Consider the following 113,419-nt stretch of genomic DNA (forward strand, 5'->3'; position numbering starts at 1 on the left):
CGTCGGGCTGGACGAAACCGCCGGGCAGCGCCCAGTGCCCCTCGAAGGGTGGCTGGCCCCGCCGGATCAGCAGCAGGTGCAGTGCGTCGTCGCGGATGGTCAGTGCCACCACGTCGACGGTCACGGCGACCGACGGGTAGGCCCCGGGGTCGTATGCGGCCAGGAAGTCCTGCTCGTCAACCATGTCTCTCTCAATCTGAGAACATCTCGTTCTGAGAAGAACTTAGCGCATGAGAACGCCCCTGCCAAGCCCGATGTCCGGTTCGGCAGGGGCGTGTCAGCGCACGAGACCGGCCAGGTGCGGTCGGCCGCGCGAGTCGTGCAGGGCGAACCCGCCGTCCGGCAGGAGGGCGAAGCTCACCGTGCTCGGCAGCGGTACAGGCAGCTTGAAGGCGACCTCGACGGTGTAGGCGTCCGGCAGCCGGTTCTCCAACGCCGCGAGGCAGCGCGCCTTGCTCCACATGCCGTGCGCGATCGGCCGGCGGAAGCCGAACAGCCGCGCCCCGAGCAGGGACGTGTGGATCGGATTGTGGTCCCCGGAAACCCGCGCGTACGCCGTACCGACGCGGGGTTCCACCCGCCAACGGGCCGTACCAGCCGGCGCCTCGGGGCGCTCGCCCCGGTCGCGCCGCTCGCCCCCGCCGGGCGTGCTCTCCCGAGCCAGGTACGTCGACACGCCGCGCCAGACCTCCTCCCCGGCCACCGAGCCGACCAGCACCACGTCCACCTGCCGCCCCCGGTCGTGCGGGCGCAGGTCCTGGGCGTACGTCGTGAAGTCGAGGGTTTCGTCGGCGGTGATCGGGCGGTGCACGGTGATTCGGTTGCCGACGTGCACCAGGCCGGTCAGCGGCAGCGGAAAGTCCGGCGCGGTCATCAGCCTCAGGCTCAGCGGGAAGCCCATGACGTGCGGAAACGTCGCGGGTAGCCGATCGGTGAGCCGGAACCCGCAGACCCGGTCGTAGTCGGCCAGATGCGCCCGGTCGACGGTCACCCCGCCCACGGTCAGCTCGACCGCCGGCAGGCCGGGCCCGCGCCGCCCGCCGCCGATGCCCGGCAGCGCACCGAGCAACGCACGTCGGTACAGGGCACCGGCCGCCGGCATCCGGGGCAGCTCGACGCGCTCCCGGCCGCGGGTGGCCGGACCGGTGTTGGAGAGGTCGCGGGTCGCCTCGGCCGCTGCGGCGGTCAGGTCGTGTGTCTGCTCGGCGCTCAGGTCGTGACCGGAGGGCGCTGGCCGGCGGATCGCGTCCAGGGTCTCCCGTGTCAGGATCTCGGTGGGGCCGTCGATCAGATCGTGGACCGACAGGTCGTCCGGGTCCTCGGTGGGCTGTCCTCTCCTCGCCATCACGCCCCCAGCAGGCTCTGGCCGCAGACGCGTACGACGTTTCCGCTGACCGCACCGGAGGCTGGCCAGGCCAGCCAGCCGATCGTCTCGGCCACGTCCACCGGCAGCCCGCCCTGCGCCAGGCTGTTCATCCGTCGACCCGCCTCGCGGACCACCAGCGGGATACGCGCCGTCAGGCGGGTCTCGATGAAGCCGGGGGCCACCGCGTTGACGCTGATCTCCCGTTCACGCAGGGCCGGGGCGAGGGAGTCGACAAGCCCGATCACGCCGGCCTTGCTGGTGGCGTAGTTGGTCTGCCCCCGGTTGCCGGCGATCCCGGCGATCGAGGAGACCGCCACGATCCGCCCACCTGCCGGGATCAACCCCCGCTCCAGCAGGACATCGTTGATCCTCTCCTGGCTGGAGAGGTTGACGTCGATCACCTGGTCCCACCGGTCGGCGTCCATCCGGCCGAGCGTCTTGTCCCGGGTGATGCCGGCGTTGTGCACCACCACGTCCACGCGGCCCTGCCGACCGGCCAGGTGGTCGGCGAGCCGGGTCGGCGCGTCCGGCGCGGTCAGGTCGAGCTGCACGGCCGTACCGCCGATGTCGTTCGCCACCGCGGCGAGGGCGTCCCCGGCGGCCGGGATGTCCAGCGCCACCACCTGTGCGCCGTCGCGGGCCAGGACCCGGGCCAGCGCCGCGCCGATGCCCCGGGCGGCCCCGGTGACCAGCACGACCTGCCCGTCCAGCGGGCGGTCCCAGTCGGCCGGGGCGCTCGCCGCGCCGGCACCGACCCGGATGGCCTGCCCCGACACGTACGCGGAGCGGCCGGACAGGAGGAATCGGAGGGTCGATTCGAGGCTCGTGAGGGTGCCGGTGTCGGCGCGGGTCACGTAGACGAGTTGCGCGGTGGTGCCCCGGCCGAACTCCTTGCCGATGCTGCGAACGAGCCCTTCGAGAGCGCGCTGGGCGGTCGCCTCGCGCGGGGTCGGGCACTCCGACGGTGGGGTGCCGAGCACGATCACCCGGCCGCTGGGCAGCACCGACCGGGCCTGCGGGTGGAAGAAGTCGTAGAGCTGGCGCAGGTCGGTCGAGTCGGTGATGCCGGTGGCGTCGAAGAGCAACGCCCCGTACCGCTGGGGGGTGGTCGCGGCCTGGTCGGCCAGCTCGACCCCGGCGGCGGTCAGGATCTTGGCGACCGGCTCGGCGAGTCGGCCGCCGGTGGCCGCGCCGAGCAGCGCCGGCCCGGGCAGCAGCGGGTCGCCGGGCTGGTGTCGGCGCAGTCGCGGCGGGTCGGGCAGCCCGAGGCGCTTGACCAGCGCGCGGCCGGCGGCCGATTGGACGAAGCTCGCGTACCTGTCGGTCATGGGCGTAGCCTACTGGCGAGTAGGGTTGGTGCAACACATCTCAAGGAGGCGGATCGTGCAAAGCATCCGACGGGTCGCGGTCATCGGCGGCAACCGCATCCCCTTTGCCCGTTCCAACTCCCGCTATGCGGACGCGTCCAACGCGGACATGCTCGGCGCGGCGCTGGACGGCCTGATCGCCCGTTACGGGCTGGCCGGGCAGCGGGTCGGCGAGGTGGTCGCCGGTGCGGTGCTGAAGCACTCCCGCGACTTCAACCTCACCCGTGAGGTGGTGCTCGGCTCGCGGCTCGACCCGCACACCCCGGCGTACGACATCCAGCAGGCGTGCGGCACCGGCCTGGAGGCCGCGATCCTGGTCGCCAACAAGATCGCCCTCGGTCAGCTCGACGTGGGCATCGCCGGCGGTGTCGACACCACCTCGGACGCGCCCCTCGCCGTCAACGAGGACATGCGGCGTACGCTGCTCAAACTCAACTCCGCCCGGACGCTCGGCGAGCGGATGAAGATCGCCGCGAAGTTGCGCCCGCTCCAGCCGTTCAAGCCGGACATCCCGCGCAACGCCGAACCACGTACCGGCCTGTCCATGGGGGACCACGCCGCCCAGACGGCCCTGCGGTGGCAGATCGACCGGCGGTCCCAGGACGAGTTGGCGCTGCGCTCGCACCAGCGCCTGGCCGCCGCGTACGACCGGGGCTTCTTCGACGACCTGATGACGCCGTACCTGGGGCTCACCCGCGACCAGAACCTCCGCCCGGACACGACCGTGGAGAAGCTCGGCTCGCTCAAGCCGGTCTTCGGCACCCGGGGCACGGACGCCGAGCAGGCCACCATGACCGCCGGCAACTCGTCGCCGCTCACCGACGGCGCGTCCACCGTGCTGCTGGCCAGCGAGGAGTGGGCCGCCGCGCACAACCTGCCCGTGCTGGCCTGGTTCAGCTGGTCCGAGACGGCGGCGGTGGACTTCGTGCACGGCGACGAAGGGCTGCTGATGGCCCCCGCGTACGCGGTGCCCCGGATGCTGGCCCGTGCCGGGCTGACGTTGCAGGACTTCGACTACTACGAGATCCACGAGGCGTTCGCCTCGCAGGTGCTGGCCACCCTCGCCGCCTGGGAGTCGCCGGAGTTCTGCAAGGACCGGCTCGGCCTGGACGCGCCGCTGGGCGCGATCGACCGGGACCGGATCAACGTCAACGGCTCGTCGCTGGCCGCCGGGCACCCGTTCGCCGCGACCGGCGGGCGGATCGTGGCGACCCTGGCCAAGATGCTGGCCGAGAAGGGGAGCGGTCGCGGGCTGATCTCCATCTGCGCCGCCGGTGGTCAGGGCGTGACGGCGATCCTGGAGCGCTGAGCGCGGTCGCGGCGATCGTCCCTGACCTGCCCGCACAGGACGTCACATCCGCCCGGCCCGGTCCCGGTCGGTCCGGGCGGGTGACGGACAATGAGGTACGTGACGACGATCCCCAACGTGCTCGCCAACCGGTACGCCTCGCCCGAGTTGGTCGCCCTCTGGTCGCCGGAGGAGAAGGTCCGGATGGAGCGGCGGCTCTGGCTCGCCGTGCTCCGCGCTCAGCGCGACCTCGGCGTGCCGGTGCCGGACGGCGTGGTCGAGGCGTACGAGCGGGTGCTCGACCAGGTCGACCTCGCCTCGATCGCCGAACGCGAGCGGGTCACCCGACACGACGTGAAGGCCCGGATCGAGGAGTTCAGCGCGCTCGCCGGGTTCGAGCACGTGCACAAGGGGATGACCTCCCGGGATCTCACCGAGAACGTCGAGCAGTTGCAGGTGCGCGCCTCGCTGGAGCTGATCCGGGATCGGGTGGTCGCCACCCTGGCCCGGCTGGCCCGGCTGGCCCACGAGCACTCCGAGCTGGTCATGACCGGCCGTTCGCACAACGTCGCGGCGCAGGCCACCACGCTGGGCAAGCGGTTCGCGTCGGCGGCGGAGGAACTGCTGATCGCGTACGAGCGGCTGGAGGAGCTGATCGCCCGCTACCCGCTGCGCGGGATCAAGGGGCCGGTCGGCACGGCCGCCGACCAGCTCGACCTCTTCGACGGCGACGCCGACAAGGTGGCCGAGTTGGAGCGCCGGGTCGCCGAGCACCTGGGCTTCTCCCGCGTGCTGGACAGCGTCGGGCAGGTCTACCCGCGTTCGTTGGACTTCGACGTGCTGGCCGCGCTGGCGCAGACCGCCGCCGCGCCGTCGTCGCTGGCGACCACGATCCGGCTGATGGTCGGCCAGGAGCTGGTCACCGAGGGCTTCAAGCCGGGCCAGGTCGGGTCCAGCGCGATGCCGCACAAGATGAACACGCGCTCGTCGGAGCGGGTGAACGGCTTCGCGGTGATCATCCGGGGTTACCTGTCGATGGTCGGTGAGCTGGCCGGTGACCAGTGGAACGAGGGGGACGTGTCCTGCTCGGTGGTCCGCCGGGTGGCCCTGCCGGACGCGTTCTTCGCCGCCGACGGGCTGTTCCAGACCTTCCTCACCGTGCTCGACGAGTTCGGCGCGTACCCGGCGGTGATCAACCGGGAGTTGGAGCGGTTCCTGCCGTTCCTGGCCACCACCAAGATCCTGGTGGCGGCGGTCCGGCGTGGCGTCGGCCGGGAGGTCGCGCACGAGGTGATCAAGGAGCACGCGGTCGCGGTGGCGCTGGCCATGCGCGAGAAGGGCGCCCCGGAGAACGACCTGTTCGACAGGCTGGCCGCCGACGGCCGACTCGGCCTGTCCCGCGCCGACATCGACACCCTGGTCGCCGACCGCACCGCCTTCGTCGGCGCCGCCCCCGCCCAGGTGCAAGCGCTGACCCGCCGCATCACCAAGGTGGTGGAAACCCACCCAAAGGCAGCGACCTACTCCCCACCCCCCATCCTGTAACCCCCCTCCCCTCCCGCCCGCACCCCTCGGGTGATCATGAAGTTATTGCCCCGACACGCCGAGGCGGAGGGCAATAACTTCATGATCACTGGGGTCGGGCGGGCCGGGCCGGGGCCGGGCCGGGGTGGGTGGGTTAGTCGCCGGTGGGGGTTTCGGCGGCTGTGCGGAGGTTGGGGGCGCTTGCTGGTTCGGCGATGCCGCCGGGCGACCCCGTGAAGCCCGCGTCGTGTGCCGTGTCCGCGGCGACCGCCGGCTGGTCGGCCGGCATGACCTCGGGCGTCTTGGGTACGGCGACGACAGCCGTGCCGTACGCGCAGATCTCCATCCACATCTCACCGCAGTCCCGGCTGTCGAACCGCATGCCGATCACCGCGTTCGCGCCGAGCCGCAGGGCCTCCTCGCCGAGGCGGGCCACCGAGTCGGTGCGCCACCGGGTGAGGTTGTCGGGCGCCATCGGGTCGTACGCGCCACCGCGCAGGTTCTTGACCCCCTCGCGGTACGGGTTGCGCGTCCTGGCCATCGATGACACCACCTCACCGAGAATCTGGCGGATCTCGTAGCCGGGCAGTTGCTCCGTCGTCACGACCAGCACGTTTCCGATGCTGTCAGGAGTGGCGCGACCCGATCGTGTGCATTGTTCACCTGATCGGATGCTGCAAAACGACGCGGCGCGGACGGCCGGCACGAGCCCGACCATCCGCGCCGCGCGGGGCGCTAACCGTCAGACACCGGCCGTCGAGGTGATCCAGGCCCGGTTGTACGCGACACTGCCGTAGTTCTGGATGCTGGAGCCGTCGGCCGTGGAGGCCACCCCGACCTGCTGGTTGTTGTAGAACTGCGGGCCGCCCGAGTCGCCCCGCCAGGCGTTGCCGTTGATCCGGGTGCTGCGGATGGCCTGCCCGCCGTACGCGTCGGTGACGCTGTTGCTGGTCACCCGGACGGTGGCGGTCTTCAGCTGCGTGGACGCGGAGCAGCCGCTGTAGCAGGTCATGCCCCAGCCGTAGATCGAGTTGGTGGAGCCGATCGGCGGGTTGCTGCTGGCCAGGCTCACCGTCGAGGTGCTGACGGTGCTGGAGAGCCGCATCAGGGCCAGGTCGTAACGGGTGTAGGTGGCGCTTACCGTACGGGTGACGCCGCCGGAGGTGCGGTTGACGCTGCCGACGCGTACCGACATGGTGCCGCTGATGCAGTGCCGGGCGGTGAGCACCCACTGCGGTGCGATCACGCTGCCGGAGCAGGTGAACGAGCCGTTGCTGAGCACCGCGGCGGCCCAGGGCGCGGACGAGACGGTGCCGCCGCCGATGATGGGTTGCGGGCCGGCCGGGGCGGCGACCGCGCCGGAGGCGCTTCCGAGGGCGCCGGCGAGCGCGACGCCGAGCATGGCGAGCAGGGGACGGATGCGCATCGAGGACTCCTTGGACGGGGGCGGACCCGGGGTCGCCGGGTGCGGGAGGACGCCAACGGAGGTCCCCGCCAGCGCTAGAATCGAGCTACGTCGATGTACGGTAGGCCCATCGGCGGTCGTTTTCAAGAATTTGATCGAGGCGGCTCAATGTAACGATTTGGCCACCCGCAGCGCCGAATATGCCCTGGTGGGAGTGTGTGTCCCGCATCGTCGCCCGGTTCGGCCGCCAGTAATGTTGATCACTGTCTGAACTGCGCCCGGCCGGTGCGTCCGCGGCGATATCTGCCAGGTAGGCTGGCTGCGCTCGCCCGTTGTGGGTCGGCACCCAACTGCGTACACAGTCAGGAGTGCCCAGTGCCTCGCGTCGTCGTCGACGTCATGCTCAAGCCCGAGATCCTCGATCCGCAGGGCCAGGCCGTCGCAAACGCGCTGCCCCGGCTCGGCGTCAGCGACGTCGCCTCAGTTCGGATCGGCAGGCGGATCGAGATCGACTTCACCGGTGAACCGGACCTGGACCGGGCCCGGGAGATCGCCGACAAGTTGCTCGCCAACCCGGTCATCGAGGACTTCACCGTCCGCCTGGTCGAGGCTGACGAGCCCGCGGACGCCCGCTCGTGACCGCCCGGGTCGGTGTGGTCACCTTCCCCGGCTCACTCGACGACGGGGACGCGGCCCGTGCCGTCCGGATCGCCGGCGCCGAGCCGGTCCGGCTCTGGCACGGTGACCCGGGTCTGCACGGGGTCGACGCGGTCGTGCTCCCCGGCGGCTTCTCCTACGGCGACTATCTGCGCTGCGGCGCCATCGCCCGGTTCGCGCCGGTGATGGAGACGATCGTGGACGCCGCCCAGGGGGGCCTGCCGGTGCTCGGCATCTGCAACGGCTTCCAGATCCTCTGCGAGGCGCACCTGCTGCCGGGCGCGCTCACCCGCAACCAGCACCTGCACTTCCGCAACCGGGACCAGATCCTGCGGATCGAGTCGGCCGGCACCGCCTGGACCAACGCGTTCCAGCCCGGCCAGGAGGTGCTCATCCCGGTGAAGAACGGCGAGGGCTGCTACGTCGCCGACACCGAGACGCTGGACCAGCTCGAAGCCGAGGGCCGGGTGGTCGCCCGCTACGTCGGCGGCAACCCCAACGGGTCGCTGCGCGACATCGCCGCGATCACCAACTCCGCCGGCAACGTGGTCGGCATCATGCCGCACCCCGAGCACGCGGTGGAGGCGCTCACCGGCCCTTCGTTGGACGGCCTCGGCTTCTTCACGTCGGTCCTCAAGCACTTGGTCGGGGCGCCGGCATGAGTGCGAGGAGCGGCTCCGGCGGGCACCAGCGCAGCGAGGAGAGGTCATGACCACCCATCCGGACCCGGTACGGGACACACCGGAGGCGTACTCCGCTCCCGCCCAGCCGGCCACGGCCGACTGGACCGACAGCGTGGACACCGTCCCGCGCGCCGACGGCACCCCGGGCGAGCTCCAGCCGTACACCGAGCTGGGCCTCCGCGACGACGAGTACGACCGGATCCGGCAGATCCTCGGCCGCCGGCCCACCCAGTCCGAGCTCGCGATGTACTCGATCATGTGGAGCGAGCACTGCTCCTACAAGTCGAGCAAGGTGCACCTGCGCCAGTTCGGTGAGAAGGCCCCGCACAGCGACCGTCTGCTCGCGGGCATCGGCGAGAACGCCGGTGTCGTGCAGATCTCCGCTGAGCTGGCGGTGACTTTCAAGGTCGAGTCGCACAACCACCCGAGCTTCGTCGAGCCGTACCAGGGTGCGGCGACCGGTGTCGGCGGCATCGTCCGCGACATCCTCGCCATGGGTGCCCGCCCGGTCGCGGTGATGGACCCGCTGCGCTTCGGTGCGGCTGACCACCCGGACACCGCCCGGGTGCTGACCGGCGTGGTCGCAGGCGTCGGCGGCTATGGCAACTGCCTCGGCCTGCCCAACATCGGTGGCGAGCTGGTCTTCGACCCGTCCTACCAGGGCAACCCGCTGCTCAACGCGCTCTGCCTGGGCGTGCTGCCGGTCGACCGGTTGCAGAACAAGGCCGCCGCAGGGCCCGGCAACGTGGTCGTGCTGATGGGCGCCAAGACCGGCCGGGACGGCATCGGTGGAGTGTCCGTGCTGGCCAGCGCCACCTTCGACGAGGGCAGCGAGGCGCGCCGCCCCGCCGTGCAGGTCGGCGACCCGTTCACCGAGAAGCTGCTGATCGAGGCGTGCCTGGAGCTGTACGACGGCCAGTTGGTCGTCGGCATCCAGGACCTCGGCGGCGCCGGTCTGACCTGCGCGCTCACCGAGACCGCCGCCGCGGCCGGCACCGGCATGCGGGTCTGGCTGGAGCGGGTGCCGCTGCGGGAGCCCTCGATGGACCCGCACGAGATCCTCGCCAGCGAGTCCCAGGAGCGGATGCTGCTGGTCGTCGAGCCGGACAAGCTCGAGGCGGTGCTCAAGACCGCCGACAAGTGGGGCGTGCTCGCCACCGCGATCGGCGAGGTCACCGCGCCCGAGCCGGACGGCAGCCCGGGCCGACTGCTGATCACCTGGCAGGACCACCTGGTCGTCGACGTGCCGCCGGGCTCGCTGGTCGACGACGGCCCGGTGTACGCCCGTCCGATGCGGGAGCCGGCCGACCTGATCCTGCTCCAGGCCGACCGGGCCGAGACGCTGCCCCGACCGGCCGAGCCGGAGGCGCTGCGGGAGACCGTGCTGCGCATGATCGCGTCGCCCAACCTGGCCGACAAGACCTGGGTCACCGAGCAGTACGACCGTTACGTGCTGGGCAACACCGTGCTCGCCCAGCCGGAGGACGGCGGCGTGATCCGGATCGACGAGCGGACCGGGCTCGGCGTGGCGCTGTCGGTGGACGGCAACGGCCGGTATGCCCGGCTCGACCCGTACAACGGCACCAAGCTGGCCCTGGCCGAGGCGTACCGGAACGTGGCGGTGACCGGCGCGACGCCGATCGCCGTGACCAACTGCCTCAACTTCGGCTCGCCGGAGGACCCGGGCGTGATGTGGCAGTTCGCCGAGGCCGTGCGCGGCCTGGCGGACGGCTGCCTGGAGCTGGGCATCCCGGTCACCGGCGGCAACGTCAGCTTCTACAACCAGACCGGCGCGGCGGCCATCCACCCGACCCCGGTGGTCGGCGTGCTGGGTGTCCTGGACAACGTCGCCGACCGGGTGCCGATGGGCTTCGTTCCGCGCCCCGGCGGCGACCACGACCAGCTCTACCTGCTGGGCGAGACGAACGTCGAGCTGTCCGGTTCGGAGTGGGCCTGGGTGACGCACGAGCACCTCGGCGGCATCCCGCCGCAGGTCGACCTCCTGCGGGAGAAGGCGCTCGCCGAGCTGCTGGCCGAGGCGGCCCGGGTGGGTCACCTCAGCTCGGCGCACGACCTGTCCGACGGAGGCCTCGCCCAGAGCCTGGTCGAGTCCTGCCTGCGGCGCGGCGTCGGCGCCCGGATCGCGGTGCCGGAGCAGTTCGCCGACGGCTCGATGCCGTTCGTCTACCTGTTCAGCGAGTCCGCCACGCGGGCGCTGGTGTCGGTGCCGCGCGGCCACGACAAGGCGTTCGCGGCGCTCTGCGCCGAGCGGGGGGTGCCGTTCGAGCTGATCGGCGTCACCGACCCGTCCGGCGGTGCGCTGGAGGTGCACGGCCAGTTCCGGATCGGCCTGGACGAGCTGCGCGCCGCGCACACCGAGACGCTGCCGCGCCTCTTCGGCGGTGCCACCGCCGTCGAGGTGTCCGCGCCGGCCGCTGGCGTGGCGGGCGCGGTCGAGGCCGTACCGCTGCCTGTCGCATCGGACGCGGAGGTCGCACCGGTGGACGCCGCCGAGGTGGTCTCTGAGCCCATCGCCTCGTCGGGCCCCTCCCCGGAGACCGGCGTTGTCGAGCCGATCGGGTCGGAGTCGTCCGATGGGTCGTCCGAGTCGGACACCGGTGCCACCGACCCGTCGCCTGACGAGCGCTGAGGCATTGGCGGCGGCCGTCTACGGTCAGCCCGGATCGGGTGCCCGATTCGACTGGGGGTTGACGGGCGCCGCCGAACTCGGCCGGGTCTGCGCGGCCCTGGTGGTGGTGGACGTGCTCTCGTTCACCACCGCCGTCGAGGTGGCCGTCGCCCGTGGCATGCGGGTACACCCGTTCCCGTGGGGTGAGCAGGCCGCCGAGTACGCGGTGCGGGTCGGCGCGATCGCCGCGGTCGGCCGCCGGCAGGTGACGACCGACCATCCGTGGTCGCTCTCGCCGGCCGCGCTGACCACCGCCCCGGTGGTACCGGACCTGGTGCTGCCGTCGCCGAACGGCTCCGCGATCAGCGCGGCCGCCAGCGCCACCGGGCTGCCGGTGGTCGCGGCGTGCCTACGTAACGCACCCGCCGTCGGGCGATGGCTGCGCCGCCAGGGGTACGGCACGACGGACGCCCCGATCGGCGTGATCGCCTCGGGGGAGCGCTGGCCGGACGGTTCCCTGCGGCCTTCGGTCGAGGACCAGTTGGGCGCGGCAAGCGTGCTCGACGCCCTCTCCGGTGTCCCGGGCGGGCTCTCCGTGGAGGCGGCCATGACGCTCGCCGCGCTGGCCAGCACCCCCGACGTGCCCGCTGCGGTGCGCGGAAGCGTGTCCGGCCGGGAACTGACCGAGAGTGGCTTCGCGGAGGACGTGGCGGTCGCCGTCCAGGTCGGCGCGTCGACAGTCGTCCCGGTCCTCCGCCAGGGCGTCTTCTCCGCCGCCTGACGGGCGGCCCGCTGCCGCTTGTCTGACCCGCTGCCTGATCGGCGGCCCGCTTGCCGGCGGCGGTGATGATCAACACGACATCGGCGATGTTGGTGTGTCCGGGCACCTGGGACACCCCGACTTCACGGACACCGAGTGGATCTCGCGCCGTTGGCGTGCTCGTCACCCGGCGCGGCCTGCTTGTCGGCAACGAGAACGGCCGCCCGGAACTCCGGGCGGCCGTTCTCGCTGTGCGGTGGGGCGGTGCGTGTCGGGTCAGTCGTCCAGCCAGTCGAGGCGTCGGCCGCCCCGCTCGGTCGGCGGTGGGCCGTCCGGCCGGGCCCGGCCACCCTGCTGGTCGTAACCGCCCCGGTCGTCGTAGCCGCCGCGCTGCTGCGGCGGGGCTTCCTGGCCGTAGCCGCCGGCCGGCTGACCGTAGCCACCCTGGTCGTACCCGCCGCCCTGCTGGCCGTAGCCACCCTGGTCGTAGCCCCGGTCGTCGTAGCCGCCGCGCTGCTGCGGGGTCTCCTGGCCGTAGCCGCCCTGGTCGTACCCGCCGGCCGGCTGGCCGTAGCCACCCTGGTCGTACGCGCTGGTCTGCTGGCCGTAGCCACCGGTCGGCTCGGCCGTCCGCCCACCGTACGGGGCAGCGTCCGGCTGGCCGTAGCCCTGGCCCTGCTCCGGCTGGTAGACGCCGGTGGCGTACGGGTCGGCCGGGGCCGGGTACTGGGTGCTGTCCCCGGTGTACCGGCCGGTCGGCTCGTCGAAGCGCTCGCCACCGGCGGGAGCCGGTGGGTAACCGGCCGCCCCGGCCGGGGCGGTGTAGTCGCGGCTGCCGTAGCCGCCACCCGAGGCCGGTGCGTTGCCGTAGCCGCCACCGGAGGCCGGTGCGCCGCCGTAGCCCGCACCGGAACCGGGCGCGGCGCCGTAGCCCGCACCGGAACCGGGCGCGGCACCGTAACCCGCACCGGAACCGGGCGCGGCGCCATAGCTGTCACCGGCCGCGCCGTAGCCGCCGTCGGGGGTCGCCGCCGTGCCGTAGCCGCCGCCCGAGGCCGGTGCGTTGCCGTAGCCACCGGCACCGTAGCCACCGGGCGCGGGCTCGTCGCCGTAGCCGGCGCCGCCCCAACCCTGCTGGCCCGCCGCGCCGTACGGCTGCGCGGGCGCGCCGTACGGGTCCGGTGGCACGTCGTCGACGACCGGGCGGTGCATCATGGTCGGTGCCTCGCTCAGGGCAGCGCCGCCGACCATCGTCGGATCGGGGCCGCCGCCGGGCCGGTTGACCACCCGGGTCTGGTCTTCCGCCCCGCGGAAGCCGCCCCGCGCCGCCGGCACCGCGCCGGCCGCACCGGCAGCCGCCGGCTCGTCATCGTCGTCGCCGTTCTCCTTGCGCCTCATCCAGAGCAGCACGATCGTGCCGACACCGGCCGCGACGAGCAGACCACCGAGCAGGATGATCAGGTACGAGCCGAAGCCGCCACCGTCGTCCTCGTTCGCGGCGTTCGCCGGGGCACCCGGGGTGGCTTCGCCGGTCGGCTGCTCCTCGGCGCCCTCCTCGGTCGCCTCGTCCTCGGGCGTGGGCTCGACGGTGGGAGACGGGGTGGCGCTCGGCGTCACCTCGACTTTGATCTCCAAGCTGATGCGCTGCCCGGTGACGGACTGTCCCGCGTTCGCGTTGAAGCTCTTTACCGCGTTGATGTTGTTGGACGACGCGCCCACGTCGATCCGACCAGGGGTGATCGGGTTCTGCGTGTTACCGGTGAACCGGAAGTTGCCGCTGTCATCGCTGATCGTGTCGTAGCGGTGGCCGGCGCTGTCCTGGAGGATCACGATCGCGTTCGGCACCGCGTCGCCGTTCGCCTTCACGACGACCTTGCCCGCGACCGATTTCACAGTCTGGTTCTGCGGCGGCGTCGGCGGCGCGGCCTTGCCAATCAACGTGACCGTGGTAGATGCGTCCTGGCTCCTATTGGGCAGGCCTGAGTCAGTGGCGGTGACAGTCACACGGGCAGTCCCGTTGGTGGCATCGTCCGCGAGCCTGAACGTGGCCTCAAAGGTGCCGCTTGACGTCACCCGACCACGGGAGCATCCGTCAACGCAGGTCAGCTTGGGGTTGCTTGAGCTGAAGCTGATGTCAGCAGGCTGCGAGCCATCCGCAAAGGCGAGCCTATAGCTGATCTTTGTGGTCTTGCCGGCCTCGACGCTGCTCGGCGAGGCCGACACATCCGTAACGTCGGGCGCGGCCATGGCTGGTGTGGCGGGGACGGCGAGCAGAGCGCCGGCAACCAGCGCTACGACCACACCGGCCCGCTGCTTCCAGGCACGTCGGTGTGTTGACACGTCCACCGCCTTCCGGGCTGACTTCCCTTGGCCGGCGGGGCGCCGGGCCGGGGATCATCACGGTACGAATACGCCGTCGGCCACTATGCCTTGTCTGAGTGGATCGGCGCGACCCAGGGCCAGCGTCGGGTGCTCCGGCTAAGGGTCGTATCGTCCCGTCGTGTCCTCTCCGCACAGTAAATCCACCGCCGTAGCAGCGGCTCTGTCGGCGCTTGACGAGGGGCGTACGGCCGAACGGCCGGTACTCCGAGAAGCGGTCCGGTCGTTGTTGGCCGTCCTCGCGGAGCGCGCCCCCGGCCGTTCGGTGGAGGTGCGCGTTCCACCATACGGTGCGATCCAGTGCGTTCCCGGTCCCCGACACACCAGGGGAAACCCGCCGAACGTGGTCGAGATGTCCCCGGTGACCTGGTTGGAGTTGGCCAGCGGTCGGATCGGGTGGGGCGAGGCGGTCACCGACGGTCGCGTCCAGGTGAGCGGCATCCGGGCGGACCTCTCGGCGTATCTGCCCCTCTAGCTGCCCGAATGCCCGGGTGAGCATGACGCTGCGCAGGGAAACCGTGACTATCTGTATTGACACTGATTCGCGTACACTGTCAGGCGACGACAGTGGTCCCGGCCGAGGAGTGTGGATCCGCCCCGTGATCCCCGCTAGGCCGGTCCAGACCAGCATGAGGGAGCGGTAGTGCCCCGAGGCGACGGCCGGCTGAGCCACGACCTTGATCCCCAACGACCTGGCCCCCAGGACGCCTGTGGCGTCTTCGGTGTCTGGGCCCCCGGCGAAGAGGTCGCCAATCTGACCTACTTCGGCCTCTATGCCCTGCAACACCGTGGCCAGGAGGCTGCGGGCATCGCGGTGAGCGATGGGTCCGGCGTGGTGGTCTACAAGGATCTCGGCCTGGTGGCCCAGGTCTTCGACGAGCCCACCCTCGCGAGCCTGCGCGGTCACCTGGCGATCGGGCATGCCCGATACTCCACGACCGGCGCCTCCAACTGGGAAAACGCCCAGCCGACCATCCGGTCGACCAGCTCCGGCACGACCATCGCGTTGGCCCACAACGGCAACCTGGTCAACACCGCCGAGCTGGAGAAGGAGGTCGCCGAGCGCGGCCTGGTGGCGGACGGCTCGACCAACGACACCTCGCTGGTGACCATGCTGCTGGCCAGCCGTCCTGACCTGTCGGTCGAGGCGGCCGCACTGGAGGTGCTGCCGCAGCTGCGCGGGGCGTTCAGCTTCGTCTTCATGGACGAGTCGACGCTCTACGCGGCCCGTGACGCGCACGGCGTACGCCCGCTGGTGCTTGGCCGGCTGGAGCGTGGCTGGGTGGTGGCCAGCGAGACCGCCGCGCTGGACATCGTCGGTGCCAGCGTGGTGCGCGAGGTCGAGCCCGGCGAGTTGATCGCGATCGACGAGGAGGGGCTGCGCTCCACCCGGTTCGCGGCGCCGGAGCCGAAGGGTTGCCTCTTCGAGTACGTCTACATCGCCCGCCCGGACGCCACGATCGCCGGGCGCAACATCCACGCGGCACGTGTGCAGATCGGTCGGCAGTTGGCCAAGGAGCACCCGGTCGACGCCGACCTGGTGATTCCGGTGCCCGAGTCGGGCACGCCGGCCGCGATCGGCTACGCCGAAGCGTCCGGCATCACCTACGGCGCGGGCCTGATGAAGAACCCGTACGTGGGGCGCACCTTCATCCAGCCGTCGCAGACCCTGCGTCAGCTCGGCATCCGGCTCAAGCTCAACCCGCTGCGGGAGAACGTCCGTGGCAAGCGGCTGGTGGTGGTGGACGACTCGATCGTTCGCGGCAACACGCAGCGGGCCATCGTGCGGATGCTGCGCGAGGCGGGTGCGCTGGAGGTGCACGTCCGGATCTCGTCTCCGCCGGTCAGTTGGCCGTGCTTCTACGGCATCGACTTCGCCACCCGGGCGGAGCTGCTGGCCAACGGGCTGGACAACGATGGCATTCGGCGTTCCATCGGCGCCGACACGCTGGGTTACGTATCACTTCCCGGCCTGATCGCCGCGACCGAGCAGCCGAAGACTCGACTGTGTCGGGCATGTTTCGATGGGGAGTACCCGATCGAGCTGCCGCCCGGCAACCTGATCGGCAAGCACGTGCTCGAAGGGGTGGGCCGGCGGGTCGCCAACGAGGCGCCGGAAACCCCGCACAGCAATGGCTCGCTCGTCGCCACTCCGGCTGGCGTGACCGCCAACCGCCCGTAGTACCAACCGGCGCGGCCCGGCCACCGCCGGCGCGGCACCGAGAACCACAAAGGGGAGAACCGTGACGCACGTGTCCGAGCGCAGCGGCGCAGGAAGCAGCCCGACCGGCGCCGGTGGCGACCGTCAGCCCTGGACGGCTGGCGCTGGCCGTCAGACGCGCAAACGCTCGGTCTCGTACGCCGACGCCGGCGTCTCGATCGACGCGGGTGACCGGGCGGTCGAGCTGCTCAAGTCGAAGGTGCGGCAGACCCGCCGCCCCGAGGTGCTGGGTGACCTGGGCGGCTTCGCCGGCCTGTTCCGGCTGGACACGACGAAGTACAAGAACCCGATCCTGGCGTCCTCCACCGACGGTGTGGGCACCAAGCTGGTGATCGCCCAGCAGATGGACATCCACGACACGGTCGGCATCGACCTGGTGGCGATGGTCGTCGACGACCTGGTGGCCTGTGGTGCCGAGCCGCTGTTCCTGCTCGACTACATCGCCACCGGCGAGGTCGTGCCGGACAAGGTGGCCGAGATCGGCGCCGGCATCGCCGACGGCTGCCGGTACGCGGGCTGCGCGCTGCTGGGCGGGGAGACCGCCGAGCACCCGGGTGTGCTGCGTCCGGACGAGTACGACATCTCCGCGACCGGCGTGGGCGTTGTCGAGGAAGCCGACATCCTCAGCCCCGAGCGGGTCCAGGTGGGTGACGCGGTCATCGCCATGCGCTCCTCCGGTCTGCACTCCAACGGTTACTCCCTGGTCCGGCACGTGCTGCTCGGCGCGGCCCGGATGCGGCTGGACATCGTGATCGACGACTTCGGCCGGCAGCGGACCCTCGGTGAGGAGTTGCTCACCCCGACCAAGATCTACGCGAAGGACTGCCTGAAGCTGATCGCCGAGGCGGACGTGCGGGCCCTGTCCCACATCACCGGCGGTGGCATCCCCGGCAACCTGGTCCGGGTGCTGCCGGAGCACGTTGACGCGGTGGTCAACCGGTCCACCTGGAAGCCGCAGCCGGTCTTCGACCTGATCCAGTCGAAGGGCCGGATCGACGACCAGGACATGGAGTCGACCTTCAACATGGGCGTCGGCATGTTCGCCATCGTGTCGGCGGAGGACGCCGACCGGGCGCTGGCCACGCTGACCGGCCGGGGTGTCGAGGCGTGGCAGGCCGGCGAGATCATCGAGGGCACCGGCAACGTGCAGATGGTTGGTCAGCACACCCGCGGATGATCACGCTCTGGTGATCGTACGGGCACCTGATGGGGGGTTCACCCGAGCGGCCAATGCCGCCTAGCCTGAAGGGCTCAGGCTCGGCGGAGGAGGGCGATGGCTGCTCGGGAACACTCGTTCAGCGGTATGCGCGGCTTGGCCGCGGTCCCGTCGTACGTCGTGATGCAGCCCACCACCCTCTGCAACCTGGACTGCGCGTACTGCTATCTGCCGTTCCGGGCCACCGACCAGCGGATGTCGGTGCCGGTGGCCGAGGCGGTGGCGGCGGCGGTCAACCCGTGGGCGGCGTCCGGGCGGTTCTCGGTGGTGTGGCACGGCGGTGAGCCGCTGGCGGCCGGCCGCGAGCACCTGGCCGACCTGATGGCGCCGTTCGGGCCCGAGGTCGAGCACCACGTGCAGACGAACGCCACGCTGATCGACGACGAGTGGTGCGCCTTCTTCGCCCGGCACGAGATGCGGGTCAGCGTGAGCGTGGACGGGCCCCGGGAGCGCAACGGCGACCGGGTCAACCGGGGTGGCCAGCCGGCGTACGACCGGATCCTGCGGGGTGTGGCCGCGTTGCGCCGGCATGGCCTGCCGTTCTCGGCGCTGGCCGTGGTGTCCCGGCCGGCGCCCGGGCTCGCAGCCGAGCTGTACGACTACTTCCTCGGGTTGGGCTGTGACGTGCTCGGCATCAACATCGAGGAGACCGAGGGGGTCAACACCCGCGACAACCGCCACGACCCGGCGGCGGTGACCGCGTTCTGGGCCGAGCTGGTGTCGGCCTGGCGTCGGGAGCCTCGGATCCACCTGCGCGAGGTCGAGTGGTCGCTGCGGTACACGGCGGCGGTGCTCGACGACGCGGCCGACGGTGTCCTGCCCCGCCGACTGGATCCGATCCCGACCATCGGGCACGACGGCACGGTGACGGTGCTCTCCCCGGAGCTGGCCGGCTTCACCGACCCGCGGTACGGCGATTTCAGCAGCGGAAACGTCCTGACCACCCCGCTGGCGCAGATCCTCACCGGTGCGGCGTCGACGCCGTGGGTGGGCGAGTTCCTGGCGGGGGTGGAGGCGTGTCGGGCGACCTGCCCGTACTTCGGCTTCTGTGGCGGCGGTCACGCGGCGAACCGTTACTTCGAGCTGGGGCGTTTTGACGGTACGGAGACCGAGCACTGCCGCAACAGCAAGATCCGCTTATTGGAGGGAGTGTTGGAGCATGCCCGAGACCACCAGTCACCGGCGGCCTGAGCACGAGGCGAGTGACACCCCGACCGGAGTCACCGAACGGGTGCGGGAGGCCGCGCCGGGGCTCGTCGCACTGCTCCAGGAGGCCGCTGACGCGCGGCGGCTGCGGGCGGAGGTGTCGGGCGGGGACGGCGCCAGCGCGGTCTGCGCCTGGAACCACTTCGAGAACATCCCGACCTTCTACAACTGGAACAACCGCCCGCGCTGATGTCAGCCGCGATCAGGGGCCTGTCGGCCGGTCGGAGTGGTCTCCGGCCAGGGCAGGCCCCTGATCATCGGCACCGGTGCCGCTCCCGACGGGCACATGCGTGAGCACGCGGGGCTTACCGCGTGCTCAGTTGCGTCGAGAGGTCAGCGGGTCGGACGAACCCAGGGATCCGGGTCGTCGTCAGCGTGATTCTCATCATCGTCGTCGACGAACTCTTTAGAGTCGTCGTCGAAGTGGTGCTCAGACTTACCAGCACCCGCCAGTTCGCGCTGCAAGGCGGTGAGGTCGGTGTTCGGGGAGTGGTACTTCAACTCCCGGGCCACCTTTGTCTGCTTGGCCTTAGCACGGCCGCGCCCCATGGCTCGACCCCCTCGCACAGAATGCGGGGCAGCCCGAAGGCGGGCCCCGATGACGTCAGGCATCTCTCGTAGCTCTTACGGTACATGGGGATGCCATCGTTCGGCACCTCGGGTTACCGCCAGCCGGCTCTGCGCGTCGCGTTGATCCGACCGTCACCCAGTGTACCCGGTAAGGAGTGAAACAGAGAGCGCCCGTGACACCGGACAAACGCGACAAACTTGACTCGGCATCAGCCTACCGAGCGGGGCCGGCATGCGAGGCCCGGAGGCGGATCCCAGTCGACCCGCCTCCGGGGACGCTCAGCGCAGGTGGATCGTGCGCAGCCGGCCGACCTCGGCCATCCGCCGCTCGGCCAGCCGGTCGGCGGCAACGGCCGGCGGCACACCGTCGGCGTCCGCCAGGTGCAGGATCTGCCGGGTGGTGTCGTAGATCCGGGTCGCCCGCAGCTTCGCCCGATCGAAGTTGAAGCCGTCGATCTCGTCGGCCACCTGGATCACGCCGCCGGCGTTCACCACGTAGTCGGGGGTGTACAGGATGCCCCGGTCGGCCAGCAGCTTCTCGATGCCCGGGTGGGCGAGCTGGTTGTTCGCCGCCCCGGTCACCACCTTGGCGCGCAGTGCCGGCACGGTGTCGTCGTTCAGCGCGCCGCCCAGCGCGCACGGTGCGTACACGTCGATGTCCGCGGCGACCAGTGCGCTGGCGTCGTCGACCAGGGTGATCTGCGGGTGGTTGGTGCGGGCCCACGCCAGGGCCTTGGAGCTGACGTCGGCGGCGACCACCTCGGCGCCGTCCTCCAGGAGGTGCCCGATCAGGTGCTTGCCGACCTTGCCCAGGCCCGCCACGCCGACCCGCCGGCCGCGCAGGCTGGGGGTGCCCCAGACGTGCTCGACGGCGGCCCGCATGCCCTGGAAGACGCCCCAGGCGGTGAGGATCGAGGAGTCGCCGGCGCCGCCGTGCTCGACGCTGCGACCGGTCACGAACCGGGTCTCCCGGGCGACGATGTCCATGTCGGCGACGTAGGTGCCGACATCGCACGCCGTGTAGTAGCGGCCGGCGAGCGACTCCACGAAGCGGCCGTACGCGCGCAGCAGCGCCTCGCTCTTGACCTGCTCCGGGTCGCCCCAGATGACAGCCTTGCCGCCGCCCAGATCCAGCCCGGCGAGCGCGTTCTTGTACGCCATGCCGCGGGACAGGTCGAGCACGTCGGCGAGCGCGTCGTCCTCGCTCGCGTACGGATAGAAGCGGGTGCCGCCCAGCGCGGGCCCCAGCGCGGTGGAGTAGATCCCGATGATCGCCTTCAGGCCGCTCTGCTTGTCCTGGCAGAACACGACCTGTTCGTGGCCGGTCGATCCCGGATCGTCGGTGCTCGCGAATACGCCCATGACTGGCTCCTGGAGTGGTGTGCGTCCTTGTGGGGCGCGGACCTGGTGGACCCCGGCGGGGATGCTGCCGGTGTGGGTCGAGCCTAGTATCGGCCGCCGCACGGCTGCCCGACGCGCCGCCGTCGTCTCACGTTGCGGCGCGCGTGGGTCCGGCCTCTGACCGCGCACGGGTGCGGTTCGTGGGAGGATCGCGCGGTGCCGTCGCTCTTCGCTTCTTACCTGCGCGTGTACGAGCCGCTGACCGCCTTCGACCGGGACCGGCAGAGCTACTGGCGCCGTTACGTCTCGGAAGGGCGCGCCGTCGCCCCCATGGAGGGGCCGGGCCGGCAGCGGACGGCGGTGATCGAGGCGCTGGGTGCGGGCTGGACCCGGCTACCGGACCTGCCCGAGGAGGCGTACGTCCTGGAGACGGACGACAGCCTGCTGATCTGCCCCTGGAACCTGCGGATCCGGGTCGCCGAGGCGGCGCTCAGCGCCCGGGACGGGGTGCCCGCGGTGCTCGCCGACGCCTTCGTGCCGCCGGTGCTCGCCGGGCAGGCCAGGGCTGCGGTGGACGACTGGCGCAGCGGTGCCCGGGTGCTGGAGCACGGGGTGCCGCGGGTGCACGAACAGATCGCCACCTGGGGCGTACCGCTGCGGTGGTTCGTGCTCTTCGACCCGGCGGAGCGGGACCTGGTCACCGAGTCGGGTCGGCGTGCGCTGCGCTACCGCACCGAGATCTCCAAGGCCCGCCGCCGCTCGTCGCGGGCACTGTCGGTGCTGCGCAAGTCGGTGGGCGAGGCGCCGATCACCGAGGCGGTGGAGGAGGCGGCCCGCTGGTTGGAGGAGTTCCACCCGCGCTCGGTGGTGGAACTGGACTACGGCGGCCTGGTCGACCTGCTCTCCGACGAGACGCTCGCCGCGGACGACTCGCCCGAGTTGGTCGCCAGCGGCCTCGCCGGGCTGTCGCGGGGCGAGGCGGACGAGGCGTCCGCCGCGTACGACAAGCTGGTGGCCCGGTGGCGTGCGGTGCAGCTTTTGGAGCGGTGCAACTAAGGGCAAATCGCCCAATGAGTGCCCCTAAGCTGAGTAGCGCTCGTAGTTGACGCATCACGAACCGTGATCATGAGTCCGAATAAGGTACTTTCTGAGGTGTAAAAGTCGTAAAAATCGGGCATGGTTCATCCGTCCGTCTAGGGACCTTCATCCGTTCGGCCCATGTCGGACATCGGGGACTAGCCGGACCATGGGAGACGCGTCGGCCGGCGGGACCCCGGCCGATGTCTATACATGTGGAGGAGTGACCGATGGCATCGCGAACGCACGAACCAGAGCCGCTACTCACACCGGCCGAGGTGGCGTCGATGTTCCGTGTCGACCCGAAGACGGTGACCCGGTGGGCCAAGGCGGGCAAGCTCAGCGCCATCCGCACTTTGGGTGGCCACCGTCGATACCGCGAGTCGGAGGTCAGGGCGCTGCTGCAGGGTCAAATCCCGCAGCAGCGGCAGGGCGACTGAGCAACATCAGCTTTTCCGGAAAGGGGCGGCGGATCTCGATCCGCCGCCCCTTTCCATGCCCACGGCCGGTCGCCGTCGAACCGGCGCTCACCGTCGGCTCAGCCTCAGCGCCGCACCTCGGCCAGCGTGACGCGGATGCCGACCGTGCCGCCCTCGCCCCGACGCAGCCGACTGCCGAGCAGGCTCAGCCGGCCGAGCAGCCGGTACTTGTGCTTGAGCAGGTCACGGATCCGGCCGATATCGCCGCCACCATAGATCGTCGCGTGAGCGGGCACCTCCGCGCCGTGCGGGCGGCCCCGCACGTCGCACGGTGCCACAGTCACCTCGCCGTTGCGGCGAATGCGCTTCACCTTGCCGGAGTCGGCCCGAGTCCAGACCGCCAACGCCTCGCCGTCGCGGACCGCCCAGACCGGGGTCGGCACCGCCCGACCGTCCTTGCGGAAGGTCGTGAGCAGGATGTATTTCTCGGCCGACAGCCTGTCCAACGTGGTCACGCCGCAAGGATACGGCCGACACGGCCACTGAGTGGCCGGATAGCGTGAACGTCGTGACGGGCGAGCCTCTCATCGGAGACGTGGTCGGCGAACTGCTGCGGGACACGCTCGCCGTGGCCACCGGGGTAGGACCCCGGCCGATGGTCGGCGGGCGACTGCCCCGCCCGGTCATCGAGATCATCGAGCGGGACGACGGGCTGATCAACGGCGCGCCCGCCGCGCACTACCTGGACGGGCCAGCCGACTGGCAGCCGTACGACCACCGGGCCGTGGACCGGGCGCGAGGCGAGACACTGGACGTCGGCACCGGCGCCGGCCGGATCGCGCTGCTGCTCCAGGAGCGCGGCGTACCGGTCACCGGGTTGGACACTTCGGCGGGCGCGCTGGCGGTGAGTCGGCGTCGGGGCGTACGGCGGCTGGTGCACGGCACCGTGGACACCCACGTGGCCGACGGCCAGCGGTACGACACATTCCTGCTGCTCGGCAACAATCTCGGGCTGTTCGAGGGGCGGGAGCGGGCACCCGGGTTCCTGGCCGCGCTCGCCGCGCTGGCCCGACCGGGGGCGCAGATCATCGCGCACGGCACCAACCCGTACGGCACCCGCGACCCGCTGCACACCGGCTACCACGAGCGCAACCGACGTCGGGGCCGGCTCGGGGGGCAGCTCCGGCTTCGGCTGCGCTATCGGGAGCTGGGCACGGAGTGGTTCGACTACCTGGTCTGCTCGCCGGACGAGTTCGCCGAACTCGTGCACGACAGCGCCTGGCAGCTGACCGATGTGGACGACCGAGACGCGCCCTACTACCTGGCCACCCTGCGCCTCGCCGGATGACGGCGAAGGGCCCCTCGTCGACGAGGGGCCCTTCGCCGCACGGCTCAGACCTGGACGGTCGGGGGAAGCTGCTCGGGCGGCAGACCGCCGTCGCCGTCGACCACCTCGTCGGGGGTGCCGTCCTCGTCGATGTCGACCATGGTGATGTCCACCTTGCCGTCACCGTCGGTGTCGAACTGGAAGAGATCGGCCTTGCCGTCGCCGTCGGTGTCCACCACCCACACGTCGGTCCGGCCGTCGTTGTTGGTGTCAGCGCGCAGCAGGTCGACTCGTTCGTCGCCCCGGGTCTCCACGACCTCGGAGTCGGTGCTGCCCGGGTCGGTGACGCTCTCCGGTGCCTGGCTCATGTCGACTGGTCCTTCCCTTGAGTTGACGGGCCGTACGTACCCGATCCCGCGCTCCCCCACGCATGGCCGGGTCGTCGTGCTGAATAGGGTCGCACCATGAGCGAGCGGAGCGGACGGAGCACCCGGACCGGCGTGGCGGGGACCCCGCGTGCCACCGGGCCGGACAGGGAGGCGTGATGAACGATCGTTTCGTGGTCGTCGGTGCGGGCACGATGGGGCTCGGCATCGCGTACGTGGCGGCCGGGTCCAGGCACGCCGTGGAGTTGGTCGAGGTGGACGCGGACCGGGGAGCGACCGCGCTTAACCGGCTCGCGGATCTGTGGGAGCGAGCGGTGCAGCGTGGAAAGCTGACCGCCGACGAGGCCGCCGCGAACCGGCAGCGGGTGACGCTGCGCCCGACCCTCGCTGAGGTCGCGCCCGCCCCGGCGGTGATCGTGGAGGCGGTGCCGGAGCGGCTCGACCTGAAGCGGGCCGTGCTGCGGGACGCCGCCGCGCTGACCCCGGCGCTGCTGGGCAGCAACACCTCCAGCATCGCCATCGGGGAGCTGGCCGCTGGGCTGGACGCGCCCGAGCGCTTCCTCGGCCTGCACTTCTTCAACCCGGTCTGGGCGATGGCGCTGCTGGAGATCGTGGTCGGCCCGGCCACCGCCGAGGAGACCACCACCGCGGCCGTCGCGCTCGCCGGCCGGCTGGGCAAGGACCCCGTCGTCGTACGCGACATGCCCGGCTTCGCCACCTCGCGGCTTGGGGTCACCCTGGGGCTGGAGGCGATCCGGATGGTCGCCGACGGCGTGGCCAGCCCGGCCGACATCGACAAGGCGATGGTGCTGGGTTACCGGCACCCGATCGGGCCGCTGGAGCTCACCGACCTCGTCGGCCTGGACGTGCGGCTGGACATCGCCCGCACCCTCCAGGCCGCGTACGGGGACCGCTTCGCGCCTCCGCCGCTGCTGGAGGAGATGGTGGCCGCCGGACGGCTGGGTAAGAAGTCGGGGCACGGCTTCTACGACTGGACCGGCGGAGTCAAGCAGTGAACGTCGTCGCGAGCGGAAGGCGCACACGGTGAGCGGGTTGCGGATCGAGGAGCAGGCGGACCGGCTCGTGGTCACGCTGGACCGGCCGGAGAAGCGCAACGCCATCGACGCCGACCTGATCGCCGAGCTGCACCAGGTCTGCGCCGAGTTGGAGGCACGACCCCGGCTGCTGTTGTTGACCGGTGGCACGGCGGGCATCTTCGCCGGTGGCGCCGACATCGGTCAGCTCCGCGAACGGGGGCGTACGGACGCCCTGGCCGCGATCAACTCGGCCGCCTTCGCCCGGATCAGGGCGCTGCCGATGCCGAGTGTGGCCGCCGTCGACGGCCCGGCGCTGGGCGGTGGCGCGGAGTTGGCGTACGCCTGCGATCTGCGGGTCTGCACGGCGCGGGCGGTCTTCGGCCAGCCGGAGGTGCGGTTGGGCATCCTGGCCGGCGCTGGGGCGACCCACCGGCTGCCCGCCCTGATCGGCGAGGCCCGCGCCAAGGAGTTGCTGTTCACGGGCCGGCGGGTGGATGCCGCGGAGGCGCTGCGGATCGGCCTGGTGAACCGGGTGGTGGACGAGCCCGGTGAGCTGCTGACGGTGGCGCACGGGCTGCTGGACGAGATGGCCCAGGGCTCACCGCTGGCGTTGCGGCTGACCAAGCTGGCGGTGGACGCGCCGGCTGCCGCGCACCCGCAGCTCGACCTGGTCAGCCAGGCGGTGCTGTTCGAGGACGAGGAGAAGCACCGCCGGATGACCGAGTTCCTGGAGCGCCGTCGGGCCCGCTGACGCCGCAAACGGAGACGGCCGCACCGGCGGGATGCCGGTGCGGCCGTCGCGGTCCGCGGTCGGTGCTCAGTGTCGGATCTGCACCCCGGAATCGGCGAGCGCCCGGATCACCTGGGCGGACTCACCGAACCCGATGATCAGCACGGCGTCCGCACCGAATTCCTTGATCTCTTTCGCGCCGCCGGTGAAGTCCACCGGTGCCGCCTTCGCGTCGGCCGGCGGGTCGTACGTGAGCAGCTTGAGCCGGTCGCCCGCGATGCCGGCCTTCTCCAGCTCGTCACGGACGGTGGCCTGGAGGCCCTCACCGTAGGAGTCCTTGCGGGCGACGATGACGATCTTCTGCGACCCGTCGCGGAGGATCACGTCGGCCAGCGCCCGGCCCTGGAGGCTGTCCGGCGGGGCGGTGCGGAAGTAGAGGCCGTTGTCCTCGACGTCGGTCAGGCTCGCGTCGGTGTTGGACGGCGAAAAGAGGATCTTGCCGGCCTTCACCACGTCCGGCAACACCTCGCGGGAGATACCCGAGGCGCCGGCGCCGATGATGACGCTGACCCCGTCCGCCGCGTGCTTGGCCACGGTCGCCTTGGCCACCGCCGGGTTGGTGCCGTCGTCGCCGTCCACCCACGTCACCGGCTTGCCCAGCGCGCCACCAGCGGCGTTGATCTCCTTGATCGCCAGGGCGGCGCCGGCGGCCATCGGTGGGTACGCGATCGCCAGGTCGCCGGTCTTCGGCAGCAGGCCGCCGATGATCAAAGGCTCCTTGGCGTCGTCAGCGCCACCCGGGCGCGGCTTGCGCGCCTTCGGCGGAGTCTTGGTGCTCGCTGCCGACTCGGCACCCGCACCGACGAACTCGGTCTTGCCGTCGTTGATCTGCTGGCCGTCGAAGGTCAGCGTGGCGTAGCTCGCGGTGGCCGGCTCGCCCTTGTCGGTGAAGCCCGCACGGGTCAGCGACACACTGCGGTACTCGATGTCCTGCCCGGCGCGGGCCAGCGTGAGGCAACTCGCCGGGTCCTCGCAGCGCTGACCGTTGTTGGTCACGCCGACTATCTGCTTCGCGATGGCCGCCGGGTCGGTGCTCCCGGCGAGCTGGGCGGCGAGCACAGCGATCACCACGGCGTCGTACGTCTCGGCGGCGTAGAGGTAGTCCGTCAGCGCCGGATTGACGGACCGTAGCCGGCTCTTGAAGTCATCGGGCAGCGGGGTGAGCGGCGTGGTCCCCTTCATCCCGTCGACGAGATCCGCGCGTTCCTTCAACTCCGCTGGGTAGGAGTTGAGCATGTTGCCATCCGTGCCGTAGAGGCGCACCTGTTGGGCGCTGCCCTCTTCGGCCTTGTCATCCCCGCAAGCGCTTGTGGCGAGCAGGATCGTCGCGCAGGCGGCCAATGTGGCCACCCGCGAACGGCGTGATACGAGCATGGTCGTCCTTCCTCCGGCGAAGGTCCGCTGCGCACATTAGCGTGCCGGGCCCGGCAGCGGGACCGTGGAGGTGGCTCAATGCGCAGGTCGCCCGCGTTGAACACGGAGAGTGAGGAATATGCGGGGCCTTGACCTCCCGTCCTACTGTGCGCTGCGTGACGGACCTACCACAGCAGACGTTCGACGACGCGGCCGCAGTTCTCCACTCGGCGCTCTCCGGCGACGGCGAGGCGGTGGCGGGGGCCTTCGACGCGGTTGTCGACCGCGCCGGCCTGCCCGGTGCGTACGGGGTGGCCTGGTGTCTCGCCGCGACGATGGTTGGTGACGCGCCGTCGACCAGCGGATGCGCGCTGGACTTCCCCGGCATCGACCAGGCGGATTACGACACCCGCTGGGTGGCCCGCTTCGTGAGCGCGTACGCCAACCGGGACGTGCCGACCGGGGAGGCGCTGTTCGGTGCGGCTGCGGCCGACGGACAGCTCTCCGACTGCCTGCTCACACTCGCCGGCTCGACGATCGCCACCCTGCGCAGCCGCGCCGGCTGACGCCTCCCCCCGGGCGGCGGCGCGCCCGCTCGGGCCGCTCAGAACGCGTGGTACGCGACCAGGGGCTCGTACTCGTAGCGGAGGTTCTCGAAGCGGACCCGGAAGTTGACCCCGTCGCGCACGTTGGTCGCCACCGTGATCCAGCCGGAGTTGGCCGGCAGGTAGGTCCAGTAGTTGCAGTTGCCCGTCTTGTCGACGAAGATCACGCAGGCATCCGTGCCGTACGCGCTGGCGTTGCGCACGTTGATGTCGCGGCACCGGCTCGTGGTGCGGTAGGTGCCAGCCTGGCCGCCGTAGCCACCGGTCTGGAAGAACGACCGGACCGCTCCGCCGTAGCAGGTGGCGAGCGGGGCGAAGAGGTTCGGCCCCGAGACCTCCGGGCCGGCCTGACCGGACGGTGTTTTCTGCGCGGCCTGGGCCGCTTGGGCGGGTGCGCCGATTGCGAGCAGTGCGGTGGCCGTGGCGACGGCGAGCAGGCGGGCGGTCGGGGATGACATGCGTGCCTCCGGAAACGGTTGACCGTCCGTGCGGACGGGTGATCCGAACGTGACGATGATACTGATCAATGGATTTGGGCGTTGTCCCGCGACGGCCGCTGGATGTGATAGCTCTGAGGCATGTCCGAGGCCATGCTGAGCAAGGTGCGCAAACTGCTGGCCCAGGCCGAGGACCCGGCCTGCACGCCCGCCGAGTCAGCCGCGTTCACCGCCAAGGCGACCGAGTTGATCGCCCGCTACGGCGTGGACCGGGCACTGCTCGCCGCCCGCGACCCCACCACCGACCCGGTCGGCGACCGGGTGCTGGACATCGTCGCCCCGTACGCCCGCGACAAGGTCGGCCTGCTCGCCGCCGTCGCCGAGCCACTGCGCTGCCGCTGCGTCCGCCGTCGGCAGGGCAACGGGTTCACGCTGCACCTGTTCGGCTTCGCCAGCGACCTGGAACGGGTCGACCTGCTCTTCACCTCGCTGCTCGTCCAGGCGGCGCATGGGCTGGCGGGCACGGAGGTGCCGGAGGGCGAGCATCCGGCCGCCTTCCGCCGGTCCTGGCTCGCCGGCTTCGCGCAGGTGATCGGGGGCCGGCTCTGGGCGGCCGAGACGGCGGCGGCCAGTGAACCGGGCACACCGTCCGTGGCACTGGTGCTGGCCGACCGCTCCGACCGGGTGCAGCGGCGGCTCGCCGAGCAGTACCCGCGACTCCGTACCGCGCCACCACGCCGGCTGGCCGGCACCGGCTTCGGCTCCGGGGCGGAGGCCGGGCACCGCGCGAACCTGGGCGGCCGGGACCTGAGCACCGGCCCGTCCGCCGACCGACAAGTCGGCGGTCGCTGACGTACCGTCGCTGGCCCGTTGGGCTGTGGGGCGGCCTTGGGCCGCGGGGCGTCAGGCGGGGCTGGTGGGGTGGCGGCGGGACGCCGTGGCGAGGTAGCGGGTGAGCAACTCGTGCCAACCCGCCGTGAGTGCCTTGCGGTACCCCTCGGCGGCCTCGCCGTGCCGGTCGAAGTGCCGGTGCTCCAACTCGACCCGGGTGCGCTCAGGCCCATCGGGCAGGAACAGCACCTCGACCTCGCTCGCCCTCGCCGGATCCGGCACCGGCACCCGATCCGGACCGATCTGCCAGGCGAACACCAGCCGGCGCGGCGGGTCCCAGGTGAGCACCCGTCCCCAGTCGGCGCGAAAGCCGTACGGGCCGACCTCGTAGAGCATGCCGCCGGCCCGCGGCTCCATGCTCAGCTCGGCGAGGGCCTCCGGGCCGGACCAGGTGTACTCGGTGACCCACCAATCACTCAGCTCGTCGGTGAAGACCGCGAACGCGTGCTCCGCCGGCCCCGGGACGAGGAGGCTGCACCGCAAGGAGAAACGCTCCAGGTCCTGACGGATGCCTGCCGGACCAGTCATCTCCTGTCCCATAGGCCCGGACCATACCGGCTGATGCCCGGGTGTGCAGCTTCGCGTGGTGCCCGGTTCCAGACAGTGAGTCGCCGAACAGTCACGGATGGGATGCGCCGCCAGAAAGCGGGTAACCGCGCCGGACGGCCCGGACGACCGGGCGGTGTACGGGCGGAGCGGGAGCATGAGCGAGAGCGTTGAGCAGCGGAAGCCGGACCAGAACGTCGACGACCCCGACGTGCTGCTCGACATTCCGAAGGTCTCGGTCGACTCGCTGCGGCTGGCGGTCGACGGGCTGGACGCCGACCTGTCGCTGCGGGCCCGGCTTGCCAACCTGCTTCAAATCGACGCTGGCGTACGGGTGCACCTGCACGGCGTCGAGCTGGACGTCGACGGCGTCCAGGCCGAGGCGCAGCTGCGCGTGCGGCTGGAGCAACTGGTGACGCTGCTGGGCCGGGCGCTGGACACGATCGACAACAACCCGCAGATCATCGAATCTCTCTCCCGGCCGACCGGCGCCGTGATCGACGACGTCAACCGCGGCGCCGAGCAGGTGAGCGCCGAGGCCGCCGAGATCACCGCCTCGGCACAGCACTCCGACGTACGCGACGAACTGCGCCGGCAATCAGGAGCGCCGGGCGAGTTCACACGCCCGGCCCGCCCGAAACCACCAGCCCCGTCGACCGGGGCCGGGGCCCCGGGGGGAGGCGCAAAGGCCGGTAGGGATCAGGGCGGCGGTGGTCAGGGCGGCAGTGGTCAGGGCGATAGCGACACCCGGGACGGCGGCGCTTCGGGCGGGGCTCAAGCTGCGGCCCAGAATGCGGCGCAGTTCGCCGAGCAGGCGGGGGAGACCCTGCGACAGGCCGGGCGCAGCGTGTGGGAGGCGATCCAGGGCGGCCTGGCGCAGCACCGGCCGCAGGATGGTCGGGATTAGCGAACGCGTCGCCGGCACGCCCATCTGAAGCTCGCCACACGACTGTGACCTTGACGCCCCATCGATGATGGACGCATGAACATGGCTGACGAACCCGTCATGGCCGCCTTGCGTCTGGTGGCAGTGGGTGTCGGCGTCGCCGCGGTCGCACTGGGCCTCAAGGTGGCCGTGTCGCGGCAGTTTCCCGCAGCCTGGATTCGGCTCGCACGCCTGAAGCCGAGACACCGCGCTCAGCCCGTCCGGCTGGGCAGCTTCCAGGCCATGATCGGTGCCGGCCTGGTGATCCAACAAGTGCCCTTCCTCATCGACACGTCACTTCCGGTTGGACGCGCCCTGTTCGCGGTGTCACTGCTGCTACTGGTGACGGCGGCGGGAACGTATGCGGTGCTCCGTCGCTAGGCTCGGCCAGGACACAAAGCAAGACCCCCACCTACGTTTCCGCTGGTGAGGGCGCGAAGTTCTGGCTCAGGGTGCTCACCGAGTTGAAGGTCCGGGGTGTCGCGGACGCGTGCATGGTGGTCTGCGACGGGCTCAAGGGTCTGCCCGACGCGATCGGGCAGAGCTGGCCGTCCGGTGCGAGTTGGCACGGCCTGGGCCAGCTGACCACTGAGTTCGAGGTCATCGGCTGGTGTGAAGGATTCGTACACTGCTGTCATGGTGACATCACCCGCTGTTGTTGAAGAACTCGGCAACGAGCTGATGGCGTTGGGGTGGGTCACCGACCTGATGGTCGCAGGGTCACTGGCCACCGGCGACTACATCCCTTGCGTCAGCGACCTCGACCTGGTGGCACTTGTCGACGGGCCCGTCGATATCGGTCGGCAAACCACGCTCGCCGCCGCCCATCATCGCCTTGACAGTGGGACCGGCACGGGATTCGACCTGGGTTGCGTCTACGTCGACGTCGAGGCCGTCTCCGACATTGACGTGCAGCACCCGACCTGGACCCACGGTCAGCTCGTTCACCGGATTCTCTCCAGAATCACCAGAGCAGAGCTGGTACGACATGGATACGAGATCTTCGGACGCTCACCACGCGACGTTTTCCCCCAGATGTCGGACGACGACATTCGCGCGGCGGCCCACGCTGAACTCACCGGCTACTGGGCCTGGGCCGCTCGACGTCCATGGCTATGGCTAAACCCCACCATCGCCGACCTCGGACTCACCTCCATGGCTCGCGGCCGCCACTCGCTCAGCAACGGCGAATTGCTTACGAAGACCCAAGCCATCGAGCAGGCCGACGCCCCAGCCTGGTTGATCAACCAGCTACTCGCCAGACGCCAGGGGAAGGCCGCCTCCTCGCCCCGCATACCCACGGCCATGATCGCCTGGCGTGACGCCCGTCGAACGGTCGCCCGCGCACAACAACTCAATCGCTGAGGCGCCCGGTCTCGGCTGAAGCTGAACATGGCGCAAACAGCAAGATCCCCACCTGCGTTTCCGCTGGTGGGGACCTCTGTAGCCCGGCGAAAGGCTATGTGGCCAGGGGCGGGGTCGAACCGCCGACCTTCCGATTTTCAGTCGGACGCTCGTACCAACTGAGCTACCTGGCCGTGTCGCTCGGCTCATGCTACCCGCCAACCTGACGAATCAGCGGCAGGGTCACACGCTCCGATACGCAGAACGCCGCGCGAGGCGCGGCGTCAGCGCTGCGGTCCTGACGGGACTTGAACCCGCGACCTCCGCCTTGACAGGGCGGCGAGCACTCCAACTGCTCCACAGGACCTAGCTTGTGTTGCTCCGGCTTGCGCCGGTCGTGCCCCCAACGGGATTCGAACCCGTGCTACCGCCTTGAAAGGGCGGCGTCCTGGGCCGCTAGACGATGAGGGCGGCCCCGCCATCATTGCATACTCGCAACTTCAAGCGGACTTGCTCCCATCCGGCCCCGCCGGAGGCTTGGAAAGCATACGTGATGCCTGGTCGGTCGACAAAACCGGTATCGCGGGAGCCGTGACAGGCCGTATAACCGCAGGTCAGGGCCGATCTAGCGGAGTCGGGTGATGCCGAAGCGGCGCTTCAGGTCGGCGATCAGGTGCGGGCAGGCGCCGAGCGTCGCAGCCCGGTCGCCGCCGCCGTCGTGCAGCAGCACGATGGCCCCGGGGCGGGCGGCGGAGTGGACGCGCTTGGTGATCGTCGCGGCCGTCGGCTTGTTCCAGTCCTGCGGGTCGACGGTCCAGTGCAGGGGGCGCATGCCGAGTTCCTTCGCCACCGCCAGCACCTCCGCCGTCCACCGGCCGCCCGGCTGGCGGTAGAAGGCCACCGGGGTGCCCGGGGCCGCCGCCTGGATGGCCTTGTTGGTCCGGGTCAGGTCGGCCCGGATCTCGGCGGCCGGCCGGCGGGCCAGATCGAGGTCGTGCCGCCAGCTGTGGTTGCAGAGCTGATGCCCTTCCCGGACGATCCGCCGGATCAGCTCGGGGTGGCGCTGGGCCTCGTGGCCGACGACACAGAAGGTGGCGGTCACCTTGGCTGCCCGCAGTTGGTCGAGCACCTTGGGGGTCCAGGCCGGGCTGGGCCCGTCGTCGAAGGTCAACGCCACCGGCCGTACGCCGGTGCTGCGCCGCAGGCCGGCCGGGAGTGTGGTCGGTAGTGGTCGCAGCGGCGGCTTCGGCGGCTTGGTGCGGGTGGGGCGCGGGGACGGGGTGGGTGTCGGGGTGGTCGACTCGGTCGGCTGCGACCCGTCGGTGGCGTGGATGGTGCGGTTTGGCTCAGCGCAACCGGACAGGGCCAGCACCACGGCGAGGACGGCCGCCAGGGCGGCGCGGGCTTGCATCGTTCGCTCCCGGGGGGTCGGGGCAGGCGGACCACCGACGGTAGTGGAAGCCGCGCAAAGCCGACAGAGCCGGTCAGGCCCCCGTCGCCTGGTCCAGCGAGTCGCGTACGGCGACGGCGAGCGAGAGCGCCTCGGCCAGGTCGAACGGCCGCACCACCCCGGCGGGCAGTGTGTCGGCCTGCCAGCCGGGGCCGGCGGCGAGGATCAGCAGCGGGCGGCGAGGCGCGGTGAGCAGCGCACCGAGCTGGGCCGGGTCGGCGGTTGCCCGGGTGTGCGACCAGAGCACCACGGCGGCCGGCCCGGTGCGGGTGACCGCCTCGACGAGGGCGGCCAACGGCACCCGGGCACCCAGCATCCGGTAGCCGACCCCGACCTCGGCGAGCGCGGCGGCCAACGCCTCCAGGGGCAGGCTGTGCTGCTCCTCGTTGGCGCACGAGAGCAGGATCCGGGCGGGGCCGGTGGGGGCGTGGGCCCGGCTGGCTGCCGCGAACGCCTCCGAGACGCAGCGGGAAATCAGGTGTTCCACCTCGATCAGCGCGCCGGTGGCGGCGTGCCGTTCGCCGACGCCGGCGAGCACGGGGCGCAGCAGGGTCTCCCAGGTGGCGACGACACCGGTGGCGGCCAGGGTGTGCGCGACCGTCTCGCTGATCGCGGCGGCGTCGAGTCGCATGGCGGCGCGGGCCAGCCCTCGGGCGGCCGGGCCGGCACGACCCACCGGGATGGATCCGCCGCCGTCGCGGGTGAGGGGGCGGATCCGGCCCCCGTTGCGGACGGCGTCGGAGGCCACCTGGCTCGGTGCCTGGCGGGCCCAGCGGGCCGCCTCAGCGGGGCTCACGCCCTCGGCGGTGAGCCGTCGCATGATTTCGAGGCGGGCCAGGTCGGCGGGCGTGTACCGGCGGTGGTGGCCCGGGACATGCTCGCTGGGGCCGAGCCCGTAGCGCTGGTGCCAGGTCCGCAGCGTGGTGACCGCCACCCCCAGCCGCCGCGCGACGGCGCCAGCGCTCAGCGCCTCATCGGCCACCCGACCGCTCCGCCGCGTCATCCGCCGACGATCCGGGCGGGGTCACGGCCGGGCCGGGGGCGCCCGACGTCGAGCCAGAGGGGCGCAGCAGCCGGTTCACCACCCCGCCCAGCCACGGTGCGTACGACCGGGGGTCGCGGTCCAACTCGGCCTCTAGGGCGGAGGGGTCCGCCCAGCGCAGCTCGGCCACCTCGTCCGGGTCCGGTTGCAGCGGGGCGGCGGGCAGGAACTCGCCCCGCAGCACGTGGTCGTACTCGAACTCGACCCGACCGGTGGTCGGGTCCTCGGCGTAGTAGACGTAGACGCCGACCTCGGTCAGCTCGACCGGGCCGGTGCCCAACTCTTCGCGCAGCCGCCGGTTGGCGGCCTCCGCGAGCGACTCGCCCGGTAGGGGGTGGCCGCAGCACGAGTTGGCCCAGCGCAGCGGGAACCGGGTCTTGATCGCGGCCCGCCGCTGGAGCAGCACCTGACCGTCCGGGTCGACCAGCAGCACCGAGAAGGCCCGGTGCAGTTGCCCGGGCGGTTGGTGGGCGGCCGCGACGGTGGTTTCACCGTGGGCCTGCCCGGCGTCGTCGACCAGTTCGACGAGGTGGTCCTCGCGGCTACTCATCGGCCCTCCCCGGTGATCCGACCGGCCGCCAGCTTGCCGGAGATCAGCACCATCGGCACGCCCACCCCCGGCTGGGTGCCGGAGCCGACGAAGACGACGTTCGACAGGTCGCGGTGCAGGTTCGACGGGCGGAACGGGCCGGTCTGGAAGAGCGTGTGCGCGGCGGCGAACGGGGTGCCGGCGGCCATCCCCTGCTCTTCCCACTCAGCCGGGGTGATCGCCCGGAGCACCTCGACGCCGTCGCCGAAGCCGACGTAGCCGCGCTCCTCCAGGGTGCCGATCAGTTGGTCGCCGTAGCGTCGGGTCAGGTCACCCCGCCACTCGAACGGCGCCCGGTCGAGGTTGGGCACCGGGGCGAGCACGTAGTAGGTGTGCCGGTCCGGCGGGGCCACCGACGGGTCGGTCCGACTGGGGTTGGTCACCAGCAGCGATGGGTCGGTCATCAACTCGCCCCTGCGGATGACCTCATCAAAGGTGCCCTTCCATGCCCGGCCGAAGTGGATGTTGTGGTGGGCGATCTTCGCATATCCCTGCCGTGAGCCGACGTGCAGGACGACGCACGACGGCGAGTAGGTGAGACGGCGGTTGGGGGCGGTGGGCAGCAGGTCCCGGTAGGCGACCGGCAGGTCCGGGTTGAGCACCACCACGTCCGCCGGCACCAGTTCGCCGTTGGCGGTGAGCACTCCGGTTGCCCGGCCGTTCGCGGTCTCCACCCGGGTCACCGTGGTGTCGTACCGGATCTGCACGCCGTGCTTCTCGGCGGCGCCGGCCATCGCGCGGGAGACCGCGTGGACGCCGCCGCGCGGGAAGTAGACCCCGGCGACCGAGTCGAGGTACGCGATGACCGCGTAGATGGCGAGCGCGTCGTGCGGGGCGAGCCCGGCGTACATCGCCTGGAAGGAGAAGATCCGCTGGGTACGCGGGTCCCGGAAGAATTGGTTGATCTTCGTCTGGAGGCGGCGGAAGGCCCCGCCGGTGAGCAGCTTGAGCAGGTTGCCGGTGATCAGGTCGGTTGGCGCGTCCAGGTTGCGCTCGATGAAGTCGGCCCGCTCCAGCCGCCACAGCTCCCGCGCGTAGTCGACGAAACGCAGGTAGCCGTCGGCCTCCCGTGGCCCGCAGACCCGGGAGATCTCGGCCGCCATCCGCGTGGTGTCGGTGAGCACGTCGAGGGTCGAGCCGTCCGGGTAGTACGCCCGGTAGGCCGGGTCGAGCGGCGTCAGGTCGAGCCAGTCGCGCAGCTCCTCGCCGACGGCACCGAGCGCCTCGGCGATCAGGTCGGGCATGGTGAGCACCGTCGGGCCGGTGTCGAAGTCGTAGCCGTCCACCGAGAGCCGGCCGGCCCGCCCGCCGGGCACCGGCTCCCGCTCCAGCACGGTCACCTGCCGGCCGCTGCCGGCCAGGTGCAGCGCGCAGGCCAGCCCGCCCAGGCCGGCACCGACGACCACCACCCGATCCGTTCGTCCCGTCACCGTGCGCACGTGACCTCCTTGAGAGAGTCGCTCATCAGGCCCGCCGGTTCGTGGCGGCGGTGGCCAGCCCGGTCAGCGCCGTACGCGCCGTCCGGTCCACGGGTGTGGCGTCGAGCGCGGCCAGCGCGTCGCCGACCCGCTCGGCGATCATCCGTTCCACCCGCGCGACCGCGCCGGTGTCGGCGATCAGTTCGGCGAACCGGTCGACCGGCCCCCCGCCAGCGCGATCCAACGCCCTGAGCTGGGCTGGCGTGGCCAGTTTCCGGGCCAGCATGAGCAGCGTGGTCGGCTTGCCGGTGCGCAGGTCGTCGCCGGCCGGCTTGCCGGTGGCGGCCGGGTCGCCGTAGACACCGAGCAGGTCGTCGCGGAGTTGGAACGCCTCGCCGACGGCCAGGCCGTAGCGGGTGTACGCGCTGACGAGCGGGGCATCGGCGCTCACCCCGGCCAGGGCCGCGCCGAAGAGCAGCGGTCGTTGCACGGTGTAGCTGGCGGTCTTGTAGCGGGCCACCCGCAGCGCCCGGTCGACCGACCAGTTGGCCGCGTCGTTCTCGCCGAGCACGTCGAGGTACTGCCCGGCGATCGTCTCCACCCGCATCTGGTCGTAGCAGCGGCGGACCTCCAGCAGCCGGGCCGGCGGCACCGCGGCGTGTGCCAGCAGCCGGTCGGCCCAGACCATGCAGAGGTCCCCGATGAGCACCGCGGCCGCCTCGCCGTAGCGGCCGGGATCGCCGCGATGACCGGCGGCGACGTGCTGGGCGGCGAGCGCGACGTGCGCGGTGGGCCGGCCGCGACGGGTGGAGGAGGCGTCCATCACGTCGTCGTGCACCAGAGCGAAGGTGTGCAGCAGTTCGAGGGCGGCCAGCGCGGGCAGCACCGGTCCGAGTGATTCGGTGCCGCCTGTCGCGCCACGCCAGCCCCAATACGCGAAGGTGGATCGGAGACGTTTGCCGCCGGCCAGGACGGCGTCCCGCGCAGCGGACGCGAATGCGCCCATCGCTGCGTCGATGTCGGCGAGTGATTCGACCTCGGCGCTGAGGAAAGTGGTGAGGGTGCCATCCACCGCGGTGCTCAGGTCATGGGTGTACGCAGCCAGGACGGCGCGGACCGGATCGTCCCTGTCGGCCGGCCCGGTTGGCGCCAGCCGGATCGTGTTGCCCGCCGCTGCGTCGTTGGCCATGAGGGCGAGCGTACCCTAGGCTACGAGTTGCGTCGATTGGTGCGTCGATAATTGAGGAGGGTCCGGTGGACACGGATCTCACCGCTGCCTATGACCGATGCCGTGAGCTGCACAAACGTCACGGCCGCACCTACTATCTCGCCACCAGACTGTTGCCCGCCTGGAAACGGCGACACGTGCACGCGCTCTACGGCTTCACCCGGTACGCCGACGAGATCGTCGACCGCACCGAGGACCTTCCACCGGCGGAGCGGGCCGCCCTGCTCGACGACTGGGCCAGGCAGTTCGTCGCCGGCCTGCACGGCGCGCCGGTCGACGACCCGTTGCTGCCGGCCGTGCTGCACACGATCGCCATCTTCGACCTCGACCGGGACGACTTTGCGTCGTTTCTCAAGAGCATGGCGATGGACCTGACCGTCACCGCGTACCCGACGTACGACCACCTGCTCGACTACATGGAGGGCTCGGCGGCCGTCATCGGCACCATGATGCTGCCGATCCTGGGCAGTTCCGACCCGGCAGCCGCCCGTGAGCCCGCCCGGCAGCTCGGCTTCGCCTTCCAGCTCACCAACTTCATCCGGGACGTCGCCGAGGACCTCGACCGGGGCCGCACGTACCTGCCGGACGAGGACCTGGCGAAGTTCGGCGTCACCCGCGACGACCTGCTCGAGGCCCGCGCCCGGGGGCGCGGCACGTCCCGGACCAGAGAGCTGATCGAGTACGAGGTGACCCGCGCCCAGGCGCACTACGCGGCCGCCGCTCCGGGCATCACCATGCTCGCGCCGGCCTCACAGGCCTGCATGCGCACCGCGTACGCGCTCTACGGCGGCATCCTCGACGAGGTGGCCGCGCAGGGCTACGACGTCTTCGCCCGACGGGCCCTGGTGCCGCAGCGGCGACGGATGGCGGTGGCTGCCCGCGCCCTGCTCACCTCGACCGGTACCCCCGTCACGGTTCCCGGGCCGACGGTCCAGCCGGCCGACCGGTGACCGCTGGCGCCGCGATCGTGCTCCTCACCCGCGACCTGCGGGTGCACGACAACCCGGCGCTGGCGACCACCTGCGCGGCGTTCGACCGGGTAGTGCCGCTGTACGTGCTCGACCCGGCGTTGGCCGGGCTGTCGGCCAACCGCACCCGGTTCCTGCACCAGGCTCTCGCCGACCTGCGCGACGCGCTGCGCGAGCGCGGCGGTGACCTGGTGGTGCGGCGCGGCGACCCGGTGGCCGAGACGATCCGGCTGGCTGACGAGGTCGGTGCCACAGCCGTCGCGCTCTCCGCCGACGTGAGCCGTCACGCGCGTCACCGGGAGCGGCGGCTGCGCGCCGAGTGTGAACGGCACCGGCTGCACCTGCGCCTCTTTCCAGGGCTGACCGTGGTCGAGCCGGGGGCCCTGCGCCCCGGTGGCGGTGGCGACCACTACCGGGTGTTCAGCCCGTACCACCGGGTCTGGGCGGCCACCCGGTGGCGCGAGGATCTGGCCGCGCCGCTCCGGATCGCCCTGCCCGACGGGGTGCGCGTGGGCCAACTGCCGACACCGCCGGCCGGGGACTCACCGGACCCGGTGGTCGGCGGCGAGCGGGCCGCCCGACAACGGCTCACCGACTGGCTGCCCGACCTGGGCCGGTACGGCGACCAGCACGACGACATGGCCGGCGACGACACCTCCCGACTCAGCCCGTACCTGCGCTTTGGCTGCGTGTCTCCGCTGGCGGTCGCCAACCGCGCTGGCGACCGGTCCGCGCCGTTCGTCCGGCAGCTCTGCTGGCGGGACTTCTACTACCAGGTCACCGCCGCCTTTCCGGAGATCTCGACGGCCGCGTACCGACGCGGAGCCGCCGAGCGGTGGCGCTCCGACGGCGACGCGCTGACGGCCTGGGCCGAGGGTCGGACCGGAATGCCGATCGTGGACGCCGGGATGCGGCAGATGCGGGCGCAGGGCTGGATGCACAATCGGGCGCGACTGATCACCGCCGGCTACCTGACCAAGCACCTCGGGCAGGACTGGCGGGCCGGGGTCGCGGTGTTCTTCCGCTGGCTGCTGGACGGGGACGTGGCGAACAACTCGGGCAACTGGCAGTGGGTCGCCGGCACCGGCAACGACACCAAGCCGTACCGGGGGTTCAACCCCGTCCGGCAGGCCGAGCGGTACGACCCGAGCGGTGACTACGTACGCCGCTGGGTGCCGGAGTTGGCGGCGGTGCGGGGTAAGGCGGTGCACCAACCGTGGCGACTGCCCGGGGCGCTCCGCCAGACGCTCGACTATCCACCGCCGCTCGCCGTGCCCGGCACCGATCCGGTCTGGCTGCGCTGAGAGCCCTCCGGTCAGAGGCAGGAGTGCAGGGCTTCGGCCAACTCGTCGACCCGATCGTGCTCGGCCAGCCGGGCGGTGGCGTACGCGAAGGTGTAACCCCGGCCCGGGTCGGCCCACGCGCTGCTGCCGCCGATGCCGCCCATGCCCCAGCTGCCGTCCGGCTCCCACTGCATGCCGAGCGTCCACCGGGCGACCCGGTCGAGCACCAGGTCCGGCCCGTCGTACTGGACCCGGGTCGCCTCCGCCACCAGTTCGGGGCTGACCAGGCGGACGTCGTCCAGGACACCGCCGGCCAGCAGACCGGCGTAGAGCCGGGCCAGGCCCGCGGCGGTGGCGTGCAGGTTGACCGCCGGCATCTCGGCGCCCCGCCAGAGCGGGCTGTTCAGCACGGCGAGGTCGAGCCCGCCGGCCGGGTTGCCCATCGCCCGCGCCCGCAACGAGCCCGGTTCGCCGAGCGCCCGGGTCGGCCACTGGGGGTCGCCGTAGCGCAGGTCCGCGCAGCGCCGCTGATCGGCCGCGGCCAGCCCGAAGGCGAGGTCGAGCCGCCACGGGCCGGCGATCTCCTCGGCCAGGAACCGGCCCACCGACCGGCCGTCCACCCGGCGGACCAGCTCGCCGACCAGGTGCCCGTACGTCCAGGCGTGTTCACCGGCCATCGAGCCCGGCGGCCACTCGGGGTCGCCGGCGGCCAGGTCGCCGGCGAGCAGCGCCCAGTCGGTGATCGCTGCGGCCGGCCGGGGCACCGGGAAGGCCGGCAGCCCGGCGGTGTGCGACAACACCTGGCGCACGGTCGCCGGGGCACGGAACTCCGGCCAGTGCCGCGCCACCGGCGCGTCGAGATCGACCCGCCCCTGGTCGACAAGCATCAACAGGCAGAGTGCCGCGACGGGCTTGCCCACCGAGTAGACGTTCACCAGCGTGTCCGGCCGCCACGGCTCACCGCCGGGCACGTCGGTGGTCCGCGACCCGCCGACCAGGTCGACCACCGGCTGACCGTCGTACCAGATGGCCAGACTGGCGCCGGTTTCCCGACCGCTGGTGAACAGGTCGTGGAAGCAGTCCCGGACCGGAGCGAAGCGTGCGTGCATCAGGCCACCGTAGGCGGCGCGGCCCGACGAGCACGCCGACTTTTTCGCACCCCGGTGGTCGGGGTGGGGCCGCTGGGGGATGCTGTCGGAGTGGCAGAGCCGGAGCTGGTGGATGTGGTCGTGGTCGGGCTCGGGGTCGGCGGCGAGGAGGTGGCCGGGCGGCTCGCTGAGGCCGGGCTCAGCGTCGTCGGGATCGAACGGGATCTGGTCGGTGGCGAGTGCCCGTACTGGGGCTGCATCCCGAGCAAGATGATGATCAGGGCGGCCAACGCGCTGGCCGAGGCGCGCCGGGTCGACGGGCTGGCCGGGACGGCGCAGGTCCAGCCGGACTGGGCGCCGGTGGCGAAGCGGATCCGCGAGGAGGCCACCGACAGCTGGGACGACCGGGTCGCGGTCGAGCGGTTCACCGGCAAGGGCGGCCGGTTCGTCCGGGGCAGTGGCCGCCTCGACGGGCCGGGCCGCGTCCGGGTCGGTGACCAGGTGTTCCAGGCTCGGTACGGCGTCGTGCTGGGCACCGGCACCCGACCCTCGGTGCCGCCGATCGACGGGCTGGCCGACACCCCGTACTGGACGAACCACCAGGCGATCGAGGTCGAGCAGCTACCCGAGTCGATGCTGGTGCTCGGCGGCGGCGCGATCGGCTTGGAGTTGGCCCAGGTCTTCGCCCGCTTCGGCGTCCGGGTCACGGTGGTGGAGGCGTTGGACCGGGTGCTGGCCGTCGAGGAGCCGGAGGCGTCCGAGGTGGCCGCCGCGGCGCTGCGCGCCGATGGCGTCGACATCCACACCGGGGTACGCGCCGAGCGGGTCGAGCACGACGGCAGCCGGTTCACGCTGCACGGGGTCGGCGCGGCGGAGTTCACCGCCGATCGACTGCTGGTGGTGACCGGCCGCCGGGCATACCTGGACGAGCTGGGGTTGGACACGGTCGGTGTGAACTCCACGAAGCGCTACCTGCCGGTGGACGACCGGCTGCACGTGACCGACGGCATCTGGGCGGTCGGTGACCTGACCGGCGAGGGCGCGTTCACGCACATCGCCATGTACCAGGCGGGGATCGTGGTGGCCGACGTGCTGGCCCATGCTCGGCAGGCGAATGCCGGGCCGGACGCCAGCGGGACCGCCAGCGTGGTCGGCGGCGCGATGGGCGCCTCCAATTCGCTGGCCGCCAGCGGGTCGAGCGGGTCGGCCGGCAGTGTGCCGCGCGCCGACTACCGTGCGCTGCCCCGGGTGACCTTCACCGACCCCGAGGTCGGCGCGGTCGGCCTGACCGAGCGGCAGGCCCGCGAGCGTGGCATCAACGTGCAGGTCGGCTTCACCAAGCTGGGCAGCTCCACCCGGGGCTGGATCCACCAGGTCGGCGACGAGGGCTTCATCAAGCTCATCGCGGACGCCGACGAGGGTGTGCTGGTCGGCGCGACCTCGGTCGGCCCGGCCGGCGGCGAGGTGCTCTCCGCGCTGGTCGTGGCAGTGCACGCGGCGGTGCCGCTGAGTCAGCTCCGGCACATGATCTACGCGTACCCGACCTTCCACCGCGCCATCGAGGACGCCCTCCGCAACCTGTCCTGACCCGGCCGGCAGTCGTGACAGTCGCCCCCAGGGGACGCTGCCTGCCCGCCCGAAAGAGCCTGATGTCTCAGCGACATATTGATGTCGCTGAGACATCAGGCCCACTTGCAGGCCCGGCCTCCCGAGGAAGCGCCAATCGGCGCCGACGGCACGCGGACGATCGTGCTCAGGGCGGCAAGATGCCGCAGCGAGCCAGCAAATTTTGGCGATTCTGCTGTTCATTTCTTTCATTCTGGTGACGTACGATTGCGGCCGTGACCAAGCGGTTGACTGAAGTTGCCAAGAAGGCGGGCGTCAGCGAGGCCACCGTCAGCCGGGTGCTCAACGGCCGGGACGGGGTGTCCGAGGCGACCCGGACGGCGGTGCTGACCGCACTGGACGTGCTGGGCTACGAGCGACCGACCAAGCTGCGCGGCGAGCGTGCCCGGCTGGTCGGGCTTGTACTGCCCGAGTTGCAGAACCCGATTTTCCCGGCGCTCGCCGAGGTGGTCACCGGATCCCTCGCCCAGCGCGGTTACACGCCGGCCCTCTGCGCCCGCACCATCGGCGGTGTGTCCGAGATGGACTACGTGGAGATGCTTCTCGACCACCAGGTCTCCGGGGTGATCTTCGCCGGTGGCTCGTACGCGCTTGCCGACGCCCGGCACGACCACTACCGCCGACTGACCGATCGGGGCCTTCCGGTGGTGCTGGTCAACGCCGGTGTGGACGAGTTGGGTTTCCCCCGGGTCTCCACCGACGACGCGGTGGCGGTCGAGCAGGCGTACGGGCATCTGCGGTCGCTCGGTCACGAGCGGATCGGGATGGTGCTCGGCCCGGAGGGGCACGTGCCGTCGCGCCGCAAGCTGGACGCGATGGTCCAGGCCGCCAGCTGGGGTGACGTCGAGCGGGAGTGCGTCGAGCGTTCCAGCTTCTCGATGGAGGGTGCGCGGGTCGCCGCGACCAAACTGGTCGAGCGGGGCGTGACAGGCATCATCTGCGCCAGCGACGTGCTGGCCCTGGGCACCATCCGTGCCGCCCGGCGGCTGGGTCGTTCGGTGCCGACGGACATCTCCGTGGTGGGCTTCGACGACTCGGCGTTCATGACCTGCACCGACCCGCCGTTGACCACGGTGCGGCAGCCCATCGAGACGATGGGGCAGGCCGCGGTGGACCTACTGGTCACCCAGATCGAGGGTGTCGGCGTCCTGCAGGACGAGCTGTTGTTCGAGCCGGAGCTGGTCGTTCGGGGCTCCACCGCACCCGCCCCTCGCCGCTGAGCCCTCGCACCCACGCCGCGCCGGGCCGCGCCGTCGATCATTAGCCCGACCTCCGGTTATGCCGGTCTGGTCCCCATTGGACGACGCTCGGCCGTCGACCGCTTCCGACGGTCGGCGGCCATTTTCGTTGACGCTGCAACCCCGGCGGCGCCTGCCCGAACACCGATGGTCCAAACGCTTCCAAAAGCTCCCAGAACCGGCGTGCCGCGCGCTGCTGTCTGTATCTGTCGTTGAGAAGTCGTGTCCTTTCAGAAGCAAGTCGACGTCTTGCCGAGATGAGTCGACGTCGCTACAGTGACCTCACTCACACCTGGCTCGGACGCCGTTACTGGGCGTCAGGTCGCATCACCGCAGATCAGCGAAGTTCACGGAGACACCCGTTCCCGAAGGGATGGACAGATGTCCGTACCGCAATACCGAAAGGCTGCCGCGTTAGCGCTCGTGGCCGGCCTGGGGCTCAGCCTCACGGCGTGCTCCACGAAGAGCGACGACAAGGACACGACCGCCGGCGGAAAGGTCACCATCACGGTCGACTGCCAGCCGGTCGGTGCCCAGAAAGAGCTGTTGAAGAACTGGAACGACGATGTCGCCGAGTTCCAGCGGCAGAACCCGGACATCGTCATCAAGAGCGTGAGCGTCGGCGAGCAGTGCAACAACCCGCCGGACTTCACCGCCCGCCTCGCCGGCGGCACCGTGACGGACGTGTTCTACGGGTACATGACCGATCTCCAGCAGGTGCTCGACTCCGGCCAGGCGATGGACATCTCCGCGTACGCCAACAAGGACACCATCCCCACTTGGGACAGCGTCGACCCGGCGCTCAAGGGCGTCTTCACCGACGGCGGCAAGCTCTACGCCGTACCGGTGAAGAACTACTCGATGGGCCTGGTCTACAACAAGGTCCTGTTCCAGCAGGCCGGGCTCGACGTGAACAACCCGCCGAAGACGTGGGCCGACGTCCGGGCCGCCGCCAAGAAGATCTCCGCGCTGGGCAACGGCATCGCCGGCTACTCGGAGTACAGCGCCGGCAACACCGGCGGCTGGCACTTCACCTCGCTGCTCTACTCCCAGGGTGGCCAGGTGCTCACCGAGGACGGCAAGAAGGCCGACTTCAACAACGCCATGGGCAAGCAGGTCCTGCAGAACCTCAAGGACATGCGGTACGGCGACAACAGCATGGGCGCCCGCCAGCTCCTGCAGTGGGGTGACCTGCTGACCAACGCCGGCGCGGGCAAGGTCGGCATGTTCATCGGCGCGCCGGACGCGACCCAGGCGATCGTCAGCCAGTTCCAGGGCAAGTTCCAGGACTGGGCGATGAGCCCGCTGCCCGGCCAGGACGGCGCCGCGAAGGGGACGCTCGGTGGTGGCGAGGGCTACTTCTTCAAGAAGGACCTCACCCCCGAGCAGGTCAAGGCCGGTCTGAAGTGGATCGCGTACCAGAAGCTGACCCCGGGCAAGGGCCAGTTCGACTACGTCCGGGCCAAGCCGCAGAACTACCCGGTGGGTCTGCCGCAGCCGCTGCTCTTCGCCAACGGCAGTGAGACGCAGAAGCAGGAACTCGAACTGCGTAAGGCCAACGCGAACGTCGACACGGCGAACTTCGTGCTCTTCGAGGCGACCCCGGTCCCGATCAAGGGTGAGCCGCGCAACGCACAGGCGATCTACGCGGTGCTCGACGCCGCGATGTCCGGGGTGCTGACGAACCCGAACTCGAACATCGACGCACTGCTCAAGACGGCCGAGGACAAGGTCAACCAGCTCCTGGCCGCCGAGAGCTGATCGGCAGGTGTGGGGGCCGTGGCACCGGCCCCCACACCCCGCGCCGCACCGTCCGCGTCACTGACTTGGAGTTGCCTTGGCGATCACCACCGTCCCGGAGACCCCCAGGAAACCGGGCCGCCCGACGTCGCCGTACTCGGCGGGGCCGCAGCGCACGAGCCTCGGCCGCAAGGTACGGGACAACCTCACCGGTCACGCGTTCCTGATCGGTGCCGTGCTCTGCTTCGTCGTCTTCTCCTGGTACCCGATGATCCGCGGCATCGTCATGAGCTTCCAGCGGACCCGGCGCGGTGAGACGACCTGGGTCGGCTGGGACAACTACTTCCGCATCATCGACGACCCGAGTTTCTGGACCGCCTGGAAGAACACGCTCTACTTCACGGTCCTCGCGCTCGTCCTCGGGTACGTGGTGCCGTTCTTCGTGGCGGTCCTGCTCAACGAGTTCCGCCACGCCAAGGGGTACCTGCGCATCCTGGTCTACCTGCCGGTGATGCTGCCGCCGGCCTCGGCGCTGTTCCTCTTCAAGTTCTACGCGTACGACCCCAGCGAGGCGGGGCTGTTCAACGCGATCCTGAAGGCGCTGCACCTGCCCACGTCGCAGTGGATGCAGTCGCCCGGGATGACGATGCCGGCGATGGTGCTCGCCTCGACCTGGATGAACATGGGTGGCGCGGTGCTGATCTACCTGGCGTCGTTGCAGAACATTCCCGGTGAGCTGTACGAGGCTGCCGAGCTGGACGGCGCCGGGATCTGGAAGCGGATCCGCCACGTGACGATCCCGCAGACCAGGCTGATCCTCGCGCTCCTGGCGATGCTCCAGATCGTCGCCACGATGCAGGTCTTCATCGAGCCACTGATCCTCGCCAACGGCGCGGGCGCGGAGGATTCCGCGACGTCGGTGGCGTACCTCATCTATCAGCACGGTTTCTTCCAGAACGACCTCAACGGCGCTGCGGCGCTCGGCGTGATCATGCTCGTGGTGCTGGCCGGCTTCTCCGCCGTGTACCTGCGGCTGAGCGCGAAACAGGACTAGGACGGGGCGAGGACATGGCACAGGACTCCGGCACCCGGACCCTCATCTCACACGCCCAGCTCACCCGGGGGCGCGGCAGGATCATCTACTGGGCGCTGCTCACGGTCGTCGTCGCGGGTTTCACGCTCGTCTTCCTCGGGCCGCTCTACTGGATGGTCACCGGCGCGCTCAAATCCGGCCAGGAGATCGCGCAGACCCCGCCATCGCTGTTCCCGAAGGACCCGCAGCCGCAGAACTACGTCGACGCGTGGAACAACCTGGCCCTGGCCAAGCTGCTGTTCAACACCTTCTACTACGCGGCCGGCGCGGTGCTGTTCCAACTGGTCTTCGACACCGCCGCCGCGTACTCGCTGTCGAAGCTTCGACCGATGTTCGGCAACGTCATTCTCGCCCTGATGCTGGGGACGCTGATGATTCCGGCGATGGTGCTCATCGTCCCGCAGTACGTGACCGTGATCGACCTGCCGATCGTCCACATCAACCTGCTCGACTCACCGTTCGCCATCTGGCTGCCCCTCGTCGCGAACGCATTCAACATCTTCCTGTTGAAACGGTTCTTCGACTCGATTCCCGAGGAGTTGATGGCGGCCGCGCTGATGGACGGGGCGACGTCGCTGCGCACGCTCTGGTCGATCATCCTGCCGCTGTCGCGTCCCATTCTCGGCGTGGTCTCGATCTTCGCGGTGACGGCGGTGTGGAAGGACTTCCTCTGGCCCAAGCTGGTCATGCCGTCGCCGGAGACCCGGACGGTCAGCGTGGGCATCTACGCCTTCTCCGGCGGTACGCCCATGAACGTGGTGATCGCCGCGTCGGTCATCGCCGCCATCCCGACCGTTATCGTCTTCCTGATCTTCCAGCGGAACATCATGTCCGGCCTGACCACGGGCAGCATCAAGGGGTAGCCAATCACCGCTACGTCCCGCGGCGAACAACGGTGGTTCGCCCGACACATATTCAGGTCGGCGACCCGTCGACGTACTGACGCAGAAAGCAGGTGCTCGTGTCCACAGCAGACAGCAGTCCGTGGTGGCGTGGAGCGGTTATCTACCAGGTGTATCCACGTAGCTTCGCCGACGGCAACGGCGACGGCATCGGCGACATCGCCGGCATCCGGTCCCGGCTGAACCACCTGTCCGCACTTGGCATCGACGCGATCTGGTTCAGTCCCTGGTATCCGTCGCCGATGGCTGATGCCGGCTACGACGTGTCCGACTACCGCGACATCGACCCGGTCTTCGGCTCCCTCGCCGAGGTGGAGGCGCTCATCACGGAGGCGCACGAGCTCGGCATCCGGACGATCGTCGACGTGGTGCCCAACCACTGCTCCGACGCGCACCCGTGGTTCCAGGCCGCGCTGGCCGGCGGCCCGGGAGCGCCCGAGCGGGACCTGTTCTGGTTCCGCCCCGGCCGGGGCCCGAACGGCGACGAGCGGCCCACCGACTGGGTCGGCGAGTTCGGCGGCCCGACCTGGACCCGCACCACCAACCCGGACGGGACCCCCGGCGACTGGTACCTGCACCTGTTCGCTCCGCAGCAGCCGGACTTCAACTGGGACCACCCCCGGGTGCGGGCCGAGTTCGAGGACATCCTGCGGTTCTGGTTCGACCGGGGCGTGGACGGCATCCGGATCGACTCGGCCGGGCTGCTGGTCAAGGACGGGACGCTGCCCGAGGTCCGGCCCGACCAGCCGCACCCGTTCCACGACCTCGACGGCGTGCACGACGTCTACCGGGGCTGGCGGCGGGTCGCCGACTCCTACCCCGGCGAGCGGGCGCTGATCGGTGAGGTGTGGCTGCCGGACCGGCAGCGGTTCGCCAACTACCTGCGCCCCGACGAGTTGCACGCGGCGTTCAACTTCGACTTCCTCGGCTGCGCCTGGGACGCCTCCGCCCTGCGCGAGAGCATCGACGGGACGTTGAGCGCGCACGCCCCGGTCGGCGCGCCGGCCACCTGGGTGCTCTCCAACCACGACGTCACCCGGCACGTCACCCGCTACGGCCGGGCGGACACCACGTTCAGCTTCGCCGCCAAGCGCGAGGGGATCCCCACCGACCTGGAGTTGGGCACCCGCCGGGCCCGGGCCGCCGCGCTGCTGTCGCTGTCACTGCCCGGCGCGGCCTACGTCTACCAGGGCGAGGAGCTGGGTCTCTGGGAGGTCGAGGACATCCCGTACGCGCTGCGCCAGGACCCGATGTGGGAACGCTCCGGCCGGGTCGACCCCGGTCGGGACGGCTGCCGGGTGCCGCTGCCCTGGGCCGGTGACGAGCCGCCGTTCGAGTTCAGCCCGGAGGGCGCGGCCGCTCCCTGGCTGCCGCAGCCGGCCGACTGGAAGGACCGGACGGCCCGTGCGCAGACCGGCGACGCGACCTCGATGCTGGAGCTGTACCGGACGGCGATCCGCGTCCGACGGGCCGATCCGGCGCTCGGCGACGGCGGGTTGAGCTGGTTGCCCGCCCCGGACGGTGTGCTCGCCTTCAGCCGCGGCGGTGGCTTCCGCTGCCTGGTCAACCTCTCCGACACGGCGGTGCCGCTGCCCGCCGACGGGGAGTTGCTGCTGGCCAGCGGCCCACTCGACGACGGTCTGCTGCCGTCGGACACCGCCGTCTGGCTGCGTACCCCCCAACTGGCGGACGGGCCGCACGCGGCGGACGGCGCCGCCTTGGGCTGACCTGGCCGGCTGAGGTGGCGTCGGCGGTCCCGTCCAGTCCGCCGGCACCACCCAACCGGCCCTCGCGCACCGAGAGAGGAAGGAGGAACGGGCGTACCCAGCATCCGTCATCGGGCAACGCACTTCACCCCACCCCCGAAAGAGGTGTAGCGACCCCATGTCCAGAAACGGCACCAGACGAGGTACCCCACCGACCGGCGCGGCCGGTCCCCGCTCGGCCCGGCGGCCCGTCCACCGGCGGCTGCTCGCCGGTGCGCTCGCCGGAATTCTCCTCGCCACCGCGCCGGCCCTCACCCCCGTGGCCAGCGCCGCACCGGCCGTCGACGCGTCCGCGTCCGCCGCCCGCGCGGCCCTGCTCGCCGGGCTCTCCGCCACCATGACCGCCAGCAGCTACAACCAGAACTACGTGGCGGGCAACGCCAACGACGGCAACGCGGACACCTACTGGGAGAGCGCCAACAACGCGTTCCCGCAGTGGATCCAGGCCGACCTCGGCGCCACCGTCAGCGTCGACCGGGTGGTGCTCAAACTGCCCCCGTCGTCGGCCTGGCAGACCCGTACCCAGACGTTGTCGGTGCTCGGCTCCACCAACGGCTCGTCGTTCACCACCCTGAACGCGTCCGCCGGCTACACGTTCAACCCGGCCACCGGCAACACCGCGACCGTCAGCTTCACCGCCGCGAGCACCCGCTACGTGCGGGTGCAGGTCACCGCCAACACCGGTTGGCCGGCCGCGCAGTTCTCTGAGGTCGAGGTGTACGGCGCCGCCGGCAGCCCCGACACCCAGGCGCCCAGCGTCCCCGGCAACCTGGCGTACACCCAGCCGGCCAGCGGTCAGATCCGGCTCACCTGGTCCGGGTCCACCGACAACGTCGGAGTGACCGGGTACGACATCTACGCAGGCGGCGCGCTGCGCGGCAGCGTCAACGGTTCGACGCTGACGTACACCGACAGCCAGCCGGACAGCGCCACCGTCTCGTACTACGTGCGGGCCAGGGACGCGGCCGGCAACCAATCGGCGAACAGCAACACCGTGACCCGGACCGGCACCGGCAACCCGCCGGTCGGCACCAACCTGGCGGTCGGCAAACCGATCACCGCCTCCGGGTACGTGCACACGTACGTGGCCACCAACGCCAACGACAACAACGTGGCGACCTACTGGGAGGGCAACGGCAACCCGAGCACGCTGACCGTGCAACTCGGCGCGAACGCCAGCCTCAGCCAGGTCGTGCTGAAGCTCAACCCGGATTCGGCCTGGGGTACGCGTACCCAGAACGTCACAGTGCTCGGCCGGGACCAGGGCTCGTCGACGTTCACCACGCTGGTCGGCGCGGCGAACTACACGTTCAACCCGGGCACCGGCAACACGGTGACCATCCCGGTGTCGGGCGCGGCGGCGGACGTACGGCTCTCGATCGCCTCGAACACCGGCGCCCCGGCCGGGCAGGTGGCCGAAATCCAGGTCATCGGCACCCCGGCACCGAACCCGGACCTGACCGTCACCGGCATGTCGTTCAGCCCGTCCGCGCCGGTCGAGACGAGTGCGGTCACCCTGTCGGCCACCGTGCGCAACGCCGGCTCGGCGGCCTCCGGCGCCACAAACGTTAACTTCTACCTGGGTGCGACCCGGGTCGGCACCGCGTCCGTCGGCGGTCTCGCGGCCGGCGCGTCGACGACGGTCAGCGCGAACATCGGCACCCGTGACGCGGGCAGCTATCCGCTCAGCGCGAAGGTCGACGAGAGCAACACCGTCGTCGAGCAGGACGACACCAACAACAGCTACACCAACCCCAGCCCACTGGTGGTCAGCCCGGTCGCCAGCTCCGACCTGGTCGCCTCGGCGGTCGCCTGGTCACCGGGCAACCCGGCGGCCGGCAACACGGTCACCTTCTCGGTGTCGGTGCGCAACGCCGGCAGCGTGGCATCCGCGTCCGGGGCGCACGGCATCACCCTCACCGTGCTCAACGAGTCCGGCACCGCCGTCCGCACCCTGACCGGCTCGTACTCCGGAGTGATCAACGCCGGGGCCACCGTCGGCCCGGTCAACCTGGGCACCTGGACCGCCGCGAACGGCAAGTACACCGTCCGGGTGGTGCTCGCCGCCGACGGCAACGAACTGCCGGTCAAGCAGGCCAACAACACCAGTGACCGCCCGCTGTTCGTCGGTCGCGGCGCCAACATGCCGTACGACATGTACGAGGCCGAGGACGGCGTGGTCGGCGGCGGCGCTGCTGTCGTCGGCCCGAACCGGACCGTCGGCGACGTGGCCGGCGAGGCGTCCGGCCGGCGTGCGGTGACCCTCAACTCGACCGGCAGCTACGTCGAGTGGACCACCCGGGCCAGCACCAACACGCTTGTCACCCGCTTCTCCATCCCGGACGCGCCGGGCGGCGGCGGGATCAACTCCACGCTGAACGTCTACGTCGACGGCACGTTCCACAAGGCTATCGACCTGACGTCCCGCTACGCCTGGCTGTACGGCAACGAGGCCAGCCCCGGTAACTCGCCGAGCGCGGGCGGCCCACGGCACATCTACGACGAAGCCAACATCATGCTCAACTCGACCGTCCCGGCGGGCAGCAGGATCCGCCTCCAGAAGGACCCGGCCAACACCACCACGTACGCCATCGACTTCATCAACACCGAGCAGGTGGCACCGATCGCGAACCCGGACCCGGCGCGCTACGCCACGCCGATCGGCTTCACCCACCAGGACGTGCAGAACGCCCTGGACCGGGTGCGGATGGACACCACCGGCAACCTGCTCGGGGTGTACCTGCCGGCCGGCAACTACTCCACCTCGTCGAAGTTCCAGGTGTACGGCAAGGCCGTCCAGGTGACCGGCGCCGGCCCCTGGTACACGCGGTTCAACGCCCCGTCCGGCCAGGACAACACCGACATCGGCTTCCGGGCCGAGAACTCGGCGGCCGGATCGTCGTTCAAGAACTTCGCGTACTTCGGCAACTACACCTCGCGGATCGACGGCCCGGGCAAGGTGTTCGACTTCGCCAACGTGTCGAACATCGTGATCGACAACATCTGGAACGAGCACATGGTCTGCCTCTACTGGGGCGCCAACACCGACTACATGACAATCAAGAACTCCCGGATCCGGAACATGTTCGCCGACGGCATCAACATGACCAACGGGAGCACCAACAACCTGGTCAGCAACAACGACGCACGGGCCACCGGCGACGACAGCTTCGCGCTGTTCTCGGCCATCGACGCGGGTGGCGCGGACATGCGGGACAACGTCTACGAGAACCTGACGTCGACGCTGACCTGGCGGGCCGCCGGTGTCGCCGTCTACGGCGGCTACGGCAACACGTTCCGCAACATCTACATCGCGGACACGCTTGTCTACTCCGGCATCACCATCAGCTCGCTCGACTTCGGCTACCCGATGAACGGCTTCGGCGCCAGCCCGCCGACCTGGTTCGAGAACATCTCGATCGTCCGGGCCGGTGGGCACTTCTGGGGCGGGCAGACCTTCCCGGCGATCTGGGTCTTCTCCGCCTCGAAGGTGTTCCAGGGCATCCGGGTCAGCGACGTGGACATCGTCGACCCGACCTACAGCGGCATCATGTTCCAGACCAACTACGTCGGCGGGCAGCCGCAGTTCCCGATCACCGACACGATCTTCACCAACGTCTCGATCAGTGGAGCCCGCAAGAGCGGTGACGCCTACGACGCGAAGTCCGGCTTCGCGATCTGGGCCAACCCGATGCCGGAGGCCGGGCAGGGTCCGGCCGTCGGGTCGGTCACCTTCAACAACCTGCGGCTGAGCAACAACGCGGTGGACATCCAGAACCCCACCTCGACGTTCACCATCAACCGCAACTGACCCACCCCGGTCGCCCTCAGCGGCGGCCGGTTCTCCGGGCGGTGTGGCCACTCGACAAGCGGTGGCCGCACCGCCCGGTCCGTCGTCAGTCCGGAGCGGCGCCGTGCCGGCCGGCACCGGCGGCGAACCGGGCCACGCCCGCCGCCGCGTCGGTGGCCAGCGACTCCATCCCGTACGCCAACTCCGTCGCCAGAGCCTCCGCCTCAGGCCGACCCGCGCCGGCCAGCACCGCCGCACGGTCGTTGCGCAGGCAGGTCTGCGGGTGCCGGGCGATCTCGGCCGCCAACTCCTCGGCCGCCGCCCGTGCCTGGCCCGGCGGCACCAACCGGTTGACCAACCCCATCGTGTACGCCTCGTCCGCCGGCACCGCCCGGCCGGTGAGGATCAGGTCCAGGGCACGACTCTCACCGATCAGCCGGGGCAGCCGGACCGTGCCACCGTCGATCAGCGGCACTCCCCAGCGGCGGCAGAACACCCCGAGCGTGGCGTCGGACTCGGCGACCCGCAGGTCACACCAGAGCGCCAGCTCCAGCCCGCCGGCCACCGCGTACCCGGAGATCGCCGCGATCACCGGCTTGCCCAGCACCATCCGGGTCGGACCCATCGGACCGTCACCCTCGGGCTCGACCCGGTTGCCGCTCGGCGTGCCGATCGCCTTGAGGTCGGCACCGGCGCAGAACGTGCCGCCCGATCCCCAGAGCACGGCCACCGCCGCGTCCGGGTCGGCGTCGAAGGCCCGAAAGGCGTCCGCGAGGGCCCGCGCGGTCGGCCCGTCCACCGCGTTGCGGGCCTCCGGCCGGTCCAGCACCACGGTCGTCACCGGCCCCGAACGCTCCACCCGCACACCCATCAACCCAGCATCCCCGCCCCGCCCCGCGCGGCCCCACCCCCAACCCTCGCCGATCTTGCAGTTCTGGTCGTCGTTCTGTCCGGGGTGCCCGGATTGCCGGGGCAGCAACTGCAAGATCGGCGAGGGCCTGGGTGGGGGATTGTCACTGTCGACCGGTTTGCGACCGCCATCGCCGGGAAGTCGGTACGGGTGCGAGCACTTCTGACGAGAGTTGAGCAGGCAGCCGGGCTGGACCGGACGGGCGACCGGTTGCAACGGGTGGTCCTCAGCACGCTGCGTCCGCGGCGTCTGCGGGACCTGCTGCACGGTGTGCCGCTGGGGCATCCGCTGCACCCGGCGATGGTGCAGGTGCCGGTGGGCGCGTGGATCAGCGCCGCCGTGCTGGACCTGATGCCGGGGCAACGCCGTCCGGCCACCGTGCTGGTCGGTCTGGGCACTGTCAGCGCGCTGCCCGCGGCGATCGCCGGGCTGAACGACTGGGCGGCGCTCTCCCGGGACCAGCGTCGCGTCGGCCTGGTGCACGCCGCCGCGAACACCGTCGGCGTCGGCCTCTACGCCGGCTCGTTGGCGGCGCGGCTCTCCGGGCGGAACGGCGTGGGCAAGGCCCTCGGCTTCCTCGGGCTCTCCGCCGTGAGCCTCGGGGCTTACATCGGCGGCCACCTGGCGTACAAGCAGGGCGCCCAGGTCAACCAGAGCGTGTCCGAGCTGCACCGGATGACCGACGGCTGGCACTCGCTGGTCGACATGGCGACTCTGCCGCAGCGCACGCTGATCACCCGCGAGGTGGACGACGACATCTCGGTGATCCTCTACCGCCACGGTGATGAGGTCACCGTGATGCTGGAGCGTTGCCCGCACCAGAGCGGGCCGCTCGGTGAGGGCGAGGTGCAGGAGATCGACGGCCACGCGTGCGTGGTATGCCCGTGGCACGGCAGCGCGTTCCGGCTCAACGGCGGCGAGGTCGTGCAGGGACCGTCCGGTAGCGACCAGCAGATCCTTCCCACGCGGATCCAGAACGGCGTACTCCAGACCCGCCTGCCCTGACCGGATATCGGACCGCCCGCAAGGCGGGGTGCCCGGCGTTGGGTGCCGCTGGCCGTGCCGGGGTGGGTATCCCTATTGAGCGTGATGTCGCTGAGACATATTGATGTCCCAGTGACATCACGCTCTCCGGACCGCCTGCCCCCAGCTGTCGAGTCGGTGGTCAGTCGCCGCATGTCCTACCGCGCCCACGGCGCGAGGGCAGCGCCGTTTCAGCCGCGTCGGTGTCGACCAGGTGAGTGCACGTCCGGCAGGAAGTCCAAGCCGCCATCGCCACCACCGGCAGTGCCGCCACCACCGCCACCGCCACCGCCACCGGCAGTGCCGCCACCGCCGGCAGGAGCCGTACCGCCGCCGGGCCAGCCCGCTGCCGGGGCGGGCACCGTGCCCTGTGGCGGCGGTGCGGTGGCCCCGATGGCCGCTCTCGCGCGACTGGCGGCCAGCGCGGCGCCGCCGCTGCGGGCCGTACCGCTGCCGCGGCCCGCGCTGCTGCTGGCTGCGCCGCTGCGGGCCGCGCCGCGTCGTGGTGCGCGGGTGGCCGCGGCCAGCCTGGGAACCGCACCGGCGGTGGCCGGGCGGCGTCGCAGCCCGAGCACCGCGCCGATCTGGGCGCCGACGATGCTCGCGACGGCCAGCACGGCGGACACCGCCAGCGGTCGGTTCACCCGGTCGGTGGCACCGGCCCCGGCCGCGCCGACGGTCATCGTGGGTGCCTGGCCCTTCGACTCCGTACCGCTGCGGGGTGCCGTCTCCGCCCGTTCCGGTGCGGTCCGCTCGGGCGCCGGTCGCGGTGCCGGCGGCTTGGGTGCGGCAGGTTGGCCGACGAGTTTCCCGGTGGCGTGCCGCCGAGCGCCCTGGTCGGCGGCCTCGGTGGGAAGTCGGAGCAACTGGCCGGGGCGGATGCGGTCCGGGTCGTCGAGCCGGTTCAGCGCTGCCAGCTGCCGATAGTCGGCGAACTCGTCGAGGTATCGCTCCGCCACCTCGCCGAGGTAGTCGCCTCGCGCCACCCGGTACACCGGCTCCGCCTGGTCACCCGCGTCCGCACCCGCCCCGCCGGTCCCGGTGAGCCCGAGCGGCCCGTTGCCAGCCGCCCCGACCTGGCCGCCTCCGGCGACCGCGACAGGGCCGCTGCCGGCGGTTGTGAGAGAGCTGCTGCCGGCGACCGTGAGGGTGCCGCTGCCGGTCGTCGCGGGCGGGGAGGCGGCCGAGGCAAATGAGCTGGCTGAGCCGGCGTACGCCGGGCCGGCGTAGACCGCCGCGGCGCTGGCGGCGGCCGGGCTGGCCGCGAGGATCAGCGCTACCGAACCGACCAGCGCGGCGGCGGCCTTCTGCTGGCGGCTCATCCCGGGCAGCTTCGGCGCCGGCCGGCGCAGGGTCTGCGCGCCCAGCTCGACAAGGACGGAGAAGGTGAACGTGGCCCAGCCGAACCAACCGGCCAGCGCCAGCGCCCGCAGGAAGAGTTGACCATCGTCCCGGCTGGTCAGCGCGGTGCCCACCTCGGTGAGGGTGGGCAGGTGGTCGGGCAGGGGGTTGCCGGCGAAGGCGAGCAGCGCGATCGGTGCGCCGACCACCAGAGCGCAGAGTACGACCAGCGCGCCGACGCCGGTGAGGATGCGTCCGGTCCGCCGTACCACGGACCGATCCGATGCGGACATGGCAGCCTTCCTTCCTACGGTCCTGCGGTGATGGCCCGCGCGGTCGCCTCGCCGGTGACGGTGACCCGGTCGGCGAAGCCGAACAGGCCGAGCATCGAGCGGCGGTAGGTGATCGTGACGCGTACCTGGACGACGGTCTCCCCGGCGATTCGCGGGAAGCTCACGGTGTGGCCGTTGGTGCCGGCGGCGGAGAGGTAGTTGGCGACCGCGACGCGGGCCTGCGGCTCGTCGATCCGCTTCGGCCCGCCCTCGATCGCGGTTGCCCGGTCGATGGCCTGCCCGCCCGCGCGGGCCGCCTCGGCGGCCAGGTTGTCGGCGCGTTGCAGGGTGCGCAACTGCCCGGCGCCGTCGAAGGAGAGCCCGATGATGGCCAGTACGCCGACCATCGCCACCGCCAGGAAGATGCTCACCCGGCCGTGGTCGTCCATCGGCGGGCGTACGGCTGTCGGAGCGTTCATCGTCGGCTCCGGTAGCGGTCCAGGGGGGAGGTGAAGCTCGCCTCGATGCGGTTGTCGGTCGGCATGCCGGGCAGCGCGGCGAGCCGCAGGTCCCGGAAGGACACCCGGCAGGCGACCCGGACGGTGACCGTGGCGTCCTGCCCGACGGGGCTGCGGAAGGCGTCGTCGAAGCTGGTGGCCCTGCCCGCCACCGAGCCGGTGAACGTCAGCGTCGGGGTGCCGGTGCAGGCCAGCCCTCGCCAGTCCAACTGTTGGCGGACCGCGTCACGGGCCTCGGCACGGGCGGTGCTGGCGTTCCGGGAGATCGAGGCGGCACGGGCCGCGTCGTGCGCGGCGGTGTCGATCGCCTCGGCGGCCACCGCGCTGCGCCCGGCCACGCCGGCCAGCACCATCAGCGCGATGAACGCGGGCGCGAGCACCGCCACCTCGATGGAGACCGAGCCGCGCTCGGCGGAACGCTTCACGGCGTGGTCACCCGCTCCACTGTCCCGTGGGCGGTCTGCTGCACCGCGAAGTCCACGCCCGGCACCACCGACAGGGACCGGCCGCGCACCGTGCAGGTCACGTCGACCTCGGTGGCCACACAACTCGGACCGGTCCTGTTCCAGCCCACCAGCCAGCCGCCGTTGGCGGTGAGGAACCGGGTGGCGCTGGCAGCCCCGGCACCGTCGGACGCGTCGTACAGCCGCTCGGCGTTGACCCCGCTCTGCGCGGCGTTCAACGCCGTGGAGCGGGCCAGGAAGACGGCCGCGACCTGGATCGACGCGAAGAGCAGCAGCAGGATCAGCGGCATCATCACGGCCAACTCCACCGGGTTGGCACCACGCTCCCGGTCGCCGGCCGCGAGCCGGCGCCGGACGGTGTCGACCGTCCGGCGCCAGCGCGGGAACGCGGCTCGGCGCATGCTGGTTACTGCGGGTTCCTGTTTGTCGGGATGGCGTTCATCCAGTCGTTGGCCCTCGCCAGGGCCAGGCCGGTGACGACCGTCGCGATGAAAACCAGACCAAAGATGATCACTGCGGTCGGCACCGGGCTGTCACCGCGCTCGCCGTCGCGGCGCAGCTCGGCAAGGCGCGTCGTCACCACGACGTGCAGGTAGCTGACGATGGACATGGCGTACTCCTTCTGGGGGTCGGGTCAGACACGGGCGATGAACGGATAGACGACGAAGCCGAGCAGCACGAAGACGAGCAGTGCGCCCGGAATGTCGAGCTTGCTGGTCACACCCTCGGCGCGGGCGAGGTTGTCGGTGCGGATCTGGTCGCGCAGCGAGTCGGCCCGGCTGCGCAGGGTTTCGTGCACCTGCGCGCCCTCGCTGCCGGAGGAACGCATGATCGCGCCGACGTCCCCCAGCTCCGGGATGCCGATCTTGTCGGCGAGGTCGCGCAGCTCGTCCCAGGGCGCGTGCATCTGCATCTGGGCGATCCGCAGCGACTCCTGGAGCCGGTCGAACACCCAGCCGTCGCAGACCGCGGCGGCCCGCTCCAGCGACTGCACCGGCCCGTGCGCCGCCGACAGTTGCAGGGCCACCAGGTCCAGGTACGTGCAGACGGCCTGACGGAACTCGTCCCGGGCGGCGTTCGCCTTGGCCAGCACCGACCGGTGCGCCAGCAACCCGGCGACCAGCGCCAGGCCGAGGCTGCCGAGCACCGGCATGACCAGGGGAAACGAGATGCCGAGTACGTACAGGGCGACGCTGAGCAGGGTCGGCGTGGCCAGCCCGACCAGCGCGGAGAGCAGCACCGACAGTGCGTACTGCTCGGGGGTCTGATTGATCAGGGCGAGCTGCCGGTGCGGCGGCCGCAGCCAGCGCGACAGACCGGTCAACCAGTCCAGTCGTCGGGACGCGGGCGCGGCGACCCGGTCCAGGCTGGGCGGCTGGTGCAACCGGCGCAGCGCCGGCCCGAGCGCCGGGGTCGCCGGCACCAGCTCCCGGATCACCAGGAACAGCCCCAACCCGACCGCGGCCCCGCCACACACCGCGACGGCGAGGTGCAGGTTCATGATCATGCGACCACCTCCTGCGGGTCGGGTGCCGGCAGGAACCGGGCCGGGCGCTGCGGCTGGCTCATCGAACGCACCCAGGCCAGCAGGCCGATGAAGGCAGCGCCGAGGCTGGCCATCACCAGCTGACCCGTCGGCGTGCCGTACGGCTCGATGTACTCGGTGTTGACCAACCCGTACGCCAGCGTTGCCACGGTCATGCCGGTCAGGAAGCGGACCGCGAACCGGGGCTGGGTGCGCTTGGCCTCGATCTCCCGGCGGGTGGCGACCTCCGCCGCCGCCGCGCCGGCGATCGAGCCGAGCACGTCACCGAGCCGCTCACCCCGGTCGCTGAGGTGCAGGATCAGCGCCGCCACCACCTGGTCGCAGACCGGATCGCCGATCTCGTCGGCGAACGCCAGCAACGCGGTACGCGCCGTCCAGCCGGCCTGCAACCGGGCGGCGAGCAGCCGTACCTCGTCCTCGATGCCGGGTGGCACGCTGCCGATCGTGCCGATGATCGACTGTTGGAGGCCCTGCCCGATGCCGGAGACGTCCTTGAGGCGGCGCGTCCACTCGCCGACCGCCTCGATCCGGGCGATCGCCCGCTGCTCGGCCTTTCCCACCGCGAACAGCCACGGCGTGCCCGGCACCGCCACCGCCACCAGCAGACCCACCACCGGCAGCCCGGTCAGCAGGAAGGCCAGCGCGCCGGCGACCACCGCGGCGAGCAGCAGCGCCTGATGGGCACGCTGCTCGGCGGGGTTGGTGCTGGAACCGCGCCACAGCCGGCTCAGACCCGGCCCCGATCCAGGGCCAGGGCTGGCGGCGGGCCGGCGGGTGCCCACCAGCGCGACCACGGCCAGCAGCAGTCCGGCCACACAGGCGGCCCCGGAGACCACCGCGATCAACTCCAGGCTGTTGCCCATCAGGTCACCGCCGAGCCAGTCGGGTCTGCCGGGGGCGACGCCACGCCCCGGTGCCGGCCTCGATCCACCGGGTCAGCAGCCGGACGTCGTAGCCCACCCGCAGCAACTGGTCGCGGACCCGCTCGGGTAGATGCCGGGGGACCGCGCGACCGTCCGGGCCGGGCCCGAAGACGCTGGTGGTGGTGATCCGCCCGGCCTCACCGGCCCCGATCACCTCCTCCACATGCGAGACGAACCGGTGCTTACGTCCGCCGATCGCGGTCTCGTCCTCGACGGTGACGTAGACGATCAGGTCGAGGGCGTTACCGGCCATCCGCCGGGCCTGGTCGACGGTCATCTCGCGGCCGTGCGCCAGCGCCAGCTCGACGATCCGTTCACCCACCCCGGACGCCGTACGGGCGTGGATGGTGCACATCGAGCCACGGCTGGTGGTCATCGCCTGGAGCATCGGCACGATCTCCCGGGACCGCACCTCGCCCACGATGATCCGGAGTACGCCCATCCGCAGCGAGAGCGGGATCAGGTCGGCGATCGTCACCTCGCCCGCCGGCCGGCCGTCGAAGCCGCGCTCGCCGTGCCCCTCCCGTGCCTCGAAGCTCATCACCGCCCGGTGCCGCTCCCGGCGGCGGGCCGGCAACAACTCTCGGCTCTCCTCCAGCAGCACGTACGGCTCGTCGGGCGGGATCTCGTTCATCAGCGCCCGGATGATCGTGGTCTTTCCGGCACCGGCCAGCCCGGCGACCATGATGTTCAACCCGGCGCGCATCGCCGCACGGAGGAAGTCCCGCAGCAGCGGGTCGATCATCTCGTCCAGGTCGCCCCGGGCGCCGGCCACGTCGTCCAGGCTCACGTCCAGCGTGTTGTGCTTGCGGATCACCGCGTACGGGCGGTGGCTGACCAGGAACACCGCGGCCAGCCGGCTGCCGTCGGGCAGTTGCAGGTCGAGGGTGGGCTTCACGGTCGACAGTGACCGCTCGGTCGCGCCCGCTCGGCGGGCCGCCGCCTGGAGGATCTCCACCAACTCGGCGTCGCTGTCGGCGATCGGTTCGGCCCAGTCCACCCCACCGCCGTGCCGGGTGATGCGTACCTGGTCGCAGCCGAGGATGTGCACCTCTTCGATGGTGTCGTCGACCAGCAGGGTCTGTAGCCGGCCGAGCCCGACCAGTTCGGCGGTCACCTGGTCGAGCAGCAGACGCTCGTCACCGGCGGCCATCGGTGTGCCGGCCCGGCGGACCGCGTCGGCGTACTCGGCCACCACCGCGACGGCCAACCGCGCCCGCTCGGTGTCCTCCTCGTCGACGGTGAACTCCCGGCCGCGCTGCCACAGCGTGAGGCGTTCGGTCAGTTCCCGGCGCAGCTCCCGGACCACCTGGAAATCCACCCGGGCTCGGGGTGACGGCTCCGGTGGCGGGTTGACCGCGGGCGCTGGCATCGCCGCCGGCAGTGCCTGGTGGTGCCGGCCGTTCGGCGCGGGCAGCGGCGGCGCGGTGGACGTCACGCCCGGCGGCTGCTCGCGGGGGTCGGTGGAGACCGGCTCAAACCGCATCCGGCACCCCCTGCTGCACCGGCCAGGCCAGTCGAGCCCGCCGCCGCTCCAGCAACGCGCCGACCGGCACCTCCAACCCGGCCGCCGCACGCAGCAGCGGCCGTCCGGACCGCACCGTGCCACCCAGGGCCAGCACCTGCGCGGTACGCGGATCGTGCGGCAGCCGTGCGATGACCGGCAGTTTCAACGCGCGGCTGATCTCGGTACGCCCGTGCCCGTCGCCGACCAGCAGCAGCCGCAGGGTGCCCGGCGGAACCCGGTGCTCGGCGAAGTCCCGTTCCAGGGCGGTGACCACGGCCCGCGTACCGGACAGGTCCGGCAGGTGGGCACGGGTCACCAGCAGCACCGCCGAGGCGGCCCGCAACAGCGGCCACGGTGGGCCGGTGACGTGCAGCCGACCACAGTCGACAAGCACGTCGTAGCCGGGGGTGCCGCGGTCCAGGGCGTTGAAGTAGTCCGCGAAGCGCTGCCAGAGCGGGGTGACGCTGCCGGCCTGCGCCGGGTCGACCAGGCCGGGCAGCAGCAGCCGTTCCCGGCGGGGCGCGTCCAGGTCGACCAGTTGCGACCAGAACGCCGTCTCCAGGTTGCCGTCCCGCAGCTCACCGACGGCCAACTCGCCGATTCCGCGCGGCCCGTCCAACTGGCCGCCGAGGTAGCCGGCGAGGATCGATCCGCCAGCCGGATCGCACTCGGCGAGGACCAGCCGGCGGTGCCAGGCCAGCGCGCAGGCCAACGCCGAGGTGGTCACGCCGGGCGAGCCCTTCGCGGACACCAGCGCGATGATCGCCATGCTCAGGCCGCCTCGGTCAGCACGACGGCGATCCGCTCCTGGGCTGTCAGCGCCACCACAGCGGGTACGTCCCGGACGGGAAGCGCCAGATACAGGACCCTCTCGTTGTCCGTCGGGCTGACCATGTCGATCACGGTGGCCGCGAACCGGGTGCCCACGGCGGTCGCCCCGGCGGCGTTGTCGTCCGGGGTGCTGACCAGCAGGACCTTGTCGCCGGGGTGCAACTCGCGCGCTGGCACCTGCGCGGTCTTCAGGCCGAGCGCGATCTGCTGCTGACCCGGGCCGAGCAGCGGGGCGTCGGTGACCTGCCCCAGGGTGAGCAGCGTGCCGGGGACCAGCGCCACGGCGGCGCGCTTGCCGACCACCTCGTCCAGCCGGCCGGCGGACACCGGGTTCAGCCCCTGCCCACCGGCGACCTGCACGGTGATCAGGTCGGCCGCGCTGATCTCCCGCCCCACCTCGACCGGCCGCGCCACCGCGAGGTAGCTGCCCGTCGCCCGGACCGAGGTGACCGCGAACGCGGCGCCCAACCCACCCAGGGCGATCAGGAGTACGGCAAGGCCCAGCAACCCCGGTCGAACCCGGCGCTGCCGCACCACCTTGGGCGGGCTGACCGGCGCATCCACCTGGCCGGTCCCATTGCGCGTCGCCAGACTCACCGCACACTCTCCGTTCGTGACTGCGGGGCTCGCACGACCGGCTGCCTTTTCGCGCTCACCTGGCTGTCTCCGTTCGCGACTGCGGGGCTCGCAAAACCGGCTCACTCCTCGCGCTCACCTGGTCACCACCTGAAGTTCGTTGATCTGGACCGGCACCGTGCCGCTCGTCCGGGTCTGGGAGATCGGGTCACCCTCGACGCCGCCGCCCGTCCACCAGCGCACCGTCCAGAAAGTGGTGGCGCCCACCCGATACGTACCGGCCTTCGGGTAGCCCGCGCGGTAGCCGCAGTCCGGGGAGGGTTGGCCGGCGCGCTTGCCCTTCGCGTCGTACGGGGTGCCGGGGACGGTGCAGGTGACCTTGTCGCGGTTGCCCATGTCCCAGACGATCCGGTCAACCTTCGCCTCGATGGTGACGGTCAGCCCACGGTCGGACGCGGAAGCCCGCAGCGGCCCGAAGTAGCTGGCGCTCGGCGTGGCCCACATCCACACCGGCAGGCCGACCAGGCCGGGGCCGATGTCCTTGCGGGGTGCCACCTTGAGTCGCGCGGGCAGCAGCTTGATCGACGCGAGCGCCCGTCGGGCCAGTTCCTCCGGGTCCGGCGGCGCGCCGAAGCCGGGCGGCGGTGCGCTGCGCAGCACCACGTCCTGGGCCCCGAGGTCGCCGCCGTTGCAGGTCTGCACGTACCACTGCTGACCCTCGGGTGCCTCGTCCTGCGGCTGGGCGAGCTTGTAGTAGCAACCGCTGCCGTTGTCGAACCAGCCGAGCACCTCGTGGTAGCAGGGGATGGTTCGACCGCCCCACTGGCAGACGCCGCCGCCCCCGCCGCCGCCGGAGTCTCCGCCGCCGTTGTCCCCGCCACCACCGGGGCCGCCCGGCGTGCCGGGTTCGTCGTCCCAGACGTTGCAGTCCGGCTGGCCGGGCGGGCACTCCACGCCGGGCCCGGCGCGCCGGGCGGCGGCGGCCGGCAAGGTCGCGCCGACCACCAGCAGCAGCGCCAGGCCGATCCCGGCGAGCGCCCGGTGGGGCACCCCGAACCCGGCGGTACGGGCCGGGGTGCCCCTTCCTCCCCAGGTCAGCACGGCTGGTCCTGGTGCGCCGCGCCGGAGTTGATCAGCCATCGACCGTCGGGATAACGGGTGGCGGTGGCGGTGGCGAGGTGTCTACCGCCACCGCTACCGGGGACGACCCGTTGGTCCTTGGCGTAGACCAGGCGGTAGCCGGTCGTGTCCAGGCAGTCCTGGATGTCCACGGTGGCCGGCTTCGCGTCCAGGCTGACGGCGGTCACGGTCGGGTCGGACTTCAACGTCCCGGTACGCATCGCGCCATGCTCCTTGGCCTCGAGAATGGACAATTGGACCCGGGTCAGCAGCGGATCAGCGAGAAATCGGGACAGTTCCGGCGCCTGCGGATCGCTGCGCCGACTCGCCGTGCGCGAGGCCGCGAGATAACCGGCGTACGCGTCGAGCGCCGCCCTTTCGGCCGTCCGCCGATCGGCGTCCGAAACCGCTCGTCGGTCCTCGCCTCGTGCCGCCGTGGGTCGTTCGACGGTTTCCCGTCCGCTGCCGCAGGCGGCGACCGGCACCGCTGCCGCGACCACCAGCAGGCAGATTGCCGCTCTGCTGAGCTGCCGTCCGCGCACCGTCGAGCCCTCCTCGTGATCGCCCGGTGCGGCTCGGGGTCACCGCTGCCGGGCTGCGGAAGCGCAACCCGGATCAGCCCATCCGGAACCGTTCAGCGCGCTTCTGCATTCACCGTTATGGATCTTTTACAAATGCAGGGCCCCGTGATGTTTGTCGTCGAGGTGAGGCTTGCGTCACACCCAAGGGGCGAGCATAAGCTCACGTTCGCCGATGCAACAGAGGCAATTCAACTGAACACTCTGCGTAATGATGGGTGGTGGTGACGAGTGGCCGCGTTGCGTTGTGAGCGGTGGCCGACCGGAGGGCCGGCAATGGTCGGATCTCGCCGGGCCGGATCGGACCGCGAGCACCCCTCCGGCGGCCTCGGGAGTGGGACATCGCGCCCTCATCCCGGCATCCGGGCGGGGTCGGCGGTCGATCGACGAGTTGTGCCGCCCGGCTTGCTGGCCGGTGTCGACCCGGCCGGCGGCTCTGTCGGTCGGCCGGGCGTCAAGGTCGTTTTCCGCGCCATCCGCGACACCAGAGCGATCGTTCAGTCACGATCCGTGTTCGCCTTCGTGGGGGATGTCGACCCGTCGGTGGGATCGACATGGCGCTGACCGGCCCCCCGATGGCCGCACCAGGTCAGCAGGACCCACCCGACCGGAGCCCGACCGACTGGTTCTCGGCCGTCCTGGCCGCCCTGACGGTCAGCCCGCTGCTGCGGTTGGCCGCCCTGCGCTACGCCGTACCGCCGGGCATCGCCGATCGGACCGGCTGCGACGCCTGCGGCGCGCCGGTCGGGCTGGCCCGGCCCTGGCCGGCGCTCGGCCCGGCTGGCCGCTGCGGTCGCTGCCCGGCCCGGGTCGGCCCCCCGCCCGGCACGGTGGAGGTGGTCGCGCTCGCCGCGGTGGCGCTGCTGGTGCTGGTCGGTCCGGGCGGCGGGGCGTTGCCGGCGCTGGCCTGGTGGCTCGGGTGGACGATCCCGGCGGTGTTCGTCGACCTGGCCGCGCACCGGTTACCCGACCGACTCACGCTGCCGGCGGCGGCCGGGACGTGGCTGCTGCTCGGCGCGGCTGCGCTCGTCAATGCCGATCCGGGGCCCTGGCTGAGGGCCGTCAGCGCCGGCGCGGGGCTGGCGCTGCTCTTCGCCGGCAGCACACTGGTGCTCGGCCGGCGTGGCTTCGGGCTCGGCGACGCCAAACTGGCGCTCAGTGTGGGTGCGCTGCTCGGCTGGTACGGCTGGCCTGTCCTGGTGCTCGGGCTGCTGCTCGCGTTCGGGCTGTCCGCACTGGTCAGCGTGGGTTTGTTGGTCGCCCGACGGGTCCGGTGGTCCACCCACCTGCCGTTCGGCCCGTTCCTGTTGCTCGGCACGGCGGGCGCCCTCCTGCTGGCCACCTGACCGTCCACCGCCTCATGATCGCGCTCGATCCAGGATCCAGTGGTGTCGCTCGCGCCCCGAGGCCACGACAACCAGGATCGAGCACGATCTCACCAGCGTGCGGGTGTCAGCGGCGGGGCCGGCCGGCCAGGTCGGGGACCGGGCGACGGGCGTCGGCCCGACGGCGGAGCACCTCGGCGGTCGGGCGGGCCAGTAGTGGGGTCACCACGGCGGCGACCAGGGCGCCGAGCAGTACACCCGCGACCACGTCGTGCGGGTAGTGCACGCCCACGAAGACCCGGGAGAAGGCGGCCAGCGCGGCCAGCGGCAGCGCGAGCAGGCCGAGCCGTCGAGAGAGCAGCAGTGTGGTGACCGCCAGCGCTCCCGCCACGGTGGCGTGGTTGCTGGGGAACGACCAGTCGCCCTGCGGTGGGCAGGCGCCCGCGATGATCGCCCGGCCGATCGTCCGGCACGGGCGGTCCTCGTCCACCACGGTCTTGAGCCCCTCGCTACAGGCGTACGCCAGGAAGGTCGGCAGCGGCGCGACCAGGGCGAGCGCCCGGTCGTGCGGGCCGCCGGCCAGGCGGCTCAGCGCGGCCACCAGCAGCAGCGCGCCGAGCAGGAGGACCACCCCCTCGGTGGCGTGCCCGACGAACCATTGCAGCGGTTGCGGGCTGCGGGCGGCGACGTCGACCACGTCGTGGTACCACTCGATGCTGATCTCTGGAACGTCCATGCTGCCGGTGTCGGCCATGAATCACCTCACCTGATGTTCATACCTCGTTCATGTTGGAGAAACCCTAGGAACGCGGCAGCAGGCGCCGCAGGGATCGAAGGTCAGACCAGCCACACGGCTTTCGTCCAGCAACCGCACAGGCGTCTCTGCTTGGCTGGGCATCGACGTCGGCATCGACAGGAGGCTCCGTGCACACCAGTTCGGCGACCGACCAGCCGCCGCCCGTTGACGGGACGGTGGACGACGGAACCTGGCGGATCCGGCGTACCCAGGCCGACCTGGACCGGCTCGGCGAAACCGAGTCGATCTTCGCGCTGGGCAACGGGTGGATCGGCTGGCGAGGCACCCTCGACGAGGGTGCGCCCTGCGAGATGCCGGGCAGTTACGTCAACGGCCTCCACGAGCGGCGCGAGCTGAGCTACCCCGAGGAGGGGTACGCGTTTCCGCAGGCCAGCGACACCGTCGTCAGCGCGCCGAACGCCGCGCTGATCCGGCTCTGGGTCGACGACGAGCCGTTGGACATCCGCACCGGGACACTGCACAGCCACGAGTGGGTGCTCGACCTGCGCGCGGGCGTGCTGCGCCGGGAGACCGAGTGGATCTCGCCGGCCGGGCGGAGGGTGCTGATCCGCAGCACCCGGCTGGTGTCGCTGCCCCGCCGCCCGGTCGCCGCCGTCCGCTACGAGGTCGAGCCGCTGGACGCCCCCGTCGACCTGCGGGTGTGCTCGGACCTGCTGGCCAACGAGCGGGTGCCGGAGCGCTCGGACGACCCTCGCGCGGCCTCGGTGCTGACCGACCCGCTGACCGCCGAGACGCATCGCGCGACAGGTCTCGACGGGGTGCTGGTGCACCGCACCGAGCGCAGCGGTCAGCGTGTCGCGGTGGCGGTCAGCCACCTGCTAAACGCGCCGGCCACGGTGACCGCCACCTGTGACGACACCCCCGACCGGGTACGCCTCACCGTGGCCGGCCGGCTGCACCCGGGCGAGCGGTTGCGGCTGACGAAGTTCGCCGCGTACGAGTGCGGGCCGGTCGACGGCGCACCGGCCGACGAGTTGGCCGACCTGGTCGCCGCCGAGGCGGACGCGGCCCGTACGGACGGCTTCGACGCCCTGCTCGCCGACCAGCGGGCCAGCCTGGACGCCGCCTGGCAGGTCGCCGACGTGCTGCTCGACGGTGACCCGGAACTCCAGCAGGCGCTCCGGTTCGCGATGTTCCACCTGATCCAGGCGGGCCGCCCGGACGGTGACCGGACCATCTCGGCCAAGGGGTTGACCGGCAACGGCTACGACGGGCACGTGCTGTGGGACACCGAGACGTACGTGCTGCCGGTGCTCACCTACCTGGCGCCGGCGGTGGCCCGCTCGGCGCTGGCCTGGAGGCACAACCACCTGCCGGAGGCCCGGGAGCGGGCCGCCGAGCTGCGGCTGACCGGCGCGACGTTCCCGTGGCGGACCATCGGCGGTCGGGAGTGCTCCGGCTACTGGCCCGCCGGCACCGCCGCGCTGCACGTCAACGGGGACATCGCCGACGCGGTGCTGCGCTACCTGGCGGCCACCGACGACCAGCGCTTCCTCGCCGAGGCGGGGCTGGAACTGCTGGTGGAGACGGCCCGGCTCTGGCACGGCTTCGGCCACTGGTCCGCAACCGGCGCGTTCCACCTGCACGGGGTGACCGGCCCGGACGAGTATTCCGCGCTGGTCGACGACAACGTCTTCACGAACCTGATGGCGCGGCGCAACCTGCGGGGCGCGGCGGACGCCGCCGAACGCCACCCCGACCTGGCCGACCGGCTCGGCGTGGACCCGGCCGAGATCGCCGGCTGGCGGGCCGCCGCCGACGCTGTCTTCATCCCGTACGACCGTGAGCGGGGAGTGCACCAGCAGGCCGCCGGGTTCACCGAGCAGCCGGAGTGGGACTTCGCGAACACCGACGAGGACGACTACCCGCTGCTGCTGCACTACCCCTACCTGGAGCTGTACCGCAAGCAGGTGGTCAAGCAGGCCGACCTGGTGCTGGCCATGCAGCTCTTCCCGGGCGAGTTCACCGCCGAGGAGAAGGCCCGCAACCTGGCCTACTACGAGGCCCGCACGGTCCGCGACTCGTCCCTGTCGGCCGCCCCGCAGGCGGTGCTGGCCGCCGAGGTCGGGCACCTCGATCTGGCGTACGACCTGTTCGCCGAGTCGGTGCTCCAGGACCTGGAGGATCTGGGCGACAAGACCGCCGACGGGCTGCACCTGGCCTCGCTGGCCGGGGCGTGGCTGGCGCTGGTGCAGGGCTTCGGCGGGCTGCGCGACGACCGCGGTGTGCTCTCCTTCGACCCCCGGCTGCCCCGGCGGATCGACCGGCTGGCGTTCAGCCTGCGCTGGCGCGGCGACCGGGTACGGGTCACGCTGACACACACCGAAGCTCGCTACGAGCTGCCCGACGCCGCCCCGGACGCCACCGTCGAGCTGTGGCACCACGGCGAGCAACTGCGGGTCACCGGTGCCACGCCGGTCACCCGGCCGATGCCGCCGGTGCCCGATCCCGGGCCCGAACCACCGTCCCCACCGGGCCGCCGCCCCACCCGCCGCTCGGCCGACTGACCCGCCGCGCCTCCCGGTCAGGCGGCCGCCGCGCGTCCCGGTCAGGCCGGTCAGGCCGCCGCCGCCAGGCCAGGTCGGCCGCCGGGTCGCGGCCCCGCTCAGGTCGGCGTGGGGCCGCCGGCCATTCGTTCGCGGACGGCCTCCAGCGCCTCGAAGGCGTACGCCCAGTTGTGGCACTTGAAGCTGCGCAGGCCGTCGATGGCGGTGTGACAGTCGGAGCACCGTACGCCGGCGATCGCGTCGGGGACCTCGGTGTTGACGTACTTCTGCTCGCCGAGGATGACGGTGGCGATCATGGCCTTGTCGTGCAGGCCGGAGAGCGCCGACGAGACGATGTCGTACCAGGTGACCCGCCGGCCGCACTTCGGGCAGTCCGGCTCGTCGCCGCTGACCCAGAGCGGTGCGCCGATGCTGCGCGCCGGCATGCCGAGCAACTTCTCCAACCGCCGGACGTCCGACTCGCCGGTGATCCACCGGTGCCGGCCGGGCAGCGCGGCGGGCGAGTCGTACACGGCGCGGAACAGGTCGTGGTCGACCCGTACGGTCTCCCGCTGACTGGTCATCGGCGTCCCTCCCCGGTGCGTCGGTGCCCCCACCGTGGTCGGCAGTGACCAGGGGTGCAGCCGGATCAACGACACGAGGGGTCAGCGGGTCGTCGCCTCGGGTGCTAGACATCGAGATCGGACCGCGTCGAAGGGACCCTTCGTGACCGACCAGCCGGCACCCGACACCACCGACGTCACCGCCCAGCCCAACGTCGCCCGGATGTACGACTACTTCCTGGGCGGCAGCCACAACTTCGCCGCCGACCGAGCCGCCGCCGACCGAGTCCTGGAGATCTTCCCGGAGACCGGGGTCGCCGCCCAGACCAACCGGCACTTCCTCCGCCGGGCCGTCCGGTACGCCGCCGAGCAGGGCATCCGCCAGTTCCTGGACATCGGTGCCGGGTTGCCAACCCAGGGCACCGTGCACGAGGTGGTGCGGGCCGTGGCACCCGACGCCCGGGTGGTCTACGTCGACTACGACGAGGTGGCTGTCTCGTACGCCCGGCGGTTGTTGGTTGACGTGCCCGGCACGGCGGTCGTGCGGGGCGACCTGCGGCGGCCGGACGACCTGCTCGCCCACCCGGACGTCCGTGGCACGCTCGACCTGGACCGCCCGGTGGCCGTGCTGCTCCTCGCGGTGCTGCATTTCGTGCCGAACGACGACGACCCGTGGGGTGCCATCGCCCGGCTGCGTGACGCCACCGTGCCCGGCAGCCAACTGGTGCTGTCGCACCTGACGCTGGACGGCATCCCGCCCGAGCTGGCCGAGCGCGGGCAGGCCGTGTACCGCAACAGCAGCGCCCCGCTGGTGCCCCGCACCCACGCCGAGGCGTTGCGCTTCTTCGCCGGGTACGACCTGGTGGAGCCCGGCCTGGTCGAGACCACCCGGTGGCGGCCGGACGGCGATCCGGAGACTGTGAACTCGCACGGCTACGCCGGGGTCGGCGTCCGCCGCTGACCCATTTTCGCCGCCAGCGGCGGCCCTCGGATGGTACGAACGGACGCAGGGCGTGCCACCGGGAGGAGCGCTGATGGTGAGCAGGCCCGAACGGCTGCTGCGGAGAAGTGACACGCCGCTCAGCGCCACGTTCCTGGAACTCTTCTTCGACCTGGCGTTCGTCCTCGCCCTCAGCCAGTTGGCCCAGCACCTGCTGCACGACCTCACCCTGGCCGGCGTGCTCCGCACCGCCATGTTGCTGGCCGGCGTCTGGTGGATCTGGGTGACGACCACCTGGTTCGCCGACTGGTACGACCCGGAGTCTCCGGTCGTGCGGGCGGTGCTGGTCGCCGCCACGCTGGGCAGCCTGCTGGCGGGGGTGGCGATCCCGCAGGCGCTGGACGGGCGCGGTGTGCTCTTCGCCGGGGCGTACGTCGCGGTCCACCTCATCCGGGGCACGGTCACCGTCGTCGCTCTGCGCGGCCACCCGCGCCAGACCCGGGCGCTGCGGATTCTCTGCTGGTTCAGCGTCTCCGCCGTGCCGTGGCTGGCCGGTGCGTTCCTCCCGCAGTGGCGGGTGCCGCTCTGGCTGCTGGCCCTGGCGATCGACCTCACCGGGCCGCGACTCGGCTGGCCCACTCCGCGGATGGGGTGGACCACCTGGCAGGAGCTGCACCTCGCTGGCGAGCACTTCGCCGAGCGGTACCAGCAGATCATGATCATCGCGCTCGGTGAACTCGTCCTGGTCGCCGGCCTGACGTACGGCGGCACCCGCCTCGAACTCCCGCAGACCGCCGCCTTCCTGCTGGTCTTCGTCACGGCGGTGTTGATCGGCCTGCTCTACGCGACGCCCGCCGGCCAGCGGCTGGGCCCGGCCATCGAGCACGCCGGCCCGTCCCGGCTCGGCGTCCTCACCGGATACCTGCACCTGGTGATGGTCGCCGGAATCGTGGTCACGGCCGTCGGGTCCGAACTGACCATCGCCCGCCCCACCGAGGTCGGCGACATGACGGTCGTCGTGGTCATCCTCGGTGGGCCGATGCTCTTCCTCGCCGGGCGGATCCTGTTCTCACTGGCGATCCACCGGCGGCTCTCCTGGCCGCGGGTGGTCGGCCTGTTGGTGCTGGCCGGCGCGGCGGCCGTTCTGCGGCTGCCGCTGCTGGCGGTCAGCGCGGTCGCCGCCGGGGTGCTGCTCGTGGTGACCGTTCTGGACCACGCCGGCATCGTCAGCTACCGGTCGCGATCCCAATGAGCGCGGGGGGTCGATCCCGCGTCGCTCTGCCACGCTGTGACCGCTTGCCAACGCCCAAGCTCAGCCCTTCACCGCGCCCGCGGTGAGCCCTTCGGTCAGGAAGCGCTGCCCGAGGGCGTACATGACGACCACGGGGATGCTGACCAGCAGCGAGGCCGCGGCGAGTTGTCCCTGCGGTACGACGTCTCCGGCGATCATCGACTGCATCCCCACGGGGAGCGTCTTGTACTCGTCCTTCGTGATGAACACGAAGGCGAAGAGGAACTCGTTCCAGGCATTGGTCAGGGTGAAGAGCGCGACCGCCAGCAGCCCTGGCTTGGCGAGGGGCAGCACGACCCGGCCGAACGCCTGGATGCGGGTGCAGCCGTCGACCAGCGCGGCCTCCTCCAACTCGATGGGGATCGACGAGAAGTACCCCACCAGCAGCCAGGTGGCGAACGGAAGCGTGAAGGTCGGGTACGTCACCACCAGCGACCACAACGAGTCAGTCAGCCGCGCGCCGATGAGCATCTGGTACAGCGGGATGAACAGCAGCGCGCCCGGCATCACGTAGGTGAGCAGCACCGTGACGGTAAAGCCCTGCGCCCCACGGAACCGCAGCCGGGCCAGCGCGTAGCCCGCCAGGGCGGCGCAGACCAGTGCCGCCGCGGTGGACGCCGCGGACACCAGAATGGTGTTGAGGTACCAGCGGCCGAACGGCTGGTTGGCGAACAGGGCACCGAACTGCTCCAGGGTCCACGGCGTCGGCCACAGGTCGTCTGTCCGCATGACGACCTGACCCTCGGACTTGAAGGCCGTGACGGCGATCCAGTACAGCGGGCCCAGCGCGAAGAAGAGCAACCCGGCCAGCACCACACCGGAGCCGAGGCCCGACACCAGGGACGACGCTCGGCGGCCGCCCCGGGACTGGAGGGCCGAAACCACCCGGCCGACCGCCGTCGCGACCAGCAGAATCACACCGAGGACCACCGCCGCCTTCCAGAAGATCTTCGGCGATGCCCAGACCAGCAGGCCGGTGACCGCTGCGGTGACGACCCACGGCAGCGCCCTCCGCGCCGGCCCGGTCCACCGCTGCGTCCCGAGCCACCGCGCTGCCCGGCGTCGCCGGGGCAGTTTGACGCCGGTGTCCTGGCGCAACAACCGGACCAGGATGAACACCAGTCCGCCGATGATCGGCAGCATGACGAGCGTGACCGCCGCGCCGGCGCCGTACTGCAACTGCAAAATCGCCTTCGAGTACGCGACGAGCACGTACGGCGCGGTCACGTCGCCCGGGCCGCCCTGCGTCAGCAACCAGACGAGGTCGAAGTTGTTGAACGTCCAGATCGACGACAGGGTCACCGTCACGGTGATCACGTGGCGCAGTCCGGGCAGCGTCACGTGGGCGAACCGCTGCCACGGCGAGGCGCCGTCGATGGTCGCCGCTTCGTAGAGGTCCGCCGGGATGGCCTTCAACCCTGCCAGGAAACACACGGTGAAGAACGGCACGCCCTTCCAGACGTTGACGAGGATGACCGAAGGCATGGCCAGCGACGGGTCGGACAGCCAGCCTGCGGGCCAGCTGTCGACCAGGTGCGCGCTGGCCAGCAGTGGCCCGATCCCCGTGACGGTGAGCAGTGTGTTGACACTGCCGAAGATCGGGTCGAGCAGCGCGCGCCAGCTGAACGCCGTCACCACCGTCGGCACCACCCACGGCACCAGGAGCAGCCCGGCCAGCACGGCCCGCCCGCGGCGCAGGTGGTGCAGCAGCAGGGCCGCCGCCAGCCCCAGCACGACCTTGAAAATCTCGGCGTACGCGGTGAAGACGAACGAGTTCACCACGCCCGTGTGGAACTGCTCGTCGCCGACGAGGGAGAGGTAGTTGCCCAGGCCGACGAACACGGTGTCCTGCCCGTGCCGTTCCGTGGTGCTGGTGAGTATCGACCGGCCGATCGGCACGAGGACGAGAGCGCCGACGAGCACGGCCATGGGCGTCAGGAACAGTGCCGCCAGTCGCCAGTCACGACCCAGTCGTCGCTGGGTCGCCGTGAGAGAGCCGGGCCCCGACGGCGGGGAGTTCCTCGCCGCCGTCGGGACCCGCGCAGGACGGACTGATCTCACTGCGGCAGCCCCTGCTGGTTGAAGATCTGCACCATCTTCGCGTGGGCGGCCTTCACGGCCTGTGCCGGCGCAGTGCCCTGAACGACCTGCTGCATCATGTCGGTGAGGACGTAGGCCGAACCCACCGCCTGCTGGCCCGCGCTGGCCTTCTGCGGGAAGGCCAGGCCGTTCTTCGTGTTCAGCGGCAGCGACAGTTGGGTGATCTTGCGCAGCATGGGGAACGCCGGGTCGCCGCTGGTGAAGAACGGGTCGGCATCCCAGACCTTCTCCCAGGCGGGCATCACCAGGCCGGGTGCCTCCTTCGCCACCCCGAGCAGCGCGGGCGCGCTGACCAGGTACTGCGCCAGGAGCTTGGCGAGCGCCGGGTTCTTGGCGCCCTTGAAGACAACGAAGCCCTGCGACTGGCCGAGCAGCAGGGGGTTGTCGGTCGCCGGCCCAATGCAGTCGGAGAACACGTGGGTGTTCGCGTGCACCGGGTTCTTCTTGGTCCTGGAGTCCGCGTAGACACTGAACTGGTTGCGGGTGTAGCCGAGGACCCCGGCGAGCCAGTTCTCGTTGTTGCTGGTGTCGGTCCAGCTGGCCACGCCCGGCGGCAGCATCGGCTTGTACTTGGGATTGGTGTAGATGTCGCCGAGGAAGGTCGCCGCCTGCACCGTCTCGGGCGAGTCGAACGTGACCTTCCGGCCGTCGTTGGAGGCGATCGACCCGCCGTAGGCGTTGATCAGTGCCTCGATCATGCCGTTGCCGTCACCGGACCGGTTCACCGTCATGCCCCAGCCGAACCGGCGCTTGCCCGGATCGGAGATCTCCAGGCACAGATCCCGCAGTTCCTCCCAGCTGTAGATGTCCTTGGGTGTGATGCCCTTGTCCTGCATCCAGTCCTTGCGCAGGAACGACCCGATCCCGATGAAGTGGTACGGGATCGCGAACCACTTGCCGTCGAAGACGCAGAAGTTCTTGGCCTCGGCGCAGGGTTCGCCGTACTTGGCCGTCAGTGCCTGGACGATGTCCGTCACGTCCTCCAGGTCGCCCAGCGCATGGAACTGCGCGACGAACCGTGAGTCGGTCATGAATGCCAGGTCACGCGCCACCCCACCCTTGACCTCGGCGTCGATCTTGGCCACCACGTCACCGGCGTCGGCCTGGACCAGGCTGTTCTCGATCTTCGTCCCGGTGGTGTCGGCGAACTTCTTGATCGAGCTGTCCAGGGCATCGTTCGCCGCTGTCGAGTACAACTTCTGCGACAGCATCCCCATCGCGGAGCCCTTCATCGCCGCGGCGGCGTCGATGAGCTCCTGCGGAACTTCCGGCTGCACCCTGGTGGGCGATTCGGAGGTGTCCCCGCACGCGGCCAGACCGGCTGCGCCGAGCACCCCCACCCCCATCCCCAGAAAGCCGCGTCGGGACCACAGCGGGTTGTCCTGCATGGAATTCGCCTCCTTCGTCTGCCGGCACCGCTGCACGCCGATGGCGTTCTTGGCGAACACCGCGATGCTCCTGCTCCAGGTGTGTCTCTGTGCGGGCTGTGACCCGCATCGATCAGGTTGGTCGTGTAGACCCATCAGGTGCATCGCGCCGTGACATCCGGGTCTCGGTTGTCGACGCCGTTCGCCGTGGTCACGGCCGGTGGGTACGCGAACCGTGCGAGTTCGGTCGGAGCGCCCCAAGAGTCCGGGCGAGCCTCGCGAGAAATTTCCCGTGCCGATCTCCGGGTGGCGCGACGAGCATGAACAGCTGGCGATCGGGCTGAGAAGGCGGCGCTGATGTTCCAGTTCGGTCCGGCCACAGTGGACTACCACCGTTCGAGATTTCGAACTGAGTTCGAGATACCGTATTGGGTGGACGCGACGCTAGAGCACTCCCGTCGGGAATGTCAATGTTTCGATGTGATTTCCGGCTGAAGACGTCAAGCCGGCTATCGAGACTGGGCCCGGTACCCCATCCGGGCGGACAGCGCGGCCGCGCCCTCGCGAACCAGCTCGACCCACTCCACCTGCGCCTGCGGGGTCCAGCGGATGATCGGCGCGGACAGGCTCATCGCGGCGATGGTCACGCCGGAATGGTCGCGGATCGGCGCGGCGACGCAGCGCATGGCACTGTCGGACTCGCCGACGTCGACCGCGACGCGCTCCACCCGGACACGTTCGAGATGCGCGCGCAGGAGGTCCGGGTCGGTGATGCTGTCCGGCGTCATGCCGAGCAGGGCGCCCTTCGTCAGGACGGCGTCCAACTCGGCCTGATCGAGGCCCGAGAGCAGGATCTTGCCGACCGCAGTGCAGTGGGCCGGCAACCGCCGGCCGACCGCGGAAACCATCCGGACGGGGTGCGTGCTGTCGAACTTCACGAGGTAGATGACGTCGGCCCCGTCGAGCACGGCCACGTGGACAGCCTCGTCGGAGGCGGCGGCCACGTCCCGCGCGACGCACTGCGCCTCGCGAACCAGGTCAAGTCGGCCGGCGAACGCCGCGCCGAGCTGGAACAGCGGCATGCCGAGCCGATACTGCACCGGCTGGCCCGGGACAGAGATCAAATACGAGCGAGCCTCTAGCGTGACGAGCAGCTCGTGAACGGTGGTGCGAGGCAGGTCGAGCCGCTCCATCACCTGACGGGCCGACAGTTGGGGGCAGTCCAGGAACAGTTCGAGGACGTCGAGTGCGCGGATGACTGCCGGTACCACACGGGGCATGTCGCTAGTCCCTTCGAAGTGCCAGAGCCGTGTCAACGATCTCCACACGGGCCAGCACCTGAAGAGGATAACTGCGAGCGCGCAGCCACCCCGACAGCGTGGACGATCTGGCCGCGCACGTCCGAGCGTGCGATCGATCAGCGCGGCGTCCAACTGCCGTCGGGGTGGCCGTTGTCAGGCGCCGTCCACGCCGTGGCCGACCATCTTCTCCGGCTGCACGACCTGTTCGAACTGCTCGGCGGTGACCTTGCCGGAGGTCAGGGCAGCCTCACGCAGCGTCAGGTCGTTCGCCAGGGCCAACTCGACGATCCGCGCTGCGTTCTGGTGCCCGATGAGCGGGCTGAGCGCGGTGACCAGCATGAGGCTCTCCCCGACGTACCCGGAGATCTTTTTGGTGTTGAGTTCTGTTCCTTCAACGCTGAAGGTGCAGAACTTCTCCATGCCGTCGCCGAGGATGCGGGCGGAGTGCAGGAAGTTGTTGATGATGAGCGGTCGCATCGCATTGAGCTCCAGGTTGCCCTGCGAGCCGGCGAAGGCCACGCCGCTGTCGGCGCCGAGCACCTGGACCGCGATCATCACGATCGCCTCGCACTGGGTGGGGTTCACCTTGCCGGGCATGCTCGACGAGCCAGGCTCGTTCTGCGGCAGCAGGAGCTCGGCAAGGCCGGTCCGCGGGCCCGACGCGAGCCAGCGCATGTCGTTCGCGATCTTTATGAGCGCGACGGCAAGGCCTCGCAGCGCACCGTGAGCGCGCACCATCGCGTCCAACGAGCCCTGCGCGGCGAACTTGTTCGGCGCGGTGACGAACGGCTTGCCGGTCAGCTCGGCGAGCTTCGCCGCCACGTCCCGGCTGAAACCCTGCGGCGCGTTCAGGCCGGTGCCGACCGCGGTGCCGCCGAGCGTCAACTCGTACAGACCCTGCCGGCTGTGCTCGATCTCGGCGATACAGGACCGCAGCTGGGCGGCCCAGCCGGACCATTCCTGGCCCACGGTCAGCGGAACCGCGTCCCCCAGGTGCGTACGGCCGATCTTGACGACACCCATCCATTTCTCGGACTTGCGCTCGATGACTTCGGCCAGCCGTCGGGCCTGCGGCAGCAGTCGATCGTCGAGCTCGGTGATCGCCGCGATGTGCATGGCGGTCGGGAACGAGTCGCTGCTCGACTGTCCCATGTCGACGTCGTCGTTGGGCCTGACCGGCTCCTGTGAGCCCAACCTGCCGCCGAGCAGCTGGATGGCCCGGTTGGACAGGACCTCGTTGACGTTCATGTTGCTCTGGCTGCCCGAGCCCGTCTGCCAGACGTAGAGCGGGAAGTGGTCGTCGAGTTGGCCGGCGATGGCCTCCTCGGCCGCCTGCACGATCGCGCGTGCCTTTCCCTCAGGCAGCAGGCCGGCAGCCTGGTTGACCAGGGCTGCGGCCTTCTTCACATAGCCGTACGCGTGGTACACCTCCTTGGGCATGAGGTCGTCGCCGATCGAGAAGTGCGCCAGCGAGCGCTGCGTCTGCGCGCCCCAGTAGCGATCGGCGGGCACCTCGACCGTGCCTATGCTGTCGAACTCGCGGCGGGTGCCGGTCGCCGTGAGGGCGACCGGCACGTTGCGCAGCGTCGGGACCTCGCTGCTCACGCCTGCAGCGCCTCCTTGAGGAAGGAGACCGCCTGCGCGACCGCGGCCTTGGCGGCGTTCGTGTCGTGCAGCGCGTTGACCATCACGAAGTCGTGGATGATCGCCGAGTACGTCACGTGGGTGACGGGTACGCCCGCGGCGCGCAGCTTGTCGGCGTACCCGGCGCCGTCGTCGTGCAGCACGTCCTCGCGGGCGTTGATGATCAGCGCCGGGGGCAGGCCGCGCAGCTGGTCGGGGGTGGCGCGCAGCGGCGACGCGGTGATCTGCGCCCGGTCCTGCTCGCTGGTGGTGTACTGGTCCCAGAACCACTTCATGCCGGTACGGGTCAGCCAGTAGCCCTCGGCCCAGCGGTGGTACGAGTCGGTGTCGAACCCGGCGTCGGTGACCGGGTAGAACAGCACCTGCGCCCGGAAGTCGACGTCGCCGCGTTCCTTGGCCATCAGGGTCAGGGCGATGGCCATGTTCCCGCCGACCGAGTCGCCGCTGATCGCGATGCGCGAAGTGTCCAGGCCCTCGTCGGCGCCGTGCGCGGCGACCCAGGCCGCCACCGCGTACGACTGCTCGTTCGCCACCGGGTACTTCGCCTCGGGCGAAAGGTCGTACTCGGGGAAGATCACGGCCGCGCCGGTGCCGACGGCGAGTTCACGTACGAGGAGGTCATGAGTGTGGGCGTTGCCGAACACCCACCCGGCGCCGTGCGTGTAGATCACGACCGGCAGTGGGCCGGTTGTGCCCCTCGGCTTGACGATGCGGGTCCGCACCGATCCGGTCGGCCCACCCGAGACGGTGATCCACTTGTCCTCGACGTCGGGCTTGAAGATGGGGCTGTCCTGGACCGCGTCGACGGTCTTGCGACCAACCTCGGGGTCGAGCTGGTAGAGGTAGGGCGGATTCACAGTGGCCTCGACGAACTCCTGGGCGGCCGGCTCCAGCGAGACGTTATGCGGGTTTGCGGACATGACAGTCCTCCTCGGACATCTGATCGGGTTGGTCTCGCCCCGATAGCCTGGCGGTACCGCCTGGCCTGCAGCGTCCGTCGACTGACTGACATTGCGCATCGCCCACATACGTACGACACCGGGTCAGTCAGGTTGGTCCCCGGCTTCTTGACCCTCCGCGCATTCGGCCAAGGCGTCGCGCAGGGCCGCGCGCGAGGTGATGCCCAACTTGGGGAACACCCGGTACAGGTGGGTGGAGACGGTGCGCGGCGAGAGCACCAGACGGGCGGCGATCTGTGGGTTGGAGAGCCCGGACGCGGCCAGCCGGGCGACCTCCAGCTCCTGCGGGGTGAGGCCAACTCCGGTGTGACCACGAGGCACTCGGGTCATCCCGGTGGCCCGCAGTTCGGCTGTGGCTCGGGCCGTCCACGGCGCCGCTCCGAGTCGCTCGAAGCTCTGGCGGGCGGTGGAGAGCTGGACCCGTGCCTCGCGGCTGTGTCCCAGCCTGCGCAGTCGCTCACCGTAGGCCAGGTTCACCCGGGCCACCTCGAACGGCCACTGGTCGATGCCCGCCAAGGCCAGCGCCTCCTCGAACAGCGCAGGCGCGTCCTCTGGAGCCGACGTCATCGCCGTCATCGCGGCGGTCAGGAGCGCGAAGCGCGGTGAGATACGGCTCACCTGCGCGTCCCGCATGGCGGCAGCATGCCGCAGCGCATCCTCGGCCCGACCGGAGTAGAGCGCTGCCTCGGTCAGGTCCAGGGCACTCCAGAGCGCCTCGATGCTGAACGGCGACAGCACACCCGGCACAGTGATCGCCGAGGCATGGACGAAGGCGCTTTCGAAGTCGGACGAGCCGAGCGCCGCGCGAGCGAGCGCATGGTGCGCCCAGTGCTCCAGACGACCCAGACCGCGGCTCGCCGCCCAGTCCAAGAGCGCCGTGCAGTGCGCTTGGCACGCGTGCGAGTCACCGCGGTGGGCAGCGATGAGGCCGGCGATGTAGTCGCCGACATGGCCGAAAATGTGATGCCCCGTCTCGTGGCCGACCTCGCGGATCTCGTCGGCGGTGGTCTGCGAATCGTCCCAATGACCGGCGTAGAGGTCGGCGAGCGCACTCATGATCATTACGGGTAGGGCCCCGCCCAGAGTTCCGGTGTCCCGCGCGTCGGCGACCACCCGGGCGAGGGGCTTGCGCCAGCAGGCGAGGCGATCCAGATTGGAGGCGGCCAACGCGATCCGGTTGATCACGTCGGCATCGGTCACCTCGTCGAGTTGCGCCAGCCCCTCATCGAGATCCCGCAGCAGCGCATCCGGTATGGAACCCGGGTCTTCCAGGATCCGGACCAGGGAGATGGGCGAGCTGGCGGGAACATCCGGCAGCGTCGCCACGAGTTTGCGTAACGGCACCCAGTAGTCCGCGCGCCCGGAGTACTGACAGACGAGCGTGAGAGTGAGCAGGGGCGGTGTGAGCTCGTCGAGGTTCGGGCAGGAATCGACGGTATTCCGTTCGATCGCGTCGACCAGCAGTCGGTGAGCCGTCACGACATCGCCGTCCATCAGGCACAGCCACCCCGCAGCGGCAGCAGCAGGTAGAGAACGGTCAGTCGGTGTCTTGGCGCGCAGCTCAGCCATGATCTGATGAGACAACGCGAGGTGCCCGGCCACGGACGCGCCGATGTAGGCGGCGTGCGCGAGGCGACGGCTACCGGCGACACGGTCGGAGCTCAACGCGGCAGCGCGCCGGAGTCTGGCCACGGCGCCCAGGACATCGCCGCGACGCATGCTGCTGTGGGCGCTGTCCTCGACGATCTGGGCGATCGACTCGTCCGGCGCCGCAGTCGTCATCGACAGGTGATCCGCGCGGCGCTCGGGCTGATCGACCAGCGCGTCGGCCAGCCGCTGGTGAGCCGACCGCCGCTGGTCGAGGGTGGCAGCCTCCACCACAGCGGACCTGACCAGAGGATGCCGGAAACGCAGCGTGCGCGCGTCCGCCGCGGCGATGATCAGGTCGTCCCGCTCTGCGGCGTCGAACCCGTCGAGTCCTTCGGGACCGCTGGCGGCTTCCAGCACCCAGATGTCTCCGGAACCTTCCAGGGCGGCAAGCAGAAGCAGTTCACGGGTACGCGACGGGAGCCGCGCGACACGAGCGGCGTACAGGGCACGGACGTCCCGGGCGGGTCCGGTGCCGGGCAACGGATCATCGGTGCCGGCGAAGGCGCCGAACTCCAGCAACGCCAACGGATTACCCTGCGCCTGCTGTGCCACCGCATGCAGGGCGCGGGGAGCGAGGCGGGTGAACTGGTCGGACAGCAGCCGGAGCGCGTCCGTCTCACCGAGCGGCAGGATCTCCCGCTCCGGAAGACCGATGCCCGACGACCCTGTGGTTCCGGTGCGGACGGCCGCCAGCACCCCGATGCGACGACCACCGGCCCTGCGGGCGACGAAGCCGATCACTGACCGGCTCGCCCGGTCCAGCACATGCAGATCATCGACGACCAGCAACAGAGGCTGCTCCCGGGCAGCCTCGCCGAACAGCGAGAGAGCCGCGTGCAGGACGGTCATCTCGGCCGGCGCAGGCCCGGTGCCGAAACCGAGCGCGACCTCGAGCGCCGAACGCATCGGTGGCGGCAGAGACGCGAGCTCTGCGGTGAGTGGACCGACGAGCTGGTGTAGGCCGGAGAAGCTGATCTCCGTCTCGTACTCGACACCGCTGCCTCGGAATACCCGCATCCCCTGGGCGGCAGCGAGCTCGGCAGTGGCGTCCAGAAGCGCTGTCTTGCCGACACCGGGCTCGCCGGTAAGAAGCAGAGCAGCACCGTTCCCGGCAACGTCATCGAGGAAACTCGTGAGAAGGACCAACTCGTCGGTACGCCCCACCAGCCCGGCCGTCATCTCCGTTCACCTCGCATCCGGCCCACCGCTTCGTCATGGCCGTGCCGAGCGATCGAACGAGCAGCCGTGAAAGTTTCGCTGATCTTCCCATGTTTGCGTGGTCAACAGCGAGTAGCGGATAAGTGACCAGTCACTCATGCTCGCTCACCCGCCTCCCGGGGCATGGGTTCACAGCGGGCCCTTCAGGGACCCGAATCGTGAACCTGTGGATTGCCGGCGGCCCGGTCTTCTGCGGTGTGGTTCGGGGTCATCGGGCTCGTCTTCGTCGTCGGCGGCCGGGTTCGGCTGGCACGGTTGCTGTACTTCGCTGCCGTACTGCTGGCATCAGACGAGGCGCTGAATGCGAACCTTGGGGGCGCTCGTTTCTGAGGTGGCCTTGCTTGTGCTGGCGGACCTGCTCGTCCCAGACCTCCTGGTCGTAGTCAGGGCTGGGCGGAACCCACCTGTGCGAGCCGTCGCTGTAGTGGAACTTCTCGTCGCCTGGTCGCAGGATGCTCATTGGGTCCAGCCGAGGAAGCGGTGGTGCAGGTGGCCGGCGGGGACGTGGGCGAGGTACTGGGCGGCGTTGACGAGTTGGGCGGCCAGGTAGAGGGCCAGCGACACGGGGGCGCCGTCGTATTCGGCTCGCAGCTCGCGCCGCCGCGTCTGACAGGGCCAGTCGGCACCGCAGCCGCCGCAGGTCCAGGCCGGTGTGACCGGGAGGTGCGTTGTCATCGCCGCCCGTCCTGGCTCGGCCAGTGTCCGCGGTTGATCGGGATGGGATGACGGCTTCGGCACGGTAGGTCGCTTCCGCAGCGACAGATGCGCCGCCAGTGCTGCCATGACCACAGGGGGCGGTGCCGACGTGCGAGGGTGAGCGCGACCGCCCACACGTACTCGTCGTAGGAGACGCGCCGCCGGCTGTTGTCCTGCCTCTGGTGGTGCCTGGTATCCGGCACGGCACCTGCGGTCGCATCAGTTGCATCGTTCGGTCTGGTCACCATCCCTCCCGCCGACGCTTGCGGTCCCGTGGGCACCCGGTCAACCGTGTCCGGAGACAGGGCACCCACGGCAGGACGACCCGGCCGCCAAGCTGGGTAGCCCCACGAGCAACTTAGAACGCAATGTGCGCAGGGTCAACAGCTACGACACATAGCGTTGTAAGTCGAGCGTGAGGTGTGGTCTGCTTGCACCAGCCGCCAAGCTGGGAGCACCACCTATGTCTGAAGCTGCCTACCTACAGGTCGCCCGAGATGTCCGCGAGCAGGTCAGCTCCGGCCAGTTGAAGCCGGGCGACAAGCTGCCCTCGTTCGCCGCCCTCTGCGAGCACTACAAGGTCAGCAACACCGTGATCCGGGCCGCCATGCTGGTGCTCAAGGCCGAAGGGCTGATCGACGGCCGGCAGGGCAAGGGCGTCTACGTCTCCGACCCGCTGCCCCGATAAACCCGCTCGCCAACCCAGGCGCGACACCTCGCTTACAAGCTCTGTGCGCTGCGTCCAGCGGCGTCTACCCCCGTCCGTGGCCTCGGGCGTCCGTCCAGGCACCGCTGTCGTCGGCTCGCATGGTTCGGGTTCGTTGCTGTCGCCGGCCTCAAGACACACGGTTTAGGAAGGGGTAGCGCATGACCGTGGGCGGGTGGTCTACCAGGGCGACGTGACAGCGCCTGGGCGCAGTCATTCCAGGACTGAGTGCAAGAGCCCGGCTAGCCCTATCCCGACGGTGACTCCTGCTGCCGGATCGGCCAAGCTGCCTATCCCGATGCCGACACCAGTGGATACGGCGATGATCACCACCCAGCGAAGCGGCAGCGGGCTCGGGGCCTTTTTCGAGGGCTCACCGCTCGCTGCTTCGGAGTGACGTCGTACCCTGGGCATGGTTCGGATCCTCGTTTCCGGTCGACGCGCTGTGGACTAAGCGATTGTTCGAGCTGATGGCCTCCGGGGATGCGACCCCCGGAGGCCCGCTCATTTCTGACGCGACGACTACGCCGAACGACTGGAGACGTCGGACTAGTCACGTCACGGAGTCACTGCTGCCGCCGCACCATCTGCAGGATTCGGCCTGTCTCGCTGACTACCCAAAAGGTCCATCCGTTCCGATTGGGATGAACTGTCGGGTTGAGCGTCCTTACAACTGCGGAGGCTGCGCCGCTTGGTGACCTGTAGCGCTTGCCAGCGAGAGGCCCCGAGGTGACCTCGAGAACCTCCGAGGCTGGGTCGAAGAGGCCCTCCACCCGGGAACCCTCGTACGCTGCGTGGACTCGAAGTCGCTCGTCTCCTGGACTTTCGGCGCTGGGCCGTCCGGAACTTTGGAACTCATCCAGTAGGCGCTCGATCACCTCCCCGTCGGAGATCCGCCACGCCCGCCCTAGGAGGGTGACCCGATCGGCCGATCGCGATGACACGCTGATCTCAGGCACAGTCCTCATCCTCACATAAGCTCTCAGGTGAGAATGCTGCGGCATGGGGACGGTCGATGTCAAGCGAAGAAGCTCGGGTAGCGGAGCCAGCCGTGGATCATGGGGTGCTCTGCCTGATTACCGAACGGATAGATCTCGCTGGTGTCTCGACGGCCGACAGCGCATGATGACCAGTCGTGGGCTACAACGTGACCTTGACCTTCGACTCGATGCATGACATGTCGCTGTGGTTGAGCTTCGATGAGCGGCGGTTCCTTCAAGGGGGCGCCGGCGTCCATCGGCTGACCATGGCGTTGAAGATCGACGCTAGGGGCACCTTGCCCGCAGGTACCCCCATCGCGCTGGGCGGAGCTGCCTGGCTCACGGCAGGTAGCCGTGAATACCTGGGCCAATGGGCAACGGAAAGCCCGGTCACGGTCTACGACCAACCATCCTCGGAGACACTTGTGCTGGCGCTGACCGATGACCAGGTCGCGATCATCGAGCAGCGGCGCGCAAAGAATGGCGGCGGGTTCAGCATCGAGCTTGACATCAATGCCCTGCTGACCTCAGGCATGCCAGCGAGATCATTCGAATCGCCGCGTCGAGCATCGTGGGGGCCGCGTCGAGCGGCTGCGCCCGAGCCCGTCATCACCGGCTGGCCGAAGGCGCATTCCAGCCACGGCGTGTACTTCACTCCGGCTCAGTGGTCAGAGATGCTGGCGGGGGTCAACGCCTACGCATCACTCACAGTGGTTGCGCCCCTGCCCGCCCTCGACCCGGATGCTAGTGCCGTCGCCACCCACCTCAGAGAGGCAGTACGTCTGGTAGCCAACGGCGACGCGGCGCAAGGCGTCACTGAGGCGCGGCGCGCGATCGAAGCTCTCGATGCTGTCTTCGGCACTCCAGACCGAGGCAAGAGGGTAATAAGGGACATCGCCGAAATCAACCCGGAGGCCCGCACGCTCTCCGAGCGGGTGGCCCTGCTGGAACACGCTCTCTTCTCACTCGCAAGCCCGGCCGCACATGCCGACACGAACGCCACCACGTTCCAGTGGAATCGTGAACGAGCCAAGCTCGTCGTGGCCAGCGTGGCTGCGCTCGCCGCGTGCCGTAGTGACATCAACCAGTGAAACTTCGCTGCTGTACAAGCCCGGAGCACAGCAAAAGCGGCCCCGTAGAGGGCCGCTGAGCTGGAACGGAGTGGGCCGCCAGGGACTCGAACCCTGAACCTATGGATTAAAAGTCCACAGCTCTGCCATTGAGCTAGCGGCCCGCGCGCTCAGGTTACCGGACGGTTCCCGCCGACGGCTCTCGGCTTCCGGTCGACCGTCGATGCCTGTGGCTGGCCGGCGCTCACCCGCACCCTAGATCGTCACCGGATCGGCGATGTGGCGGCGTCCAGCGTGCGGGAGGCCCCCATGTCGGGGATATGGAGTGGATCAAGCAGTTGGGTGTCGCCCGTGCATGGCTGGGGGGCGGCTGGGGAACTGGGACGCCATGAGGTCGAGCAGCGCGCCGGCGGTGGCCGCGTCCGGGGAGGAGGTCGGGCCGGACGGCGTACGGCAGCCGGGCGGCGAGGTGCACGCCTGGCTGCCCGGCCAGAACCAGACCGTCTGTGGCCTGGCCCTCAGTCGCACCCGGCTGCGTCGCTTCCCGCATGTGCGCTTCGACTACTCGGGCACCGACGTGCTCACCGAGGCTGACGCGGTGGGTTGGATCTGCCCGCGCTGCCTGGCGGCCACGGCTGGCCGGCGTGGCAAGGAGAAGCACGGCTGGGTCCGGAACTCCCCTCGACCTTGATCGACTCGACTTCCCGGAAACCGGGGTATCCGAGGGGCCGGGACACCCCGGGTTCCAGGAAACCGAGTCGATCAAGGCGCCGCGCGCCCCCGCAGGCCGCGCGCCCCCGCAGGCCGCGCGCCCCCGCAGGCCGCGCGCCCCCGCAGGCCGCGCGCCCCCGCAGGCCGCGCGCCCCCGCAGGCCGCGCTGGGGGGCGGTTGAGCTGCTGCTGGACGGGTACGGGGTCGGACATGCGGATCGTGGTGGTGGGGGCGAGCGGCAACGTCGGTACGGCGGTGCTGCGTCGGCTGCGCCGGGAACGGGGCGTGGAGTTGGCCGGGGTGGTTCGGCGGCTGCCCGGCCCTGATGCTGGTACGCCGTACGACCAGGTGGAGTGGCACTCGTGCGACATCGGCGCGCCGGGCGCGGTGGGGCAGTTGACCGAGGTGTTCGCTGGCGCGGACGCGGTGGTGCACCTGGCGTGGCAGATCCAACCCAGTCACGACCAGCGGGTGTTGCGCCGGACCAACGTTGACGGCAGTCGGGCGGTTTTCGAGGCGGTGATCCGGGCCGGTGTGCCAGCTCTGGTGTACGCCTCGTCGGTCGGCACCTACGCCCCGGGCCCGAAGGATCACCCGATCAGCGAGCGCTGGCCGGCCACCGGGGTGCCCGGCTCGTCGTACAGCGAGCACAAGGCGGAGGTCGAGGCGCTGCTGGACGGGGTCGAGCGGGAGCACCCGACGCTGCGGGTGGTCCGGCTGCGACCCGGGTTGATCTTCCAGAGGGACGCCGGTACGGAGATCACCCGCTACTTCCTCGGCCCGTTGGCGCCGGTGCGGCTGCTGCGCTTCGGCCGGATCCCGCTGGTGCCCACCAACCGCCGGCTGCGGATGCAGGCGGTGCATGCCGATGATGTGGCTGACGCGTACACCAGGGCGGTTATGGGTGATGCGCGCGGAGCCTTCAATGTCGCCGCGGACCCGGTGCTGACTCCGGAGCTGGTGGCCCGGCACTTCCACGGCTGGACGGTGCCGGTCGCCGCGCCGGTGTTGCGGGTGGCGGCGGCGCTGACCTGGCGGGCGCGGCTGCAACCGGTCGACGCGGGCTGGGTGGAGTTGGGCCTGAACGCGCCGCTGATGTCCAGCGAGCGCGCGGAAACCGAGCTGGGCTGGCAGCCCAGGATCGACGCGCTCACGGCGCTCAAGGAACTGCTCCTGGGGATGGCCGGAGGCGACCACACGGGCAGCCCGCCGCTGTCCGGAGCGCACACCCTGCCCGGCCGCCCCGCCGGCCTCCTGCACGCCCGCCCCGCCGGCCACGGAAACCCCTACTGACCCTGGTGATCCTCACCCGGGCCGGCTCAGGCGGGCGAGGTCGGTCAGGTCAGTTTCGCGTTCGTCAGGGTGGGGTTTCGGGCGCCCAGGAAGAAGATGCCGGGGTAGCCGCGAGTCTCGAACTTGCCGCTGGGGTTGCGGCGCAGGGTCGAGTTTTCGATCTTCATCGTGCCGGTGCGGTTGTTGCTGACGAAGAAGACCGCGCCGCCGCCCTCGTTGGCTTTGTTGTTCTCGATGATGGTGCCGGCGATCCGCACGGTGAACTCGTTGCCGTCGCAGTAGATCGCGCCGCCGCTGCCGCCGCCGGGCGTACCGGACTTGGCCGGGTTGGCGCCGTTGCCGATGGCCTTGTTGTCTCTGAGCAGGCTGTTCAGCACCACCCATGACACCCCGATGCTGCTCAGCGCCCCTCCGTTCGAGCAGGAACCGCCGCCGAAGGTGCTGCTCACGACGTACACCGGCTTGTTGTCGTACTGGCTGAGCACCCGGATGGCCGCGCCGCCCAGGTCGGGGCCGGTGCGGTCGCAGCGGTTGTCGACGAACCGCGAGTTGACGACCTTCAACCGCCCGCCGCGTACGAAGATGGCCCCGCCACCGCCGCCCTCGGCCTTGTCGCCGGTGGAGTTGCCGTCGGCGAAGGTCAGGTTCTGCACGGTGAGCTGCGGGTGGTCCTGGTTCTGGCAGTGCGAGGTGGTCCAGCCCTGGGCGCTGTCGCAGGTGTTCATGTAGAGGATGCGGCGCTGCCCCTGGCCGCTCAACGTGACTCTGCCGCCGCCGTCGAGCACGACCTTCGGCCCATTGGCGTTGCGGACCTTGGCGGTGGCGGCCATCTTGATCGTCACCGGGGCGGGCCCACAGTCGAAGGTGATGACGCCGCCGGCCGCGACGGCCTTCACCACCGCCGCGGAGGTGCAGCTCGCCGGAGTGCCCGTGCCGATGGTCCGGGTCGGCTTCGAGGTGTCCACCGCGCGTGCCTCCGCTGGCACGGTGGCGTTGCCGTTCGGGTTGCCCGCCGCGAGGGCCTTTCCGGCCGCCGGGGCGGTCGGCTTCGGGCTCGCGCTGGCACCCGGGCCGCCGAGGCCGTCGCGGCCCGCCGGCGCGACGTCCTGGTCGCCGGTCACCAGGCCCGACGTGTCGGGCTGCGAGGCCGACGGCTGCGCGGCGCCCAGTGCCGGGTCGTTGGACGCGCAGGCGGGCAGGGTCGCGGCGGCGACACCGAGGACGAGCAGAGCGGCAAGCGACGTCAGGCGCACCCCGTGATGCTAGGAGCCGCGACGGCGTCCGGACGAATCCGCCATGCCGTCTTAACCAGCTGCTAAAAGTCGGCGAAGAGGTACGGCACCCGACGCGGGAAGATGCCGCGCAGCTCGGCGGCGGCGTCCGCCGGTACGTCGCCCAGCCCGCGCAACGGCAGCTCGGCGGGGTCCAGCACCCCGTACGCCAAGGCGGAGAGCCCGGCGGCGGTGAGGGTGGCCGTGGGCACCTGCCCGGAGGTGTCGGCGGTCAGCTCCAACGCGCCGGTCGTACCGTCCAGCAGGTGGCTGCCGGCCAGCCACCGGTCCCCGGTCAGCTCGATCCGGACCCGGCCCGGGCCGGCGGGCAGCCCGCTGAGCGCGTCCAGGGTCAGCAGCCGGGCCATCGGGGCGGACGCGCCCGGCCGGCCCGCCCGCGCCTCGACGTGCACGTCCAGGTCGGTCAGCCACAGCTCCGGCAACTCGTCGGGCGGGACCTGGACGGTGACCCGGTCGACCTGATCGACGTGCCGGGCGAGGAACTGCAGCAGCAGCGCCCGCGCGAGCGGGTCGGTGAACAGCAGCTCGTTGCCGACGAGTGTGCCGCCGTGGCCGTCGATCCGGTACGTGAGCGCGCCGGTGACCTCGCCGTCCACCCGGGCCGTGAGCAGCCAGTACTCGTCCCGGTCGCGCAGGCCGACGTCCCGGTAGTCCGGGAAGATCGAAAAGCCGTGCCGTTCCGCCAGGCAGCGCTCGGTGAACGCGCGCCACGCGGGATAGCCGGCGCGGATCCGCTCCCAGCCCACCTCGCCGGGCAGTTCGGCGCGGACCAGCGACCCCAGATCCGCCGGGGTGAACGTGACCGTGCGCGGCTTGGGCAGCCCGGTGTAGCCGAACCGGGCGTAGAAGCTGGGCCGGAACGGGTAGAGCGCGCTGAGCACGTGCCCCTCGTCGCGCATCTCGTCGAGGAGTTGGTGCAGCAGCCCCCGCACGTGCCCCCGCCGGCGGGCCAGCGGATGGGTGGCCACACCGGCGACGCCGGCCATCGGCAGCACCGCCCCGCGCAGGTTCTGCCGCATCCCGATGACCGAGGCGGCGGCCAGCGTCTCGCCGTCCTCCTCGACCACCAGCGTCGCGTTGCCCTGGTGGTAGGGCAGGTAGTCGCGGAACTCCTCGACCCGGGCGGCACCGAGCGGCGACGACTCGAAGGCGTACGCGGCCAGCGGGAAGCTGGTGGTGAGACGTTCGTCGGCGGTCACCCGTCGGATGGTCATCCGCCCATCCCAACCGGTGCCGGCATCCGCCGCAACCCGATTGGGCGCAGGTCAGCGGGTCGTGACGTCGGAGACCACTACCGTGACGTTGTCCGGGGCGCCGGCGTGGTGGGCGAGCTTCACCAACTGCTCGCCACACTGCTGGCGGTCGACGTACATGCCCAGCGTCGCCGCGATCGCCTCGTCCTCGACGTAGTCGGAGAGCCCGTCGCTGCACAGCAGCAGCCGGTCGCCGGGAACGACGGTGAGCACGCCGACCGCTGGTGGGGTGTCGGCACCCTGCACGGCCCGGGTCACCAGGGACCGCTGCGGATGGTGCCGAGCCTGCTCAGGGGAGAGCGTGCCCTGGTCGACGAGCGCCTGGACGAAGGTGTCGTCCCGGGTGAGCTGGGTCAGCTCCCCTTCGCGCAGCAGGTAACAGCGGGAGTCGCCGACCTGGGCCAGCACCAGCGTGTCGCCGGCCAGCAGCGCCGCGGTGAGCGTGGTGCCCATCCCCTCCCGGGCCGGGTCGACGGTGATGGCGGCGTGGATGCGCTGGTTGGCGGTGCTGACCACGGCACGCAGGGCGTCGGCGGCCCCGTCGGGGTCGGTGGGCGGGGCCAGCTCGTCCAGGATCCGGATCACGATCTCGCTCGCCACCTCACCCGCGGGCAGCCCGCCCATGCCGTCGGCGACGGCGATCAGGCGGTCACCGGCGAGGGCGGAGTCCTCGTTGTTGGTGCGAACCAGACCGATGTCGTTGAGGATGACCGAGCGGAGGATCAGCGTCATGGGGTCAAGCTTGCCAAGAACACCCCGCCTTCGTCTCTACGCACTACTGCGTAGGGTTGAGAAATGATGCCGGTGTCCATGGTTGGGCGCGTTGGCGAGCTCGCCGAGCTCGACCGGGCCTGGTCCGCCGTGGCGTCGCTGCGCCGCTCGGCGCCGACCGTCGCGGTGCTCACCGGCGTGGCGGGGGTGGGCAAGAGTCTGCTGGTCGCGGCCGCCGTGGACGCCTTCACCCCACGTCCCGCGCTGATCCTCTCCGGCGCCGCCCGGGTGCACGGCCCGGCCCCGTACGACTGGTTGGCGGCGGTGCTCACCGGTCGGGACACCAGCCGGCTCGGCCTGCCGTCGGACGCGCTGGCCTGGCTGGCCCAGCAGCCCACCGCACCCCGCGAGCGGTACGCGCCGGGCACCCTGCTGCGCCTCGCCGTGCGGACCGTCCAGTTGCTGGTCGGCGCCGGCCCGGCCGTGCTGGTCGTGGACGACCTCCACGCGCTCGACCCGGCCAGCGTCAATCTGGTCGGTGAGCTGGCCACCGTGGCCGACCTGCCGGCTCTGCTGGTGGTGGCGAGCCGACCGCCGGCCGACGCGGTGGCACCGGAGCTCACCCGCCGCGCGCTCGCCCGGCTCAGCGGCGTCCGCGGCGCCGTCCGCCAGCACCTCGGCCCGCTGCGCCCGGCCGAGGTCGCCGAGGTCCTGACCCAGGTGTACGCGGACAGCAACCCTTCGCGTCGGCTGGTCGCCTCGGTGTGGCGGTGCACCGGCGGCAACCCCTACGCGCTGACCGAGCTGCTGGCGGCGCACGCGGGGGAGGGGCCGGACGCGCTGCTCCGGCGGCTGCCCGGCCCGCGCCAGGCGGCAGCACCGGTCGATCCGGCGTCGGCGCTCGCCCCGCTCGCGCCGGTCGACGTGCCGTCCGACGTGCCGTTCGACGTGCCGCTCGACCCGGAGTTGACCGCCCGGGAGGTCGAGGTGCTGGGCTGCCTGGTCGCCGGCATGTCCAACAAGCAGGTCGCGAAGGCGCTCGGCATCTCGGTACGCACGGTCACCGTGCACGTGTCCAACCTGCTGCGCAAGACCGGCTCGGTGTCGCGTACCGAGGTGGCGCTCTGGGCGGTCCGACGCCGGCTGCCGGTGCCGACCCCGGTCGACGGCTGAGCCACCCTCGGCCGGTCTCGCGTCGGGCGGCCTTGGGCTCAGCGGCGCGGGTAGCGCAGCAGCAGGCTCGCGGCGACCTCCTCGTCGCCGACGGCCGTGTAGCTGTGTGGCACGTCGGAGACCCAGCGGAGGTGCCCGCCGGCCGGCACGGTCAGCGGCGCCTCGGCCGGGCCGGCGCGCAGCACGCCGGCGAAGACTGTGACGTGTTCGGTGACCCCCGGCTGGTGCGCGGGGGAGAGCTGCCCCGGGCCGGGCGCGACGCGCATCCGGTACAGCTCGTAGGTGGCGTCGGTGTCGGTGAACACCTCCAGCAGGGTGGCGGTGACCGCGGTGCCGTGCACGGTGGCTGCGGCGGCCGGCTCGGCCAGCACGGCGGTCAGCGGCACCCCGAGCTGTGCGGTGACCGCCCAGAGCGTCTCCAGGGTCGGGTTGCGGGTGCCGTGCTCCAGGCCGGAGAGGGTGGCCTTTCCGATGCCGGCGAGGCGGGCCAGTGTGGACAGCGAGATGCCCCGCTCCTCGCGCAGGGCACGGACCCGCCGGCCGACGATGGCGGGATCCACGTCGAGGCCCGGACGGCGGGCTGGTGGTGGGTGCGGCATCCGGCTATCGTGCTACACGCTGTCGTTCCGTAAACGGAACAGGAGGGGTGGGATGGCCGGTCGGGCTCAACCGTTGCTGGCCGGCGGGGTGGCTGCGCTGGTCGGCTTCGCCAGCTCGTTCACCGTCGTGCTGGCCGGGTTCCGCGCGGTGGGCGCGTCGGACGCGCAGGCGGCCTCCGGCCTGCTGGCCCTCTGCGTGGCGTGCGGGCTCGCTGCCGCCTGGCTGGGCTGGCGGCACCGGATACCGATGAGCGTGGCGTGGTCGACCCCGGGCGCGGCGCTGCTGGTGGCGACGGGGCCGCCGCCGGGCGGGTGGCCGGTCGCGGTGGGCGCGTTCCTCGTCGCCGGCCTGCTGATCGTCGCGGCCGGGTTGTTTCCGCCCCTCGGCCGGGCGGTTGCCGCCATCCCCAAGCCGGTGGCCGGCGCGATGCTCGCCGGTGTGCTGCTGCCGCTCTGCACCGCTCCGTTCCGCGCGCTGGTCGAGCTGCCCACGGTGGCCGGCCCGGTGGTGGTCGGCTGGCTGCTGCTGCACCGGTTCGCCCGCCGCTGGGCGGTGCCGGGCGCGCTGCTGGTGGCGGTGGCGGCGATCGCGCTGACCGCACCGCCGGCCGGTCTGACCGGGGTCACGCTCATCCCGTCGGTAACCCTCACCGCGCCGGCCTGGAACGCGTCCGCGCTGGTCGGGCTCGCCCTCCCGCTGTTCCTGGTCACCATGGCCGCGCAGAACGTACCCGGCATGGCGGTGCTGGTCGGCTACGGCTACCGACCGCCGTTCGGCGCCGCGCTGCGGGCCACCGGGCTGGCCAGCCTGCTGGCCGCACCGGCCGGCGGGCACGGCGTGAACCTCGCGGCGATCACGGCCGCGCTCGCCGCCGCCCCCGACGCGCATCCGGACCCCGAGCGCCGGTGGATCGCCTCGGTCACCGCCGGCATCGGGTTGGCCCTGCTCGGGCTGGGCGCCGGCGTGGCCACCGCGCTGGTCGCGGTCGCCCCGCCGATCCTCATCGAGGCGGTCGCCGGGCTGGCCCTGCTCGGCGCGCTCGGCACCGCGCTCGCCTCGGCGGTGGCCTCGGCGGTGGCCGAGCCAGCGACGCGGGAGGCCGCCGTGGTCACCTTCGTGGTGACCGCCTCCGGGGTGACGCTGATCGGCGTGGGCGGCGCGTTCTGGGGCCTGGTCGCCGGCTGCCTGATGCTGCTGCTCTTCCACCGCCGCCGCCCCGCCGAGCCCACCTCGCCCACTGCGCCCGAGTCCGCCGCGCCCGCCGCGCCCAGCGAGCCTGCCGCTCCCACCGAGCCCGCCGCGACTGCGGCCCCGGAGAGATCCACACGAGATCGGCGAAGTGGGGCTGTCCCCGTCAACCGGACACCGCAACACCACTGATCCACTCCGGATCGCCGACATGGCGGTATCCAAGCTCCGAGACACCCCCACATCGCCGACATGGAGTCGATCACCGGCCCGGCTCGGCGCGGCGCGGCTCGGCCCGGGCCCGGCGCGGCGCGGCTCGGCCCGGCGCGGCGCGGCGCGGCGCGGCCCGGCGCGGCCCGGCTCGGCTCGGCGGGGGCCTGCGGGGGGTGGTGGGCTACTCCTCGGGCGGGAGGTCGGCCACGCCGACCGTGAGGCGTACCCGGCCGTCCGCGACGGTGGCGATCCGGTCGGCCGGGACGTACACGGCGCCGACCTGGGTCGACTCCGTGGAGACCTTCAGGTAACCGCTGTGCAGCAGTCGCGCCGCCAGGTCGGCCGGAACGTCCGGCTCCTCCACGGCGGTCGCCTCGATCAACTCGTTCAGGCTGCCGCCCGGGTCGGCGGGCGTGCCGTGGGGGTCGGTGGTCGGCGACTGCACGGTCACCGCGTTCGGGTCACCCCGCTGGACGAGGTCCACGGTGCCGACCTCGGTGCCGGCGACGTCGATCACCGGCATTCCGGTGGTGATCCGCGAGATGGTCGCCTGCTGCTCGTCCTGCTGGTCCATCTCTTCGCGGTTCCCGGCGTGATACGCCGCTAAACGCCGTCGCCGCCCCCGCCGCCCGGCCGGCCGGCCCGGCAGCCCGCAGCGGCTGTCCGACCGGCAGTGGCTGTCTGACCGGCAGTGGCTGTCTGACCGGCAGTGGCTGCCCGACCGGCAGCGGGGGCACGAGGGGCCGATCGGTCCGTAGAGCGTGATGTCTCTGCGACATAAATATGTCGCAGAGACATCACTGCCGAACGCGGTACCGCCTCCGGAGCCTGGAGCAGCCGTGGCGGTGCCGTTCAGTTGTTCGGGAGGGTCCAGCCGCCGGGCGGACGCGGGGACAACTCCCGCCAGGTGTCCGGGCCGTCGAGCAGCGCCCGGACAGTCTCCTCGGCCTCGTCCGCACTGCCGTACTCGTAGAACTTGGAGATGCCCTCGGCGCCGCCGGCCCGCTGCTCGACGTGCCACCGGTCGGCGTCCACCCGCAGGAAGACGTCCCGCCGGGCCAGCCGCCCCCATTTCCCGTTCCACCAGTGCTTTCGCTGCTCCATGGCGGGACTCTATCGAACACACGTACGAGAAGATGCGGCCCCTGCGGGATTCCCGCAGGGGCCGATGTGCATCCGTTCGCGGTCAGCGCGGCGCCGGCGGCTCGGTGCGGCGGCCCAGCACGTCGTCCAGTGCCCCGCGCTGCTGGCCCGGCGTGGTGTGGCCGGCGGAGACCAGCGCGTCCCGAATCTCGGTGAGCAGCTTGACCTCCTCGCTCGGCGCGGCCGGCGGCGGCTCCTCGCCGCGCTTGCGCCGCTCGGCGAGCCGGTTCATCGGGTAGACGACCAGGAAGTAGAGGGCCGCTGCGGTGAGCAGGAAGGTGATCACCGCGTTGACGAAGCTGATCCAGTCGAACGCGACGCCGCGGATCGTCCAGGCGGCACCCTCGAGGCCGTTGTCCTTGCCGGTGATCAACAGCACGAACAGCGCGATCAACGGCTTGAGGAACGCGTTGGTCAGCGACGTGACCACTGTCGTGAACGCGGCGCCGATGACGACACCGACCGCCAGGTCGACGACGTTGCCGCGCATGATGAAGTCTTTGAAGCCCTTGAGCATCCGTACTCCTGAGGTGTCCCGGTTTTCTGTCGCCGACAACCTATGCCCCTGCGGCGGGCTCCAGAAAAGCGCCGGCTTCGATCGCTGCCCGGCCCGGATCGCCGGCCCGGATCGCGTCGACCAGCCGGGTGTGGTCGACGTAACGCTCGGGGGTGAGGGCGTCCCCCATCGCCTGGGCGACGGTGCTGCGCAAGGCGGTGCCGACCGAGGCGTACAGCTCGGCGAGCATGGCGTTGTGCGCGGCGGCGACCACCACGGTGTGCAGGGCCGCGTCGGCCTCGACGAACGCGTCGACCCGGCCGCCGCGCCAGGCCGCCTCGCGTTCGGCGAGCGCGCCGTCGAGCGCCGCCAGGTCGGCTGGGGTACGCCGCAGCGCGGCGAGCCGGGCGGCCTCCACCTCGAAGGCGCGTCGCACCTCGATGACCTCGGTCATCCGGTCGTCGCCGAGTTGGCGGGCCACCACCGGCGCCAGTTCGTCGGTGGACACCACGTACGTGCCGGAGCCCTGCCGGCATTCCAACACCCCGGCGTGCTGGAGGGCGCGGACGGCCTCGCGGATCGTGTTGCGCCCGACGCCCAGCGCGGCGACCAACTGTGGCTCGGTGGGGATGCGACCGCCCACCGGCCACTCGCCGCCCAGGATCCGGGACCGGAGCTGCTCGATGGTCTGACGGACCCGGTGCCCGCGAGGCGGCACCGGTGGCGCTGCGGGGGAATCGACTGAGGGTGGCACTGGTTACATCACCGGTCCCGAATTCATCCCATGATTGTAGGTTAGAGGTCATGACCCCGCCACCTACCGCCGCTCCGGCGCTGCCCGCCCCCGTCGCCGTCGATCCCCCCAAGACGGGCGACACCCGCGCGGGCCGCCGGATCCACCCGGCGACCGGGGGCGCGCTCGTCCTGGTCGGGATGCTCTTGGTGGCGGTCAACCTGCGCGCCGCAGTCACCAGCCTCGGCGCCCTGCTCGACGAGATCCGCGACGGGCTGGGGCTGACCGGGGTCACCGCCGGCCTGGTCACCACCCTGCCGACCATCGCGTTCGCCGGCCTCGGCGCGCTCACCCCGTGGCTGGTCCGCCGGGTGGCGCCGGCCCGGGTGCTGGTCGTCGCCATGTTCGCCCTGGCCGCCGGTCAGGTGCTGCGGGTCCTCACCGACTCGACTTGGGTCTTCGTCCTCACCAGCGCGCTGGCGCTGTCCGGAATCGCGGTGGCGAACATCCTGCTGCCGATGCTGGTCAAGCAGCACTTCCCGCACCGCACCGGCCTGGTCACCGGGGCGTACACGATGGCGCTGACCGTGGGCACGACGGTGGCCGCGGCGACCGCGGTGCCGATCGCGCACGCCTTCGGGTCGTGGCGGGCCGGGCTGGGAATCTGGGCCGCGCTCGCCGCGGTGGCCGTACTCCCGTGGGTGCCGCTGGCGCTGCGAGCCCGAGCGAGCGCGCGGCGGGCGACCCCGACGGCGACCCCCACCGTGCCGTCCCGGATCCGGCCGGCGCGGACCCGGCTGGGCTGGGCGATGGCCATCTACTTCGGGGCACAGTCACTGAGCGGGTACGCGATCATGGGCTGGCTGGCCCAGCTGTTCCGGGACGCCGGCTACCAGCCGGAGTCGGCCGGGCTGCTGCTCGCCGGGGTGACCGCGCTCGGCGTGCCGATCGCGCTGCTGATGCCCACCGTGGCCGGCCGGCTGGCCACCCTGCGCCCGCTGGTGCTCGGGCTGACCGCCGCGTCGACGCTGGGCTACCTCGGGCTGGCGGTCGCCCCGCACGGCGCCGCGCTGCTCTGGGTGGCCCTGCTGGCGATCGGCCAGGGGGCGTTCCCGCTGATCCTGACCGCCATCGGCCTGCGCTCCCGCACCGCCGAGGGCACCGTCGCGCTCTCCGCGTTCGCGCAGAGCACCGGGTACGTGATCGCCGCCCTCGGCCCGCTGATGGTCGGCATCCTCTACGAGGTCACCGGCGGCTGGACGGCGCCGATCGGGTTCCTGCTGGGCGCCCTCGCCGTGCAGACGGCAGCGGGCATGGCGATCGCCCGTCCCCGCTACGTCGAGGACGAGTGAGCAGCGGCAGCGGTCAGGAGGAGGCGGGCGTCGGTTCGCCGGCGACTGCCTCATCCACCGTCGGGTAGGTGTGCAGCACCTCGACCAGCCCGCTCACCTCGAGGATGCGCAGCACACCCCGCTGGGGTGCGGCCAGCCGCACCACGCCACCGGCCTCGTCGCAGCTGTTCTTGGCGCGAACGAAGACCGACAGACCGGTCGAGTCGCAGAACGAGACATCCGCCAGGTCGAACACCAGCCGGCTACGGCCCTTGTCGAGCAGGTCGGTGATCTGGTCCTGCAACTGCGGTGCGGTTGCCATGTCCAGTTCGCCCGCGACCGACACGACGACCACGTCGCCGCGTTGTTCCGTGTGCACTGTCAAGGACATACGCCAGAACCTCCTGTTATCGGGGGAACGGTATCCCACGACCGGGGTCGTACGCAGATCGGGAGCCAGGATCCGGTGGCCGTCATCATTCCGTTGCTACGCAGCAAGTAGCTTGACGGCCCCCGGTGATAGAGTCCGGCCGGTCCAGGTCAAGGGGGTTTCGCAATGGCGTTGAACGCCGAGGAAAGTGGTCGGCTCGCCGCGCTGCTCGGCGGGCACGCCGAGCGGGTCACGCAGCGGTGGACCGAGATCATTGCCGGTTCGCTGCGCGGTCGGCTGAGTCAGGCCGAGCTGCGCCGGCAGGTGCAGGATCTGCACCACGCCATCGTCACCACCGGTGAGCAGGGCGCCATCGACCTGTCCGCCGACAACACTGCCGAACTGCGCGCCGCGCTCTCCGAGCTGTCCCATGGCAGGGCCCGGCAGGGGTTCTCCGCCACCGAGACCGCGATCAGCGTCTTCGCGCTCAAGGACGTGCTGGCCCGGCTCATCGAGGAGGCCGGCGGCGACGACAAGTTGCGCGACTACGTCGCCTTCTCCGGGCTGGTCGACGAGATGGGCCTGTTCACCTTCGAGAGCTTCGTCCGCACCCGGGAGAGCCTGATCGCCGATCAGGCCGAGCAGTTGCTCGAACTCTCCACGCCGGTGGTCAAGCTCTGGGAGGGCGTGGTCGCCGTCCCGCTGGTCGGCACCCTGGACTCCGCCCGCGCCCAGGTGGTGATGGAGCGCCTGTTGCAGACCCTGGTCGACACGGGCTCCCCGTACGCGATCATCGACATCACCGGCGTCCCGGCGGTGGACACCCAGGTCGCCCAGCACATCCTGAAGACCGTGGTGGCCGCCCGCCTGATGGGCGCCGACTGCATCATCTCCGGCATCCGCCCGCAGATCGCGCAGACCATTGTCGCCCTCGGCATCGAGTTCGGGGACATCGCCACCAAGGCGAGCCTCGCCGACGCGCTGCGCCACGTGCTGCGGCTCAACGGGGTGGAGACCGCCCGCCGTCAGTCACGCCGGGACGCCTGATGGAACGCGTGCCGATCCTCAAGATCGGCGACATCCTGCTGGTCTCCATCCAGCTCGACATGTCCGACCAGACGGCGGTCCAGCTCCAGGAGGATCTCGCCGAGCGGATCGTGGCCACCGGCTGCCACGGCGTCATCATCGACATCACCGCGCTGGACATCGTCGACTCCTTCGTCGGGCGGATGCTCTCCACCATCGCGTCGATCTCCAAGGTGCTCGACGCGGAGACGGTGGTGGTCGGGATGCGCCCAGCCGTCGCCATCACCCTGGTCGAGCTGGGGCTGTCGTTGAACGGCATCCGTACCGCTCTGAACGTCGAGCGGGGCATGGAGCTGATCGCGGCGACTCGCGGCGATGAGCTAGACGACCAGCTTGACGACGACCCGGACGCCGAGACGGCCCGGCTGTGACCGCGGGCATCGACGTGGGCCACCCGCAGGCGCAGTCGATCCAGGGCGATGAGGACGTGGTCCGCGTCCGACAGTTGGTCCGCGCCGTGGCGGTGGCGGTCAAGCTGTCCCTGGTCGACCAGACCAAGGTGGTCACCGCGGCGAGCGAGCTGGCCCGCAACACCCTGGTGTACGGCGGTGGTGGCTCCGTCGAGGTGACCATCGTGGACAACGGCCGACGTAAGGGCGTACGGATCGTCTTCGCCGACTCCGGGCCCGGCATCGCCGATCTCGACCTGGCCTTGACCGACGGCTACACCACTGGCGGCGGCCTCGGCCTCGGGCTCAGCGGGTCTCGACGGCTGGTTGACGATTTCGAGATCGAGACGTCTCCGGAAACCGGCACGCGCATCACGGTCACCAAGTGGTCCCGGTGAACGGGGACCCGATCACCGACAGCGGCCTCTGGTTCCGGGTGGAGGCCAGCAGCACGGCCAGCGCCGTACGCCGTGCCGCCGAACGCCTGGGCGCACAGCTGGAGATGGCTCCGGCGCGCATCGCCGACCTGGCCATCGTCGCGGCCGAGCTGACCAGCAACCTCGTCAAGCACGCCGACGAGGGCACCCTGCTGCTCCGGCCGGTGCGCCGTGCCGGAGAGGCCGGCGTGGAGTTGGTGGCCATCGACTCCGGGCCCGGCATGGCCGACCTGACCGTCTCGTCCCGGGACGGGCACTCCACCACCGGCACGCTCGGCATCGGCCTCGGCGCCATCGTCCGGCAGGCCAGCTGGTTCGACGCGTACTCCCTGCCGGGTCGGGGCACCGTCCTCGCCGTGCAGGTCTGGCCGGCGGCGCCGGCCCGACCGTCCTGGGCCGGCGCTCTCACCCGGCCGCTGACCGGCGAGACGGTCAGTGGCGACGGGTACGCCGTCCGGGTCGCCGACGGGCGGCATCAGGTGCTGGTCAGCGACGGCCTCGGGCACGGTCCGCTGGCCGCGGCCGCGACCGAGGCGGCGCTCGCCGCGTTCCGTGACGCGCCGGCCAGTCCACCCGCGGCGGTGGTCAGCCACCTGCACCAATCCATGTCGTACACCCGAGGCGCGGCGCTGGCGGTGGCTGAGTTGGTGCCCGAGGAGGGCGTGCTGCACTACGCCGGCCTGGGCAACATCGCCGGGATGGTCGTCGAGGGCAACGGTCAGCGTCGTGGGCTGGTGTCGCTGCCCGGTATCGCCGGGCACCAACGCCCCACGGTCCGGGGCTACGACTATCCGTTCGGTCCCGGCGCGCTGCTGGTGATGCACAGCGACGGCGTGGTCGACCGCTGGCGGATGACCGACTACCCCGATATCGCCGAACGGTCCCCGCTCGTGGTGGCGGCGACCCTGCTGCGCGACGCCGGAGTACGCCGTGACGACGCCTGCGTTCTGGTCGCGAGGTCCTGGACATGAGCGGGGCGTCGGCCGGGCTGCCGCTGTTGCAGATGACGCTGCGGGTCGAGCAGGACATCTTCGTGATCCGTCAGCGGGGCCGGGAGGTCGCCGCGGTGGTGGGTCTGGAACACCAGGACCAGGTCCGGATCGCCACCGCGCTCAGCGAGGTCGCCCGGGACCTGCTCCGCGCGTGCGGTGGCGCGGACGTGTCCTTCGACATCGACGCCGGCGCCGACGGCCGGTTCCACCTGCGCGCCGACCTCGCCCCGGTGACCCCCCTGCCCGACGGCAGATACGAGCCGCAGTCCGGTGCGGTGTCCCGACTGGTCGACAGACTGAGCGCGGCGACCGTCGAGGGGGTTACGGTCGTGAGGATGTCCCGACGAGTCCCGGCCAACGCGCCGACGCCGACCCCGGAGCGCCTCGCCGAGTTCCGTGCTGAACTCGGTCTGAGCGCGCCGAGTAGCGCGCTGGACGAGCTGACCGTGCAGAACGGGCAGCTCATCGCGGCTCTCGACGAGGTACGCAGCCAGCGCGACGAGCTGGCCGTCCTGAACGACGAGCTGGCGGAGACCAACCGCGGCGTGCTGGCGCTCTACAACCAGCTCACCGAGGAGCTGGAGGAGACCAACCGGGGAGTCGTCGCCCTCTATGCCGAGCTGGACGAGAAGTCGGCCCAGCTGCGCGCGGCGAGCGAGTCGAAGAGCCGGTTCCTGGCGAACGTGAGCCATGAGCTGCGCGCCCCGGTCACCGCGATCATCGGGTTGGGGCGGCTGCTCTCCGACTCCGCCTCCGACCCGCTCACCGCCGAGCAGGCCCGTCAGGTCGGTCTGATCCGTTCCTCGGCGGCCGACCTGCTCGGGCTGGTCAACGAGCTGCTGGATCTGGCCAAGGCGGAGTCCGGCCGGATCGAGCCCGATTGGGCGGACATCGATCTGCGCCCGGTCTTCGGTCAACTGCGCGGTACTCTGCGCGCGCTGGCCACCAGGCCAGAGGTCGAGTTGGTGGTGGAGGAGCCGGTCGCGCCAGCCGTCCTGCGTACCGACGAGGTGCTGCTCGGCCAGGTGCTGCGCAACCTGCTGCACAACGGGCTGAAGTTCACCGAGCGCGGCGAGGTGCGGCTGCGCGCCCAGCGGCGTGACGACCGGTGGATCTTCGAGGTCAGCGACACCGGCCCGGGCATCGCCCCCGAGCTGCACGATCGGATCTTCGAGGAGTTCTACCAGGTGCCGGGCGCCACCCGGGTCGGCGGCACCGGCCTCGGCCTGCCGTACGCCCGGCGGTTGGCGACCCTGCTCGGGGGGACGCTTGAGCTGACCAGCGAACCGGGCCGGGGCAGCACCTTCACGGTTTCGCTCCCCACCGGCGGAGTGTGACGGTGGACGGCGGGCCGGCGACCGTCCTGGTGGTCGATGACAGCCGTACCAAGCGGTACCTGCTCGTCAGCTGGCTGACCCGGGCCGGGTTCACCGTGCTGGAGGCGGAGAACGGCGGGGACGCGCTCGCCCGGGTCGACACGGACCGGATCGACCTGGTGGTGCTCGACGTACGGCTGCCCGACCTGAGCGGCTACGAGGTGTGCGAGCGGATCAAGGCTGCGCATCCCGCGATGCCGGTGATCCACGTGTCCGCGCACGCCGTGGACGTGGCCGACCGCGCCCAGGGGTTGACCCGAGGCGCGGACGCCTACCTCACCGAGCCGATCGAGCCGGAAGAGCTGATCGCCACCACCCGCGCGGTGCTGCGCTACTACCGGGCCCGGCAGCGCGCCGAACTGCTCGCCGAGCGGCTGCTCGGGCTCGCCGACACGACCGTGGCGGTGCACGCCGCGCCGAACTTCACGCGGCTGCTCGAAGTCGCAGCGGCGGGCGCTGCGGAGATCTTCAAGAGCCCGGCGGCGGTGATCGCCGAGACGTTCGACGGCGACTGCCTCGCCGGGATCTGCGCCGGCCCGGGTGCTGAGGCGGCGGTCGTGCCGTGGGTCGTTGACGACACCGGGGTCCGGACCGGCGCCACGGTCCGGGTGGAGGCTCCGACGAACTGGGCGCTGCTCGACTGGCCGGCCGACGACTCGGTGACGGTGGCCGCTGCCCGGCTGCGGGAGGACCGCGCCCCGCTGTACGTGGTGGTCCCGACCGCCACCCAGACCGCCCGGACCCCGGTGCTCGTGCAGCTCGCCCAGGCGGTGGCGGCGGCGGTGGAGGCCCAGCGCTCGTTCGACGAGGAGCACCGCATCGCCGTCACTCTCCAACGCAGCCTGCTCCCGCGCCGGCTGCCCGAGGTGGCCGGGCTGGATCTCGCGGTGCGTTACGAGCCGGCGAGCGCGCAGACCGAGGTGGGCGGTGACTTCTACGAGCTGGTGATGCTCGACGGGCATCTCCTGCTGGCGATCGGCGATGTGGCAGGCCACTCGCTGCACGCGGCCACCGTGATGGCCGAGCTGCGGCACGCCGTGCGGGCGTACGCGGTCGAGGGGCACCAGCCCGGCGAGATCCTGCACCGGGTCAACGAGTTGATGCGGACCCTGTTGCCGAACGAGCTGGCCACGCTCTGCGTGCTGCTGCTGCACCCGCCGACCGGGCGGGTCCGGCTGGCCAGCGCCGGCCATCTGCCGCCGGTGCTCACCATGGACGGCAAGATCGAGTTCGTGCAGCACTCGGCGCCGCTGCTCGGCGTCCGCGCGCCCCGCCCGGCCGACCTGGAGTTCGTGCTGCCCGCCGGGGCCACGCTGGTGTTCTACACCGACGGGTTGATCGAGCGCCGGGACGCCACCATCGACGAGGGGATGGCCGCGCTCGCCGCGGTGGTGGGCACGGTGGACGAGGATCTGGACCGGTTCTGTGGCCGGCTGCTGGCGGAGCTCGCCCCGACGAAGATCCACGACGACGTGGCAGTGGTCGTCCTGCGCCGCCGCTGAGTCGACGCCACTGGACCGACCGGGCGTACGCGGCAAGTGACACGCCGGCCGCCCGCTCGACGGCGCTGAAGCCGGTGGCGGTGGTCGACGGCCCGCAAGATGGGCGTCCTCGCCGACCCGACGCCCACCGCCGCCGCCGCGCCCAACCTGCACCCCCACCGGGCCCGGACCAACCACACCCCACCTGGCCCACCCAGCCCAACCTCCACCCCACCACCCACCTTTTTCGAGTGATCATGAAGTTATTGCCCGCCGCATCGGCGCGTCGCGGCAATAGCTTCATGATCACCGGGGGTCAGGGGGTGAGGGCCGGGGGTGGGTGGGGGTGGTTGACAGGGGTATTCGCTGAGTGAATAGTGGTTGGGGTGTCGACGCCCCACGTTCTGCTCGGGTTGCTCGCCGGGGGCAGTCGGCACGGATACGAGCTCAAGCGGGCGCACGACGAGCGGCTGCCCCGGGCTCGGCCGCTGGCCTTCGGGCAGGTCTACGCGACGCTTGGCCGTCTCGAACGCGACGGCCTGGTCGCCGCCGCCGGCCAGGACCGGGCGTCCGGTCCGGACCGCACGGCGTACGCGTTGACCGGCGAGGGGCGGTCCACCCTGGATGTCTGGCTCTCCACCGTGGAGACCCCGATGCCGTACGTGGCCAGCACGCTCTTCACCAAGGTCATGGTGGCGCTGCTGGTCGCCGACGTCGACGTGGCCCGGTCGTACCTGATCGCCCAGCGCTCCGCGCACACCGCCCGGCTGCGTGAGCTGACCTCGGTCAAGACCGACCCGGCCGCCACCCTCAGCGACGTGATCGCCGTCGACTTCGCCATCGCCCACCTCGACGCGGACCTGCGGTGGTTGCACACCACCCTGGGCCGGGTCGCCGACTGGCACCGGGAGGTGCATCCGTGACGCAGCTCCAGGCTCGCGGCGTGGTTCGCTCGTACGGCCCATCGCCCGCCCTGCGTGGCGTGACACTCGACGTGGCCGAGGGCGAGATCGTCGCGGTCACCGGTCCGAGTGGTTGCGGCAAGTCGACCCTGTTGCACTGCCTGGCGGGGATCCTCCGGCCGGACGCGGGCGAGGTCACCTGGCGCGGCCAACGGATCGACACCTGGTCGGAGGCGGACCGGTCCCGGTTGCGCCGCACCGAGTTCGGGGTGTTGTTCCAGTTCGGTCAGCTGGTCGCCGAGTTGACCGCTGCCGAGAACGTCGGACTTCCGCTGCTCCTCGCCGGCACGGGGCGGCGAGAGGCGCGGACGGCGGCACTCACCTGGCTGGAGCGGTTCGGCGTGGCCGATCTGGCTGAGCTCCGGCCAGGTGAGATGTCCGGTGGTCAGCAGCAGCGCTGCGCAACCGCACGGGCGCTGGTCACCGAGCCTCAGGTGCTCTTCGCCGACGAGCCGACCGGCGCGCTGGACACGCTCACCGGTGAGCAGGTGCTCACCCAGTTGGTCCGGCTCGCCCGCGAGCAACGCACCTCCGTCGTGCTGGTCACCCATGAGCCGCGGATCGCCGCGTACGCCGATCGGGAGATCGTGCTGCGCGACGGCCTGGTGGACCACACCGGTCTGGGCCTCGACCTGCCGGTGGTCGGCGGCCAGCGGTGAGGCCTGCGACGCTGGTCCGGCTGGCGCTGGCGGGAAATCGCACCGACACGACCCGGGTGGTGCTCACCGCTCTCAGTGCTCTGCTGGCGACCCTGGCCGGGCTGGCGGCGCTCACCGTGCTGGCCATCCCGAAACCCGCCGGTGACGCCTACGTGCAGTCCGAGCAGTACCGCAACGCGTTGCTGCGGGAGCCGGGGCTGCGCGGTGGGACGGTGTTCGCGCTGCTCATGCTGGCCATTCCGGTGCTGGCGCTGGCCGGCCAGTGTGCCCGGCTCGGCGCACCGGCCCGGGACCGGCGGCTGGCCGCGCTCCGGCTGGCTGGCGCCACCCCGGGTCAGGTGACGCGCCTGGCAGTGCTGGAGACCGGCCTGGCGAGCCTGCTCGGCACACTCGCCGGGTTGGGTGTCTATCTCGGCGGCCGGGAGGTGCTGCACCGGCCGGACGCGCAGGGCCGGTTGGCCCTGCCCACCGATGTGCTGCCGTCGACCGGCCCGCTGGTCGCGGTGGTGCTGGGCCTGCCGGTGATCGCGGCACTGGCGACGGCCCTGATGCTGCGTGCGGTCACCACCAGCCCGCTCGGGGTGAGCCGCAAGGTCGCCCGGGTGCGTGGTCCGCGTCCGTGGGCGGGACTGCTGATCGGGCTGGGGGTGCTCTCCTTCGCCGCGGTCCCTCCCGTGGCGTACCGCTTCAGCGGCAACGAGCTGCTGCTGCGCTGGCTGGTACCGCTGCTGTACACGGCGGGCGGCCTGGTGGCGATGGTCGGGGTGGTGATCGGCACGGGCTGGATCTCGTACACCTGCGGGCGGTTGCTGCGTCAGCACGCCCGCCGCGCACCGGCGCTGCTCGCGGCGGGACGGCTGATGGCCGACCCGTGGGCGGGCAGCCGTACGCTCGCGGCGCTGCTGTCCGCCGTGATCTTCGGGGCCGGCGCGGCAGCGCTGCGCGCCTACTTCGTCGCCCGGGACACGCTCGAACGGGAGCAGAACCTGCGCGCCGGCGTGGACGAGGGCTCCGACCCGTTCTACCTGTCGACCATGGATCTGGTCGACGCCGCGGTGGCGGTGGCGGTGCTGATCGCGGCCGGCGGGCTGGTCGTCGCACTGGTCGAGGGCATCGTCGCCCGTCGACGGGCCTACACCGCGCTGGTCGCCACCGGGGTGCCCCGCAGCACGCTGAGCCGCTCCGTGGCCTGGCAGGCCCTCGCGCCGGCGGTGCCGGCGATCCTGCTCGCGCTCAGCGTGGGAGCGATGGTCGGCCGAGGGTCCTTTCCGACGGTGGCGAGCGGAGACTCGTCGGCGGAGGTCTGCGAGGCCACGGCGGCGCTCTGCAGCGATCCGGCCACCCGTGGGCAGTACACCCGGGTGGTGCACACCGCCGGTGTCGAGCGCGCTGTCGCCGTACCCCTGGAGCACCTGGCCTGGCTCGGTGCCGGCGCGTTGGCGGCGGTGCTGGTGACGGTCGGTGTCGGCCTGCTCTTCCTGCGCGTGAGCATCGCGGTGGACGAGCTGCGCACGACGTGAGCCGAGGCGACCCGGGCGGTCAAGTCGAGAGCAGGCCGGCGGAGAGCGCGACAAGCGTGCCGACGACGGCCGAGCAGCAGCAGACCAGGAGGCCGGCTACCACCGCGAGGATCAGCCACACCCGGCGGTCACGGGCCACGGCCGCGATGGTCGGCCTGCGGACCTCCTCGGCCGGTCCGTCGTCGCCCTGCGTAACCCCGGTCACCCTGGCAGTCTAGGCCCGACCTGCCGGCGTGATCGCGCTCGATCCTGGATGCGGTGGGCTCCCCGGGCCGTCGAGGGGCCCACTTCCACGATCGAGCGCGATCATCGCCTGGCGTGGCCGAGTCAGGCGCGGCCGATGCGGTCCAGGATCCAGGCGCTGACGAAGGCCTCCTCACGCCAGGAGTCGTAGCGGCCACTCGGGCCACCGTGCCCGGCGCCCATCTCGGTCTTGAGCAGGTAGTCGCCGGCCGGGGCGGTCGCCCGCAGCCGCGCGATCCACTTCGCCGGCTCGGAGTAGAGCACCCGCGTGTCGTTGAGGCTGGTCACCGCGAGGATCGCCGGATAGTCCACCGCGACAACGTTCTCGTACGGCGTGTAGGACTTCATGTACGCGTACACCTCGGGGTCGTCGAGGGGGTTGCCCCACTCCTCCCACTCGGTGACGGTCAGTGGCAGTGACGGGTCGAGGATCGAGGTGAGCGCGTCCACGAACGGCACCTGCGCGACGATCCCGGTGAACGCGTCAGGGGCGAGGTTGGCGACCGCGCCCATCAACAGACCGCCGGCCGAGGCGCCCCGGGCGACCAGCCGGTCACTGGCCGTCCAGCCGGCCTTGACCAGGTGTCGGGCGCACGCCACGAAGTCGGTGAAGGTGTTCTTCTTGGCCAGCAGCTTGCCCTGGTCGTACCAGCGTCGGCCCAGCTCGCCGCCGCCCCGCGTGTGCGCCACCGCGAAGATGACGCCCCGGTCCAGCAGGGACAGCCGGGACACCGAGAACCACGGGTCCATGCTGGCCTCGTACGAGCCGTAGCCGTACAGCACGCAGGGGGCCGAGCCGTCGCGGGGCGTACCGACCCGGCAGACCAGCGAGATCGGCACCCGGGTGCCGTCGTCGGCCAGCGCCCAGTCGCGGTGCTGCTCGTACTCGGCCGGGTCAAACGGCCGGCCGTCCGGGCCGGGCAGCACCGGCTTCTGCTTGCGCAGCACCATCTGCCGGGTCACCAGGTCGTAGTCGTAGATCGAGTCGGGGGTGACCAGCGAGGAGTAGCGCAGCCGGACCTGCCCGGTGCGGTACTCCGGGTTGGCGTCCAGCCCGACGCTGTAGAGCGGCTCGGGGAAGTCGATGTCGTACGCGTCGTCGCTGCCCACCGGCAACACCCGAAGCCCGGTGAGCCCCTCGGTGCGCAGGGACACCACCAGGTGGTTCGCGAACGCGTCGACGGCCTCCAGCCGGGTGCCCGGGGTGTGCTCGATCAGCGGCACCCAGTCGCCGGGTACGTCGGCCGAGGTGAACGCCAGCGCGAAGTCCTCCGCGCCGTCGTTGTGCAGGATCAGGAAGCGGTGGCCGTGGTGCTCCACCGCGTATTCGACGCCTTGGCGGCGGGGCGCGATCACGGCGGGCGCACCGGTCGGGTTGCCGGCCGGGATCACCAACACCTCGCTGGTGATCTTGCTGTGGATGTCGATCAGGATGAACTTCTCCGACCGGGTCAGCTCCACGCCCACCCAGAACCGCTCGTCGTCCTCCTGGTGGACCACGACGTCGTCAGCGGCAGCGGCGCCGATGGTGTGCCGCCAGACCCGGTTGGGCCGCCAGGCGTCGTCCACCGTCACGTAGAACAGCGCCGACGCGTCGGCCGACCAGGCGGTGCCGTAGAACGTGTCCGGCACCTCGTCCGGCAACAGCTCGCCGGTGCTCAGGTCCTTTACCCGCAGAGTGAACCGCTCGTCGCCGGAGAAGTCCGTCGAGTACGCCAGCCAGCGGCCGTCCGGGCTGACGTCGAACGCGCCGAGGGAGAAGAATTCGTGCCCCTCGGCGAGCTGGTTGCCGTCGAGCAGCACCTCCTCGCCGTCCAGGGGTACGCCGTCGACGCTGACCGGCGGCTCGGTCTCGCCGTCGCGGACCGCGCGCCGGCAGTGCACCTCGTACTGCTGGCCCTCGATCGTCCGGGTGTAGTACCAGTACCCGCCCTTGCAGGTCGGCACGGACAGGTCAGATTCCTGGGTGCGCTGCCGGGTCTCCTCGAACAGCTCCGCCCGGAGGGCGGCCAGGTGCGCGGTGCGCTCCTCGGTGTACGCGTTCTCAGCCGTCAGGTAGGCGATCGTCTCCGGGTCGTCCTTGGCGGCGAGCCAGGCGTACTCGTCGATGACGGTGTCGCCGTGGTGGGTGCGCTCGGCGGGCACCCGCTTCGCCGCGGGCGGGGCAGTCTCGGTGGTCACGGCGGCCACGTTACCGGCCGGCCGACGCCGCGCGGCGGACCAGCGGCATCTCGATCGTCATCACCACATCATTCGAACACATGTACGATAGCCGGCATGGCGGCAGCAGCGAGTTCCCTCGGCCGGTCCGGCGCTATCGAGATCACCCGGCGGTTGACGGCGATCTGCGGTCCGCCGTTCGCCCGGCTCGCCGGGCCGGCCGACGAGGTGGCCGGGCGGCCGGCTCGCTGGGTGGCCGTGCCGGGTGGGCCGCACGCCGCGGCCGAGGTGCTGCGGTTGGCCGCCGCGCACGACTTCGCGGTGGTGCCGCGAGGCGCCGGCACGAAGATCGACTGGGGTGCCACCCCCACGCAGGTCGACATCCTGCTCGACACCGGCCGGCTGGCGGGCATCGGTCACGAGCCGGTGGGCTCGCCGGTGGCCGAGGTGGGCGCGGGCACCCCGCTGCGGGCCGTGCAGGCCACTCTGGAACGCACCGGGCAGCGGCTCGCGATGGACGCCCCGTCACCCGGCGCGACTCTGGGCGGGGTGCTCGCCGCCGGTGAGGCCGGCCCGCTCCGGCACCGCCACGGCAGCCCCTGCGACCAGCTCATCGGGGTCCGCTATCTGGGTGCCGACGGTGAGCTGGTCAGCGCCGGTGGCGGTGCACCCGGGCTCGATCTGGCCCGGCTGCTCTGCGGCTCGCAGGGCGCGCTCGGCGTGCTGGTCTCGGCGAGCCTGCGGGTGCAGCCGGTGCCGGCCAGCCGGCTCTGGGTGTCCCGGCCGGTGTGGACCCCGCTGGAGGTGCACGACCTGGTCCGGATGATCCTCGCCGCCCGACTGGAGCCGGCGGCCATCGAGCTGGACCTGCCCGCCGGCGCACCCCGGCCGCGCACTCCGTACCCGCCCGGCCACCCGGCCGCGACCGCCCGGGAGCGCCATCCGTCGATGTCCGGGCGGTCCAGCGCCCCGCCCCGGGCGGGCAGCCTGGTGGTGCTGCTGGAGGGCGGCCCGGCCGACGTCACCGAGCGCGCCGAACGACTGGTCGGCCTGCTGCACGGGGAGGCGACTGTCACCCACTCCGCGCCGCCGTGGTGGCGCCGCTACCCGTTCGCGCCCGGCGACACGGCGTTGCGCCTGGAGGTGCCGATCACCGACCTGCACGCCGCCGTCTACGCGCTGCGCGACGCGGCCGGTTCCCCCGTGCCGGTGCGCGGCTCCGCCGGGCTGGGCGTGGTGCACGCGGCGCTGCCCGGCACGCTGGCCCCCGACCGGGTGGCGTCCATCCTGGCCGCCGTCCGTGGGGTGCTGCTGGCCCGGCAGGGCCGCTGCGTGGTGGTCTCCGCTCCCGCTGCGGTCCGGCAGGCCGTCGACCTGTGGGGCGAGCTGGCCGGCCTGGCCCGCCTGCACGCCGCGAAGGAGCACCTCGACCCGGGGCACCGCCTCGCCCCGGGCCGTCTCCCCGGCGGCGGGTGACCCAGCGCCGCCACGGCGAGCGCCAGCGGCTCGACGTCCGCCGGTCAGACCTTGTCGTTGCGGAGCACCAGCAGGGCGATGTCGTCCCGGGGTGGCTCGACCGAGAAGTTGATCGCGGCGGCGCGCAGTCGGGCGGCCACCACGTCGGCCGAGTACCCGGCCAGTGGCGCCGCGGCGTCGCGCAGCCGGTCGGTGCCGAACAGCTCCCGGCCACGCCGTCGCTCGGTGACCCCGTCGGTGTAGAAGATCAGCGAGTCGCCCGGGGCAAGCGTGATCTCCGCCGTCGGCGAGATGATCGTGTCGAGCAGGCCCAACGCCGTCCCCCCGGTGCCGACGAACCGGGCGCCGCCCGCGCCGGCCAGCAGCACCGGCCGGTCGTGCCCGGCCAGGTGCAGCGAGACGTCCAACTGGCCACCGTCGCCCACCCCGACCGCCGCGAGGGCCAGCGTGCAGTACCGGCCGCCGCCCCGCTCGACAAGCGTCTCGTTGAGCCGGGCCAGTGCCTCCGGCAGTGGCTTGCCGTCGCCGACCAGCACGCGGATCACGTCCCGGACGAGGCCGGTCACGGCGGCTGCCTGCACCCCCTTGCCCGAGACGTCCCCGATGACCACGAGCCAGCGCCCGTCGGGCAGCGGCACCACGTCGTAGAAGTCGCCGCCCACCTCCGCGTCGTCGCCGGTCGGGACGTACTCGGCGGCGAAGCCGATCCCGTCCACCACCGGCAGCACGGGCGGCAGCAGGGACTGCTGGAGCGCCTGCGCGACCCGCCGACGTTCGGCGTGGATCCGGGCGTTCTCGATGGCCAGCGCGGCGCGGCGGGCCACGTCCTCCAGCACGGCCATCTGGTCCGGGTCGTGCCGGTGTCGTTGGTGCCGGCCGACCGCCAGGGTGCCGAGCCGCTGACCGCGCACGATCAGCGGGACCGCGAAGCCCTCCATCGGCCCGCCGAGCGGGATCTGCGCCGCACCGCGGGACGCCCCGCGCAGTCGGGCCTGGATGGAATCCGGGCCGGTCTCCGCCAGCACCTTGTGCAGCTGCGGCAACGCCGACTCGTCGGCGTGACTGGCCGCCGCCAGCCGGAGCCGACCCCACTCGTCGGTGGTGTGCACCGCGCACCACTGGCCGAGCCGGGGCACCACGAGCTGCGGGATCAGCGCCATCGTCAGCTCGACGTCCAACGACTGCGCCAGCAGTTCGCTGACCTCGGCCAGGAATGTCAACCACGCCTGCCGGCGGACGTCGGCCCGGCGCAGCCGGTCGTTCTCCAGGTGCAGCGACAACCGCTCGGCGGTGAGCACCGCCAGCGGCCGGGCGTACGCCGACGGCGCCGTGTCCAGCTCCAGCTCACCGGCGTACGGGCGCTGCACGGTCAACGGCACCCGGAGCAGTTCGCTGCCGGGGCGGGGCTGTCGGCCGAAGCGGGCCAGCAGTTGTGGGCCCTGCCCGTCGCCCCGGTCCAGGCGGATCGTGCCGCCGGCCGCGCCCACCATCTCGGCGACCCGGCTGAGCAGGCTGGCGGCGAAGTCGGGCAGCGGATCGTCGGCGTGCACGTCGGGAGCGGTCTGCATGAGTTCGCTCATGGCACCGGCGCTCGGCGCGGAGTTGTCGGCGGCATCGGCCGTCGTCGACGTACCCCCGGAGCTGGCCTCGGCCGGCGCGTCGGCCCCGGGCCGGTCCAGCCGGAACCAGACGCCCTTGCCGGTGGGCAGGTACGTGGTGCCCCAGCGGCTGGCGAAGTGGTCGACCAGCAGCAGCCCTCGACCTCGCTCCGAGACCTCGTTGATCTCCGTTGCGTCGTTGCGGCTGCCGATGGTCAGCTCGTCGTCGCCGGAGCCGGGCGCGAAGTCGGAGACGGTCACGGACAGCCCGGCCTCGTCCGCGATGACCTCGATGTCCAGTTCGGTACGGGCGTGCTCGACGGCGTTGGTGGTCAGCTCGGTGGTGAGCAGCAGCGCCTCGTTGGCCAGTTCGTCCAGGTGCGCCTCGGTCAGCACCGAGCGGACGACGGCACGGGCGGCGGCGGGTGTACGGCGGTCAGCGGGCAGGCGGACACGCCGGACCGCCCCGTTCCGGGCCTCGGCCGTCGCAGGCCCCGCCTCGGCTGACACTCTCGTATCCTCTACCGTCCCCCACCCGAGTGCCAAGCCGATCAACGATCGTCGGCCAGGCGGCCCGGTCGGTCGATGCGACGGATGGGCGGATCGAGGTCGGTGCGACAGGTCTGGCGTCCGGGCGAGGTCTGGGGTTGGCCGTGCCGGTCTGAGGGCTACGGATTGCCCGCCGGATGCCGCTCGGCGGGTCGCGCACCCTGGCACCACGGCGAACGCGGGCACAATATGGGGTGCCGGTGTGTCCGCAGGGCCGGTGCCCCCGAGTGGAGCGAGGAATGATGACCACGGCGAAGCAGTCGGTGGCGGATCCGTCCGCGCCCGACCACGAG

The 113,419-nt window shown here is 71.4% G+C and carries 105 protein-coding genes, 4 tRNA genes and 2 pseudogenes (2 of these 111 cut by a window edge); 54 read left to right on the forward strand and 57 right to left on the reverse strand.

The annotated features are described in order from the left end of the window. From ABZ808_RS10670 to ABZ808_RS10680, 3 genes are all read right to left on the reverse strand, one after another. Positions 1-184, reverse strand: partial view of an NUDIX domain-containing protein gene (locus ABZ808_RS10670; protein WP_357003553.1) — the start only. Its footprint begins 572 nt before the window's first position; the window shows 184 of its 756 coding nt (coding positions 1-184); its start codon is at positions 182-184; its stop codon lies off the left edge, out of view. A gap of 93 nt (positions 185-277) precedes the next feature. Continuing rightward, positions 278-1,345: a MaoC/PaaZ C-terminal domain-containing protein gene (locus ABZ808_RS10675; RefSeq protein ID WP_357003555.1), complete on the reverse strand. Its 1,068-nt coding sequence runs from the start codon at positions 1,343-1,345 to the stop codon at positions 278-280. After that, positions 1,345-2,694 carry a 3-oxoacyl-ACP reductase gene (locus ABZ808_RS10680; protein WP_357003557.1) on the reverse strand — a complete coding sequence of 450 codons (1,350 nt, stop codon included), beginning with the start codon at positions 2,692-2,694 and terminating at the stop codon, positions 1,345-1,347. Before ABZ808_RS10680 ends, ABZ808_RS10675 begins: the two co-directional genes overlap by 1 nt. 55 nt (positions 2,695-2,749) lie before the next feature. On the opposite strand from ABZ808_RS10680, the gene ABZ808_RS10685 reads away from it, so the two are divergent. Continuing rightward, positions 2,750-4,042 carry an acetyl-CoA C-acetyltransferase gene (locus ABZ808_RS10685; protein WP_357003559.1) on the forward strand — a complete coding sequence of 431 codons (1,293 nt, stop codon included), beginning with the start codon at positions 2,750-2,752 and terminating at the stop codon, positions 4,040-4,042. Positions 4,043-4,141: 99 nt separating this feature from the next. Beyond that, a complete protein-coding gene (gene purB, locus ABZ808_RS10690) occupies positions 4,142-5,566 on the forward strand; it encodes an adenylosuccinate lyase (RefSeq protein WP_357003561.1) in 1,425 nt (474 codons plus the stop codon). Positions 5,567-5,699: 133 nt separating this feature from the next. On the opposite strand, the gene ABZ808_RS10695 is transcribed toward purB, so the two are convergent. Both ABZ808_RS10695 and ABZ808_RS10700 read right to left on the reverse strand, forming a co-directional pair. After that, on the reverse strand, positions 5,700-6,263 hold the full coding sequence (locus ABZ808_RS10695) for a YbjQ family protein (protein ID WP_357003563.1): 564 nt from the start codon (positions 6,261-6,263) through the stop codon (positions 5,700-5,702). A gap of 24 nt (positions 6,264-6,287) precedes the next feature. After that, the gene (locus tag ABZ808_RS10700; protein WP_357003565.1) at positions 6,288-6,971 is read right to left on the reverse strand and encodes a trypsin-like serine protease; all 684 of its coding nucleotides are present in this window, start codon (positions 6,969-6,971) and stop codon (positions 6,288-6,290) included. A 354-nt stretch (positions 6,972-7,325) separates the two neighbouring features. Between ABZ808_RS10700 and purS the strand changes: the two genes are divergently transcribed. The 4 genes from purS to ABZ808_RS10720 are packed head-to-tail and all read left to right on the forward strand — an operon-like array spanning position 7,326 to position 11,700. After that, positions 7,326-7,589: a phosphoribosylformylglycinamidine synthase subunit PurS gene (purS, locus tag ABZ808_RS10705; protein ID WP_357003567.1), complete on the forward strand. Its 264-nt coding sequence runs from the start codon at positions 7,326-7,328 to the stop codon at positions 7,587-7,589. Continuing rightward, on the forward strand, positions 7,586-8,269 hold the full coding sequence (gene purQ, locus ABZ808_RS10710) for a phosphoribosylformylglycinamidine synthase subunit PurQ (RefSeq protein ID WP_357003569.1): 684 nt from the start codon (positions 7,586-7,588) through the stop codon (positions 8,267-8,269). The genes purS and purQ overlap by 4 nt, the downstream gene beginning before the upstream one ends. Before the next feature lie 46 nt (positions 8,270-8,315). Continuing rightward, positions 8,316-10,940, forward strand: coding sequence for a phosphoribosylformylglycinamidine synthase subunit PurL (purL, locus tag ABZ808_RS10715; RefSeq protein ID WP_357003571.1), 2,625 nt, complete (start codon positions 8,316-8,318; stop codon positions 10,938-10,940). Positions 10,941-10,944: 4 nt separating this feature from the next. After that, a complete protein-coding gene (locus ABZ808_RS10720; protein ID WP_357004807.1) occupies positions 10,945-11,700 on the forward strand; it encodes a 2-phosphosulfolactate phosphatase in 756 nt (251 codons plus the stop codon). Positions 11,701-11,955: 255 nt separating this feature from the next. Here the strand turns inward: ABZ808_RS10720 and ABZ808_RS10725 are convergent, their stop codons facing one another. After that, complete coding sequence (locus tag ABZ808_RS10725) at positions 11,956-13,572, reverse strand: hypothetical protein (protein ID WP_357003573.1); 1,617 nt, start codon at positions 13,570-13,572, stop codon at positions 11,956-11,958. Positions 13,573-14,179: 607 nt separating this feature from the next. Here ABZ808_RS10725 and ABZ808_RS10730 point away from each other — a divergent pair. The 5 genes from ABZ808_RS10730 to amcA all read left to right on the forward strand — a co-directional run bounded on the left by ABZ808_RS10730 (position 14,180) and on the right by amcA (position 18,891). Next, positions 14,180-14,533, forward strand: a complete 354-nt coding sequence (locus ABZ808_RS10730; RefSeq protein WP_357003575.1) for a sterol carrier family protein — start codon at positions 14,180-14,182, stop codon at positions 14,531-14,533. Positions 14,534-14,701: 168 nt separating this feature from the next. After that, the gene (purF, locus tag ABZ808_RS10735) at positions 14,702-16,240 is read left to right on the forward strand and encodes an amidophosphoribosyltransferase (protein WP_357003577.1); all 1,539 of its coding nucleotides are present in this window, start codon (positions 14,702-14,704) and stop codon (positions 16,238-16,240) included. A 61-nt stretch (positions 16,241-16,301) separates the two neighbouring features. Further along, entirely contained in the window at positions 16,302-17,456 is a 1,155-nt protein-coding gene (gene purM / locus ABZ808_RS10740) for a phosphoribosylformylglycinamidine cyclo-ligase (protein WP_357003579.1), read from the forward strand. A gap of 126 nt (positions 17,457-17,582) precedes the next feature. Next, the gene (gene amcB / locus ABZ808_RS10745) at positions 17,583-18,686 is read left to right on the forward strand and encodes a cyclophane-forming radical SAM peptide maturase AmcB (RefSeq protein ID WP_357004810.1); all 1,104 of its coding nucleotides are present in this window, start codon (positions 17,583-17,585) and stop codon (positions 18,684-18,686) included. Continuing rightward, entirely contained in the window at positions 18,655-18,891 is a 237-nt protein-coding gene (gene amcA, locus ABZ808_RS10750) for a multiple cyclophane-containing RiPP AmcA (RefSeq protein ID WP_357003581.1), read from the forward strand. Before amcB ends, amcA begins: the two co-directional genes overlap by 32 nt. A 143-nt stretch (positions 18,892-19,034) precedes the next feature. Here amcA and ABZ808_RS10755 read toward each other — a convergent pair whose 3' ends face one another. Both ABZ808_RS10755 and ABZ808_RS10760 read right to left on the reverse strand, forming a co-directional pair. Continuing rightward, positions 19,035-19,250, reverse strand: a complete 216-nt coding sequence (locus tag ABZ808_RS10755) for a DUF3073 domain-containing protein (RefSeq protein ID WP_007454329.1) — start codon at positions 19,248-19,250, stop codon at positions 19,035-19,037. A gap of 300 nt (positions 19,251-19,550) precedes the next feature. Continuing rightward, a complete protein-coding gene (locus tag ABZ808_RS10760) occupies positions 19,551-20,633 on the reverse strand; it encodes a Glu/Leu/Phe/Val dehydrogenase (protein WP_357003583.1) in 1,083 nt (360 codons plus the stop codon). Between the two features lie 195 nt (positions 20,634-20,828). On the opposite strand from ABZ808_RS10760, the gene ABZ808_RS10765 reads away from it, so the two are divergent. Together ABZ808_RS10765 and ABZ808_RS10770 are read left to right on the forward strand one after the other, a co-directional pair. Continuing rightward, positions 20,829-21,668: a hypothetical protein gene (locus ABZ808_RS10765; RefSeq protein ID WP_357003585.1), complete on the forward strand. Its 840-nt coding sequence runs from the start codon at positions 20,829-20,831 to the stop codon at positions 21,666-21,668. A 251-nt stretch (positions 21,669-21,919) separates the two neighbouring features. Further along, positions 21,920-22,129, forward strand: a complete 210-nt coding sequence (locus ABZ808_RS10770; protein WP_007073996.1) for a BldC family transcriptional regulator — start codon at positions 21,920-21,922, stop codon at positions 22,127-22,129. Positions 22,130-22,233: 104 nt separating this feature from the next. Here ABZ808_RS10770 and ABZ808_RS10775 read toward each other — a convergent pair whose 3' ends face one another. Beyond that, a complete protein-coding gene (locus ABZ808_RS10775; RefSeq protein ID WP_357003587.1) occupies positions 22,234-22,623 on the reverse strand; it encodes a PPOX class F420-dependent oxidoreductase in 390 nt (129 codons plus the stop codon). Between the two features lie 53 nt (positions 22,624-22,676). Between ABZ808_RS10775 and ABZ808_RS10780 the strand changes: the two genes are divergently transcribed. Further along, on the forward strand, positions 22,677-23,456 hold the full coding sequence (locus ABZ808_RS10780) for a class I SAM-dependent methyltransferase (protein ID WP_357003589.1): 780 nt from the start codon (positions 22,677-22,679) through the stop codon (positions 23,454-23,456). A 44-nt stretch (positions 23,457-23,500) separates the two neighbouring features. Here ABZ808_RS10780 and ABZ808_RS10785 read toward each other — a convergent pair whose 3' ends face one another. Continuing rightward, positions 23,501-23,803 carry a hypothetical protein gene (locus tag ABZ808_RS10785; RefSeq protein ID WP_355587818.1) on the reverse strand — a complete coding sequence of 101 codons (303 nt, stop codon included), beginning with the start codon at positions 23,801-23,803 and terminating at the stop codon, positions 23,501-23,503. Between the two features lie 176 nt (positions 23,804-23,979). On the opposite strand from ABZ808_RS10785, the gene ABZ808_RS10790 reads away from it, so the two are divergent. Together ABZ808_RS10790 and ABZ808_RS10795 are read left to right on the forward strand one after the other, a co-directional pair. After that, a complete protein-coding gene (locus tag ABZ808_RS10790) occupies positions 23,980-24,837 on the forward strand; it encodes a 3-hydroxyacyl-CoA dehydrogenase family protein (protein ID WP_357003591.1) in 858 nt (285 codons plus the stop codon). Between the two features lie 28 nt (positions 24,838-24,865). Beyond that, the gene (locus tag ABZ808_RS10795; protein ID WP_357003593.1) at positions 24,866-25,609 is read left to right on the forward strand and encodes an enoyl-CoA hydratase/isomerase family protein; all 744 of its coding nucleotides are present in this window, start codon (positions 24,866-24,868) and stop codon (positions 25,607-25,609) included. A gap of 66 nt (positions 25,610-25,675) precedes the next feature. Here the strand turns inward: ABZ808_RS10795 and ABZ808_RS10800 are convergent, their stop codons facing one another. Next, a complete protein-coding gene (locus tag ABZ808_RS10800) occupies positions 25,676-27,022 on the reverse strand; it encodes an ABC transporter substrate-binding protein (protein ID WP_357003596.1) in 1,347 nt (448 codons plus the stop codon). A 155-nt stretch (positions 27,023-27,177) separates the two neighbouring features. Here ABZ808_RS10800 and ABZ808_RS10805 point away from each other — a divergent pair, with 155 nt between their 5' ends. Further along, on the forward strand, positions 27,178-27,567 hold the full coding sequence (locus ABZ808_RS10805; protein WP_357003598.1) for a hypothetical protein: 390 nt from the start codon (positions 27,178-27,180) through the stop codon (positions 27,565-27,567). A gap of 38 nt (positions 27,568-27,605) precedes the next feature. Here the strand turns inward: ABZ808_RS10805 and ABZ808_RS10810 are convergent, their stop codons facing one another. After that, positions 27,606-28,064, reverse strand: coding sequence for a hypothetical protein (locus ABZ808_RS10810; protein ID WP_357003600.1), 459 nt, complete (start codon positions 28,062-28,064; stop codon positions 27,606-27,608). Positions 28,065-28,184: 120 nt separating this feature from the next. Here ABZ808_RS10810 and ABZ808_RS10815 point away from each other — a divergent pair, with 120 nt between their 5' ends. Beyond that, positions 28,185-28,895: a DUF2786 domain-containing protein gene (locus tag ABZ808_RS10815; protein ID WP_357003602.1), complete on the forward strand. Its 711-nt coding sequence runs from the start codon at positions 28,185-28,187 to the stop codon at positions 28,893-28,895. Between the two features lie 51 nt (positions 28,896-28,946). Here the strand turns inward: ABZ808_RS10815 and ABZ808_RS10820 are convergent, their stop codons facing one another. After that, positions 28,947-29,474 (reverse strand): SRPBCC family protein, encoded by a 528-nt coding sequence (locus ABZ808_RS10820; protein ID WP_357003604.1) that lies wholly within the window; start codon positions 29,472-29,474, stop codon positions 28,947-28,949. A 163-nt stretch (positions 29,475-29,637) separates the two neighbouring features. Here ABZ808_RS10820 and ABZ808_RS10825 point away from each other — a divergent pair, with 163 nt between their 5' ends. From ABZ808_RS10825 to ABZ808_RS10840, 4 genes and pseudogenes are all read left to right on the forward strand, one after another. Beyond that, positions 29,638-30,387, forward strand: coding sequence for a hypothetical protein (locus tag ABZ808_RS10825; protein WP_357003606.1), 750 nt, complete (start codon positions 29,638-29,640; stop codon positions 30,385-30,387). Positions 30,388-30,462: 75 nt separating this feature from the next. Beyond that, a complete protein-coding gene (locus tag ABZ808_RS10830) occupies positions 30,463-30,786 on the forward strand; it encodes a hypothetical protein (RefSeq protein WP_357003608.1) in 324 nt (107 codons plus the stop codon). Between the two features lie 44 nt (positions 30,787-30,830). Beyond that, a pseudogene (locus tag ABZ808_RS10835) lies at positions 30,831-30,956 on the forward strand (transposase); the annotation flags it as partial. Positions 30,957-31,041: 85 nt separating this feature from the next. Beyond that, positions 31,042-31,770 carry a hypothetical protein gene (locus tag ABZ808_RS10840; protein WP_357003611.1) on the forward strand — a complete coding sequence of 243 codons (729 nt, stop codon included), beginning with the start codon at positions 31,042-31,044 and terminating at the stop codon, positions 31,768-31,770. 99 nt (positions 31,771-31,869) lie between these two features. Here ABZ808_RS10840 and ABZ808_RS10845 read toward each other — a convergent pair. The 8 genes from ABZ808_RS10845 to ABZ808_RS10880 all read right to left on the reverse strand — a co-directional run bounded on the left by ABZ808_RS10845 (position 31,870) and on the right by ABZ808_RS10880 (position 37,437). Next, positions 31,870-31,943 (reverse strand) — tRNA-Phe (locus ABZ808_RS10845). Positions 31,944-32,042: 99 nt separating this feature from the next. Beyond that, positions 32,043-32,116: transfer RNA gene (locus tag ABZ808_RS10850), tRNA-Asp, on the reverse strand. 31 nt (positions 32,117-32,147) lie between these two features. Next, positions 32,148-32,220: transfer RNA gene (locus ABZ808_RS10855), tRNA-Glu, on the reverse strand. Positions 32,221-32,374: 154 nt separating this feature from the next. Further along, complete coding sequence (locus tag ABZ808_RS10860) at positions 32,375-33,160, reverse strand: polysaccharide deacetylase family protein (protein WP_357003614.1); 786 nt, start codon at positions 33,158-33,160, stop codon at positions 32,375-32,377. A gap of 73 nt (positions 33,161-33,233) precedes the next feature. Further along, positions 33,234-34,181 carry a MerR family transcriptional regulator gene (locus ABZ808_RS10865; protein ID WP_357004813.1) on the reverse strand — a complete coding sequence of 316 codons (948 nt, stop codon included), beginning with the start codon at positions 34,179-34,181 and terminating at the stop codon, positions 33,234-33,236. Continuing rightward, on the reverse strand, positions 34,171-34,791 hold the full coding sequence (idi, locus tag ABZ808_RS10870; RefSeq protein WP_357003617.1) for an isopentenyl-diphosphate Delta-isomerase: 621 nt from the start codon (positions 34,789-34,791) through the stop codon (positions 34,171-34,173). The genes ABZ808_RS10865 and idi overlap by 11 nt, the downstream gene beginning before the upstream one ends. Then, positions 34,788-36,269: a phytoene desaturase family protein gene (gene crtI / locus ABZ808_RS10875; protein WP_357003620.1), complete on the reverse strand. Its 1,482-nt coding sequence runs from the start codon at positions 36,267-36,269 to the stop codon at positions 34,788-34,790. The genes idi and crtI overlap by 4 nt, the downstream gene beginning before the upstream one ends. A 25-nt stretch (positions 36,270-36,294) precedes the next feature. Further along, positions 36,295-37,437 carry a polyprenyl synthetase family protein gene (locus ABZ808_RS10880; RefSeq protein WP_357003623.1) on the reverse strand — a complete coding sequence of 381 codons (1,143 nt, stop codon included), beginning with the start codon at positions 37,435-37,437 and terminating at the stop codon, positions 36,295-36,297. Between the two features lie 65 nt (positions 37,438-37,502). On the opposite strand from ABZ808_RS10880, the gene ABZ808_RS10885 reads away from it, so the two are divergent. Together ABZ808_RS10885 and ABZ808_RS10890 are read left to right on the forward strand one after the other, a co-directional pair. Then, on the forward strand, positions 37,503-38,426 hold the full coding sequence (locus tag ABZ808_RS10885; RefSeq protein ID WP_357003626.1) for a phytoene/squalene synthase family protein: 924 nt from the start codon (positions 37,503-37,505) through the stop codon (positions 38,424-38,426). After that, a complete protein-coding gene (locus ABZ808_RS10890; protein WP_357003629.1) occupies positions 38,423-39,748 on the forward strand; it encodes a deoxyribodipyrimidine photo-lyase in 1,326 nt (441 codons plus the stop codon). Before ABZ808_RS10885 ends, ABZ808_RS10890 begins: the two co-directional genes overlap by 4 nt. A gap of 11 nt (positions 39,749-39,759) precedes the next feature. On the opposite strand, the gene ABZ808_RS10895 is transcribed toward ABZ808_RS10890, so the two are convergent. Continuing rightward, on the reverse strand, positions 39,760-40,836 hold the full coding sequence (locus ABZ808_RS10895; RefSeq protein ID WP_357003632.1) for a serine hydrolase domain-containing protein: 1,077 nt from the start codon (positions 40,834-40,836) through the stop codon (positions 39,760-39,762). A gap of 90 nt (positions 40,837-40,926) precedes the next feature. Here ABZ808_RS10895 and ABZ808_RS10900 point away from each other — a divergent pair, with 90 nt between their 5' ends. The 7 genes from ABZ808_RS10900 (at position 40,927) to ABZ808_RS10930 (ending at position 52,991) form a co-directional block, all read left to right on the forward strand. Continuing rightward, a complete protein-coding gene (locus ABZ808_RS10900) occupies positions 40,927-42,402 on the forward strand; it encodes an FAD-dependent oxidoreductase (RefSeq protein ID WP_357003635.1) in 1,476 nt (491 codons plus the stop codon). A 254-nt stretch (positions 42,403-42,656) separates the two neighbouring features. Then, positions 42,657-43,661, forward strand: a complete 1,005-nt coding sequence (locus tag ABZ808_RS10905; RefSeq protein WP_357003638.1) for a LacI family DNA-binding transcriptional regulator — start codon at positions 42,657-42,659, stop codon at positions 43,659-43,661. A 399-nt stretch (positions 43,662-44,060) separates the two neighbouring features. After that, positions 44,061-45,440, forward strand: a complete 1,380-nt coding sequence (locus ABZ808_RS10910; RefSeq protein WP_357003641.1) for an extracellular solute-binding protein — start codon at positions 44,061-44,063, stop codon at positions 45,438-45,440. Positions 45,441-45,516: 76 nt separating this feature from the next. Continuing rightward, entirely contained in the window at positions 45,517-46,473 is a 957-nt protein-coding gene (locus tag ABZ808_RS10915) for a sugar ABC transporter permease (protein ID WP_357003646.1), read from the forward strand. Positions 46,474-46,487: 14 nt separating this feature from the next. Further along, the gene (locus tag ABZ808_RS10920) at positions 46,488-47,375 is read left to right on the forward strand and encodes a carbohydrate ABC transporter permease (protein WP_357003649.1); all 888 of its coding nucleotides are present in this window, start codon (positions 46,488-46,490) and stop codon (positions 47,373-47,375) included. A gap of 149 nt (positions 47,376-47,524) precedes the next feature. Next, positions 47,525-49,141, forward strand: a complete 1,617-nt coding sequence (locus tag ABZ808_RS10925) for a glycoside hydrolase family 13 protein (RefSeq protein WP_357003652.1) — start codon at positions 47,525-47,527, stop codon at positions 49,139-49,141. Positions 49,142-49,298: 157 nt separating this feature from the next. After that, on the forward strand, positions 49,299-52,991 hold the full coding sequence (locus ABZ808_RS10930; protein WP_357003654.1) for a discoidin domain-containing protein: 3,693 nt from the start codon (positions 49,299-49,301) through the stop codon (positions 52,989-52,991). Between the two features lie 85 nt (positions 52,992-53,076). On the opposite strand, the gene ABZ808_RS10935 is transcribed toward ABZ808_RS10930, so the two are convergent. After that, positions 53,077-53,841, reverse strand: coding sequence for a crotonase/enoyl-CoA hydratase family protein (locus ABZ808_RS10935; RefSeq protein ID WP_357003656.1), 765 nt, complete (start codon positions 53,839-53,841; stop codon positions 53,077-53,079). Positions 53,842-54,030: 189 nt separating this feature from the next. Here ABZ808_RS10935 and ABZ808_RS10940 point away from each other — a divergent pair, with 189 nt between their 5' ends. Then, positions 54,031-54,885 carry a DUF2231 domain-containing protein gene (locus tag ABZ808_RS10940; RefSeq protein ID WP_357003659.1) on the forward strand — a complete coding sequence of 285 codons (855 nt, stop codon included), beginning with the start codon at positions 54,031-54,033 and terminating at the stop codon, positions 54,883-54,885. A gap of 563 nt (positions 54,886-55,448) precedes the next feature. On the opposite strand, the pseudogene ABZ808_RS10945 reads toward ABZ808_RS10940, so the two are convergent. The 12 genes and pseudogenes from ABZ808_RS10945 to ABZ808_RS11000 form a co-directional block, all read right to left on the reverse strand. Further along, positions 55,449-56,537, reverse strand: a pseudogene (locus tag ABZ808_RS10945) (LysM domain-containing protein); the annotation flags it as partial. A 14-nt stretch (positions 56,538-56,551) separates the two neighbouring features. Then, a complete protein-coding gene (locus tag ABZ808_RS10950) occupies positions 56,552-56,995 on the reverse strand; it encodes a pilus assembly protein TadG-related protein (RefSeq protein WP_357003662.1) in 444 nt (147 codons plus the stop codon). Then, entirely contained in the window at positions 56,992-57,459 is a 468-nt protein-coding gene (locus ABZ808_RS10955) for a TadE/TadG family type IV pilus assembly protein (protein ID WP_357003665.1), read from the reverse strand. The genes ABZ808_RS10950 and ABZ808_RS10955 overlap by 4 nt, the downstream gene beginning before the upstream one ends. After that, a complete protein-coding gene (locus ABZ808_RS10960) occupies positions 57,456-57,899 on the reverse strand; it encodes a TadE family protein (protein ID WP_357003668.1) in 444 nt (147 codons plus the stop codon). Before ABZ808_RS10960 ends, ABZ808_RS10955 begins: the two co-directional genes overlap by 4 nt. 5 nt (positions 57,900-57,904) lie before the next feature. Beyond that, entirely contained in the window at positions 57,905-58,108 is a 204-nt protein-coding gene (locus ABZ808_RS10965; RefSeq protein WP_357003670.1) for a hypothetical protein, read from the reverse strand. 24 nt (positions 58,109-58,132) lie between these two features. Further along, a complete protein-coding gene (locus tag ABZ808_RS10970; RefSeq protein ID WP_357003673.1) occupies positions 58,133-59,005 on the reverse strand; it encodes a type II secretion system F family protein in 873 nt (290 codons plus the stop codon). Continuing rightward, complete coding sequence (locus ABZ808_RS10975) at positions 59,002-59,907, reverse strand: type II secretion system F family protein (protein ID WP_357003676.1); 906 nt, start codon at positions 59,905-59,907, stop codon at positions 59,002-59,004. Before ABZ808_RS10975 ends, ABZ808_RS10970 begins: the two co-directional genes overlap by 4 nt. 4 nt (positions 59,908-59,911) lie before the next feature. Next, positions 59,912-61,453 carry a CpaF/VirB11 family protein gene (locus tag ABZ808_RS10980; RefSeq protein ID WP_357003678.1) on the reverse strand — a complete coding sequence of 514 codons (1,542 nt, stop codon included), beginning with the start codon at positions 61,451-61,453 and terminating at the stop codon, positions 59,912-59,914. Then, positions 61,443-62,243 (reverse strand): ParA family protein, encoded by an 801-nt coding sequence (locus ABZ808_RS10985; protein WP_357003681.1) that lies wholly within the window; start codon positions 62,241-62,243, stop codon positions 61,443-61,445. The genes ABZ808_RS10980 and ABZ808_RS10985 overlap by 11 nt, the downstream gene beginning before the upstream one ends. A 2-nt stretch (positions 62,244-62,245) precedes the next feature. Then, complete coding sequence (locus tag ABZ808_RS10990; protein ID WP_357003685.1) at positions 62,246-62,902, reverse strand: SAF domain-containing protein; 657 nt, start codon at positions 62,900-62,902, stop codon at positions 62,246-62,248. A 114-nt stretch (positions 62,903-63,016) separates the two neighbouring features. Continuing rightward, positions 63,017-64,021, reverse strand: a complete 1,005-nt coding sequence (locus ABZ808_RS10995; protein WP_357003688.1) for a hypothetical protein — start codon at positions 64,019-64,021, stop codon at positions 63,017-63,019. Continuing rightward, entirely contained in the window at positions 63,976-64,506 is a 531-nt protein-coding gene (locus ABZ808_RS11000; RefSeq protein ID WP_357004816.1) for a hypothetical protein, read from the reverse strand. Before ABZ808_RS11000 ends, ABZ808_RS10995 begins: the two co-directional genes overlap by 46 nt. Positions 64,507-65,153: 647 nt before the next feature. Here ABZ808_RS11000 and ABZ808_RS11005 point away from each other — a divergent pair. Beyond that, entirely contained in the window at positions 65,154-65,924 is a 771-nt protein-coding gene (locus ABZ808_RS11005; protein WP_357004819.1) for an A24 family peptidase, read from the forward strand. 106 nt (positions 65,925-66,030) lie between these two features. Here ABZ808_RS11005 and ABZ808_RS11010 read toward each other — a convergent pair whose 3' ends face one another. Continuing rightward, positions 66,031-66,657 carry a phosphatase PAP2 family protein gene (locus ABZ808_RS11010; protein ID WP_357003691.1) on the reverse strand — a complete coding sequence of 209 codons (627 nt, stop codon included), beginning with the start codon at positions 66,655-66,657 and terminating at the stop codon, positions 66,031-66,033. A gap of 170 nt (positions 66,658-66,827) precedes the next feature. On the opposite strand from ABZ808_RS11010, the gene ABZ808_RS11015 reads away from it, so the two are divergent. Further along, positions 66,828-69,227 carry a glycosyl hydrolase family 65 protein gene (locus ABZ808_RS11015; protein ID WP_357003694.1) on the forward strand — a complete coding sequence of 800 codons (2,400 nt, stop codon included), beginning with the start codon at positions 66,828-66,830 and terminating at the stop codon, positions 69,225-69,227. A gap of 98 nt (positions 69,228-69,325) precedes the next feature. Here the strand turns inward: ABZ808_RS11015 and ABZ808_RS11020 are convergent, their stop codons facing one another. Continuing rightward, complete coding sequence (locus ABZ808_RS11020; protein ID WP_357003697.1) at positions 69,326-69,790, reverse strand: hypothetical protein; 465 nt, start codon at positions 69,788-69,790, stop codon at positions 69,326-69,328. A 142-nt stretch (positions 69,791-69,932) separates the two neighbouring features. On the opposite strand from ABZ808_RS11020, the gene ABZ808_RS11025 reads away from it, so the two are divergent. Together ABZ808_RS11025 and ABZ808_RS11030 are read left to right on the forward strand one after the other, a co-directional pair. Beyond that, positions 69,933-70,730, forward strand: a complete 798-nt coding sequence (locus tag ABZ808_RS11025) for an SAM-dependent methyltransferase (protein ID WP_357003700.1) — start codon at positions 69,933-69,935, stop codon at positions 70,728-70,730. A 73-nt stretch (positions 70,731-70,803) separates the two neighbouring features. Next, positions 70,804-71,961, forward strand: a complete 1,158-nt coding sequence (locus ABZ808_RS11030) for a low temperature requirement protein A (RefSeq protein ID WP_357003703.1) — start codon at positions 70,804-70,806, stop codon at positions 71,959-71,961. 60 nt (positions 71,962-72,021) lie between these two features. Here ABZ808_RS11030 and ABZ808_RS11035 read toward each other — a convergent pair whose 3' ends face one another. The 7 genes from ABZ808_RS11035 to ABZ808_RS11065 form a co-directional block, all read right to left on the reverse strand. Continuing rightward, positions 72,022-73,929, reverse strand: a complete 1,908-nt coding sequence (locus ABZ808_RS11035) for an ABC transporter permease subunit (protein ID WP_357003706.1) — start codon at positions 73,927-73,929, stop codon at positions 72,022-72,024. Between the two features lie 128 nt (positions 73,930-74,057). Beyond that, the gene (locus ABZ808_RS11040; protein ID WP_357003709.1) at positions 74,058-75,548 is read right to left on the reverse strand and encodes an extracellular solute-binding protein; all 1,491 of its coding nucleotides are present in this window, start codon (positions 75,546-75,548) and stop codon (positions 74,058-74,060) included. Between the two features lie 428 nt (positions 75,549-75,976). Continuing rightward, positions 75,977-76,783 (reverse strand): IclR family transcriptional regulator, encoded by an 807-nt coding sequence (locus tag ABZ808_RS11045; RefSeq protein ID WP_357003713.1) that lies wholly within the window; start codon positions 76,781-76,783, stop codon positions 75,977-75,979. 138 nt (positions 76,784-76,921) lie between these two features. Beyond that, the gene (locus ABZ808_RS11050) at positions 76,922-78,373 is read right to left on the reverse strand and encodes a class II fumarate hydratase (protein ID WP_357003716.1); all 1,452 of its coding nucleotides are present in this window, start codon (positions 78,371-78,373) and stop codon (positions 76,922-76,924) included. Then, positions 78,370-79,332, reverse strand: coding sequence for an alpha/beta hydrolase (locus ABZ808_RS11055; RefSeq protein ID WP_357003719.1), 963 nt, complete (start codon positions 79,330-79,332; stop codon positions 78,370-78,372). Before ABZ808_RS11055 ends, ABZ808_RS11050 begins: the two co-directional genes overlap by 4 nt. 123 nt (positions 79,333-79,455) lie before the next feature. Further along, on the reverse strand, positions 79,456-82,200 hold the full coding sequence (locus tag ABZ808_RS11060) for an AAA family ATPase (RefSeq protein ID WP_357003722.1): 2,745 nt from the start codon (positions 82,198-82,200) through the stop codon (positions 79,456-79,458). A 495-nt stretch (positions 82,201-82,695) separates the two neighbouring features. Continuing rightward, positions 82,696-82,914 carry a flavin reductase gene (locus ABZ808_RS11065; RefSeq protein ID WP_357003725.1) on the reverse strand — a complete coding sequence of 73 codons (219 nt, stop codon included), beginning with the start codon at positions 82,912-82,914 and terminating at the stop codon, positions 82,696-82,698. Positions 82,915-83,398: 484 nt separating this feature from the next. Between ABZ808_RS11065 and ABZ808_RS11070 the strand changes: the two genes are divergently transcribed. Both ABZ808_RS11070 and ABZ808_RS11075 read left to right on the forward strand, forming a co-directional pair. Then, complete coding sequence (locus ABZ808_RS11070; RefSeq protein ID WP_357003728.1) at positions 83,399-83,623, forward strand: winged helix-turn-helix domain-containing protein; 225 nt, start codon at positions 83,399-83,401, stop codon at positions 83,621-83,623. A gap of 1,153 nt (positions 83,624-84,776) precedes the next feature. Beyond that, positions 84,777-85,712, forward strand: a complete 936-nt coding sequence (locus tag ABZ808_RS11075) for a hypothetical protein (RefSeq protein ID WP_357003731.1) — start codon at positions 84,777-84,779, stop codon at positions 85,710-85,712. Between the two features lie 71 nt (positions 85,713-85,783). On the opposite strand, the gene ABZ808_RS11080 is transcribed toward ABZ808_RS11075, so the two are convergent. Continuing rightward, positions 85,784-85,855 (reverse strand) — tRNA-Lys (locus ABZ808_RS11080). 224 nt (positions 85,856-86,079) lie between these two features. On the opposite strand from ABZ808_RS11080, the gene ABZ808_RS11085 reads away from it, so the two are divergent. Both ABZ808_RS11085 and ABZ808_RS11090 read left to right on the forward strand, forming a co-directional pair. After that, a complete protein-coding gene (locus ABZ808_RS11085; protein WP_357003734.1) occupies positions 86,080-86,382 on the forward strand; it encodes a hypothetical protein in 303 nt (100 codons plus the stop codon). 230 nt (positions 86,383-86,612) lie between these two features. Then, positions 86,613-87,695 (forward strand): NAD-dependent epimerase/dehydratase family protein, encoded by a 1,083-nt coding sequence (locus ABZ808_RS11090; protein WP_357003737.1) that lies wholly within the window; start codon positions 86,613-86,615, stop codon positions 87,693-87,695. Positions 87,696-87,739: 44 nt separating this feature from the next. On the opposite strand, the gene ABZ808_RS11095 is transcribed toward ABZ808_RS11090, so the two are convergent. From ABZ808_RS11095 to ABZ808_RS11105, 3 genes are all read right to left on the reverse strand, one after another. Next, complete coding sequence (locus ABZ808_RS11095; RefSeq protein WP_357003740.1) at positions 87,740-88,948, reverse strand: hypothetical protein; 1,209 nt, start codon at positions 88,946-88,948, stop codon at positions 87,740-87,742. Positions 88,949-89,010: 62 nt separating this feature from the next. Further along, on the reverse strand, positions 89,011-90,201 hold the full coding sequence (locus tag ABZ808_RS11100) for a GNAT family N-acetyltransferase (RefSeq protein WP_357003744.1): 1,191 nt from the start codon (positions 90,199-90,201) through the stop codon (positions 89,011-89,013). Between the two features lie 51 nt (positions 90,202-90,252). Further along, entirely contained in the window at positions 90,253-90,972 is a 720-nt protein-coding gene (locus ABZ808_RS11105; RefSeq protein ID WP_357003747.1) for a protein phosphatase 2C domain-containing protein, read from the reverse strand. A gap of 78 nt (positions 90,973-91,050) precedes the next feature. Between ABZ808_RS11105 and ABZ808_RS11110 the strand changes: the two genes are divergently transcribed. Next, entirely contained in the window at positions 91,051-92,124 is a 1,074-nt protein-coding gene (locus ABZ808_RS11110; RefSeq protein ID WP_357003750.1) for a LuxR C-terminal-related transcriptional regulator, read from the forward strand. 38 nt (positions 92,125-92,162) lie between these two features. Here ABZ808_RS11110 and ABZ808_RS11115 read toward each other — a convergent pair whose 3' ends face one another. Next, entirely contained in the window at positions 92,163-92,723 is a 561-nt protein-coding gene (locus ABZ808_RS11115; RefSeq protein ID WP_357003753.1) for an XRE family transcriptional regulator, read from the reverse strand. A 52-nt stretch (positions 92,724-92,775) separates the two neighbouring features. Here ABZ808_RS11115 and ABZ808_RS11120 point away from each other — a divergent pair, with 52 nt between their 5' ends. Then, on the forward strand, positions 92,776-94,104 hold the full coding sequence (locus ABZ808_RS11120) for a benzoate/H(+) symporter BenE family transporter (RefSeq protein ID WP_357003756.1): 1,329 nt from the start codon (positions 92,776-92,778) through the stop codon (positions 94,102-94,104). A gap of 202 nt (positions 94,105-94,306) precedes the next feature. Here the strand turns inward: ABZ808_RS11120 and ABZ808_RS11125 are convergent, their stop codons facing one another. The 4 genes from ABZ808_RS11125 to ABZ808_RS11140 all read right to left on the reverse strand — a co-directional run bounded on the left by ABZ808_RS11125 (position 94,307) and on the right by ABZ808_RS11140 (position 96,518). Beyond that, a complete protein-coding gene (locus ABZ808_RS11125) occupies positions 94,307-94,699 on the reverse strand; it encodes a hypothetical protein (RefSeq protein ID WP_357003759.1) in 393 nt (130 codons plus the stop codon). 278 nt (positions 94,700-94,977) lie between these two features. After that, positions 94,978-95,229 carry a hypothetical protein gene (locus ABZ808_RS11130; RefSeq protein ID WP_357003762.1) on the reverse strand — a complete coding sequence of 84 codons (252 nt, stop codon included), beginning with the start codon at positions 95,227-95,229 and terminating at the stop codon, positions 94,978-94,980. Positions 95,230-95,311: 82 nt separating this feature from the next. Further along, the gene (mscL, locus tag ABZ808_RS11135) at positions 95,312-95,785 is read right to left on the reverse strand and encodes a large conductance mechanosensitive channel protein MscL (RefSeq protein WP_357003765.1); all 474 of its coding nucleotides are present in this window, start codon (positions 95,783-95,785) and stop codon (positions 95,312-95,314) included. Positions 95,786-95,825: 40 nt separating this feature from the next. Next, positions 95,826-96,518 (reverse strand): FadR/GntR family transcriptional regulator, encoded by a 693-nt coding sequence (locus tag ABZ808_RS11140; protein ID WP_357003767.1) that lies wholly within the window; start codon positions 96,516-96,518, stop codon positions 95,826-95,828. Between the two features lie 50 nt (positions 96,519-96,568). Here ABZ808_RS11140 and ABZ808_RS11145 point away from each other — a divergent pair, with 50 nt between their 5' ends. Next, on the forward strand, positions 96,569-97,849 hold the full coding sequence (locus tag ABZ808_RS11145; protein ID WP_357003771.1) for an MFS transporter: 1,281 nt from the start codon (positions 96,569-96,571) through the stop codon (positions 97,847-97,849). A gap of 13 nt (positions 97,850-97,862) precedes the next feature. Here ABZ808_RS11145 and ABZ808_RS11150 read toward each other — a convergent pair whose 3' ends face one another. Next, positions 97,863-98,219 carry an STAS domain-containing protein gene (locus ABZ808_RS11150; RefSeq protein ID WP_088951054.1) on the reverse strand — a complete coding sequence of 119 codons (357 nt, stop codon included), beginning with the start codon at positions 98,217-98,219 and terminating at the stop codon, positions 97,863-97,865. A gap of 165 nt (positions 98,220-98,384) precedes the next feature. On the opposite strand from ABZ808_RS11150, the gene ABZ808_RS11155 reads away from it, so the two are divergent. The 9 genes from ABZ808_RS11155 (at position 98,385) to ABZ808_RS11195 (ending at position 107,100) form a co-directional block, all read left to right on the forward strand. Then, entirely contained in the window at positions 98,385-99,245 is an 861-nt protein-coding gene (locus ABZ808_RS11155) for an STAS domain-containing protein (RefSeq protein WP_357003774.1), read from the forward strand. Further along, the gene (locus tag ABZ808_RS11160; protein ID WP_357003777.1) at positions 99,245-99,655 is read left to right on the forward strand and encodes an STAS domain-containing protein; all 411 of its coding nucleotides are present in this window, start codon (positions 99,245-99,247) and stop codon (positions 99,653-99,655) included. Before ABZ808_RS11155 ends, ABZ808_RS11160 begins: the two co-directional genes overlap by 1 nt. Continuing rightward, on the forward strand, positions 99,652-100,071 hold the full coding sequence (locus ABZ808_RS11165; protein ID WP_357003780.1) for an anti-sigma regulatory factor: 420 nt from the start codon (positions 99,652-99,654) through the stop codon (positions 100,069-100,071). Before ABZ808_RS11160 ends, ABZ808_RS11165 begins: the two co-directional genes overlap by 4 nt. Continuing rightward, positions 100,068-101,081, forward strand: coding sequence for a SpoIIE family protein phosphatase (locus ABZ808_RS11170; protein ID WP_357003783.1), 1,014 nt, complete (start codon positions 100,068-100,070; stop codon positions 101,079-101,081). Before ABZ808_RS11165 ends, ABZ808_RS11170 begins: the two co-directional genes overlap by 4 nt. Further along, positions 101,078-102,439 carry an ATP-binding protein gene (locus ABZ808_RS11175; protein ID WP_357003786.1) on the forward strand — a complete coding sequence of 454 codons (1,362 nt, stop codon included), beginning with the start codon at positions 101,078-101,080 and terminating at the stop codon, positions 102,437-102,439. The genes ABZ808_RS11170 and ABZ808_RS11175 overlap by 4 nt, the downstream gene beginning before the upstream one ends. A gap of 2 nt (positions 102,440-102,441) precedes the next feature. Next, the gene (locus tag ABZ808_RS11180) at positions 102,442-103,980 is read left to right on the forward strand and encodes a SpoIIE family protein phosphatase (RefSeq protein WP_357003790.1); all 1,539 of its coding nucleotides are present in this window, start codon (positions 102,442-102,444) and stop codon (positions 103,978-103,980) included. Positions 103,981-104,345: 365 nt separating this feature from the next. Then, positions 104,346-104,882, forward strand: a complete 537-nt coding sequence (locus ABZ808_RS11185; protein WP_357003793.1) for a PadR family transcriptional regulator — start codon at positions 104,346-104,348, stop codon at positions 104,880-104,882. Next, a complete protein-coding gene (locus ABZ808_RS11190; RefSeq protein WP_357003796.1) occupies positions 104,879-105,580 on the forward strand; it encodes an ABC transporter ATP-binding protein in 702 nt (233 codons plus the stop codon). The genes ABZ808_RS11185 and ABZ808_RS11190 overlap by 4 nt, the downstream gene beginning before the upstream one ends. Further along, positions 105,577-107,100 (forward strand): FtsX-like permease family protein, encoded by a 1,524-nt coding sequence (locus ABZ808_RS11195; protein WP_357003799.1) that lies wholly within the window; start codon positions 105,577-105,579, stop codon positions 107,098-107,100. The genes ABZ808_RS11190 and ABZ808_RS11195 overlap by 4 nt, the downstream gene beginning before the upstream one ends. 19 nt (positions 107,101-107,119) lie before the next feature. Here ABZ808_RS11195 and ABZ808_RS11200 read toward each other — a convergent pair whose 3' ends face one another. Both ABZ808_RS11200 and ABZ808_RS11205 read right to left on the reverse strand, forming a co-directional pair. Next, positions 107,120-107,305, reverse strand: a complete 186-nt coding sequence (locus ABZ808_RS11200; protein WP_357003802.1) for a hypothetical protein — start codon at positions 107,303-107,305, stop codon at positions 107,120-107,122. Between the two features lie 122 nt (positions 107,306-107,427). Continuing rightward, entirely contained in the window at positions 107,428-109,524 is a 2,097-nt protein-coding gene (locus ABZ808_RS11205; RefSeq protein ID WP_357003804.1) for a S9 family peptidase, read from the reverse strand. Between the two features lie 96 nt (positions 109,525-109,620). Here ABZ808_RS11205 and ABZ808_RS11210 point away from each other — a divergent pair, with 96 nt between their 5' ends. Further along, positions 109,621-110,979, forward strand: a complete 1,359-nt coding sequence (locus ABZ808_RS11210) for an FAD-binding oxidoreductase (RefSeq protein WP_357003807.1) — start codon at positions 109,621-109,623, stop codon at positions 110,977-110,979. 44 nt (positions 110,980-111,023) lie between these two features. Here the strand turns inward: ABZ808_RS11210 and ABZ808_RS11215 are convergent, their stop codons facing one another. Continuing rightward, positions 111,024-113,087, reverse strand: coding sequence for a SpoIIE family protein phosphatase (locus tag ABZ808_RS11215; protein ID WP_357003810.1), 2,064 nt, complete (start codon positions 113,085-113,087; stop codon positions 111,024-111,026). Between the two features lie 281 nt (positions 113,088-113,368). Here ABZ808_RS11215 and ABZ808_RS11220 point away from each other — a divergent pair, with 281 nt between their 5' ends. Next, on the forward strand, positions 113,369-113,419 hold the 5' end (the start) of the coding sequence (locus tag ABZ808_RS11220) for a HAMP domain-containing protein (protein ID WP_357003813.1). 4,317 nt of this gene lie beyond the right edge of the window; 51 of the gene's 4,368 nt are visible here — the first part of the coding sequence; it begins with the start codon at positions 113,369-113,371; the stop codon falls past the right edge of the window.

The organism is Micromonospora sp. NPDC047527, assembly GCF_040643015.1.
Taxonomy (GTDB): domain Bacteria; phylum Actinomycetota; class Actinomycetes; order Mycobacteriales; family Micromonosporaceae; genus Micromonospora.

Excerpts from the sequence above, each read along its gene's own strand:
- ABZ808_RS10675 (WP_357003555.1), bottom strand. The coding sequence starts at position 1,345 with ATGGCGAGGAGAGGACAGCCCACCGAGGACCCGGACGACCTGTCGGTC.
- ABZ808_RS10680 (WP_357003557.1), bottom strand. The coding sequence starts at position 2,694 with ATGACCGACAGGTACGCGAGCTTCGTCCAATCGGCCGCCGGCCGCGCG.
- ABZ808_RS10695 (WP_357003563.1), bottom strand. The coding sequence starts at position 6,263 with ATGGTCGGGCTCGTGCCGGCCGTCCGCGCCGCGTCGTTTTGCAGCATC.
- ABZ808_RS10700 (WP_357003565.1), bottom strand. The coding sequence starts at position 6,971 with ATGCGCATCCGTCCCCTGCTCGCCATGCTCGGCGTCGCGCTCGCCGGC.
- purL (WP_357003571.1), top strand. The coding sequence starts at position 8,316 with ATGACCACCCATCCGGACCCGGTACGGGACACACCGGAGGCGTACTCC.
- amcB (WP_357004810.1), top strand. The coding sequence starts at position 17,583 with ATGCGCGGCTTGGCCGCGGTCCCGTCGTACGTCGTGATGCAGCCCACC.
- amcA (WP_357003581.1), top strand. The coding sequence starts at position 18,655 with ATGCCCGAGACCACCAGTCACCGGCGGCCTGAGCACGAGGCGAGTGAC.
- ABZ808_RS10755 (WP_007454329.1), bottom strand. The coding sequence starts at position 19,250 with ATGGGGCGCGGCCGTGCTAAGGCCAAGCAGACAAAGGTGGCCCGGGAG.
- ABZ808_RS10760 (WP_357003583.1), bottom strand. The coding sequence starts at position 20,633 with ATGGGCGTATTCGCGAGCACCGACGATCCGGGATCGACCGGCCACGAA.
- ABZ808_RS10770 (WP_007073996.1), top strand. The coding sequence starts at position 21,920 with ATGGCATCGCGAACGCACGAACCAGAGCCGCTACTCACACCGGCCGAG.
- ABZ808_RS10785 (WP_355587818.1), bottom strand. The coding sequence starts at position 23,803 with ATGAGCCAGGCACCGGAGAGCGTCACCGACCCGGGCAGCACCGACTCC.
- ABZ808_RS10790 (WP_357003591.1), top strand. The coding sequence starts at position 23,980 with ATGAACGATCGTTTCGTGGTCGTCGGTGCGGGCACGATGGGGCTCGGC.
- ABZ808_RS10800 (WP_357003596.1), bottom strand. The coding sequence starts at position 27,022 with ATGCTCGTATCACGCCGTTCGCGGGTGGCCACATTGGCCGCCTGCGCG.
- ABZ808_RS10810 (WP_357003600.1), bottom strand. The coding sequence starts at position 28,064 with ATGTCATCCCCGACCGCCCGCCTGCTCGCCGTCGCCACGGCCACCGCA.
- ABZ808_RS10815 (WP_357003602.1), top strand. The coding sequence starts at position 28,185 with ATGTCCGAGGCCATGCTGAGCAAGGTGCGCAAACTGCTGGCCCAGGCC.
- ABZ808_RS10820 (WP_357003604.1), bottom strand. The coding sequence starts at position 29,474 with ATGGGACAGGAGATGACTGGTCCGGCAGGCATCCGTCAGGACCTGGAG.
- ABZ808_RS10825 (WP_357003606.1), top strand. The coding sequence starts at position 29,638 with ATGAGCGAGAGCGTTGAGCAGCGGAAGCCGGACCAGAACGTCGACGAC.
- ABZ808_RS10830 (WP_357003608.1), top strand. The coding sequence starts at position 30,463 with ATGAACATGGCTGACGAACCCGTCATGGCCGCCTTGCGTCTGGTGGCA.
- ABZ808_RS10840 (WP_357003611.1), top strand. The coding sequence starts at position 31,042 with ATGGTGACATCACCCGCTGTTGTTGAAGAACTCGGCAACGAGCTGATG.
- ABZ808_RS10860 (WP_357003614.1), bottom strand. The coding sequence starts at position 33,160 with ATGCAAGCCCGCGCCGCCCTGGCGGCCGTCCTCGCCGTGGTGCTGGCC.
- idi (WP_357003617.1), bottom strand. The coding sequence starts at position 34,791 with ATGAGTAGCCGCGAGGACCACCTCGTCGAACTGGTCGACGACGCCGGG.
- ABZ808_RS10880 (WP_357003623.1), bottom strand. The coding sequence starts at position 37,437 with ATGGCCAACGACGCAGCGGCGGGCAACACGATCCGGCTGGCGCCAACC.
- ABZ808_RS10895 (WP_357003632.1), bottom strand. The coding sequence starts at position 40,836 with ATGCACGCACGCTTCGCTCCGGTCCGGGACTGCTTCCACGACCTGTTC.
- ABZ808_RS10910 (WP_357003641.1), top strand. The coding sequence starts at position 44,061 with ATGTCCGTACCGCAATACCGAAAGGCTGCCGCGTTAGCGCTCGTGGCC.
- ABZ808_RS10920 (WP_357003649.1), top strand. The coding sequence starts at position 46,488 with ATGGCACAGGACTCCGGCACCCGGACCCTCATCTCACACGCCCAGCTC.
- ABZ808_RS10930 (WP_357003654.1), top strand. The coding sequence starts at position 49,299 with ATGTCCAGAAACGGCACCAGACGAGGTACCCCACCGACCGGCGCGGCC.
- ABZ808_RS10935 (WP_357003656.1), bottom strand. The coding sequence starts at position 53,841 with ATGGGTGTGCGGGTGGAGCGTTCGGGGCCGGTGACGACCGTGGTGCTG.
- ABZ808_RS10950 (WP_357003662.1), bottom strand. The coding sequence starts at position 56,995 with ATGAACGCTCCGACAGCCGTACGCCCGCCGATGGACGACCACGGCCGG.
- ABZ808_RS10960 (WP_357003668.1), bottom strand. The coding sequence starts at position 57,899 with ATGCGCCGAGCCGCGTTCCCGCGCTGGCGCCGGACGGTCGACACCGTC.
- ABZ808_RS10965 (WP_357003670.1), bottom strand. The coding sequence starts at position 58,108 with ATGTCCATCGTCAGCTACCTGCACGTCGTGGTGACGACGCGCCTTGCC.
- ABZ808_RS10970 (WP_357003673.1), bottom strand. The coding sequence starts at position 59,005 with ATGATCATGAACCTGCACCTCGCCGTCGCGGTGTGTGGCGGGGCCGCG.
- ABZ808_RS10975 (WP_357003676.1), bottom strand. The coding sequence starts at position 59,907 with ATGGGCAACAGCCTGGAGTTGATCGCGGTGGTCTCCGGGGCCGCCTGT.
- ABZ808_RS10980 (WP_357003678.1), bottom strand. The coding sequence starts at position 61,453 with ATGCGGTTTGAGCCGGTCTCCACCGACCCCCGCGAGCAGCCGCCGGGC.
- ABZ808_RS10985 (WP_357003681.1), bottom strand. The coding sequence starts at position 62,243 with ATGGCGATCATCGCGCTGGTGTCCGCGAAGGGCTCGCCCGGCGTGACC.
- ABZ808_RS10995 (WP_357003688.1), bottom strand. The coding sequence starts at position 64,021 with ATGGCTGATCAACTCCGGCGCGGCGCACCAGGACCAGCCGTGCTGACC.
- ABZ808_RS11005 (WP_357004819.1), top strand. The coding sequence starts at position 65,154 with ATGGCCGCACCAGGTCAGCAGGACCCACCCGACCGGAGCCCGACCGAC.
- ABZ808_RS11010 (WP_357003691.1), bottom strand. The coding sequence starts at position 66,657 with ATGGCCGACACCGGCAGCATGGACGTTCCAGAGATCAGCATCGAGTGG.
- ABZ808_RS11020 (WP_357003697.1), bottom strand. The coding sequence starts at position 69,790 with ATGACCAGTCAGCGGGAGACCGTACGGGTCGACCACGACCTGTTCCGC.
- ABZ808_RS11030 (WP_357003703.1), top strand. The coding sequence starts at position 70,804 with ATGGTGAGCAGGCCCGAACGGCTGCTGCGGAGAAGTGACACGCCGCTC.
- ABZ808_RS11035 (WP_357003706.1), bottom strand. The coding sequence starts at position 73,929 with ATGGCCGTGCTCGTCGGCGCTCTCGTCCTCGTGCCGATCGGCCGGTCG.
- ABZ808_RS11055 (WP_357003719.1), bottom strand. The coding sequence starts at position 79,332 with ATGTCCGCAAACCCGCATAACGTCTCGCTGGAGCCGGCCGCCCAGGAG.
- ABZ808_RS11060 (WP_357003722.1), bottom strand. The coding sequence starts at position 82,200 with ATGACGGCCGGGCTGGTGGGGCGTACCGACGAGTTGGTCCTTCTCACG.
- ABZ808_RS11065 (WP_357003725.1), bottom strand. The coding sequence starts at position 82,914 with ATGACAACGCACCTCCCGGTCACACCGGCCTGGACCTGCGGCGGCTGC.
- ABZ808_RS11070 (WP_357003728.1), top strand. The coding sequence starts at position 83,399 with ATGTCTGAAGCTGCCTACCTACAGGTCGCCCGAGATGTCCGCGAGCAG.
- ABZ808_RS11085 (WP_357003734.1), top strand. The coding sequence starts at position 86,080 with ATGAGGTCGAGCAGCGCGCCGGCGGTGGCCGCGTCCGGGGAGGAGGTC.
- ABZ808_RS11090 (WP_357003737.1), top strand. The coding sequence starts at position 86,613 with ATGCGGATCGTGGTGGTGGGGGCGAGCGGCAACGTCGGTACGGCGGTG.
- ABZ808_RS11100 (WP_357003744.1), bottom strand. The coding sequence starts at position 90,201 with ATGACCATCCGACGGGTGACCGCCGACGAACGTCTCACCACCAGCTTC.
- ABZ808_RS11105 (WP_357003747.1), bottom strand. The coding sequence starts at position 90,972 with ATGACGCTGATCCTCCGCTCGGTCATCCTCAACGACATCGGTCTGGTT.
- ABZ808_RS11110 (WP_357003750.1), top strand. The coding sequence starts at position 91,051 with ATGGTTGGGCGCGTTGGCGAGCTCGCCGAGCTCGACCGGGCCTGGTCC.
- ABZ808_RS11115 (WP_357003753.1), bottom strand. The coding sequence starts at position 92,723 with ATGCCGCACCCACCACCAGCCCGCCGTCCGGGCCTCGACGTGGATCCC.
- ABZ808_RS11120 (WP_357003756.1), top strand. The coding sequence starts at position 92,776 with ATGGCCGGTCGGGCTCAACCGTTGCTGGCCGGCGGGGTGGCTGCGCTG.
- ABZ808_RS11125 (WP_357003759.1), bottom strand. The coding sequence starts at position 94,699 with ATGGACCAGCAGGACGAGCAGCAGGCGACCATCTCGCGGATCACCACC.
- ABZ808_RS11130 (WP_357003762.1), bottom strand. The coding sequence starts at position 95,229 with ATGGAGCAGCGAAAGCACTGGTGGAACGGGAAATGGGGGCGGCTGGCC.
- mscL (WP_357003765.1), bottom strand. The coding sequence starts at position 95,785 with ATGCTCAAGGGCTTCAAAGACTTCATCATGCGCGGCAACGTCGTCGAC.
- ABZ808_RS11145 (WP_357003771.1), top strand. The coding sequence starts at position 96,569 with ATGACCCCGCCACCTACCGCCGCTCCGGCGCTGCCCGCCCCCGTCGCC.
- ABZ808_RS11150 (WP_088951054.1), bottom strand. The coding sequence starts at position 98,219 with ATGTCCTTGACAGTGCACACGGAACAACGCGGCGACGTGGTCGTCGTG.
- ABZ808_RS11155 (WP_357003774.1), top strand. The coding sequence starts at position 98,385 with ATGGCGTTGAACGCCGAGGAAAGTGGTCGGCTCGCCGCGCTGCTCGGC.
- ABZ808_RS11160 (WP_357003777.1), top strand. The coding sequence starts at position 99,245 with ATGGAACGCGTGCCGATCCTCAAGATCGGCGACATCCTGCTGGTCTCC.
- ABZ808_RS11175 (WP_357003786.1), top strand. The coding sequence starts at position 101,078 with ATGAGCGGGGCGTCGGCCGGGCTGCCGCTGTTGCAGATGACGCTGCGG.
- ABZ808_RS11210 (WP_357003807.1), top strand. The coding sequence starts at position 109,621 with ATGGCGGCAGCAGCGAGTTCCCTCGGCCGGTCCGGCGCTATCGAGATC.